67 protein-coding genes and 1 other annotated feature (1 of these 68 cut by a window edge) are annotated in these 91,090 nt (G+C 34.0%); of the genes, 58 read left to right on the top strand and 9 right to left on the bottom strand.

What is annotated here, in order from left to right; translation table 11 throughout:
• From EPK97_RS04625 to ilvE (EPK97_RS04590), 8 genes are all read left to right on the top strand, one after another.
• On the top strand, positions 1-1,985 hold a 1,985-nt coding region (locus EPK97_RS04625), incomplete at its 5' end, for an alpha/beta hydrolase-fold protein (protein WP_162035403.1).
• Between the two features lie 213 nt (positions 1,986-2,198).
• A complete protein-coding gene (locus tag EPK97_RS04620) occupies positions 2,199-3,047 on the top strand; it encodes a CPBP family intramembrane glutamic endopeptidase (RefSeq protein WP_162035402.1) in 849 nt (282 codons plus the stop codon).
• Positions 3,048-3,054: 7 nt separating this feature from the next.
• Positions 3,055-3,906 (top strand): CPBP family intramembrane glutamic endopeptidase, encoded by an 852-nt coding sequence (locus EPK97_RS04615; RefSeq protein ID WP_162035401.1) that lies wholly within the window; start codon positions 3,055-3,057, stop codon positions 3,904-3,906.
• A gap of 58 nt (positions 3,907-3,964) precedes the next feature.
• Positions 3,965-7,498 (top strand): condensation domain-containing protein, encoded by a 3,534-nt coding sequence (locus tag EPK97_RS04610; RefSeq protein WP_162035400.1) that lies wholly within the window; start codon positions 3,965-3,967, stop codon positions 7,496-7,498.
• 24 nt (positions 7,499-7,522) lie between these two features.
• Positions 7,523-26,704 (top strand): non-ribosomal peptide synthase/polyketide synthase, encoded by a 19,182-nt coding sequence (locus EPK97_RS04605; RefSeq protein ID WP_162035399.1) that lies wholly within the window; start codon positions 7,523-7,525, stop codon positions 26,702-26,704.
• 11 nt (positions 26,705-26,715) lie between these two features.
• Entirely contained in the window at positions 26,716-28,086 is a 1,371-nt protein-coding gene (locus tag EPK97_RS04600; protein WP_162035398.1) for an FAD-binding oxidoreductase, read from the top strand.
• A 15-nt stretch (positions 28,087-28,101) separates the two neighbouring features.
• Positions 28,102-29,217 carry a 4-hydroxyphenylpyruvate dioxygenase gene (gene hppD / locus EPK97_RS04595; protein WP_162035397.1) on the top strand — a complete coding sequence of 372 codons (1,116 nt, stop codon included), beginning with the start codon at positions 28,102-28,104 and terminating at the stop codon, positions 29,215-29,217.
• A gap of 21 nt (positions 29,218-29,238) precedes the next feature.
• Complete coding sequence (ilvE, locus tag EPK97_RS04590) at positions 29,239-30,117, top strand: branched-chain-amino-acid transaminase (protein ID WP_162035396.1); 879 nt, start codon at positions 29,239-29,241, stop codon at positions 30,115-30,117.
• A 126-nt stretch (positions 30,118-30,243) separates the two neighbouring features.
• Here the strand turns inward: ilvE (EPK97_RS04590) and EPK97_RS04585 are convergent, their stop codons facing one another.
• Positions 30,244-30,954 carry a thioesterase II family protein gene (locus tag EPK97_RS04585; RefSeq protein WP_162035395.1) on the bottom strand — a complete coding sequence of 237 codons (711 nt, stop codon included), beginning with the start codon at positions 30,952-30,954 and terminating at the stop codon, positions 30,244-30,246.
• Between the two features lie 112 nt (positions 30,955-31,066).
• On the opposite strand from EPK97_RS04585, the gene EPK97_RS04580 reads away from it, so the two are divergent.
• Positions 31,067-31,753, top strand: coding sequence for a 4'-phosphopantetheinyl transferase family protein (locus tag EPK97_RS04580; protein ID WP_240903678.1), 687 nt, complete (start codon positions 31,067-31,069; stop codon positions 31,751-31,753).
• A 353-nt stretch (positions 31,754-32,106) separates the two neighbouring features.
• The gene (locus EPK97_RS04575) at positions 32,107-33,381 is read left to right on the top strand and encodes a hypothetical protein (protein WP_162035393.1); all 1,275 of its coding nucleotides are present in this window, start codon (positions 32,107-32,109) and stop codon (positions 33,379-33,381) included.
• A 50-nt stretch (positions 33,382-33,431) separates the two neighbouring features.
• On the opposite strand, the gene EPK97_RS04570 is transcribed toward EPK97_RS04575, so the two are convergent.
• On the bottom strand, positions 33,432-34,835 hold the full coding sequence (locus tag EPK97_RS04570) for an N-acetylmuramoyl-L-alanine amidase (protein WP_162035392.1): 1,404 nt from the start codon (positions 34,833-34,835) through the stop codon (positions 33,432-33,434).
• 192 nt (positions 34,836-35,027) lie between these two features.
• Between EPK97_RS04570 and EPK97_RS04565 the strand changes: the two genes are divergently transcribed.
• The 25 genes from EPK97_RS04565 to EPK97_RS22345 all read left to right on the top strand — a co-directional run bounded on the left by EPK97_RS04565 (position 35,028) and on the right by EPK97_RS22345 (position 56,080).
• Complete coding sequence (locus tag EPK97_RS04565; protein WP_162035391.1) at positions 35,028-35,270, top strand: DUF4321 domain-containing protein; 243 nt, start codon at positions 35,028-35,030, stop codon at positions 35,268-35,270.
• Between the two features lie 19 nt (positions 35,271-35,289).
• A complete protein-coding gene (locus tag EPK97_RS04560; RefSeq protein WP_162035455.1) occupies positions 35,290-35,886 on the top strand; it encodes a Maf family protein in 597 nt (198 codons plus the stop codon).
• Between the two features lie 138 nt (positions 35,887-36,024).
• A complete protein-coding gene (gene radC, locus EPK97_RS04555; RefSeq protein WP_162035390.1) occupies positions 36,025-36,714 on the top strand; it encodes a RadC family protein in 690 nt (229 codons plus the stop codon).
• Positions 36,715-36,820: 106 nt separating this feature from the next.
• Positions 36,821-37,852 carry a rod shape-determining protein gene (locus tag EPK97_RS04550; RefSeq protein ID WP_162035389.1) on the top strand — a complete coding sequence of 344 codons (1,032 nt, stop codon included), beginning with the start codon at positions 36,821-36,823 and terminating at the stop codon, positions 37,850-37,852.
• Positions 37,853-37,878: 26 nt separating this feature from the next.
• Positions 37,879-38,739, top strand: a complete 861-nt coding sequence (mreC, locus tag EPK97_RS04545; protein ID WP_162035388.1) for a rod shape-determining protein MreC — start codon at positions 37,879-37,881, stop codon at positions 38,737-38,739.
• A gap of 8 nt (positions 38,740-38,747) precedes the next feature.
• A complete protein-coding gene (gene mreD, locus EPK97_RS04540) occupies positions 38,748-39,263 on the top strand; it encodes a rod shape-determining protein MreD (RefSeq protein ID WP_162035387.1) in 516 nt (171 codons plus the stop codon).
• Between the two features lie 80 nt (positions 39,264-39,343).
• On the top strand, positions 39,344-40,000 hold the full coding sequence (locus tag EPK97_RS04535) for a septum site-determining protein MinC (RefSeq protein WP_162035386.1): 657 nt from the start codon (positions 39,344-39,346) through the stop codon (positions 39,998-40,000).
• A gap of 15 nt (positions 40,001-40,015) precedes the next feature.
• Complete coding sequence (gene minD, locus EPK97_RS04530) at positions 40,016-40,810, top strand: septum site-determining protein MinD (RefSeq protein WP_162035385.1); 795 nt, start codon at positions 40,016-40,018, stop codon at positions 40,808-40,810.
• A 7-nt stretch (positions 40,811-40,817) separates the two neighbouring features.
• Positions 40,818-41,951 (top strand): FtsW/RodA/SpoVE family cell cycle protein, encoded by a 1,134-nt coding sequence (locus EPK97_RS04525; protein WP_162035384.1) that lies wholly within the window; start codon positions 40,818-40,820, stop codon positions 41,949-41,951.
• Between the two features lie 140 nt (positions 41,952-42,091).
• Positions 42,092-42,919 carry a M23 family metallopeptidase gene (locus tag EPK97_RS04520; protein ID WP_162035383.1) on the top strand — a complete coding sequence of 276 codons (828 nt, stop codon included), beginning with the start codon at positions 42,092-42,094 and terminating at the stop codon, positions 42,917-42,919.
• On the top strand, positions 42,912-43,766 hold the full coding sequence (locus EPK97_RS04515; protein WP_162035382.1) for a M50 family metallopeptidase: 855 nt from the start codon (positions 42,912-42,914) through the stop codon (positions 43,764-43,766). Before EPK97_RS04520 ends, EPK97_RS04515 begins: the two co-directional genes overlap by 8 nt.
• A 93-nt stretch (positions 43,767-43,859) precedes the next feature.
• On the top strand, positions 43,860-45,080 hold the full coding sequence (locus tag EPK97_RS04510; protein ID WP_162035381.1) for an Rne/Rng family ribonuclease: 1,221 nt from the start codon (positions 43,860-43,862) through the stop codon (positions 45,078-45,080).
• Positions 45,081-45,153: 73 nt separating this feature from the next.
• Positions 45,154-45,254, top strand: a sequence feature (ribosomal protein L21 leader region).
• 12 nt (positions 45,255-45,266) lie between these two features.
• Positions 45,267-45,578, top strand: coding sequence for a 50S ribosomal protein L21 (gene rplU / locus EPK97_RS04505; protein ID WP_162035380.1), 312 nt, complete (start codon positions 45,267-45,269; stop codon positions 45,576-45,578).
• Between the two features lie 10 nt (positions 45,579-45,588).
• Positions 45,589-45,921, top strand: a complete 333-nt coding sequence (locus EPK97_RS04500) for a ribosomal-processing cysteine protease Prp (protein ID WP_162035379.1) — start codon at positions 45,589-45,591, stop codon at positions 45,919-45,921.
• Positions 45,922-45,935: 14 nt separating this feature from the next.
• Positions 45,936-46,226 (top strand): 50S ribosomal protein L27, encoded by a 291-nt coding sequence (gene rpmA, locus EPK97_RS04495; protein WP_162035378.1) that lies wholly within the window; start codon positions 45,936-45,938, stop codon positions 46,224-46,226.
• Positions 46,227-46,321: 95 nt separating this feature from the next.
• Complete coding sequence (locus EPK97_RS04490; RefSeq protein ID WP_162035377.1) at positions 46,322-47,041, top strand: Spo0B domain-containing protein; 720 nt, start codon at positions 46,322-46,324, stop codon at positions 47,039-47,041.
• 21 nt (positions 47,042-47,062) lie between these two features.
• Positions 47,063-48,367, top strand: a complete 1,305-nt coding sequence (obgE, locus tag EPK97_RS04485) for a GTPase ObgE (RefSeq protein ID WP_162035376.1) — start codon at positions 47,063-47,065, stop codon at positions 48,365-48,367.
• Positions 48,368-48,704: 337 nt separating this feature from the next.
• Positions 48,705-49,136, top strand: a complete 432-nt coding sequence (locus EPK97_RS04480) for an ACT domain-containing protein (protein WP_162035375.1) — start codon at positions 48,705-48,707, stop codon at positions 49,134-49,136.
• Positions 49,137-49,157: 21 nt separating this feature from the next.
• Positions 49,158-50,447, top strand: a complete 1,290-nt coding sequence (locus EPK97_RS04475; RefSeq protein WP_162035374.1) for a homoserine dehydrogenase — start codon at positions 49,158-49,160, stop codon at positions 50,445-50,447.
• 50 nt (positions 50,448-50,497) lie between these two features.
• Positions 50,498-51,577: a threonine synthase gene (gene thrC / locus EPK97_RS04470; RefSeq protein ID WP_162035373.1), complete on the top strand. Its 1,080-nt coding sequence runs from the start codon at positions 50,498-50,500 to the stop codon at positions 51,575-51,577.
• Positions 51,574-52,560, top strand: a complete 987-nt coding sequence (gene thrB / locus EPK97_RS04465) for a homoserine kinase (RefSeq protein WP_162035372.1) — start codon at positions 51,574-51,576, stop codon at positions 52,558-52,560. Before thrC ends, thrB begins: the two co-directional genes overlap by 4 nt.
• Positions 52,557-53,414, top strand: a complete 858-nt coding sequence (gene pheA / locus EPK97_RS04460; protein WP_162035371.1) for a prephenate dehydratase — start codon at positions 52,557-52,559, stop codon at positions 53,412-53,414. Before thrB ends, pheA begins: the two co-directional genes overlap by 4 nt.
• Before the next feature lie 17 nt (positions 53,415-53,431).
• Positions 53,432-54,310 carry a branched-chain-amino-acid transaminase gene (gene ilvE, locus EPK97_RS04455; RefSeq protein ID WP_162035370.1) on the top strand — a complete coding sequence of 293 codons (879 nt, stop codon included), beginning with the start codon at positions 53,432-53,434 and terminating at the stop codon, positions 54,308-54,310.
• A 156-nt stretch (positions 54,311-54,466) separates the two neighbouring features.
• Complete coding sequence (locus EPK97_RS04450; RefSeq protein WP_162035369.1) at positions 54,467-55,357, top strand: LysM peptidoglycan-binding domain-containing protein; 891 nt, start codon at positions 54,467-54,469, stop codon at positions 55,355-55,357.
• A gap of 75 nt (positions 55,358-55,432) precedes the next feature.
• Positions 55,433-56,080: a BofC C-terminal domain-containing protein gene (locus EPK97_RS22345; RefSeq protein ID WP_162035368.1), complete on the top strand. Its 648-nt coding sequence runs from the start codon at positions 55,433-55,435 to the stop codon at positions 56,078-56,080.
• A 122-nt stretch (positions 56,081-56,202) separates the two neighbouring features.
• On the opposite strand, the gene EPK97_RS04440 is transcribed toward EPK97_RS22345, so the two are convergent.
• Entirely contained in the window at positions 56,203-57,528 is a 1,326-nt protein-coding gene (locus EPK97_RS04440) for an ArsB/NhaD family transporter (protein WP_162035367.1), read from the bottom strand.
• 32 nt (positions 57,529-57,560) lie between these two features.
• Positions 57,561-57,995, bottom strand: coding sequence for a hypothetical protein (locus EPK97_RS04435; RefSeq protein ID WP_162035366.1), 435 nt, complete (start codon positions 57,993-57,995; stop codon positions 57,561-57,563).
• 172 nt (positions 57,996-58,167) lie between these two features.
• On the opposite strand from EPK97_RS04435, the gene EPK97_RS04430 reads away from it, so the two are divergent.
• From EPK97_RS04430 to yajC, 8 genes are all read left to right on the top strand, one after another.
• Positions 58,168-58,839: an MgtC/SapB family protein gene (locus EPK97_RS04430; protein WP_162035365.1), complete on the top strand. Its 672-nt coding sequence runs from the start codon at positions 58,168-58,170 to the stop codon at positions 58,837-58,839.
• A 146-nt stretch (positions 58,840-58,985) separates the two neighbouring features.
• The gene (gene ruvC, locus EPK97_RS04425) at positions 58,986-59,498 is read left to right on the top strand and encodes a crossover junction endodeoxyribonuclease RuvC (RefSeq protein ID WP_162035364.1); all 513 of its coding nucleotides are present in this window, start codon (positions 58,986-58,988) and stop codon (positions 59,496-59,498) included.
• A gap of 5 nt (positions 59,499-59,503) precedes the next feature.
• The gene (gene ruvA, locus EPK97_RS04420) at positions 59,504-60,124 is read left to right on the top strand and encodes a Holliday junction branch migration protein RuvA (protein WP_162035363.1); all 621 of its coding nucleotides are present in this window, start codon (positions 59,504-59,506) and stop codon (positions 60,122-60,124) included.
• Between the two features lie 11 nt (positions 60,125-60,135).
• Entirely contained in the window at positions 60,136-61,143 is a 1,008-nt protein-coding gene (ruvB, locus tag EPK97_RS04415) for a Holliday junction branch migration DNA helicase RuvB (RefSeq protein ID WP_162035362.1), read from the top strand.
• A gap of 180 nt (positions 61,144-61,323) precedes the next feature.
• Positions 61,324-63,405, top strand: a complete 2,082-nt coding sequence (locus EPK97_RS04410) for a SpoIID/LytB domain-containing protein (protein ID WP_162035361.1) — start codon at positions 61,324-61,326, stop codon at positions 63,403-63,405.
• 5 nt (positions 63,406-63,410) lie between these two features.
• Entirely contained in the window at positions 63,411-64,451 is a 1,041-nt protein-coding gene (gene queA, locus EPK97_RS04405) for a tRNA preQ1(34) S-adenosylmethionine ribosyltransferase-isomerase QueA (RefSeq protein WP_162035360.1), read from the top strand.
• A gap of 25 nt (positions 64,452-64,476) precedes the next feature.
• A complete protein-coding gene (gene tgt / locus EPK97_RS04400) occupies positions 64,477-65,610 on the top strand; it encodes a tRNA guanosine(34) transglycosylase Tgt (protein WP_162035359.1) in 1,134 nt (377 codons plus the stop codon).
• A 15-nt stretch (positions 65,611-65,625) separates the two neighbouring features.
• A complete protein-coding gene (gene yajC / locus EPK97_RS04395) occupies positions 65,626-65,925 on the top strand; it encodes a preprotein translocase subunit YajC (protein ID WP_162035358.1) in 300 nt (99 codons plus the stop codon).
• A gap of 80 nt (positions 65,926-66,005) precedes the next feature.
• Here yajC and EPK97_RS04390 read toward each other — a convergent pair whose 3' ends face one another.
• Together EPK97_RS04390 and EPK97_RS04385 are read right to left on the bottom strand one after the other, a co-directional pair.
• Positions 66,006-66,863, bottom strand: coding sequence for a phosphatase PAP2 family protein (locus EPK97_RS04390; RefSeq protein WP_162035357.1), 858 nt, complete (start codon positions 66,861-66,863; stop codon positions 66,006-66,008).
• 88 nt (positions 66,864-66,951) lie between these two features.
• Positions 66,952-67,335, bottom strand: coding sequence for a TIGR04086 family membrane protein (locus EPK97_RS04385; RefSeq protein ID WP_162035356.1), 384 nt, complete (start codon positions 67,333-67,335; stop codon positions 66,952-66,954).
• A 283-nt stretch (positions 67,336-67,618) separates the two neighbouring features.
• On the opposite strand from EPK97_RS04385, the gene EPK97_RS04380 reads away from it, so the two are divergent.
• Entirely contained in the window at positions 67,619-68,302 is a 684-nt protein-coding gene (locus EPK97_RS04380; protein WP_162035355.1) for a DUF421 domain-containing protein, read from the top strand.
• 10 nt (positions 68,303-68,312) lie between these two features.
• Here the strand turns inward: EPK97_RS04380 and spoVB are convergent, their stop codons facing one another.
• Positions 68,313-69,884 carry a stage V sporulation protein B gene (gene spoVB, locus EPK97_RS04375; RefSeq protein WP_162035354.1) on the bottom strand — a complete coding sequence of 524 codons (1,572 nt, stop codon included), beginning with the start codon at positions 69,882-69,884 and terminating at the stop codon, positions 68,313-68,315.
• A gap of 197 nt (positions 69,885-70,081) precedes the next feature.
• Between spoVB and EPK97_RS22340 the strand changes: the two genes are divergently transcribed.
• The 6 genes from EPK97_RS22340 (at position 70,082) to EPK97_RS04345 (ending at position 76,972) form a co-directional block, all read left to right on the top strand.
• The gene (locus EPK97_RS22340) at positions 70,082-70,459 is read left to right on the top strand and encodes a post-transcriptional regulator (protein ID WP_205690220.1); all 378 of its coding nucleotides are present in this window, start codon (positions 70,082-70,084) and stop codon (positions 70,457-70,459) included.
• Between the two features lie 141 nt (positions 70,460-70,600).
• Positions 70,601-71,824: a protein translocase subunit SecD gene (gene secD / locus EPK97_RS04365; protein ID WP_170295457.1), complete on the top strand. Its 1,224-nt coding sequence runs from the start codon at positions 70,601-70,603 to the stop codon at positions 71,822-71,824.
• Positions 71,814-72,728: a protein translocase subunit SecF gene (secF, locus tag EPK97_RS04360; RefSeq protein ID WP_162035351.1), complete on the top strand. Its 915-nt coding sequence runs from the start codon at positions 71,814-71,816 to the stop codon at positions 72,726-72,728. Before secD ends, secF begins: the two co-directional genes overlap by 11 nt.
• Before the next feature lie 43 nt (positions 72,729-72,771).
• Positions 72,772-73,728 (top strand): cation diffusion facilitator family transporter, encoded by a 957-nt coding sequence (locus tag EPK97_RS04355; protein ID WP_162035350.1) that lies wholly within the window; start codon positions 72,772-72,774, stop codon positions 73,726-73,728.
• Between the two features lie 302 nt (positions 73,729-74,030).
• Positions 74,031-76,439, top strand: coding sequence for a single-stranded-DNA-specific exonuclease RecJ (gene recJ, locus EPK97_RS04350; RefSeq protein WP_162035349.1), 2,409 nt, complete (start codon positions 74,031-74,033; stop codon positions 76,437-76,439).
• Between the two features lie 20 nt (positions 76,440-76,459).
• Positions 76,460-76,972 (top strand): adenine phosphoribosyltransferase, encoded by a 513-nt coding sequence (locus tag EPK97_RS04345; RefSeq protein ID WP_162035348.1) that lies wholly within the window; start codon positions 76,460-76,462, stop codon positions 76,970-76,972.
• 107 nt (positions 76,973-77,079) lie between these two features.
• On the opposite strand, the gene EPK97_RS04340 is transcribed toward EPK97_RS04345, so the two are convergent.
• Entirely contained in the window at positions 77,080-78,642 is a 1,563-nt protein-coding gene (locus tag EPK97_RS04340) for a Na+/H+ antiporter (protein WP_240903675.1), read from the bottom strand.
• 345 nt (positions 78,643-78,987) lie between these two features.
• Between EPK97_RS04340 and EPK97_RS04335 the strand changes: the two genes are divergently transcribed.
• The 4 genes from EPK97_RS04335 (at position 78,988) to EPK97_RS04320 (ending at position 84,403) form a co-directional block, all read left to right on the top strand.
• On the top strand, positions 78,988-81,156 hold the full coding sequence (locus tag EPK97_RS04335; protein WP_162035346.1) for a RelA/SpoT family protein: 2,169 nt from the start codon (positions 78,988-78,990) through the stop codon (positions 81,154-81,156).
• A gap of 174 nt (positions 81,157-81,330) precedes the next feature.
• On the top strand, positions 81,331-81,777 hold the full coding sequence (gene dtd / locus EPK97_RS04330) for a D-aminoacyl-tRNA deacylase (RefSeq protein WP_162035345.1): 447 nt from the start codon (positions 81,331-81,333) through the stop codon (positions 81,775-81,777).
• Between the two features lie 814 nt (positions 81,778-82,591).
• Positions 82,592-82,750: a hypothetical protein gene (locus EPK97_RS04325; protein WP_162035344.1), complete on the top strand. Its 159-nt coding sequence runs from the start codon at positions 82,592-82,594 to the stop codon at positions 82,748-82,750.
• A 138-nt stretch (positions 82,751-82,888) separates the two neighbouring features.
• Entirely contained in the window at positions 82,889-84,403 is a 1,515-nt protein-coding gene (locus EPK97_RS04320; RefSeq protein WP_162035343.1) for a coproporphyrinogen III oxidase, read from the top strand.
• A gap of 260 nt (positions 84,404-84,663) precedes the next feature.
• Here EPK97_RS04320 and EPK97_RS04315 read toward each other — a convergent pair whose 3' ends face one another.
• Positions 84,664-85,311 (bottom strand): flavin reductase family protein, encoded by a 648-nt coding sequence (locus EPK97_RS04315; protein ID WP_162035342.1) that lies wholly within the window; start codon positions 85,309-85,311, stop codon positions 84,664-84,666.
• Between the two features lie 249 nt (positions 85,312-85,560).
• Here EPK97_RS04315 and EPK97_RS04310 point away from each other — a divergent pair, with 249 nt between their 5' ends.
• The 4 genes from EPK97_RS04310 to EPK97_RS04295 all read left to right on the top strand — a co-directional run.
• Positions 85,561-86,754, top strand: coding sequence for a GNAT family N-acetyltransferase (locus tag EPK97_RS04310; protein ID WP_162035341.1), 1,194 nt, complete (start codon positions 85,561-85,563; stop codon positions 86,752-86,754).
• Between the two features lie 521 nt (positions 86,755-87,275).
• A complete protein-coding gene (gene hisS / locus EPK97_RS04305) occupies positions 87,276-88,544 on the top strand; it encodes a histidine--tRNA ligase (RefSeq protein ID WP_162035340.1) in 1,269 nt (422 codons plus the stop codon).
• Position 88,545: 1 nt separating this feature from the next.
• On the top strand, positions 88,546-90,327 hold the full coding sequence (gene aspS, locus EPK97_RS04300; RefSeq protein ID WP_162035339.1) for an aspartate--tRNA ligase: 1,782 nt from the start codon (positions 88,546-88,548) through the stop codon (positions 90,325-90,327).
• A 15-nt stretch (positions 90,328-90,342) separates the two neighbouring features.
• Positions 90,343-91,090 carry the 5' portion of a tRNA threonylcarbamoyladenosine dehydratase gene (locus tag EPK97_RS04295; RefSeq protein ID WP_162035338.1) on the top strand. Its footprint extends 20 nt past the window's final position, so 748 of the gene's 768 nt are visible here — the first part of the coding sequence; its start codon is at positions 90,343-90,345; the stop codon falls past the right edge of the window.

Raw genomic sequence — 91,090 nt, 5'->3', positions numbered from 1 at the left:
TTGGTGAAATGTATATATCAGGTGATGGGGTGGCCAGAGGATACTTAAACCGTGCTGATCTTACAAGTGAAAGGTTTATAAAGAACCCGTTTGTAGAAGGCGAAAGGATGTATAAAACGGGGGATTTAGCTAAAAGGTTACCAGACGGAAACATCGAGTATTTGGGACGGATAGATAATCAATTAAAAATCAGAGGGTTTCGTATAGAATTAAGGGAAATTGAAAAAGAACTAGCTAAATATGAAGCAATACAAGATGTTGTTGTCACTACTAAACAAGATCGATCAGGGGATAAATTGTTATGTGCTTTTGTAGTAACAAATGCTGAAATGAATAAGGTTGAGTTAAAAAAGTATTTATCTCAAAAGGTACCATCTTACATGATCCCTTCCTATTTTATTCAGATAGATGAAATACCGCTAACTTCAAATGGGAAAATCAATCAACATCGTTTACCTAAACCGACTGGAATGCATTCAGGAATTCAGTACGTAACTCCAAGAAATGAATTAGAAAGTAAATTAGTTTCTCTATGGGAAAAAATCCTTGGTATAAATGGAATAGGCATTCAACATAACTTCTTTGAACTGGGTGGACATTCGTTAAAAGCGGTCTCTTTAGTAGCTAAACTTCAGAATGAAATAAAAGTACCAATGACCTTAAGAGATATTTATTCAAATCAAACGATTGAACAACTTTCAAAGCGTATAGAAAACTTAATAGAATGTAGTAGAAAACCTGAAACAGGAGATATAAATATAGGAGTATCTACAGTAGAGGTAGAGGGACGAAAAATGCAAATCTATTTACCAAAATCCTATATTTCCACTAACAAAAGATATCCAGTAGTTTATATGAATGATGGACAGAGTGTTTTTGCAGATACAGTGGAATCAATCGGTTGGAAAGTAGATGAAACACTAAAGGTGTTAATTGAAAAAGGTTTTGTAGAAGAGATGATAGTTGTTGGGGTTTGTAACAGCGCAAAAGATCGTGCGAAGGAATATATTCCTTATGTTGACAGCAGCCAAAATACGGATGGTTCGCAGGCTCGAGCATATGGTGAATTTTTAATTAACAAAATTATTCCATATATTGATGAGAAATATCGGACGATTCCGACTAGTGAAAATAGAGCTATTATAGGTGCATCATTAGGAGCAATCCACGCGTTGTGGTCAGCCTATAATTATCCTGAAACTTTCTCCATGGTTGGGGCACTTTCTCCTTCCTTCTGGGTTGGTGATCGTGCAATTTACGAGGATATAACAAACAAGCCAAAACCAGAAATCAAAATTTGGTTTGATATGGGGAATGTAGAAGAATCTTATGCTGCTCATTTCGTAGATGTATTAGAAAAACAGGGATTTACTTATGGAAAAGACATGTTTTATTACTTAGAAGAAGGTGCTTTGCACAATGAATTAGCATGGGAAAAAAGAGTGGAAAATGCACTCATTTTATTCAAAGGGAGATCACCAAACATGGCCTTGCAAATGGAAGTAAAGGTGAATGTAATGAAAGATTTTATAAATCATTATTTAATCCATCCGTACTTAGAGGAAGAAGGTATTGTAGAAATCAATCCGGTTATCGAAATGGATAATGGAATGAAATTTTCCGGCAGGCATCTAGTTAATTATAACGTGGTAAATAAAGATGATGGGTTTATTGATTCAAAAGGATATATCAGTTTTAAAACAGGGAAAAATTTACTATTAGAAGTCTATTACGATGGATTAAAAAAAGAAATTGAAGTGGACTTTGAGCAAATTCAGGAGGAGATTACGGAATTACTTCCTATAAAAAAGACTAAAAGTGGATTGACAATATATAAAATCCATTTTTCTGACCATATTTCTAAGGAGCAAGCAGAAAAAATCATAAAAAAAATCACTCTATTTGGTTTAGCAGTAATTAAGGAAGTAACAGCTGATTACATGGTAATTGATTTAAATACGAAATCTACCAATCAATTGAATTAATCATATTTAAAAGAAAAGAGATTAGCATAAATCCCCCACCTTGTGGTTAGTCTTCCCTTGATTAAACAAATACTTCAACAAAACATTTGTTTAATTGATAATCGAGTACGGATATTAATCACAGGTGGGGAGGATTTGGCACGAGATTAATAAACTATCAATTGGAAGGGAATTTATGGAACCATCGAGCAAATTAGAAAAAGGAGTAGTTTAATGAAAAAATATGTGTTGATGATCATGAATCTGGTTATTTATATCGGTGCGACTTTCTTAGTTTTTGATAAATTGGGTAATTACTTATATTACAATTTCGAATGGTATAGTTCTTTATTTGAGCAGAATATTCCACTTGAATTAGCTTTCCTATCATGTATCAATATGCTTGTATATTTATTAATCTTTTATGTAAAAAAGATCTTTTTGAAAGAAAGATATGAGAGCTTATGGTCAGTTTGTAACTTCTCCATGTTGACTAGAAAACAGATGATTTTATTCACATTCATTGGTTTGGCAGGAACTTTCTGGTTTATAAGTTTTATGAAAATATCATTTATTGGTGAAAAGTTTCCAGATTTAGAGGAATATATAGAGATATTCTCAACAGCAGATAACTTTTTTTATGTTTTTCTTGGTGTTGGAATTGCAGGTGTATTTATCGAAGAAATATTAGGTAGAGGATTAATTTTTAACGAATTGAAAAAAGTCATGTCACTTCCAACTGCTTTATTATTAAATGCTCTGATATATGGGTATCTTCAACCTAGCCCTATCATTATGTTTACTGGATTTATGTTAGGTATTTTGTATGGATTAGTTTATTTCAAAACGCAATCTCTTTGGTCATCCATTTGGATTGGAATCGTGCTTAATGTCTCTATGTTTACATTTAATGAATTAAATATAATTGATATTACAGGGAGATTACCAGATTTAGTTTTAGTTCTGATCACCATATCTACTTTTCTATTTATTATATTTTCAGTAATTTTATTGTTTAAAAACAACTCTCTATCAAATGATACATTAAACACCAAAAACAGCAATATTGGTTTGAAAGGATGAAGATTAAATGAAGAAACTTTTATTAAATGAAACAATAAAACAAGAAAAGGTATTTGAGCTAATAGGAATCTTGACGATATATATTGCAATTTATTTTGCTGTTGTCATTTCAGTGGCAACTTCCTTTTTTGAAACGTTTGAGCTACAGAATCTAAATGACTTTTTTAATTTTAATCAAGGTGCGCTTTATTTAACAATACATGACCTAATTGCTCTACCTATTTATTTTTTAATGATTTATTTAATGCATAAAAAAAGTTTATTTAAGGTGAGTCAATTTGTAAAAGCTACAAATAAAACAATGGCCCTTTGTTTATTGTTAGGGATTAGCATGGGGACATGGGTAATGTCATTTCTACAAATTCCATTGATTAAGAATTCATATCCTCAATTTGATGAATTATTTGATTTTTTGATTACTGGTAATGTGGTTTTTATCATTTTATTTATTGCACTTCATTCTGTATATAAAGAAATATTTTTTAGAGGCATGGTTTTTAATCAATTACGTAGTGTATTATCGCTTCCTTTAGCCATTTTTGTAAATGGTCTCATATATGGTTATTTATTTTTTTACTGGGATATTATGTTAACTATCTATGGCATGTTGGGTGCTATTATTTTTAACTTAGTTTACATCTGGTATGAATCGATTTGGGCAACAATAACAATCGAATTCAGTTTGTTCACCTCCTATTTTATTTTTAGAGAAATGAATTATGAATTTAGTTGGATCTCTATTAGTTTAAATGTAATAAGTTCAATTGTTTTATTAGGGACGATGTACATATTATGGAAACAAAGAAAAACCGTTCTTTCTAAGAATCAAGTGAAAGGGGAAACAGTGCTCCACCTGTAAAGTTTCAACAGAAATTAATGGCTCTGGAAATTACTTCATTAAACAAGGAGGGACATATATGCTGGATTTAAACTTGTTAGATTACGATAACAAGCAGGTGGAAAGTCTTGAAAAACTTTCCTTTAAAGATGTAGCTATTATTGGTGTTTCTTCTAATCTACCAATGGCTGAGGATAAGTTGGAATTTTGGGAAAATTTGTTGAAAGGAAAGGATTGTATCCAATCTTTTCCTAAAAATAGAATGGAGGATATCTACCCTTTTTTACAAAAAAACAAACAATTGGAATCTTCAATTGAATTTAATGAAGGGGCATATCTTCAAAATATTGATAAATTTGATTTCAAATTTTTTGGTATATCTCCAAAAGAAGCAAGTTTGATGAATCCAAATCAAAGAATATTTTTGCAAACGGCTTGGAAAACATTGGAAGATGCAGGTTATGGAGGAGATAAATTGAAAGGAAGTAGGACTGGAGTTTATTTAGGTTATAATGCTGATGCATTTGTAGATTATAAAAAAATAATTGCCGAAGTTGAACCAGACTCTATTTCTATGGCGATCCCTGGAAATTTATCATCCGTGATAGCCAGCAGAATATCATATTTACTAGATTTTAAGGGCCCAGCTATGTGTATTGATACGGCATGTTCTTCTTCGTTAGTTGCGTTGCATGTTGCTTGTCATGCTATTTGGAATGGTGATTGTGATCAAGCGTTGATAGGAAGTGTAAATGTAAATATCCTCCCCTTTGATAAAAAAATCAAAATAGGCATCGAATCTTCTGATGGAAGAGCACGAACGTTTGACCAGCAATCCGATGGTACCGGAGCTGGTGAGGGTTCGATTGCGCTACTAATAAAACCATTAAGCCGAGCCGTCCAAGATCGTGATCAGATCTATGCCGTGATTAAAGGAAGTGCAATGAATCAAGATGGAAGTTCTATTGGCATTACTGCCCCAAATGTACTAGCTCAGGAGGATGTCATTGTTAAAGCTCTACAAGATGCAGATGTCCATCCAGAAACGGTAACGTATATTGAGGCGCATGGCACAGGTACTAAATTAGGAGATCCGATCGAAATAGATGGAATTACTCGTGCTTTTCAAAGATTTACAAATAAAAAGCAGTTTTGTGCGATAGGTTCAGTAAAAACAAATATCGGCCATTTAGATAATGCAGCTGGAATTGCTGGATTATTAAAAGCAATATTATCACTTCAACATGCAACCATTCCCCCTATGTTGCATTTCAATGAAGTAAACGAAAAAATTGATTTTATTTCGTCACCTGTTTATGTCAATAAAAAAACAAATAAGTGGGAAAAGCAAGATCATCCTAGAAGAGCAGGTGTTAGTTCTTTTGGTATGAGTGGAACAAACTGTCATGTTATTTTAGAAGAAGCGCCTTATCACATTATGACTAATGAGGAATTACAAAGTGAATCATTTCATATTTTTACGATTTCAGCAAAAAGTAAATCTTCATTGTTGAATCTAATTGAGCAATACGCCAAATTTGTTGAAACTGAACATGCTAAATATATAAATATTTATGATCTATGTTACACGGCAAATACAGGTCGAGGTCATTATTCCTATCGTATTGCAATGTTAATTGAAAATTTGGAAGATTTAAAGCAAAAATTAAACCAATTGTTAAAAGGGCAATGGACAAACTTAGAGATTCAAGATATTTATTATAATAATGTCACGAGTTTGATTGAAAATCAGGAAAATCAGTTAACTTCTTCATTAATACAAATGGAAAAGGAACAGATGGTACATATTTGTAAAGATTATATGTTAGGTAAAATCATAAACTGGGAATTGTTATATGAGGAAATTGGTAAAAAAGTAAGTTTGCCTACTTATTGTTTTGATCAAATAAGATGTTGGTTGGAAGTTCCCAAATTTAATTTTAAAAGGTCTATCAATGAAAAAAAAGATGATAAGCAACCAAAACAAATTAAATTGATAGGTAGAAAAAAAAATGAATATACAAAGGTTGAAGAAATTGTTGCCTCGGCCTGGGGTGAGGTTCTAGGTTTTAAAGAACTAAAGTTGGATGTACCTTTTTATGAATTAGGAGGGGACTCTATATTAGCTTTAAAAATAGTGAATCAAATCAGTCAACAAAGTAAGGTGACAGTTGGTGTATCTGAGTTGTTAAAATATGAAACAATACAAGAGTTAGCAGCGTATATTGAAAATTTATCAAAAAATGAATTGAAAGATGAAAGATTAGTTCCAATTTCAGACAATACTGTTGCATTAACACCTTCTCAAAACAGATTATATGTACTTTATAAAGTAGATCCACAAGATTTAAGCTATAATATGCCTTTTTGCCTTGAAATAAATGGGAGCCTAGATTTTAAACGTCTTGAAGCAGCGATTAAACAAGTAATTAAAAGACATGGATCTTTGAGAACCACTATTGAATTTAAAAACAACGAAGCGGTTCAGACAGTACATCATCATTTAGAATCACATTTTGATCAGTTTAAAATAGAAGGCGAAGATTTTGAAAAAGTAACGAAGTTATTTATCCGCCCTTTTACCTTAAATAAGGGACCTCTTATTAGATTAGGAGTTGCATCAAACGATAAAGGGAAACAATGGTTATTCTTTGACATGCATCATATTATTTCCGATGGAATATCTTATGGACTATTTATCAAAGAATTATTGCAAATATATAAAGGAGAAGCATTACCATTTCCCCCTGTTCAATATAAGGATTATTCGCTTTGGAAAAACGCTATGATCTTTTCAGAAAAATATACGTTGGAGAAAAAGTATTGGTTAGATATGTTTTCAGGTGAGATTCCCATATTAGATCTTCCAACAGATTTTGATCGACCTTCATATAAAACAACAAAGGGTGATTTTTTTCAAATAGCATTAATTCCAGAATTAACAAGTAAAATTCATCAATTTGCTGTAAATAGTAATACGACACTCTATCATATTTTATTCAGCTGTTATCATATTCTGATTTCTAAAATTACAGGGCAGCAAGATATTATCGTGGGAACACTTACTGAGGGAAGGTCACATCCTGATGTACAGAACTTAATTGGTATGTTTGTAAATACGTTAGCCATTCGTTCTTTTCCAAAAAATACGATGACATTTACTCAATTCCTATTAGAGACAAAGCATAATTTATTGGAAGCATTTCAACATCAAAATTATCCTTTTGATGAACTTGTAAAAGAATTGAATTTGAGAGATACAAGTCGAAACCCTTTGTTTGATACATTTTTTATTTTTCAAAACATTGAGTTTCCACTGTTGGAAATTGAAGAGTTTCAGTTCACGCCTCATTTTTTAGAAACAAAAACATCTAAATTTGATCTATCACTTCAGGCAATGGAGAAAGAAAATTCCATTAACTTAAGGTTTGATTATTGTACAGATATATTTAAGGGAACAACAATTTCTAAATTTGCTAATTATTATGTTGAAATTTTAGAGGCATGCATGGAACAACCAGATACAAAAATTAGAGAAATTAATTTGAAAAGTATTGAATCAATTATTGTGATAGATAGTAGACAGATTGATGATTTTAGCTTTGATTTTTAATCTACTATAGGAGGAGTGATTTATATGAAAAATATTGATGAATATACAAAAAACATTTTGCTCTCATCTGGACAATTTGATCAAGAGTTAGAATATTGGCTAAATCAATTGTCTGGTGAATTACCGATAAGTCGTTTTCCAATGGAAAGTATACCAAAAGTAGGGGGACATTCTAAGGAAATTCTTCATTTTCAACTTTCCGAAAAGGTTTTTAATAAAATAAAACATATTACTAAGGGTTCACAGTTAGGTATGTATACATTACTGCTCAGCGTATATAAATTTTTATTGTATAAATATACAGGAAATCAGGACCTTATTGTTCCCACTCCCATTTTTGGAAGGTCTAGCACAGAAAAATATTTAAATGATGTTCTTCTTATAAGAAGTCAAATGAAACCGACATTTACATTTAAGCAATGGCTGAATGAAGTAAAGAAGAATGTAAGTGAAGCTGCACAAAATCAAAACTATGTTTTTTCTAAAATCACAGATAAACTCGGACTAGAAATGAACGGAGATCACTCTATATTACAAACCATGTTTGTTATGAATCCCTTACAGAACAAACAGGAAATTATTCAGTACCAAAGTGATCTCATCTTTGAATTTGATGTTCAAAAAGATCACATTAAATTAAACGTGGAATATAACAATTTACTATACCATGAGAGAATGATCTTGCAAGTAGCAAACCATTTAATTCACTCTTTAGCAAACGTTTTAAATCATCCTGATCAGAAATTATCTGAACTAGATATATTGATGGAAGAGGAGAAACATAAGCTGTTGGTGGACTTTAATGATACAGCTGTTGCGTATCCAAAAGATAAAACTATTCATAAGCTGTTTGAAGAACAGGTAGAAAAAATACCTAATCAAATTGCGGTAGTATTTGAAGAAAAAATGTTGACTTATAAGCAGTTAAATGAAAAATCCAATCAACTGGCAAGAAGGCTTATCAGTAAGGGGATTGAAAACGAAAGTGTTGTGGCTATTATGGCACATCGCTCTATAGAGTTGATCATCAGTGTTCTTGCTGTTTGGAAGGCAGGGGCAGCTTATATACCTATTGATCCTGAGTATCCACAAGAGAGAATTTTATACATGTTGGAAGATAGTCAGGCAGAACTATTAATTATAAATCGAGATTTATTAGACGAACTGTCATACTCTGGTGAAACGATTGATCTTGATGATAAGAATATATTCATTGGTAACTCATCCAATATAGACTCTAGGATTACAAATTCTGATCATTTGGCTTACATTATTTATACTTCTGGTACAACGGGAAATCCGAAGGGTGTTATGATCGAGCATTCTAATTATATGAATATGGTATATGCATGGAAACAAGTGTATGATCTGGACAATATACCAGTTAAATTACTTCAACTAGCAAGTTTTTCTTTTGATGTATTTGCAGGGGATTTAGCTAAAACACTTCCTAATGGAGGGGAGCTTGTTATATGTCCAAATGAAGTTAAGTTCGATTTACAAATGTTATATCAATATGTACAGAAATACGAAATTACTCTGTTTGAATCGACACCGGCTTTAATATTTCCATTGTTGGATTATATTGACGAGCAGAATTTAATTGCTAGCCATTTAAAATTGATAATATTAGGATCAGATAGTAGTTCATTAAGCAAGTATAAAGAGTTACAGTTGAGATTTGGATCAACTATTCGAATGATAAACAGTTATGGAGTCACAGAGGCATGTATAGATGCTAGTTATTATGAAGGAAGTGAAAAAGGAACAAGTTGGTTGGGAAATCTGCCTATTGGACGACCAATTCCTAATGTGAATTTGCATATTGTGAATTTGCAAAACCAACTTCAGCCCATAGGGGTTGCAGGGGAGTTGTGCATTGCGGGAGCAGGATTAGCAAGGGGATATTTAAACCAGACAGAATTAACTGAGGAGAAATTTATAAAACATCCATATATCATAGGGGAACGTTTGTATAAAACGGGAGACCTAGCTAAATGGTTACCAGATGGAAATATTGAATATTTAGGTCGTATGGATTATCAAGTGAATATTAAAGGTTTCCGCATTGAATTAGGGGAGATTGAAAGTCAGCTTTTGAAACATCCAGAAATTAAGGAAGCTGTAGTTACTGTAAAAGAAAATGGGATTGGGGATAAAACATTGTGTGCCTATATAGTCTGTGGCAGAGAATTCAACACAACGGAGTTAAGAGAATATATATCACAATATTTACCAGATTATATGATTCCATCCTTTTTTTTAAGGTTAAAAAAAATGCCGTTAACTCCTAACGGAAAAATAGATAGAAAAGGGTTACCTGAACCAGATGAATCACTCTTTTCAGAAACACAGTATGTTGCGCCAAGAAATGAAATGGAGAGTCGTTTTGTATCTATATGGGAAGAGATGCTTGGCATAAAAGGTATCGGCGTTCAAGACAATTTTTTTGATCTTGGAGGTCATTCTTTAAAAGCAGTCCAAATGATTTGGAAACTTCAAAAGGAAATGGGGATCTCAGTCACCTTAAAAAAAATTTTTATACATCAAACTATTGAGAAGCTAGTTAAAGAAGTTGAGAAATTCGATAAAAGAAAGTTTATTTCTATACCAAAAATAGAAGAGAATGAAGTCTATACTTTATCGTCATCACAAAAAAGATTATATGTATTACATCAGTTGGAAGATGACAGTGTCAGTTATAACATGCCATCGATATTGACTCTTAAAGGAGAATTCAACCGAGTACGATTTGAAGGTGCGATAAGAAGCCTCATCCGGCGTCATGAAAGTTTACGAACATCATTTGAAATGGTTAATGGTGAGCCAGTACAACGAATTCATAAGGAGATAAACGTTGAATGCAATGATCAACACATAAAGAAACATGAATTGGATTCATTTGTATCAGAGTTTATTCAACCGTTTGATCTAAATCATGCCCCACTGTTTCGAGTCAGCCTCATGCATGTAGATAAACAAGAACATATTTTATTTTTTGATATGCATCATATTATTTCAGATGACATTTCAATGAATATATTAATTCAAGATTTTACACAACTTTATGAGGGTAAAGAACTACCTGAGCTTAGGATTCAATATAAAGATTTTGCCAAATGGCAAAATGGACAATCTACTTCTGCAGAGATGGAAAATCAAAAGCAGTATTGGTTGGATCATTTTGTTGATGACATTCCAATATTAGAATTACCAACAGATTATGCTCGACCTGTAATGCAGAGTTTTGAAGGAAAAACGATTGAATTCCATTGGGGTCAGACAGTTGTTAGCAAGTTAAATAAACTTGCCAAAGAAACGAACACGACCTTGTATATGGTTTTGTTAGCAGCTTATACGACTTTGTTGTTCAAATATACAGGACAAGAAGACATTATTGTTGGTTCTCCAGTTGCGGGAAGAAGACACTCAGATGTAGAGCCTATTATAGGGATGTTTGTGAATACGGTAGCGATGCGAAATAAACCAGAAGCAGACAAGCCATTAAAAACATTCTTAGAAGAAGTGAAGGAAAACACACTGAAAGCAATTGAAAATGAGAGTTATCCGTTAGAAGAATTGATTGAGAAGTTAAATATTCAAAGAGATACAAGCCGAAATCCTTTGTTCAGTGTTATGTTTAATATGTTACATATGGAAGAAAAGGAACTTGAGCTGAAAAATTTAAACTTGAATACATATCCGATGGAAAATAAAGTTTCAAAATTTGATTTAACACTCACTGTGCAAGAAGATTCTGATAAGCTTTTTTTAAGCATGGAATATTGTACAAAATTATTTAAAAAAGAAACGATAGAACGAATGATCACCCACCTAGGTTTATTGGTAGAACAAATCGTTGAGCTAAGAGAAGTTACTCTTGGAGAGCTAAGTGTTTTATCTGAGGAAGAAAATCATCAGCTGTTATTGGAATTCAATGATACAAAAGTTCATTATCCAGAAGATAAAACGATCCATCAATTGTTTGTACAACAGGTAGAAAAGACACCAGATCATATTGCAGTGGTGTTTGAAGATAAACAGTTTACATATCATGAGTTAAACGAGCGAGCTAATCAGTTAGCCTGGATCTTGAGGGAAAAAGGTGTTTCGACTGAGCGATTAGTCGGAATTATGGTAGATCGTTCCCTGGAAATGATCGTAAGTATCCTAGCGGTCCTTAAAGCAGGAGGTGCATATGTACCAATTGATCCCACCTATCCAGAAGAGCGCATTCATTACATGTTAGAAGACAGTGGGACGGAACTTCTACTCATGACTGAAGGAGATAAAGATAAAGTCAATTTTGCAGGAACAATACTTTATTTTGAGGATGAGGATTTATATGCTAAAGATATATCTAATCCTCCATGTATGATAAATACGGATCATTTGGCCTATGTGATTTATACTTCTGGATCAACTGGGAAGCCAAAAGGGGTCTGTGTAGAACATCAATCTCTTGTTAATTTAAGTATATGGCACAAGGAAGAATTTCAAGTGACACCGGCAGATCGTAGTGCAAAATATGCTTCATATGCATTTGATGCTTCCGTATGGGAGTTGTTTCCATATTTGATCTCAGGTGCTGCCGTATATATTATTCCAGAAGAAGTTCGTATGAATATAATGGAACTTAAACAATATTATCAGAAACATAACATTACAATGACTTGGTTACCACCACAAATGTATGAACAATTACTAGAGTTGGATCCTCCTGATCGTTTACGAGTATTATTTACAGGATCGGATAAAGTTAAAAGTTATAAAAAAAGTGGCTATCGTGTTTTTAATACTTATGGGCCAACGGAGAGTACGGTGATCTGTACATATTTTGAAATGAATGAAGTAACTAAAAATATCTCCATTGGTAAACCTTTAGCAAATACACAGATTTATATTTTAGACGTGCTAGGGCAACTTCAACCTGTAGGCGTCTCAGGTGAGTTATGTGTAGCTGGAGATGGTTTGGCCAGAGGATATTTAAACCAGCTAGAATTAACAGAAGAAAAATTTGTGGATAACCCATTTGTTCCAGGAGAGCGAATGTATAAAACGGGAGATTTAGCCAGGTGGTTGCCAGATGGAAACATTGAATATTTAGGCCGGATTGATCATCAAGTCAAAGTAAGAGGGTATCGTATTGAGCTGGGTGAGATTGAAGTACAAATGTTAAAGTTGAATTCCGTTAAAGAAGTCGTAGTTATTGCAATGAAGGATGAGAGCGGCCATAACTATTTATGTGCTTACATAGTATCAGATCAGGAACTAAGAGTCGGGTACCTTAGAGAATTTTTATCTAAAGAACTCCCAAATTATATGATTCCGTCCATTTTTATTCAACTTGAAGCAATGCCACTAACTCCTAATGGAAAAATAGATCGAAAGAGCCTGCCAGCTCCGGAAGGAAATATGAACACTGGGACAATTTATGTTGCTCCAAGAAATGAAAAAGAGAGGCATATGGTTTCCGTATGGCAAGAAGTGCTTGGTGGAGAAAAAATAGGCATCCATGACAATTTCTTTGATCTTGGCGGACATTCATTAAAAGCGATGTATTTAGTAGCTAAGTTACAACAAGAAATTCAAGTGTCAATTGCTTTAAAAGATATATTTGCTTATCCAAATGTTGAGCAACTAGTTGAACATATAGAACAATTGGAGGAAAATGAATTTCATTCTATTCCACAAGTTGAGCAAAGAGATGTTTATCCTGCATCTTCGCCACAAAAAAGATTGTATGTGTTACAGCAATTAGAAGGAGTTAATGCAAGTTATAATATGCCATTGGTGCTGAGGTTGAAAGGAAAATTAAATCTAGTCAAATTTGACGAAGCAATTAGAAAATTAATTGATCGTCATGAAAGTTTAAGAACTTCATTTGAACTATTAGAAGAAGAAGTCGTTCAACGTATTCAAACAAAAGTGAATTTTGAAGTTTTTCTTCAGAAAGCTGAAAATTATGAAAAAATTGATAAAATGATTTCGGATTTTGTTCAACCTTTTGATCTCAGCTCGGCACCCTTATTCCGGATGAGTCTAATCCAAATGGATAAAGAAGAACATGTTTTCTTATTGGATATGCATCATATTATTTCTGATGGTACATCCATGAACATTTTGGTACAAGATTTTATCCAGTTTTATGAAGGGCAATCCCTTCCTGAGCCTAGGATACAATATAAAGATGTGGCAGTATGGCAACATGAACAAAATTCTACAGAGATTATGGAACAAAAAAAGCAGTATTGGTTAAATCAGTTTACAGATGAAATACCTGTATTGGATTTACCCACAGATTTTGTAAGACCCAGTATGCAGAGTTTTGAAGGACATCAAATTGATTTTCGTTGGAATAATGATCTGACAAAGAAATTAAAAGAGCTTGCTAAAGAAACAAATACAACGCTTTATATGGTTCTGATGGCAGTATACACTTTATTATTATCTAAATATTCAAAACAAGAAGATATTATTGTGGGAACACCGGTTGCAGGAAGAAATCACACAGATGTAGAGCCAATCGTGGGTATGTTTGTAAATACGTTGGCTATTCGAAATTTTCCTGAAAGTAATAAAACATTTCATGCTTTTTTATTAGAAGTGAAAGAAAATATATTGCAAGCAATAGAAAATGAGAGTTACCCATTAGAAGGTTTGCTTGAAAACTTAAACTTACAACGAGATACGAGTCGAAATCCATTGTTCAGTGTTTTGTTTAATATGTTAAATCTAGACCAGAACGAAATAAATTTGGAAGGTTTAAGCCTTCATCCCTATTCGTTTGAGAATAAGGTTTCTAATTTTGATTTAACTTTAAATGTAGTTGAACAGGGTGGGGAACTATTGTTAAGCATAGAGTATTGTACAAAATTATTTAAGATAGAAACAATACAACGGATGATTTTACACTTGAATTATTTAGTACAGCAAATTATAGACCAACCTGAAATAAAACTAGAGGACGTCGAACTATTAACTGAAGATGAAAAACAGCAAATCATTACAGTGTTCAACAATACTACAATGGACTATCCAAAAGAGAAAACTGTAATTGATTTTTTTGAGGAGCAAGCAAGTTCTCATTCAACAGATATAGCTGTTATTCATGGGAAAGCAAAAATAACATATGAAGAATTAAATAACAAAGTGAATAAATTAGCAAAGATTCTAAAGAATCAGGGAGTAAAAGAAGAAACAATCGTTTGCCTATTGCTAGAACGTTCAATAGAAATGGTAGCAGTTATACTGGCTATCCAAAAAGCAGGAGGAGCATATTTACCTATTGATCGTAGTTATCCCAAAGAGAGAATTGAGTATGTTTTAAAAGATAGTCATAGTGATTATTTAATTACGGATTATGAATATATGAAAGAGATAGATATTCAGTTCTCTGGCATGACATTAGATGTAACAGATTTGGAAGAACTAAATGAGGAAGCGACTAAATTGAGTGAAGTTAGTCCTCATCAATTAGCATATATCATATACACTTCTGGAAGTACAGGTCAACCTAAAGGGGTGATGATTGAACATAAAAGTTTAACAAATCAAGTATTAGCACTTTTAGAAGATTATGGGTACAACAAGTTCAAAAAACATATGTTATATAGTAAAGCTGTCTTTGATGTATCTGTTCAGCATATTTTTACAGCCTTATGTAGTGGAGCTGTTTTACACTTAATGACAGAGGAAATGGATTCTAACTATGAAATGCTTTATCAGTATATTCAAGAAAATGAAATTGATTTTATAGATATGGTACCAGCTCAAATGGAAGCGATAGTTAATAGTTTAGAACAAAAAACAAAGAATCATCGACTTGTTTTAGGTGGAGAAGCGTTTCAATCATCGCTTTATAAAAAAATCAAAAAGTATGTTAATGCAGATGAAATTTATAATATGTACGGTCCTACAGAAACGACAATTAATGCATTAATTTACCAATGTAAAGAAGATGAAAGCAATCCAATAGTACCAATTGGAAAACCAATAAGAAACTATCAAGCTCTTATACTAGATGAAAAAAAGAAACTACTTCCAATTGGTGTGGTAGGAGAGTTATGTATAGGTGGAGATGGATTAGCACGAGGTTATTTAAATAACAATCAATTAACAGATGAGAGATTTATAAATCATCCTTTTATAGAAGGAGAAAAAATATACAAAACGGGAGACTTAGCCAGATGGTTACCAGACGGCAATATTGAATTTGTAGGTCGGAAAGACCACCAAGTAAAAATTAGAGGATTCCGTATTGAATTAGGAGAAATTGAAAATCAGCTTTTAAAACACCCAGATATTTCTGAAACTTTGGTCACTGTAAATACAGATGTAGTTGGTGATAAAACTTTATGTGCCTATGTAGTTTGCAGGAGAGAATTTAATAGTTTTGAGTTAAAAGAAGTTGCATTAAAATCTCTACCAGAGTATATGGTTCCAACTTATTTTATACAGCTAGATCAAATGCCACTATCTCCTAATGGGAAAATTGATCGAAAAGCATTGCTTGATCCTGATGGAAAACAGGCTAGAAATGAGGTATATATAGCTCCAAGAAATGAAAATGAAAGTCACATGGTTTTTTTGTGGAAAGAAGTGCTCGGAATTGATTCAATCGGTATTCAAGACAATTTCTTTGAACTCGGAGGACATTCATTAAAAGCGATGTACTTAGTGGCTAAGATTCAAAAGGAAATGCAAGTTATCGTGACTTTGAAAGATATATTTACATATCCAACGATCGAACAACTGGTGAATAGGGTACAAAAGTTGGATAAAAGTGAATACATTTCAATTCCACAGGTAAAAACGAAAGTAGTGTATCCAGTCTCTTCTGCTCAAAAAAGGTTGTATGTATTAGATCAATTGGAAGAAGCCAGTATTAGTTATAATATGCCTTCGGTGCAGACAGTTAAAGGAGCGTTTGACCAAGTACGATTTGAAAAAGCGATCAATGCTTTGATTTCTCGCCATGAAAGCTTAAGAACCTCTTTTGAAATGAAAGAAGAAGAACCAGTCCAACGTATTCATCCAGAAATAGAGTTTGAGGTTCGTTATTATAAAAAAGAAGAACACGAATTAGAAACATTGGTATCAAGCTTTATACAGCCGTTTGATTTAAGTCAGGCACCCTTATTGAGAGTGAATTTAATAGAAAGAACTCAAGATGAGCACCTATTGTTCTTTGATATGCATCATATCATTTCTGATGGTGTGTCTATGAATATTTTGATTCAAGATGTTATTCAGCTTTATGAAGGGAACAAATTGGCTGATCTACGGATTCAATATAAAGATGTTGCAGAGTGGCAGCAGGGTCAGCAAGCAACGGAAGAGATGCAAAAACAAGAGCAGTATTGGTTAGCACAATTTGAAGGTGATATTCCAGTACTGGAATTACCAACAGATTACCCCCGACCTGCGATGCAAAGCTTCGAAGGAGAAACGATTGAATTTTATTGGAATAAGAATTTAACTCGAAAAATAAATAAGTTGGCTCAAGAAACGAACACAACGGTTTATATGGTATTGTTAGCAGCTTATATGACTTTGTTATCCAAATATGCAGGACAAGAAGATATTATTGTTGGTTCACCTGTGGCAGGGAGAAATCATGCAGATGTTGAGTCGGTTATGGGGATGTTTGCAAATACGTTAGCCATACGCAATAAACCAGAGGATTCTAAGTCGTTTTTCGCTTTCTTAGAAGAAGTTAAAGAAACCACATTACAAGGGATGGAAAATGAAAGCTATCCGTTAGAAGAAATGATTGACAAACTAGATTTAACAAGAGATACAAGTCGAAATCCATTGTTCAGTGTGTTATTTAACGTATTGAACATGGAGAGGAAAGAAATAATTTTAGAGGATCTAAATTTCCAGACATATCCAATAGAAGATAGAATTTCCAAATTTGATCTGACTCTCACAGCTATTGAAGGGGATGGCGAACTTTTCCTTAGTATGGAGTATGCTACGAAACTATTTAAGAGAGAAACGATGGAACGAATGATCGTGCACTTGAAGTGCATGATAGTACAGCTTTTAGAAAATCCAACCATCAAGTTGGGGGAGATTGACTTTTTATCTAAACAAGAAAAAGATCAACTACTGGTCGATTTCAATGATACCTTTGCAGTGTATCCTAATGAAAAAACAATTCATGAATTATTTGAAGAGCAGGTGGAAAAAACACCGGATCATATTGCAGTTGTGTTTGAAAATGAGCAATTAACGTATCAACAATTAAATGAACGATCTAATCAAGTTGCAAGGGTGTTACGCGAAAAAGGAGTTCAAAAAGATAAAGTCGTAGGTCTTTTGGCGGAGCGTTCTTTAGAGATGGTCATCGGAATATTAGGCATCTTAAAAGCAGGCGGTGCATTTTTAGCGATTGATCCTCATTACCCAGAAGATAGAAGGAATTATATGTTACAAAATAGTCAAATAAATATTTTATTGACTGACAAAAAATGGTTATCACAACAGATGTTTTTTGAGGGTTATATCCTTAATTTAAACGATCCAACTATCTATTTAAGAGAGGCTAAGAACTTAGCATTACCCTCTAATGGATCTGATTTAAGTTATATTATATATACTTCAGGTTCAACAGGTCAGCCAAAAGGGATCATGGTGGAACACAGAACATTAGTGAATCTAGTTTACTACCAACAAGATTACACATCTATTCCATTTAAAGGTAATGTTTTACAGTATGCTTCACCAAGTTTTGATGTGAGTTATCAGGAAATATTCTCAACCTTATTAGTAGGTGGGAAACTATATATTGTAGAAGAGAAAGTTAAACAAGAACCAGAAATATTGTTCAACTTTATCGATCAGAAACAAATAGATGCCATATTTATGCCAACAGCCTTGCTGAAGTTCATTTCTTCAGATTCTAATTTATTAGCTCAATTCCCAACGTGTGTTTCACATATCATTACCGCAGGGGAACAATTATTTATGTCCAATGAATTTAAAGCATATTTGAAAGAGTATTCTCTTGTTGTTCATAATCATTATGGTCCTTCTGAAGCACATGTGGTGACAACTTATTCAATCGATGGTGAAAATGTCACAGCGGTTCCACCGATCGGAAAAGGAATATCCAACACTGAGTTGATGATTATGGATGAATATTACAACCTACAACCGATTGGGGTCCCGGGAGAACTCTATATAGCAGGAGACGTTTTAGCCAGAGGATATTTGAATCGACATGACCTTACTGCTGAAAAGTTTTTAGTACATCCTTATAAATCAGGAAAGAAAATGTATAAAACAGGGGATCTTGTGAGATGGTTGCCAGACGGAAATATTGAATATATTGGGCGAACCGATCATCAGGTGAAAGTGCGGGGTTATCGTGTGGAGTTAGGAGAAATTGAAGCTCAACTCTTAAGCCATGAACAAATCAAAGAAGTAATTGTAATCGTGAAAGAAGAGCAGAATCAGGGTAGTAAATATTTATGTGGATATTATGTTGCTTTAGAAGAATTAAAACCAAAAGATGTGAGAGATTTCTTATCGGTATCTTTACCAGAATATATGGTTCCGTCGTTTTTGATTCCATTAGATGTTATGCCGCTGGCACAAAATGGGAAAATAGATAGACAAGCCTTGCCTGAACCAGAAGGGAATCACTCAGGTGTACAATACCTTCCACCAAGAACCGAAATAGAGAAACAACTTGTACGTTTATGGAAAGAAGTGCTCGGAATTGATTCAATCGGTATTCAAGATAATTTCTTTGAACTCGGAGGACATTCATTAAAAGCCATGTACTTAGTGGCTAAGATTCAAAAGGAAATGCAAGTTACCGTGACTTTGAAAGATATATTTGCATCTCCAACTATTGAGCAATTAACGAAACAGTTTCAACAGTTAAAACAAAGGAAACATAGTTCGATTCCACGGACGAAAATAGAAGAGGTGTATCCAGTCTCTTCTGCTCAAAAAAGGTTGTATGTATTAGATCAATTGGAAGAAGCCAGTATCAGTTATAACATGCCTTTGATGATGACAGTTAAAGGAGAGTTTGACCAAGTACGATTTGAAAAAGCGATCAATGCTTTGATTTCTCGCCATGAAAGCTTAAGAACCTCTTTTGAAATGAAAGAAGAAGAACCAGTCCAACGTATTCATCCAGAAATAGAGTTTGAGGTTCGTTATTATAAAAAAGAAAAACACGAATTAGAAACATTGGTATCAAGCTTTATACAGCCGTTTGATTTAAGTCAGGCACCTTTATTAAGAGTGAATTTAATAGAAAGAATTCAAGATGAGCATCTATTGTTCTTAGATATGCATCATATCATTTCTGATGGTATGTCTATGAATATTTTGATTCAAGATTTTATACAGCTTTATGAAGGGAACAAATTGGCTGATCTACGGATTCATTATAAAGATTTTGTAGAGTGGCAGCAGGGTCAGCAAGCCATGAAAGAGATGCAAAAACAAGAGCAGTATTGGTTAGCACAATTTGCAGGTGATATTCCAGTACTGGAATTACCAACAGATTACCCTCGACCTGCGATGCAAAGCTTCGAAGGAGAAACGATTGAATTTTATTGGAATAAGAATTTAACTCGAAAAATAAATAAGTTGGCTCAAGAAACGAACACAACGCTTTATATGGTGTTGTTAGCAGCTTATATGACTTTGTTATCCAAATATGCAGGACAAGAAGATATTATTGTTGGTTCACCTGTGGCAGGGAGAAATCATACAGATGTTGAGTCGGTTATGGGGATGTTTGCAAATACGTTAGCCATACGTAATAAACCAGAGGGTTCGAAGTCGTTTTTCGCTTTCTTAGAAGAAGTTAAAGAAACCACATTACAAGGGATGGAAAATGAAAGCTATCCGTTAGAAGAAATGATTGACAAACTAGATTTAACAAGAGATACAAGTCGAAATCCATTGTTCAGTGTGTTATTTAACGTATTGAACATGGAGAGGAAAGAAATAATTTTAGAGGATCTAAATTTCCAGCCGTATCCAATAGAAAATAGGATTTCCAAATTTGATCTGACTCTCACAGCTATTGAAGGGGATGGCGAACTTTTCCTTAGTTTGGAGTATGCTACGAAACTATTTAAGAGAGAAACGATGGAACGAATGATCGTGCACTTGAAGTGCATGATAGTACAGCTTTTAGAAGATCCAACCATCAAGTTGGGGGAGATTGACTTTTTATCTAAACAAGAAAAAGATCAACTACTGGTCGATTTCAATGATACCTTTGCAGTGTATCCTAATGAAAAAACAATTCATGAATTATTTGAAGAGCAGGTGGAAAAAACACCGGATCATATTGCAGTTGTGTTTGAAAATGAGCAATTAACGTATCAACAATTAAATGAACGATCTAATCAAGTTGCAAGGGTGTTACGCGAAAAAGGAGTTTTGAAAGATGAAGTGGTAGGTCTCATGATGGAACGTTCCCTGGAGATGGTCATCGGCATATGGGGGATATTAAAAGCAGGAGGAGCTTTTTTACCAATTGATCCTCATTACCCGGAAGAAAGAAAAGTTTATATGTTGCAAAATAGTGAAATGAAAATCATGGTAACCGATAAAAAGTGGATTGAAAATGTTTCTTTTGAGGGTCATATCGTTAATATGAATGATCCAAGCCTTGAGCTTGAGGAGACAATTAATTTAGGACTACCATCAAGTGGAGATGATTTACTCTATGTTATTTACACCTCAGGTTCAACAGGTCAACCCAAAGGGGTCATGTTAGAACACCGAACATTAGTGAACTTAGTTTATTATGAATTGGATCATACACAAATTCCATTTGATAGTAAAGTGCTGCAATACGCTACATTAAGTTTTGACGCATGTTATCAGGAAATGTTCTCAACTTTACTAGCAGGTGGAGAACTATATATTGTTGGAGAAGAAACGAAAAAAGATACGGACTTACTGTTTAACTTTATTTTTGAAAAACAAGTGAATGTTGTAATACTACCTACAGCCTTGTTGAAGTTTATCTCATCAGATTCAGATCTTTTGACTCGATTGCCTGCATCTGTTTCACATATCATCACCGCTGGAGAGCAATTATTGATATCAGATGAATTAAAAACGCATCTAGGACAATATTCTGTTGATGTTCATAATCATTATGGGCCGACTGAGACACATGTGGTGACAGCCTATACGATCACAGGTGACAATGTCTCATCTGTTCCACCGATCGGAAAAGGAATATCCAACACAGAGTTGATGATTATGGATGAATATCACAACTTACAACCTGTTGGAATCATTGGAGATTTGTATATTGCTGGAGATGCCCTAGCAAGAGGGTATTTGAATCGACCTGATCTTACGGCTGAAAGATTTGTAAATCATCCATATATGAGAGGAAAGAAAATGTACAAAACGGGGGATCTAGCGAGATGGTTACCTGATGGTAATATTGAATATATGGGGCGAACCGATCATCAAGTGAAAATACGTGGATACCGCGTTGAATTAGGAGAAGTTGAAGCCCATTTCTTAAGCCATGAGCAAATCAAAGAAGTAATCGTGATTGTAAAAGAAGAGGATACGCAGGGAAGTCCATTCTTATGTGCGTACTATGTGGCATCGAATGATTTAAAACCAAAAGAAGTAAGAGGATATTTATTAAACTCTTTGCCAGAGTATATGGTTCCATCCTTCTTGGTACAACTAGATTACATGCCAGTAACAAAAAATGGAAAAATAGATCGACATGCTTTGCCTGATCCAGAAGAAAACCATTCAAGTGTAGAGTATATTGCACCAAGAACCGAAATAGAGAGGCAACTTGTTGGTTTATGGAAAGAAGTGCTTGGATTAGATTTGATCATCGGTATTCAAGACAATTTCTTTGAACTCGGAGGACATTCATTAAAAGCGATGTACTTAGTGGCCAAGATTCAAAAGGAAATGCAAGTTACCGTGACTTTGAAAGATATATTTGCATTTCCAACCATTGAGCTTTTAACGAAACAGTTTCAACAGTTAAAACAAAGGAAACATAGTTCGATTCCACAGGCCAAAATAAAAGAGATGTATCCTGTTTCTTCTGTGCAAAAAAGGTTATATGTATTACAACAGTTAGAAGGTGCTGAAACAAGTTATAATATGCCTTCGTTGCTGACAGTTAAAGGAGCATTTGACCGAGTACGATTTGAAAAAGCGATCAATGCTTTGATTTCTCGCCATGAAAGTTTGAGAACCTCTTTTGAAATAATAGAAGAAGAACCTGCTCAACGTATTCATTCAGAAATAGAGTTTGAGGTCCGTTATTATAAAAAAGAGAAACACGAAATAGAAACATTGGTATCAAGCTTTATACAACCGTTTGATTTAAGTCAGGCACCTTTATTGAGAGTGAATTTAATAGAAAGAACTCAAGATGAGCACCTATTGTTCTTTGATATGCATCATATTATTTCCGATGGTGTGTCTATGAATATTTTGATTCAAGATTTTATACAGCTTTATGAAGGGAATAAATTGGCTGATCTACGGATTCAATATAAAGATTTTGCAGAGTGGCAGCAGGGTCAGCAAGCAACGGAAGAGATGCAAAAACAAGAGCAGTATTGGTTAGCACAATTTGCAGGTGACATTCCAATATTGGAATTACCAACAGATTACCCTCGACCTGCGATGCAAAGCTTTGAAGGAGAGACAATTGAATTTTATTGGGATAAGAATTTAACTCAAAAAATAAATAAGTTGGCTCAAGAAACGAACACTACGCTTTACATGGTGTTGCTAGCAGCTTACATGACTTTGTTATCCAAATATGCAGGACAGGAAGATATTATTGTTGGTTCACCTGTGGCTGGTAGAAATCATGTGGATGTTGAATCGATTATGGGGATGTTTGTAAATACGGTAGCAATACGAAACATGCCTAAAGGGTATAAAACGTTTGAATCTTTCTTAGCAGAAGTCAAAGATACGACGTTGCAGGCGATGGAAAATGAAAGCTATCCGTTAGAAGAAATGATTGACAAATTAGACTTAACAAGAGATACAAGTCGAAATCCATTGTTCAGTGTGTTGTTTAATGTGTTGAATGTGGAGACGCAGGAAATAACCATAGAGAATCTAAGTTTCCAACCGTACCCGTTACAAAATAGGATTTCCAAATTTGACCTTACACTTACAGCAACTGAAGGTAATGGGGAGCTCATCTTGAGTATGGATTATTGTACTAAACTATTTAAGAAAGAAACGATAGAACGAATGATTACGCATTTGAGATTTTTGGTAGAAAAGATTGTAGAACAGCCAGAAATGACTTTACGTGAGTTTAATATATTGTCTGACGCAGAAAAACATCAATTATTAGTGGAGTTCAATGATACAGAAGTGGATTATCCAAAACATAAAATGATCCATCGATGGATAGAGGAACAAGTGAAAAAAACACCGCATTCCTTAGCAGGTCAATATGAAGATGAAAGCATAAATTACTTAGAATTAAATAGAAAATCCAACGATTTAGCGAAGACATTAAAATCCTACGGTGTGGGTAAGGGTTCCTTTGTTCCTATACTTATGGATCGAAGTATAGAGCTATTAATTTCATTGTTTGGGGTAATGAAGACAGGTGCAGCTTTTGTCCCTTTGGATGTGAATTGGCCAATTGAGAGAAGCAGTTTTATTCTTAATGAAATAAGAAGTAAGGTTTTATTATTGAATAAAGAGTCTTATTTACAACAAGAGCATTTTGATGTGCCGTGTATACTTGTTGATCAGAATAAATTATCTGAGGAACCAGTGAATCCAGATTTCGATATGAATCCAGATGATATCATTTATGTGATTTATACTTCTGGTTCGACTGGGAAACCAAAAGGGGTGGAAGTTCCACATAAAGGAATTACGAATCGATTTAGTTGGATGAATGATTACTTTGAGCAGTCGTCCTCACAATCTGTGTTACAAACAACAAATCATGTGTATGACAGTGCCGTTTGGCAATTGTTCTGGCCGCTGATTAATGGTGGGAAAACGGTAATGCCGTCTAAATCTATGGATTTGACAGCAGAAGGTGTTTCCTCAACGATTGAGAAGTATGGAGTAACATTGACGGATTTTGTACCTTCTGTATTTAACATGATTGTAGAACAGTTAGAGCACAAAGAGAGTCTTCATCATAAGTTATCTTCATTAAAAAGTATCATTATTGGTGGGGAAGAGATTACTTCTTCAACCATTTATACTTTTCAAAAAAGATTTGGTACGATCCAAATCTCTAATTTATACGGTCCAACCGAAGCAAGTATCGGGTGCATCTATTACCAAGTGACAGGATTAGAAGGAAACAAAATCCCGATTGGTCAACCTATCTCAAATACACATATCTCAATACTGGATAAACATCAGAATTTGGTGCCGATTGGTGTTCCGGGTGAAATTTATATCTCAGGTGAATGTTTAGCAGAAGGTTATTTAAATGATCTAGAAAAAACGAAAAAATCTTTTGTAAATCATCCTCTTAAACAAAAACAGGGTGTTAAAGCATATAAAACAGGAGACTTAGCTCGGTGGTTATTTGATGGTAATATCGAATTTTTGGGTCGTATAGATCATCAAGTGAAAATAAGAGGTTATAGAATTGAACTTGGAGAGATAGAAAGTCATCTACTTACCTATCCAGCGATTCAAGAAGTCGCTGTTATAGTTCGTGAGCAGAAAAATGGTGAGAAAATAATATGTGGGTATTTTGTTTCAGATCAAGAACTGGATATATCTGAAGTGAAGACTTATTTAGTACAAAAATTGCCAAACTATATGACCCCTTCGTATTTTATACAACTAGAAAAACTTCCACTCACTGCAAATGGAAAGCTGAATCGAAATGCATTGCCTGAACCAGAAGGAAACCATTCAGGTGTACAGTATGTTGCCCCAAGAAATGATATAGAGATTCAATTGGTTTATCTTTGGGAAGAAGTGCTTGGTTTAGATTCGATCGGTATCCATGAACATTTCTTTGAATTAGGAGGACATTCATTAAAAGCGATGTCTATGATAGCTAAATTGCAAAATGAAATGAAGGTACCGATGACCTTACGTGACATATTTTCATACCCAACGATTGAACAGCTTGCGAAAAGAATAGAAAACTCAATGAAAAATGACAATTCTATAGCTAAAAAAGCTAGAACGGAAGTATTTACGTTAGAAGTAGAAGGGCGAAATCTACAAATCTATTTACCTGATTCCTATGCTTCAACGAACAAAAGATATCCTGTCGTTTATATGCATGATGGACAGAGCGTGTTTGCTGATACCGTGGAATCCATTGGCTGGAAAGTAGATCAAACACTGAAGGAATTAACGGAAAGAGGGCTTGTCGAAGAAATGATCGTTGTAGGGATTTATAATTGCAACGAACATCGTGCCAAAGAATATATTCCATACAATGACAGATTTTTAAATACGGATGGCTCAAAGGCTAAAGCATATGCTGAGTTTTTAATCAACACGATTATTCCTTATATAGATGAACACTTTAGAACGATTCCTACCAAAGAAAATAGAGCTATCATAGGTTCGTCTTTAGGCGCTGTTCATGCCTTATGGTCAGCCTATAAATATCCTGATGTGTTCTCTATGGTTGGAGCACTATCTCCTTCATTATGGGTAGGTGAGCGAGCGATTTACGAAGATATGACGAAAAAAGCAAAACCAGAACTAAAAGTATGGTTTGATATGGGGAATGTAGAAGAGCCTTATGAAGCACATTACATTGATCAGTTAGAAAAACAAGGTTTTATCTATGGAAGAGATTTATTTTATTACTTAGAAGAGGGTGCACTGCACAATGAATTGGCTTGGGAAAAGAGAGTGAAAAACGCCTTGATTTTATTTAAGGGTCAAAAACCGCCAACGATAGCTGTAAAAATGGATCTGAAAGTTAATTTTATAAAAGGTTTTATTAATCATTATCTAACCCATTCACAATTAGAAGAAGAGGGTATCGTGGAAATAAATCCGGTCATAGAAATGGATAACGGTATGGTCTTTTCAGGGAGACATTTAGTTAGCTACAACGTTTTGAACAAAAATGAAGGATTTGTTGATTCTAAAGGTTTTGTGACATTTAAAACAGGAGAAAACCTGATAGTTCAAGTAAAATTTGGTGAACTAGAATCAGAGATTGAAGTGAATGATCACAATGAATAGGGGTAAAACAAATGAACTTATATCAAGATCTATATCAAATTTTTAAAAATGAAAATAATGTTAGTCAAGAGTTAAATATTCTATTGGATCATAGCAAGGATCACTCATCATATCATCCTTCTCATTTACCAGAGGTTGTAGTATTTCCAGAAAACAAGGCCGATGTTATAAAAATATTAAACTATGCAAATGAAAACAAAATACCTGTTGTCCCTTTTGGTTTGGGTACCAGTGTAGAAGGTCAGGTTATTCCTATAAAAGGGGGAATTTCTATGAATATGACAAGAATGAATAAAATCATTGAAATACAACCTGATAATTTTCTTGTCAAAGTTGAACCTGGGGTAACTAGAGTTCAATTAAATGACTATTTAAAAGAACATCATTTACATTTTCCAATAGATCCAGCAATTGATGCTTCCATTGGTGGAATGGTCTCCACTAATGCAAGTGGTACAAATAGTGTCAGGTATGGAGCTATGAAAGATCAAGTATTAGGAATGCAAATTATTTTAGCAAATGGTGAAGAGTTGAACGTAGGGGGGCAATATCTTAAATCTTCTTCTGGATATAATCTAACAAATCTATTTGTAGGTTCTGAAGCTACGCTGGGGGTTTTCACTGAGATCACTTTACGTGTTTATAGTATTCCTAAATATAAGCTAACAGCAATGGTAGAGTTTACAGATTTGATTTCAGCATCGAATGCAGTATTGAAAATGAAAAAAAGAGATTTATCGATTGAAAAGGTTGAATTAATAGATGAAAGGACGATTGAAGCGATCAATCGATATAAATCAAGAAGTTTTTCAATTGCCCCCTTTTTATTTCTGGAGTTGGGTGGAAACGAAGTCATAGTTCATCATGATTATGAGCTTGCCAAAGAGGCTTTGATTGAAGAAGGTTGTATAAATATTCAATTAGCTACTAATGACTTAGACAGGGAGAATTTATGGGAGATTAGGCACGAAGTAGCCTTTGCAATCAAATCAATGAATCCTGAAAAAAAACTGATGACAACAGATGTATGTGTACCTTTAAATGCTATGCCAAATGCAATTAATGAAACAAGAAAGATGATGGATAATTCTAAGATTGAATGTGCGATCTTAGGTCATGTGGGTGACGGGAACTTTCATGCCGTTTTTTCAGTAGATCCAGAAAATAAGTCTGAAGTAGGTCTCTATAAAAAAATAAATGAACAAATTGTTGATTATGCATTGAAAAATGGAGGGACTTGTAGTGGAGAACATGGTATTGGCCTTGGGAAGATTGATTATATGTACAAACAACATGGAAATTCAGTATCATACATGAGACAAATAAAATCACTTTTTGATCCTAATAATATTATGAATCCTAGTAAGATTTTTAAAAAATAAGGAGAAGCGATCAGTATGAGAGAAAATATGATATCAATTATAAATAAGCCCAATAAACAAGAGATAGAAGATATTGATTATATAGAGCTTTATGTAGGTAATGCAAAACAATCTGCGTATTATTATTGTAGAATTTTAGGTTTGAAAATCGTAGCATATAGTGGTTTAGAAACAGGGGATCGTGATCGTACTTCCTATGTACTAAAAAAAGGAAATACTTGCATTGTAGTAAGTAGCTCTCATTCTAATGAACATCCTATTTCACAATTTGTTAATAAAAGAGGAGATGGAATAAAAGATGTCGCATTTCGTGTAAATGATGTAGATGAAATATATGAAAATGCAGTGGCTAATGGAGCAATAAGTATTCAACCCCCTTATGAAGAAAGCGATAAATATGGCATTGTAAAAAAAGCGATTGTTGGAACTTTGGGTGATCTTACTCATACAATTGTAGAAAAAAAAGATTATAGAGGAGTATTTTTCCCAGGTTATAAATCAATAAACAATGGTAGCTTCCCAGAGCATAATGGTATCACTTGCATTGACCATCTAGCCATCTGTGTAGATAACATGCCTGCGTGGGTAAGTTTTTATGATAATGTCTTTGGTTTTAAACTACTTAAAGCATTTAAAAAAGATGAAGTTAGTTCCTCGAATTCTGCACTGATGACAAAAGTGATGCAGAATGGAACGGAACGGGTTAAACTCCCGATTGTTGAGCCAGCAGAAGGAGACAAAAAATCTCAAATAGAAGAATTTTTAGAATACAATAAAGGTCCTGGTATCCAACATATTGCTTTACTTACAGATGATATTCTGGAAACGGTTAAAACAATGAATGAAAATGGGATAGATTTTCTATATACACCTGAAACTTATTATCAAATGCTACCAAAACGAGTTGGAAAAATTGATGAATCCATAGAGGAATTACAAAAACATAAAATTTTAGTGGATAAAGATGATGAAGGATATCTGCTTCAAATTTTTGCACAACCTATACAAGATAGACCTACATTATTTTTTGAAGTCATTCAACGTAAAGGCTCACGTGGATTTGGCAATGGGAATATAAAAGCACTTTTTGAAGCAGTAGAGAGAGAACAAGAAAAACGAGGCAATTTATAACGTTTAGCAGGAGGAAGTAAAATGAGTGACTGGATTTTTATGAATGGAACCTATGTACATAGGGAGAATGCTAAAGTTTCGGTATTTGATAGAGGATATTTATTCGGAGATGGGGTATTTGAAGGAATAAGAGCCTACAATGGAAATGTGTTTAAACTAAAAGAACATATTGAACGATTGTTTGATTCAGCACATTCCTTATTATTAAGTATACCCTACACACATGATGAAATTAAAAATATTGTAATTGAGACTTTAAAGAAAAATCGTTTAGATACCGCGTATATACGAATAATTGTGTCTAGAGGAGTAGGGGATCGTTATAACTTAGATCCATTTGTTTGTATGAGTCCACAATTGATTGTTATAACAGAGAAATTCGAAGCTTTTTCTAGTGAATTTTATGAAAATGGAGTGGAAGTACTTACAGTACCAACTAGGAGGAATCGTGCTGATACTTTATCACCACAAGTAAAGTCCTTAAATTATTTAAATAATATATTAGTAAAGATAGAGGCAAAACTTGCAGGTATGCAAGATGGCTTGATCTTAAACACAGAAGGATATGTTGCTGAGAGTACAACTCAAAATTTATTTATTTATAAAAATGAAAAATTAATCACCCCCCCATGTTCTCAAGGTGCTTTAGAAGGAATTACTCGAAATACTGTGATTGATCTAGCAACAGAATACGGATATAACGTTGAAGAGGAGTTGATCACTAGACACGATGTATATACTGCAGAAGAGGTTTTTATGACTGGAACGGCTGCAGAAATCATTTCGGTAGTTAAAGTAGACGGAAGAGTAATAGGTATAGGTAAGCCTGGAAAACTTGCTATTAAATTATTTGAAAATTTCAAAAAATATGTTGTAATTGAAGGAGAAAAAATAGAGTGAAATCTCGAAATTTATAAATCAATTTAAATCTAATAGAAAAAAGGACTGTCTCATAATTAAATATTGAGACAGTTCTAATGTATTTTAAGATTACTAGCATATATTGAGTTATAGAAGTGATGTTCTTTATCTTTGAGGGTTATTTATATATAAATGACTTTCAACGGCTTTTATCGTTTTTTCCAAATGATCTTGGATAAAGAAATGTCCTCCATTTATGAAATGGTAGTCTGATGGCTGATAAGTAAGTTCGTCCCATTCCTTAATAATATCTATGTATTTATCGTGTGAGCCATATAATACAACTGTTTTACAATTAATTTTATTTTGTTTTTGTTTATATTGATACGTTTCTACAATTTTATAGTCTGCTCGTATAATTGGAACAAATAGCTCAGCTAACTGACTATTATCAAAAATTTCCTCAGAGGTCCCGCCTAGTTCTAGTACATTTCTTTTAAATTCATTATTTGGTAATAAATGAACTTGTTTCTTATCTGTATTTTTTGAATGTGGGGCAGAGCTTCCAGAAAAAAAGATCATTTCTGGTTCATTGTGATTCATATTTATTAACTTATAATACAATTCATAGGCAATTTTGCTTCCCATGCTATGTCCAAATAGTGCGTATGGTGTAGAGTTTAACTGTCCACTAATTTTTTTATAAACATCCTCGACAGCTTCATTTAAATTTTCGTAAAAGGATTCACCCATTCTAGTTCCTCTACCAGCTAATTCAATTGGAACGATTTCAATAGATTGCTTAAAATGTTTTTTCCATTTGCTATATATAGCAGAGCTACCACCTGCGTATGGAAAACAGAATAATTTCATCATGCTTCAATCACCTCATCTACTAAGTTTAAAGCATATCGTATTTATTTTCCAATTTTTTCGATATAATGAATGAAACGAAACTTACGATTTGAGGTACTAAAGGATGAAAATCATGGCTGTGAAAATAGATTCAGAGATTGAACATGGTTTATATATAGATTTATTAAAAAACCTACCTAAAGAAAAACAAGTTCGATTGAATAAATATAGAAATAAAATGGACGCTCAACGTTCTTTATTAGGTGAAATTTTAATTCGAACTGAAATTATGAATTTAACAAACGTGAAAAACCATGAAATTGTATTTCAAAAGAATACCTACGGCAAGCCGATATTATTGAATAAGCCACAATTTCACTATAATGTTTCACATTCAGGTGATTGGGTGGTTTGTGCAACTGATGGTTCAATTATTGGTATTGACGTAGAGAAAATGGCTCCAATTGACTACACAATCGCTAATCGTTTTTTTTCAAAACAGGAAGTAGTGGATTTATCAAAAAAAGAAGAGCCTGAAAAATTAAAATATTTTTTTGATTTATGGACTTTAAAAGAAAGTTATATTAAAACGGATGGCAGAGGGTTATCCATCCCACTTGATTCATTTAGTATTCGTAAAACGAACAATGTCATAATGATAATGACAGAAAACCCTTTAAAGGAAGTATTCTTTAAACAATATGGAATAGATGATTTGTACAAATGTTCAGTATGTGCATTAAACAATCAATTTCCTGATGAACCACGTGTTCAATCCTTATTAGACACGTGTCACCTCTTTTTGAATCATATCTATTAAACTCTACCTAGACTAAGGTCTAGATCAAAATAAGCCTCCAGACCGGTTTGATTTTGGTGAAAATAATCTATTGTATAGATTATAGCTTAAATATAGGGGGGCTTATTTGTGAATAAGATTGAAATCATTGAACTTATTAGGCTGGTCCCCACATTTTTAATTTTAATGTCTGTTTTATATTTTGTTTGGAAACTGATTGGAAACTATATTGAAGATTTCATTTTTTTAATATATTTTATATAACTCAATTATAGATAAGTAATAACTTTATTATTAAATGAATTAATCATAATCTTTTTATTTCTATCATATTCTTTTCATATACAAGCTTTGGGACAAGGAGGGAATATGTATTGGATAAAGCAAGATTAACCTACCGTTTTGACAAAGAAGGCAATAAAATAAATAAGAAAAATGAACCTCAAAAAGATATTATATCCCTAAATAAAAATGAGTTTAAGGTGATAGAAAAGTCAGATGAAACGAAAACTGAAGATGAACGCTCTGATCCTATCTTAGATTCTCAGCCATTAAATCAATTTACTACTGATTATGGTGCATGGAGTAGCCCATTTGATGCTGAAACTGCTAAATTAGAACAGCTTATACGAGAAACAGATACGTATCAAGATAATGGATTTGATAAAAGACATCGTGATAATGATCGTGAAGATGATTTATTAGAAAAATTTGATTCACATTCAAAATATTCAAATGAAAACCAGAGAAATCCATACAAAAATAGAAACCCCTATGGGTATATTAAAAAAACAAAAAGACCATGGTTTAAAATCATCACTTCTTTCACTGGAGCTATCATTGTAGGGATTGCATTTGGTTTTTTTGTATTATCTTTTTTCTCTGACAATCCACAGTCGGTCAGTGAAATAGATCAAACAAAAATTGATTCAATCTCACCCTCAGATTCAGACGAAGTGCTTGAAAATGAGAATAATACTAGTCCTCAGCCAGTAGTGAATTTAAATGGAACAATTTCATTAAACATACCATTCCAATCTTATTTCATGCTTCAAAATGGTGTGTTCAGTAGTTTGGAAGGAGCAGAGGAAGCGATAGCTGCTTTATCAAACAATGGTTTTGCTGCTGTAAGTGAATTAAATGATAGCTACTATGTATTTGCTGGAATGACAACAAATCGAGATGATGCACTATTACTGAGTTATAAATTGCAGCAGGAAGATTTAGAAGTTTATATTAAAACGTATGAGATACCTTCTATCCAACAAATGAAATGGAATGGGAATGATGCAGATTTTGTTCAATCCTATTTTTCCCAGGGGTCAGACCTTGTTGATACAATTAGTGAATTGACCTTAATACATTTAAAGGATCAATCTTTTACGTCCTTTGAGGATAGCTCTCTTGAGACGATTAAAGGTTTACATCAAACTTGGGCAGCACTAATCCCAGAAGTAAATGCTGGATTTCCAGAGGAAGTAAAATCTACGTTTGAAAAAATGAATAGCGCATTAAGCACAGCTATGATTTCTTTGGAGGATTATCAGAAGAACCCATCATCTTCATTGCTTTGGCAGACTCAAACTGCCTTAATGCAATATACGATTTTGCAAAAGGATTTACTTCAAAGGATATCTGTATCTCTTTAATCTTCACCCCACTTAAATTGAAAAAAAGCTCGCCGATGGCGAGCTTTTATTTAGTACAAAAATCTATCAACCATAACAGCTAATTCAGCACGGGTCATATTACGCTCAGGTCCAAAGGTGGTTTCTGTTATTCCATTTAAAAGAGAAAGTTCTTTTAACAGATAGACAGACTCAGCGTACCACTTTTCCTCTGAAACATCTTCATATAAAAACGTTTCTTCCGTTACTGTCATTTCATTTTCATTCCAGATACGATTAAAAATAACCGAAACCTCAGCTCTTGAAATAGGTTCATTAGGTCGAATTGTTTCATCTGGATACCCTAGAATATAACCATTATTCACTGCTTCTTGAATGATTTTAAAAGCCCAATGATCAGCGGATAGATCTTTAAAGTCTTTTGTCTCTACTTTTGTTTGTTTATTAGAATCAAACTCATTTGTATTATCTGATGTTGATTCTTTTTCATTGGTTTCATTTAAGTCTGTGTTTGAATTATTTTGCTCATGGTTGCTATTTTCTCGATCTGATACATTATTTTCTTGAGTTGATTCTGTTTCTTCTTCTGAAATAGGAGTGGGTTGTTCATCGCTCAAATTATCAAGTGGTTCATTTGTTTCTTGCTCATTTTCAGAAACCTTGTCACTAGTAAAATAAAAAATACGATCCATCATTGCTAAAAATTCAGCTCTAGTTAATGATCGGTTGGGTTCATAACTATTGTTATATCCAATGATTAGATCATTATCCTGAAGTCGAATGATAGACGTAATCGCCCAGTGATCCAAAGCATCCCAAAAAGTGATGGGTTCGAATGATTCAAGACCATTTGCAATTCCTATGGCCATTTTTTGTCTTTCACTTTCGTCAACTAATCTCTCAGCATCTTGTTCATTGCTTAAAAAAGCAGTTTCAACTAAAATACTTGGAATTGAGCCCATGCGAGCGACATAAACAGCTTTGGACATTAAACCAAGGTTTTTCGTCTCGGCTTCGGTTACCAGTCCATTTAGAACGGATTGCGCCAGTGTCTTACTATAGGGTGTTAAAACAGACATTGCTTTACTAGCCGGGTAATCCTTATCTGGATATTGATTATTATAGTAGATTACCAGACTACCTTTAATGGATGGATCGTGATGAGCATTTGCATGAATTGATACAAATAAATCTGCATTTTGTTGATTTGTAAATTTGACTCTATCTTGCAAGCTTATGTAAGTATCATTTTCCCTAGTTAAAATAACCTCATGTCCACGCTCTTCCAAAATATTTCTTACTTTAAATGAGATGTCTAGATTAACATCCTTTTCTTTCAGTCCATTAACACCCAATGCACCTGGATCTTTCCCACCGTGACCTGCATCTATTACCACTTTCAAAGCTTGAGCATAATTTGGAAAAATCACAAAAAGAATCATCAAGAAAATAACCGTGTGTTTACATTTTTCCATCAAGCTAAATCTCCTCCCTATTTTATATTTTAATAGGAAAAGAGTGGTATGTAATCAGGAAATATATGCCATCTAAAGTTTTTTTTGATAGATTGTGTTAATTCATCTTAACTCGTATAATAGAATATAGAAGAAATTCAAAAGATTCATAGATGAAAAGTGTAAGTTACAAGTTTTGGAGGTAGGAGTGTGATGAAAAAAAATAGTTTTGTATTAATTATTTTTTTGTTGATAGGATTGTTAACCGGGTCTATTATCGCTCAACTTTTAGAACCCGTACCTGCATTATATTTTCTAACTAAATCCTCACAAATCACATGGGAACCTTCAGCAGATTTAGGTTTTTTATCATATGATTTTAATTTCCAGGTTAAACTAAATATTGCAAACATCTTAGGGTTAGCTTTCTCTTTTTGGTTATATCGTAAATTATGATGTTTGAAGGGGATTAAAAATTTTGAATAATACACATCTTATCCTTGCCTCTTCTTCACCTCGAAGACAAGAATTGATTCGTTCTTTGAACTTACCCTATACAATTTGTGTGAGTGATGTTGATGAAACTCTTACAGAGATATTAACACCTGTTGAAATGGTAAAAGTTCTATCAACAAAAAAAGCAACAGCTGTGTTTGAAAAAATAAAATCCAAGAATAAACATGGAATTATTATTGGAGCAGATACAATTGTTGTGAAAGATGGACGAATATTTGGGAAACCAAAAGACAAGAACGATGCAATTTCAATGTTGCTTCAGCTTCAAGGAACCACGCATGAAGTATATAGTGGTATTGCTTGCATAGATTCAGATTCAGGCAAAATACTAGTTGAATCTCAAAAAACGATAGTACATATGAAGTCTCTAAAGATTGAACAGATTGAACGTTATGTTAATACTGGAGAACCTATGGATAAAGCTGGTGCGTATGCTATACAAGGTCTGGGTGCAACCATGGTGGATTCTATAGAGGGTTCATATTTTAATGTAGTTGGTCTATCGCTTTCTTTGTTAAGTGAAATGTTAGGTGAGTTTGGAATTGAAGTGATATGACTTTTAAAGAAATTGTACGAATTAAGGTTCTGTAATGGAGATGCGAATTAGTTTATCTTGTATGCATATCCCTCACGACAATGTACATTTTGAATGCATTTTTAAAAATGTCCAAAAGCAAAAGGGAGGGCTCAAGATATGTCACATCTGTCACAAATCCTCAGAGATGTACCAGAAAATGATAGACCTCGTGAACGCATGCTTCAATACGGTGCACAGGTTTTAAGTAATGCTGAGATTATAGCTATATTGTTAAGAACGGGTTCCTTTGATGAATCTGCAATAACATTAGCACAAAAAGTACTAAAAAAGTTTGGAGGTTTGCGTCATTTAGTTGATGCTAGTACAGAACAATTAATTGAGATGAAGGGGATCGGTCCAGCAAAAGCGTTACAAATTCAAGCTGGAATTGAACTTGGCAGAAGGTTAGCAAAAAGTAAATTGGAACATCATATCACTATTCGATCCCCAGAAGATGCTGCAAAATATATGATGGAAGATTTACGATACTTACAGAAGGAACACTTTATTTGTTTATTTTTAAATACAAAGAATCAACTGATTGCACAGGAAACGCTCTCGATGGGAAGTTTAAATGCATCTATAGTTCATCCTAGGGAAGTTTTTCGTGCAGCTATCAAAAGAAGTAGTGCTTCCATTATCTGTGTTCACAATCACCCAAGTGGTGATCCGACTCCAAGTTCAGAGGATATTGAAATAACGAATCGTTTATTAGAAGCTGGTCAGGTGATCGGTATAGAAGTGCTAGATCATTTAATTATTGGCGATCAAAATTTTATAAGTTTGAAAGAAAGAGGACTTATGTAATACAATGATATAAGTTTCAAATAAATTCATTTTCGTTTTTTATAAACAAAACTAGAAAATATATGATAATTCATTGAGAAATTGGTAATTAGAAAGGAGATTTGGCATGTTTGGCAGCTTTGTTAAAGACTTAGGGATTGATTTGGGAACAGCAAATACACTTGTATTTTTAAAGGGGAAGGGGATCGTTGTAAGGGAACCTTCAGTTGTTGCTGTACATACGGAATCTAAAACGATTGTTGAAGTAGGTGACGCAGCAAAAAAAATGCTCGGTAGAACACCTGGTAGTATTAAAGCAGAACGTCCAATGAAAGATGGAGTCATTGCTGATTTTGAAACGACGGCTGCAATGATTAAAGCTTTTATGAAGAGAGCTCAAAAGCAAAGATTTTTGTTCCCTAAACACCCTAACGTTATGATTTGTGTTCCATCAGGGGTAACAGCGGTTGAAAAAAGAGCAGTGGAAGATGCAGCACGTCAAGCTGGAGCAAAAGAGGCATACACAATTGAGGAACCTTTTGCAGCTGCAATTGGTGCAGATTTACCAGTATGGGAACCAACAGGCAGTATGGTTGTGGATATTGGTGGTGGAACAACAGAGGTAGCAGTAATCTCTTTAGGAGGAATTGTAACGGATCGTTCCGTTAGAGTAGCTGGAGATGAAATGGATGATTCCATAACACAATATATTAAAAGAAAATATAATTTAATGATAGGTGAAAGAACAGCCGAGGCTGTTAAGGTGGAAATTGGATCAGCAACTGAAGCGGAAAAATCTGAAATAATGGAGATTCGCGGACGTGATTTGATTACAGGGTTGCCTAAAACAATAGAGATATCTGCAAATGAAGTTACAAAAGCTCTCAAGGACACCGTTGATAAAATTATCGAAGCGGTAAAAGGAACCTTAGAAAAATGCCCTCCTGAGCTTGCAGCAGACATAATGGATCGTGGTATTATATTAACTGGTGGTGGGGGCTTGTTGAGAAATTTAGACAAAAAATTAACTCAGGAAACAGGTATGCCAGTTATTGTTGCAGATAACCCGCTTGATTGTGTTGCGATAGGTACAGGTAGAGCTTTAGAGGAAATACATTTATTTAGAGATAAGAAAAATAAAGGTCGCAATAAAAGATAATTGTAGATTGAATAGAAGGTGTTCGTTTGTTTAAGCTCTTCGGCAATAAAAAACTTTTCTTATTATTGCTGGGTCTCATTTTTTTTACAGCACTTATGGGAATCAGTTCGATTGAAAAGAGAGATAACTTAATCTGGCCTGAAAAGTTTTTAAAAGACTCTGTATCTTGGATGCAAGGTTTAGTTTATAGGCCCGCTGGATATATAGCGGGTTTTTTTGAGAATATAGGGGATTTGAGAGTTATTCATGAAGAAAATAAAACATTAAAATTAACTCTTTCTCAGTATGCAAGAGATAGGGCTAAGTTAAATACTTTAGAAGAAGAAAATAAGAGATTGACAGAAGCACTTCAATTTACCGAAGAGCAAAAAGAATTAAATAATTATAAATTTCATATTGCCCATGTTGTTGCTGTAAATCCTGATGCATTTAATGATACGATTACAATTAATTTAGGCTCTAAACATGGCATGAAATTGAATATGCTAGTGACTACAACGGATGGTTTAATAGGTAGAATTAGTGAAGTAAATCCTTTATTCTCAACGGTGCAGTTATTGACAGATTTTAATGACCAATTTAATAATAGTATTGGTATAGCCGCTACTGTTTTAGGAAGCGAAGAATCTTTTGGCATTATTCAAAGTTATGACGAGAAGGAAAATGTATTAATTATGAGCCAGATCAATCAAAATGATATCTTAAAAGAAGGGGACATCATTATAACATCTGGTTTAGGTAAGTTATTCCCAGAAGGTATCGAAATCGGCACAGTTTTGTCAAGAGAAGTGGGAGATTATGGTCTTACACATATTGCAAAAATTACTCCAGCAGCTAAATTCGATAACTTAAGGGAGGTTTTTGTAGTTGAAAAACCTGGAATGTGAGGTGTGATATGCTTCGCACTTGGATTGGTTTGATTCTCTTTATGTTTTTTTTAATCGAAGGAACTATAATACAATGGTTACCTTTAACATGGGATGAACGTTTACAGGTTACGCCACATTTTACTTTTATCCTTATTTTATATACTTGCTTTTATGTTCAGAGATCATTTGCAATTATATTAGCTTTTAGTATTGGATTTTTTTACGATTTGATTTACTATAATCAATTGTTTGGTTTATATGCGTTTAGTATTGGATTTACTGTTTATTTGATATCTTATATGATTAAACGGTCTTATCTAGGTTTCTTTATTATTACACTTGTTGTCATGCTTTCTTTAATACTTTTGGATAGTACCATTTATGGAATTTATTATTTATTTAAACTCACTGATGAATCGTACATATGGGTACTCTCTCATCAACTTCTACCTAGTTTGTACGTCAATCTAATATTTTCAATGATGATCTATTTACCATTTCGCTCTTTTGTTGTTCGAATATCGTTTAAACAAAAGGGATAGTCATCATGCAACATTAGAATATTTAGAAGGAAATTAATTTATTATATCGAATTTTATATATTTAAGGGGGAAGGGTTTATATGACTGCAACGAAGGAACACGTGACTATCAAAGGGAATAAAGATGGTCTAGTATTTTTGTTTAATGATCATTGCGAGTTTCCTGTACTACTCAGTGAGTTGCAGTATAAACTTGAAAAAACACATCAACAAATATTGTCTGGTCCCACGATTAATGTGCATATAAAATTAGGTAATCGAGATTTAAATGTCGAACAAGAAGAAAAAATAAAAAAGCTTGTTAGTAACCATGGGAATTTATTAATTCAATCCATGGAATCTACTTCAAAAGATATAAAAAAGGAAAATCATGATTTAAAAATAATAAAAGGTATTATTCGTTCTGGACAATCCATTCATTATGAGACACCAATTCTTTTTATGGGTGATGTCAATCCAGGGGCAATGATATCTTCTACTGGCGATATTTATGTCATGGGATCTCTTAGAGGTCTCGCACATGCTGGTAAAACGAATAAAGGCAATAAAGAGGCAATTATAGCAGCTTCATATATGAAACCAACCCAATTAAGAATTGCAAACATTGTCAGTAGATCACCTGATGAATCTGCAAATGAAGGTACATATATGGAATTTGCTTTTTTGGAGGATGATCATATGCAAATCGGAAAAATAAGTGAACTTCATAAAGTTCGTCCTGATGCATTTCAATTCTAACGGAGGTGATTATCAATGGGAGAAGCAATCGTCATTACTTCAGGTAAAGGTGGAGTTGGTAAAACTACAAGTTCAGCTAATATAGGAACTGCCTTAGCAATGTTAGGAAAAAAAGTATGTTTGTTAGATACAGATATCGGATTAAGGAATTTAGATGTAGTCATGGGTTTGGAAAATAGGATTATTTATGATTTGGTGGATGTAGTTGAAGGGACCTGTAGAATAGCTCAGGCTTTAGTAAAGGATAAACGGTTTGAAGAATTATATTTTCTTCCAGCTGCTCAAACGAAGGATAAAGATGCTGTGCAGCCAGAAGATGTGAAAAAAATAGTAGATTCTCTAAAGCCAGATTTTGACTATATCATTATTGATTGCCCTGCTGGTATTGAAGGAGGGTTCAGAAATGCTGTTGCTGGTGCAGATAAAGCGATTGTAGTATCAACTCCTGAAATGTCATCTGTAAGAGATGCAGATCGAGTAATAGGGTTATTGGAAGCTTCCAATATTAGAAATCCTAAACTGATTATAAATCGTGTACGTCCTAACATGATGAAATCCGGAGATATGATGGATATTGATGAAGTTTGTTCCATACTCGCGATTGATTTATTAGGTGTTGTACCAGATGATCAACAAGTCATAAAAGCTGGAAACATAGGAGAACCTACAGTAATGAATCCAACATCAAATGCGGCTGTTGCATATCGAAATATTGCCCGTCGTATATTAGGAGATTCCGTTCCATTAATGGCGTTAGAAGGAAAAAAAGGTGTATTTTATAGACTTAAAAAGATCATGGGGATAGGATGATCATAGAGTGTTAACTAAGTTGAAACAATTAGATTGGGTAATTATTTTAATATTGATTTTATTTATGGTGATTGGGACACTGTTAATTAATAGTTCTGATATACCATCGCAAGTTACAAAACATGTAAAACTATTCTTATTAGGTTTTATAACAATGATATTCTTTTCTTTAATGGACTATCGCCTTTTAATTAAATGGGCATATTTTATTTATGGTTTTGGTATTATTCTATTAGTCGGTTTGATTTTTTTTGGTGTTACAATTAATGGTGCTGAAGGTTGGTATTCTTTTGAGCCTATTGGACTTGGATTTACTTTTCAACCGGCTGAATTGGTTAAGATTACACTAATAATCATGATTGCTTATATGTTGAAAAAACGTGATGGTGAACCACTAACTATAGTGAATGATTTACTTCCAATTGGTTTGTCTGTTTTAATTCCTTTCACTTTTGTGATTATGCAGCCTGATTTAGGTAATGCGATTATATATATTGTAATTTTTATAGGAATGCTTTGGATTGGAAATTTAAAATATACTTATGTTTTAATTAGTATTTTACTCATCTCTGTTATTGCATTTACCTCTTTTCAAGTGTATCAAACTTTTCACGGTCAAATCGTAACATTTTTAAGTGATAGTGGTAAAGGACATTGGACTGAACGGATAGATGCAATATTATTTCCAGAAGTTGCTGGAGATACTTATCACCAAGATCAGGCGATTATGGCGATTGGTTCAGGTGGATTACTTGGAGAAGGTTATTCCAATGGGACTGTGACAGTACCTTATGATTATTCAGATTCTATTTTTGCCATTGTTGGTGAGGAGTTTGGTTTTATAGGATCATCGTTACTGTTGTTATTGTACTTTTTATTAATATATCGATTGATTATTATTGCCATTCAATCAAAAGATCTTGCAGGTGCATATATTATTGTGGGAATTACTTCTATGTTTCTATTCCAAATTTTTGAAAACATCGGGATGTTAATTGGGATAATGCCACTAACTGGTATTACTCTACCTTTTATTAGCTATGGAGGAACTTCTATTTTAATTAACATGATGAGCATAGGTATTGCGATGAGTATTAAGGTTCATCAAGATAGCCCATGGATGTATGATGATGATTACTGAAAACTGAATATATGTATAATAAATTAACCGTATGAAAGCATTGGCATTCATATGGTTTTTTTCTTTGGGTTCTAATCATTACAAAATAAACATAAATATTAATCATAAAATAAATGGACTAGCCTTTTGAGGTGAACAATATGAAAATTAATAACAATGTAAAACAAAGAAGGAATCAGCGTGTAAATGAACTTATTCAAAAACAAAAACAACCTTTGAACAGTAATGAAATGAATAAGAGATATCTTCAAGAGTTCGTAGACCAAAAATTAGATGATCCTGAATATGTGTGGAAACATAGACAAGATCCATGGGCACACCTAAAACAATATGATAGGGAAGAAAGCTTTTTTCAAAAGTATTTCATGACAACTTTCACCATTAGTTTCCTGTTATTCATTATCATCTGGTTATTATTTCAATTGGAAACGCCATGGGCAGAAAAGGGAAAGATGTTAGTTACTCAGGTTATAAATGAAGAAACATTTGATAATAAAGCATTATTAACACTTTATGATCAAATGTTTGAAGGATACCCCTCCTTCATCCCTACCTTTAACTCTGAGAAAAAGACGATACCAGCAGAAAAAGTAAATACATCTCAAATTAAAAACATACATCATCCTGCTAATGGAAAAATCATCTCCGCTTTTGAGTCTACAAAGTCAGGTGTTACGATCAAAACGAGGAAAAATGAACCTATTATTGCATTGGATCAAGGGAGAGTTATTTCAGTTGAAAACACAGAGTTTACAGGCTTGACGATAGTAATTCAACATGTAAACAAGCTTCAATCTATTTATGGATATGTTACTTATTCATCATTAAAAGTGAACGATTGGGTAGAAGGTGGAGAACAGATTGGCGTTGTTTCAGAGTTACAAAATGACGAAGCAGGAATTTTATATTTTGCTTTACGAAAGGATAATCAATTTATTGATCCTGCGGAAGTGATTCATTTTGATTAACATTTATGGTACGCAATATCGACTTCATCCCATGTTTATTTTAGTCATCTTAACCTCAATTTTATCTGGTAATATCGGGGAATTAATCACTTTGTTTGCTATTGTTTTTGTACATGAAATGGGACATGTTGTAGCAGCGAAAAACTTTGGGTGGGAAGTTAAAACTGTACAAATGCTACCGTTTGGAGGAGTAGCTGAAGTTGAAACACACCGAAATACGTCTGCTAGGGAAGAAATCATTGTTGCAGCTGCTGGTCCACTTCAAAATTGTTGGATGATAGCACTTGTTTATTTATTGCAAAGAACTGAAATGATTGATTTGGCCTGGTCTGATTATTTTATTCAAGCTAATTTAATGATCGCACTGTTTAATTTATTACCTATTTTACCATTGGATGGAGGTAAAATTGTACAGGCATTACTTAGTTATAAGGTAAGTTACCACAAATCTTTAAAATATTGTGCATGGAACAGTCTTCTGATGAGTATTTTAATGATTGCTTATGCTTGTACAGACATATTTTACTCAGGTGTACATTTAAATCTATTGATCATTGGAGTTTTTTTATTATATTCAAACTGGTATTATTTTCGTAATATACCCTATTATTTCATAAGGTTTTTAGTTAATCGGGAATTGACATTTGCAAAAATGAAAGTAAAAAAAGAAATCACAAAGCCAATTTTTGCTAACTCTTCCAGTTCAATTTCAGAAATTGTAAGATGTTTCAAACGTGATCAGATGCATATTATTTATGTATTAAATGACTTAGGAAAAGTTCAAGCAGTCATACCAGAAAAGCGTATCATACAAACCTACCTAATAAACCCTAGAAAAAATGGTTGATTTTTTGTGGTTTTTTTAACATTTCACTTTTGGGGGCTATTTTGTGTAAAATAAAAGATAGAATAAAAGTTTTTATGATTTGGGAGTGTAATAATGAAAAGGATCGTTATACACTATAAGAAGGATTTAACTGAAGTTGCATATACTCAAGATGGACAATTGATTGAGTATTATGCTGAGGAGACAACGGACAAGCAATCTGTTGGCAATGTATATAAAGGTAAGGTTGTAAATGTTCTGCCTGGTATGGAGGCTGCGTTTGTTGATATTGGAAAAGGAAAAAATGCTTTTTTATATCGTGACGATTTATTACCTATTAACTTGGAACTAAAACCTATAAATAAACCATCTATTCAAGAATTGGTTCGAATAGGACAGGAGATTATGGTTCAAATTTACAAGGAACCATTGGGGAAAAAGGGTGCTAAAATTACGACTCATTTTAATATACCCGGCCGCTATGTTGTTTATATGCCTTTTGGTAATTATGTAGCTGTTTCCCGTAAAATTGAATCCCATGATGAGAGAGAACGTTTAAAATTGATAGGAGAAGAGATTAGGATCGATCAGGAAGGTCTCATATTGCGTACAGTTACTGAGAACGGGAGTAAGGATACTTTAAATAAAGACATTGTTGAGATTAGAGAAATTTGGAAAGAAATTGAGAATAGATTCGAGTCCTCTACTGCTCCAGCAGAGCTTTATCAAGAACTTGGTATTTCTTTGCGAATTGTTCGAGATCTATTTACTACAGAGGTGCAGGAAATTGTCATTGATGATGCTCAAAAAGCCAAAGTAATTCGACAGTTTGTTCATAACATTTCACCATCACTTTCAGATAGAGTGAAACTTCATGATTCTAATTCACAGTCTATATTTGAGTTCTATCATATTGTAAAACAAACCGACGATTTTTTTAAATCTAAAATTTGGTTAGATAATGGAGGGTACATCGTTGTTGATGAGACTGAAGCGCTAACCGTAATTGATGTAAATACGGGGAAATATACTGGTACAGTTGATCTGGAACAGACTGTGTTTGAAACAAATTTAGAAGCGGTGGAGAAAATTGCTAGACTATTGAGGTTAAGAGATATTGGCGGGATCATCATTATTGATTTTATTGATATGGAATTTCAAACCCATCGAGATGAAATTACTCAAAAATTAGAAACTCTTATACAACATGATCGTACGAAAACAACGGTGATGGGATGGACGAAACTTGGTTTATTTGAGATGACAAGGAAAAAAGTAAGGAATATGAACAACTCATCGGTTAAGGTTTGCCCAAAATGTAATCGTATATTATAAGAGGTTGTTCAAAAAGTCCACTGTTGCATTATTACTATAAGTATGATAACATCTGAATGATGTGTGCTTATGACACATGTTATAACCGCTCAAACAAGGTAATTAAAGTATACGATAGTGGGATTTACATCCAGCGATTGTATCACCTTTTAATTGGCGAGTCTGAGACATGAGGAGGTGCGACAAATGTACGCAATTATTGAAACTGGTGGAAAACAATACAAAGTTCAAGAAGGCGATGAGCTTTATATTGAAAAGTTAGATACAAATGCTGAGGAATCAGTAACATTTAACACGGTATTAGCTGTTTCAAACGATGCAGGATTAGTAGTAGGTACTCCTACTGTTTCTGGAGCAAGTGTTACAGGAAAAGTGGAGAGACACGGTAAAGGTAAAAAGATTACAGTTTACAAATATAAGCCTAAGAAAAACTACCATCGTAAACAAGGGCATCGTCAGCCTTATACAAAAGTTGTTATTGAAAAAATCCAAGCATAAGAGGAATATAATGATTACGGTAACCATTGAAAGAGATCATGAGAAAAAAATTGTCAGATATCTTGTAGATGGACATGCTGAATTTGCTGAAGCGGGCAAAGATATCGTTTGTGCAGGTGTATCAACGCTCACCATTGGAACTGTGAATGCAATTGAGTCTTTATTGAACATTGAATTGCCAGCAGAAATGCATAATGGGCTGCTCGATGTAGAGATACCTAAAATTGAGAAGAGAGAAATCTCAGATCAAACTCAACTGCTTCTTGAATCGATGGTTGTCATGTTGAAATCAATTCAGGAATCTTATGAAGATTATTTAAAAATTATTAATAAACTCGTGTAGGGGAGGTAGATACTATGTTGAAGTTAGATCTTCAGTTATTTGCTTCTAAAAAAGGAGTAGGTTCTACTAAAAATGGTCGTGACAGTATTTCAAAACGTTTAGGTGCTAAACGTGCTGATGGTCAGGCTGTTAGAGCTGGTAACATCCTTGTTCGTCAACGTGGAACAAAAATTCATCCTGGAAATAATGTAGGTATTGGATCAGATGATACTTTATTCTCTAAAGTTGACGGAGTAGTGAAATTTGAACGTTGGGGACGCGATCGCAAAAAAGTGAGCGTATATCCGGCAGTAGCAGAAGCTTAATAAATAACACGTTTAAACATAAATCCTGGCGTATAGAATGCGCTAGGATTTTTATTTGATTGAATATAAATGTGGACATAAACGGGGATTGTATTATGGGAAATTGGAAACGAATGAGTCTCATTACTGAGCTTTTGGTATTGTTATTATTAGTCATTATTTTTATAACATCAACTGGTTGGTTAAGTCGAATCCTCATCATGATTACAGTCATACTTATTATCATTCATTTTTTTGTTAGAAATAAGCAGAAGTCAAAGGAAAGGGATCAATCGATGAATGAGACCTTGAGTTTTATTCATCACTATCAACATGACTTAATGAATGAGCTGCAACTTATCTTTGGATATATCAAACTAAAAAAGTTTGATAAATTAATATTTATTGTGGAAAAATTAAAAGAAAGTATCCAGCATGAAAGAAATATTGCTAAAATAAATGCTCAGTTTCTTGAATTTGAGTTATTGAAAATGAAAACGAGTAGTAAGTCATATCAATTTAAAGTTGAACAAAGCTTGATTACTCCTGAAAAATTTACTAATAACCTAAAGGAAAATGCTTTTTTATTGATTGATTTGTTGCAGACATTTGAGAACTGTGCAGATCATACACTTGATTCTAATAATGAGCTGACGATTGACTTCTTTGAAGAACAGGAACGATTGCATGTAGCATTTGAATTTGTGGGTAAAATGAAACTAACGCAATTCAAAAATGAGTTAGATCCAATAGTTATGAAATTCAAATCGAAAAGAGTGAAAATAAAAAAAGAAATAAATGAAAAATGGATATCGATTGAAATTCAATTTGATTAAATACATAATTGGGGTGTTTTTATGTTTGTAGATAAAGCAAAAGTGTATGTGAAGGGTGGTGACGGTGGAGATGGTATGATTTCATTTCGCCGTGAAAAATATGTTCCAGAAGGTGGACCAGCAGGTGGTGACGGTGGTAATGGGGGAGATGTGATCTTAAGAGTTGATGAGGGTCTAAGGACATTAGTTGATTTTAAGTACCAACGACATTTTAAAGCAAAACGTGGAGAAAAAGGTAAAATAAAAAAACAACAAGGTGCAAATGCTGATGATATGATTGTTAGAGTTCCTCCAGGTACAGTGATTCATGACGATGACACAAATGAAGTTTTAGCAGATTTGACTTCGCATGGACAAGAGGTGATCATCGCTAAAGGGGGTAAAGGTGGTCATGGCAATGTTCGTTTTGCAACGGCAAGCAACCCGGCTCCATACATAGCTGAAAATGGGGAAGAGGGACAAGAGCACTGGATTGTATTGGAATTAAAGGTCATGGCTGATGTTGGACTGGTTGGTTTTCCAAGTGTAGGTAAATCCACCTTTTTATCTAGGGTAACTGCTGCTAAACCTAAAATAGCTTCATATCATTTTACAACATTAACACCTAATCTAGGTGTAGTTGATGTTGGTGAAGGCAGAAGTTTTGTGTTAGCAGATCTTCCTGGTTTGATTGAAGGGGCACATGAAGGTACAGGTTTAGGACATGAATTTTTAAGACATATTGAAAGAACTAGAATTATTTTACATGTTGTTGATATGTCCGCTTCTGAAGGGAGAGACCCTTATGAGGATTGGGTGAAAATCAATTCTGAACTTTATCAATATAGTGAGAAACTAAAAGACCTTCCACAGATTATCGTAGCAAACAAAATGGACATACCTGAATCAGAGGGAAATTTAAAGAAATTCCGTGAACAATTATATGAAAGTCATGGCGAACTAGATGTTTTCGAGGTTTCTGCAGTTTCAGGAAAAGGGGTTCAGGAATTATTGTATAAAACCGTAGATGTCTTAGATGCTATACCTAAGCAACCCATTGTTGAAGAAGTATCCGAGATAGAGGATAGAAAAATATATACGATTGAGGATCAGAGTGAAAAAGAACCGTTTACGATTCGGAGAGAAAACGATGTCTATATTATCGAAGGTGAGCGTATTAACAAGATGCTCAAGAAAACGCAATTCGGGACATATGATTCTGTGATGCGCTTTTCAAGAACTTTGCGTAATATGGGAATAGATAAGGCTTTACGAGAAAAAGGAGCTACAGACGGTCAAACTATACGTATTGGAGAATATGAATTTGAATTTGTAGAAAAAGAGTAATAAACCCACCCCAAAAAGTGAACTGTATTCTTCGAAGTATCCCAGTTCATGGATGAACTGGTGCCGGAATTATCAGTTTCTGGATGAACTGATGCAGGTATTTGTCACAGGACGTGACATGAATCTTATTTGCCCCACATGGAAGTGGCAGTTTATTATCGGCCTATTACTTTCCGGGGATCCCTTAGCCAAAATCCCTTTAAAAAGGTGAAATAACTATTTTACCATCTTAGAAATCTCTAAGATGGTTTTTTGGTTACATTAACTATTGTTTTATTGCAAATATTTCGATATAATGTCCACTATAGAAAAACATAAGTCTTTAACAGGGGGACGTATGGAGAAATTTTATTTAGTAAAAGAAAATATATTGCCTGAGTCATTACTAAAAACAATTCAAACGAAAGAGCTCCTTGCAAATGGGGAGGTAAAAACCGTTCATCAAGCTGTAGAAAAAGTAGGATTGAGTCGGAGTGCATTTTATAAATACAAAGATGGTATCTTTCCTTTAAATAAATTACAAACTGAAAGTATTGTTACTATATCGATGGATTTACATCATCGTTCAGGTGTTCTATCCAAAGTAATAGCTTTGGTTGCAGATTTTAAAGGTAATGTGCTAACCATTAACCAGACGATCCCACTTCAAGGTATGGCGAATGTAGTGATGTCGGTAGATACCTCATCTATAGGTGAAAATTTTGCAAATTTGCTGGAATCGTTGGAGTTTGAAGGTGTTAAAAGAGTGCAAGTGATTGGGCAAGGATGAAATGATATTGGGGGGAAAATAATGAAACCTTTTAAAGTAGGATTACTGGGATTAGGCACTGTAGGTACAGGTGTTGTAAGAATTATAGAGGGTCATCAAGATGATATAAAAAGACAGATTGGCTCTTCTATTGAAATAGAGAAAATATTAGTTCAAAATAAAAATAAATTGAGAGATGTTCATATAGAACCACATAAAATAACAGAAGACCCTTGGGATGTTATTGAAGATAAAAATATTGATATCATTATTGAAGTCATGGGTGGAGTAGAACTAACAAAAAACTATATACTAACTGCACTTGAACAAGGCAAACATGTCATTACAGCGAATAAAGATTTGATGGCGCAGTATGGCCACGAGATATTGGCAAAAGCAGAGGAACATGGCCGTGATGTATTTTATGAAGCAAGTGTTGCAGGTGGAATTCCAATACTTAGAACAATAGTAGATGGATTATCATCTGATAGAATCACAAAAATCATGGGAATTGTAAATGGTACAACGAACTACATTTTAAGTAAAATGAGTCTTGAAGGTGCACCATACGAGGATGTATTAAAAGAGGCACAAGAATTAGGTTATGCAGAAACAGACCCAACCTCAGATGTTGGTGGATTTGATGCAGCATACAAAATGACCATATTAGGAACGTTAGGATTTCACACATATGTCACTGTAGACGATGTAAAAATCAAAGGTATCTCTGATGTTTCAGCAGAAGATATTCGATATAGCTCTCATTTAGGATACGAGATTAAATTGCTAGGCATCGCAGAACGTAAGGATGATTTAATTTATTTAAGTGTGCAACCGACTTTAGTGAAAAAGTCACATCCACTAGCAAATGTGAATGGCGTGTTTAATGCAGTATATGTTTATGGAGAAGCGGTTGGAGAAACGATGTTTTATGGACCTGGAGCAGGAGAAATGCCAACAGCCACTTCAGTAGTTGCTGATTTAATTGCTGTAGCTAAAAATTCTATGCTTCAAGTGAACGGTTCTAGACCAACTACCTCTTCATATAAAGAAAAAAAATTAAAACCACTGGATCAGGTTGTATATAAAAACTTTATTCGACTTTACGTTGCAGATAAAGCAGGGGTTTTAGCACAAATCACACAGGTGTTTACGAAATATGAAGTGAGTTTAGAATCTGTTGTGCAACAGCCAAATCAAGATTTACAGGCTGCAGAAATTATTATCGTAACACACGACGCAAATATGGCAAGCATGGAAAAAGTGCTGAATGAATTTAATGACATGGATGTTATTCACGAAATTAAAAGTGTATACCGTGTTGAAGGATAATATAAAAAATACTTTTTGATAACTTCTAAAGATTAAAGGAGATATTAACAATGAAATATGAGGGACTGCTAAAAGCACATAAAGAATTTTTACCTATTAATGAAAATACACCTATGGTTACACTTCATGAAGGAAATACACCTTTAATTCGTGCAGATCAATTATCCAAAGAATTAAATTTAAATTTATATTTAAAATACGAAGGTTTAAACCCAACGGGTTCTTTTAAGGATCGTGGTATGGTCATGGCAGTTGCAAAAGCGAAGGAAGAAGGAAGTCAGTCGATTATGTGTGCTTCCACTGGAAATACTTCTGCAGCAGCAGCAGCCTATGCCGCAAGAGCTGGATTAAATTGTATTGTCATCATTCCTAATAATAATATTGCACTAGGAAAACTGGCACAAGCCATTATTTATGGTGCAAAAGTAGTAGCTATTGAAGGTAATTTTGATCGTGCATTGGAAATCGTAAGAGAAATTACAGCTAAACATCCCATTACGTTGGTCAATTCAGTAAATCCATATCGAATTGAAGGACAAAAAACAGCAGCTTTCGAAGTATGTGAACAATTGGATAAAGCACCAGATGTGTTAGCAATTCCAGTTGGAAATGCAGGAAATATAACGGCTTATTGGAAAGGTTTTAAAGAGTATTATGAAAAAGGAAAGTCTAAAACATTACCAAAAATGGTAGGATTTGAAGCAGAAGGTTCTATGGCTATAGTGAAAGGTGAACCGATAAAAGATCCAGAAACGATTGCAACAGCAATTCGGATTGGAAATCCTGCTAGTTGGGATGGAGCTGTGAATGCAGCGGAGGAATCTAAAGGTCAGATTAATTATGTTACTGATGCTGAAATTTTAGATGCATATAAACAACTCGCTGGTAAGGAAGGGGTATTTTGTGAACCAGCATCTGCTGCTTCAGTAGCAGGTGTAATGAAACTACACAAGCAAGGGTATTTTTCAAAAGATGAAACGGTTGTTTGTGTGCTTACAGGAAATGGACTAAAGGATCCAAATACGGCCATTGATAGTGTGAATGCTCAACCCCTTATTGTGAGTGATACTGAAGAAGCCGTGATGGAAGCAATCTCAAAATTAACAAAACAAAAGGTTGGACAAGAATGAATGAAAAGAAAAGATGTGTAAAAATTCCTGCTAGCACAGCAAACTTAGGTCCAGGTTTTGATACCATTGGTATGGCACTGGATTTGTATGTTTGGATTGAAATGAGTTTTTCTGATGAAACTAAAATTCATTTACATGGTGAAAATTTAAAAGGTGTAAGTACAGATAAAAGTAATTTAATTTATCAAGTTGCCCAAAGAGTTTTTCTTAAAGCAGGTGTTAAGCAATCGAATCTAGAAATTAGTATATATAGTGATATCCCATTAACGAGAGGTCTAGGTAGTAGTGCATCCGCTATTGTGGGTGCACTCGTTGCTGCGAATGCGTTAATTGATGATCCATTTTCAAAAGATGAATTATTTCAAATGGCGACAAGTATTGAGAATCATCCTGATAATGCAGGAGCTTCGTTATTTGGTGGCTTAATCGTTTCCAATTGGAATGAGGTAAGGGCTGAATATATTCGTATTGAGCCTAGTCCTCAGTTAGAATTATTAGCTGTTATACCAGATTTTGAATTGGCTACGGAAAAATCCAGAAATATTTTACCAGATCAAATTCCTTTTCATGATGCTGTCTTTAACGTCAGCCATTCTTCTTTACTTGTTGCTGCATTATGTACAGGTAAATTAGAACTTATTCAGTATGCTATGAAAGACAGGTTACATCAACCTCATCGTGCATCGCTTATTCCTGGTATGAAAACGATATTGGATCAAGCGGTACAACATGGTGGCTTAGGGGCTGCTTTAAGTGGTGCAGGACCAACTCTGTTGGTTTTTGTAGATAGAAATAGCAGTGAAAAAACAAACCTAGAAGAATTTGTAATCAATCATTTTAAAAATGAGAATATGGCTGTTGATACGCTGTGGTTAAATCCTTGTCTAAAAGGTGCTCAGGTTATAACGCAACAAAACTCCCATCCTTTTCGTATTGAGAAGTTAAAAGAAGGAGCATCAATAAAAGGAGAATTTAAATCATGAAACAGATTGCATTTTTAGGTCCAGAGGGTACGGTTAGTGAAGAGAGTTCTCGGTATTTTTTTTCTGATATATCCGTTGAATTAGTACCGTATAAATTAATATCTGATGTCTTTTTAGCCACTGAATCTGGAAAAACAAATTATAGTGTAATCCCTATTGAAAATACGATTGAAGGATCTGTAAGTCTTCATATGGATTGGCTAGTGCATGAAGTGGATCTACCTATTCAAGCTGAGTGGATCTATCCATCTAGACAAAATTTAATTGGGAATGTTGAGGAATTGGGACCTGACTTTTCAAAAATTAAAAAGGTATTTTCCCATCCCGTAGCCATTGCTCAATGTAAACAGTATCTTAGAACGAATCTTCCAGATGTTGACTTTGAATATGTAAGTACAGCTGAGGGAGTCAGAATTGTAAAAAACAATCCAAACAAAGGGTATGCGGCAATTGGTACTGAATTAGCAGCTCAAAAGTATGGTTTAAATGTATTATCAAAACATATTCATGAACATGATGATAACTTTACTCGTTTCATGTTAGTGGGTAAAGAAGCTTTAACAGAAATAAAAAAAACAGAACATATAAAAACAAGCATACTAGTTACATTACCTGAAGATTATCCTGGTGCTCTACATCAAGTATTATCTGCTTTTGCCTGGCGAAGAATTAACTTGTCTAGAATTGAATCCAGACCAACAAAGAAAAAATTAGGAAGTTATTATTTTTATATTGAAATTGAAGAAAGTCTGGATTCTGTTTTATTGCCGGCTGCTATTCAAGAAATAGAAGCGATTGGGTGCAAAGTACGTACATTAGGGTGCTTTCCTAGTTTTTCATATGTGAACGATTAAACGGAGGTGTATGATTTATGGCACAGTGGATTTACTTAAATGGGGAATTTGTAAACAAAGAGGACGCTAAAATATCTGTGTATGATCATGGTTATTTATATGGTGATGGAATTTTTGAAGGCATCCGAGTATACGAAGGAAATATATTTAAATGTAAAGAACATTTGGATCGATTGTATGATGGGGCTAAATCTATTATGCTAGAAATTCCATTATCTTATGATGAGATGCAACAAGCTTTAGTTGAAGCTGTGAAAAAAAATGAGATTATAAATGGATATATCCGTTTAGTCATTTCGAGAGGTACTGGTGATCTTGGTTTAGATCCACGTAGATGTCCAGTTGCAAATATCATTATTATTGTTGAACAACTATCCATTTATTCTGAAGAAGATTATTTAAATGGGGTAAAAATTGTTTCTGTTTCTACTCGTAGAAACATTCCTGATGCTATGAATCCAAAAATAAAGTCTTTAAATTATTTAAACAATGTTTTAGTAAAAATTCAGGCCAATTTAGCAGGTGTGGGAGAAGCGCTGATGTTGAATTCAGATGGGTTTGTTGCAGAGGGTTCTGGTGATAATATATTCATCGTAAAAGATGGAATTATTACAACACCACCATCTTACATAGGTGCACTTGAAGGAATCACTCGAGCAGCGATCATTGATATTTGTAATCAACACGGGTACCCTGTTAAAGAACAACCTTTTACACTTCATGATGTATATGTTGCGGATGAAGTATTTCTAACGGGCACAGCTGCAGAAGTGATCGCTACGCGGGAGGTTGATGGTCGTATTATTGGTGAAGGTAAAGCGGGACCTATAACGATGCATTTGTTAAAGGAATTTAGAAAAATTGTAAATAAAGATGGAGTTCAGGTTTATAAATAATTTTTAAGCGCTTTTGTTCTAACCATTCGAAGAGTTTTTTCGGATGGTTATTTCTTTCTAAAAGATTTTCTTTATTTTTGTAGGTTGTTTTAGATGTCAAATGCCTATTTCTTGCATACACTGTACTAATATACTTGTATGAAGGAGGTACGGCAAGTGAAAATTCACATTATCAAAAAGGGAGAGTCGCTGGAGCAGTTATGTAAAAAGTATGAAGTAGATGTAGATAAAGTACTTGAAATAAATGCATCCTTATCACGAGGGATTGAACTTAAACCTGGTCAAAAATTAAAAATTCCTTCTAAAACTAAACAAATTAAGTTTGAAAGACCTAATCAAAAAGAATTCAAAACACATCAGGTTAATAAAAAAGCAGCTAAAGAATCTGTTCCAACAGGAAAACATAAAGATTTGTTTGATGAATTTAATGTTCCTGCTACAGAAGTAGGACATTTTTATGATGTCCCACCAGTACCAGAATTAAATGAAATAGAGACAAAATCATTTGAAAAAAATAAACAATTCCAATTTGAACAGAACAAAAATGCATTTCATCCTCAAACGCCTTATGACGCAGTGAATCATCAGCAGTTTCAATATCAGCAACAGCAATTTCAGAACCAAATGCCACATGAACAAGTATCTAATCCATGGTGGAATTCATACGCTCAAACTACAAATCTAGAACAACCACATGTAATTAACCCATATATGTCATTTGTGAATACACATCATTTTATCCCAGCAAATGAATACTCGATGAATAATCCCAATTATCAAATACCTATGGAGCAACAAGCTGTAAACAAAGCTGCAAGTCCAAGAACAAATCAGACAGAAAAATCAACTTCTAATCCTAAAAAAGACTCATCAGATAAGAAGTTAAAGGAAAGTAAAGTAAAAACAAAAAAAAGCTCAGCAAGTGAAAAACCAACAAAAAAGGATGCAGCACAAGCTAAAGTTAGAAAATCTACCAAACGAAAGTCGATAAAAAATAACCAACATACATCAAAATCGAAAAATAACAGCCCTTGGATAAATTTGTAACAATTTAAGTATAAACTCTTCTTTAAATGGTTAGAATAGGAAAAAAATCTCTAATTGTTAAAGAAGGGGATCAATGTGAGTTTTACTAAATTTCTAAAACAATTAAAAAAACAATTACGTATGAAGAGAAAATGGCTGACATTAGCAGCATTTATCATTTTGATTGGTACAATATCAGTGTCAATTTTATTAAATGAGGAAAAAACAGATATAAAGTCTACATTTTTGAATGATTTTTCTACTGAAAAAGATTTGGATCAATTACAGAAGAATGAAGGTTCTTTAGAACTCTTAATCACAGATTCTCAACAAAGAGAAGTGATCATTAAAAAAATGTATGTTTGTGGAGAAGAAGTTGAATCACTAGGAAGTTTAAATAGTCAGGAAATTTTAGAGCTGTATCAAAATAACCCCCAATATACTTTTGAATTTACTGAAGAAGGCAGTATTGTATTTTCTGAGTCTATAGAAGACCTTTCACCTAAATGTAAGGAAAGTGCCTATTTTGGAGTTAGTGAGGATGGGAAATTAACATTATTTGACGGTTTACCTATACATGACAACGTGCTTCGAACTTTTTTTCAATTGAACATTGAACATTTGGAAAGTAGTTTACCAGTAGGTACTGTACAACAATTAGTTGAAGGAATTAGAATTAAAGACTTTGAAGATTACAATAGTATTCTCTCAACATTTAGCGAATTTACAGCGGTTGATCAATAAGAAAAACCAATCTTCAGAAGTGGTTTTTCTTCGTTTAAAAAAGAGATAGACATTTATTGTCTATCTCTTTTTTTAGGACTGTTCAGAAACTTCCACATGGATTTATTTTTGTTAGTTTATGTTTATAGGAAGAATAAAAACAAATATACGTGTGCGATAATGAGGGAAACGAGTGTAATTGGAGCCCCAATTAATAAAAACTTTATATAACTAAACCCTTTTCCTTCACGAGAGGCCATACCAGCTACAATGACATTTGCTGATGCACCTATTAAAGTACCATTTCCTCCTAAACAAGCACCTAATGCTAATGACCACCATAACACCTCAAACTGTGGTGAATCTGCGCTCAGCCCCATTCCAGTTGCCATATCCTGCAATAATGGGATCATCGTGGCAACAAAAGGTATGTTATCTATTGTGGCAGAAGCAACACCTGAAATCCAAAGAATTAAATAGGCAGCGAAAGGGATATCTCCACCAGTTACATCCAACGCTTTTTGAGCTAAAGATCCAATTAAGCCAATATCAATAAGACCACCGACTAATGTAAATAATCCAACAAAGAAGAAAATGGTTACCCATTCTACAGATTCAAAAACCTCTTCTAAGTCGTGTTCTTTTACTCCAATTAACATAAGCAGTGTAGCACCTGCCATGGCAATAACAGCAGCTTCAAGATGAAGCACATTATGAAGCATAAATCCAAGAATGGTTAGAAGTAGCACTGCTACAGACTTTTTCATTAATACAGGATCTTTAATATATGATTTTTCATCTAAACTCATCAGCTTATCGATCATTTCTTGGCTTGTTTTAATCTGCTTACGATAAATAAAATAAACGATGAACAGCGTAACGGCCATAATTACTACTACAACAGGTGCAAGGTTAATTATAAATTTGTTGAACGTTAAATGCGGATTGGCTGAACCAATCATAATGTTTGGAGGATCTCCTACAAGGGTTGCTGTTCCTCCGATATTTGAAAACAATATTTCCGATATTAAGAATGGAACTGGATTTACATTTAAAATCCTTGTGATTGAGAATGTAACAGGAACAATTAAAAGAACAGTAGTTACATTATCTAAAAATGCGGAACCAACAGCTGTTAATAAAGAAAGGTAAAGTAAGATACTGATTGGATTTCCTTTTGCTACTTTTGCTGTTTTGATAGCCACATACTGGAATACACCTGACTTACTAGTGATACCTACAAGTATCATCATACCAATCAATAAAGTAATCGTATCCCATTCGATATGATGAGTAAATGCAAGTTCCAAATCTACAATTCCAAGCACAATCATTAATCCAGCACCAAATAATGCGATGACGGCTCGATTGATTTTTTCGGAAATTATAAAAGCATATGCAAATAAAAAAATTGCAATGGCAGCCCAATATTGAAAATTACTTACTTCTGATATTACTTCTTCGTGCAACGTACCCAACTCCCTCAAGTGAATATGTATTGTTAGTTATCTGCAATGACTTCTCCGCCGCAAGATGGACAAGTTAGTTTAGATGTGTCTGCATTTAAATCTGAAACAAAAAATGAAAATTCACATTGCTTACAATCTACTTTTAATAAGCGATCAATTAGCAGTTTTTTCGATTTTGAACCCGGTACAGATGTTTCAATAACTTCAATATGCTCATCATTTACTGAATCATCTTCTTCTAACAACTTCCCTTTTGTTTCTTCTTCAGTACGCCAATCACTCCCTACAATATGTTGTTCTAACATACTATGAGATGTGTTTTTCATCATTTTTTTTGCAAGGCTAACCAGTTGTTCATTTGTTAAAGAATCAAACGCTAAGTCGCTATTTTGTTTATTCCAATATCCTTTAAGATGGTCTTCAGTAAAAACTAATTTGACCACCTTATGAATCACAACATTTTTCATATGTTCTCCCCCTTTTTCATGATTCCCTAAAGAACATTATATGTGTTTTTAGACTCATTCTCAAATGAATTTAAAATTTAAATGATAAATCAATGTTCTTACCATATAATATACTTAATCTAAACCATTATGTATTTAATCATTCCTGTAGAGATAAGGAGAAGTGATGAAAATGATGGAAATTTGGTTGAAGCTTGGACTAGCATCCGCAATGGGGTTTATGATCGGGATTGAACGTGAGATTAGAAGAAAGCCACTTGGACTAAAAACATGTTTTGTTTTAGCAGTAAGCAGTTGTTTGTTAACGATTGTTTCCATTGAATCTGCATATCAGTTTGATAAACCAGATCGAATTATGATGGACCCGATGCGTTTAGCAGCGCAAATTGTTACGGGAGTCGGGTTTATTGGTGCGGGTGTTATTTTACGAAGAAGTAATGATGTGATAAGTGGATTAACAACAGCTGCGATGTTATGGGGCGCATCTGGCTTAGGTATTGCCGTAGGTGCTGGGTTTTATATAGAAAGTCTAATAGGTGTTGCATTTATTTTATTTGGTGTTGAAATTATTCCCCTTCTTTTAAAATGGATCGGTCCTAAAACGCTTAGACTCAAAGAAAAAAAGTTGAAGATTTTCCTTGATAACAATGAAAACATGACAGAAATCATAAAAGAAATCAAATCAAAAAAAATAAATATAAAAAACGTGATAGTGAAGGATTTAAAGGAAGGGAAATATCTTATGGATCTTCGCATTATGGTGGATGAAAAACATTATATAACAGATGTATATTATGATATTCATAGTATTCAAGGGGTCTTGAATGTTGAAATAGAAGGATAGTTAGACAAATTGGGAAACGAAGAAATAAAGTGTCACTGTAGTAGAAGTCTGTTATAATTATATCGATACATATGTTCGCTATCGCATTTACATAAGGGAAGTTTTACTGGTAAAATATTTTTTAAATAGAGACAGGGGAGACAGGGTTGCGAATATTAGGAATTGATCCGGGTTATGCCATTGTAGGATTTGGTTTTGTGGATAAAGTTGGAAACAAGCTGGTACCAGTTCAATATGGGTGCATACAAACGAAAGCCCACACCGATCCAGCAATTCGCTTAATGGATATTTATGATTCATTAATTCAATTAATTGATAAATATAAACCAGATGCAGCTGCAATTGAGCAATTATATTTTAATCGAAATGTAACCACTGCAATAGCTGTAGGGCAAGCTCGTGGTGTTTTAATGTTAGCTTGTAAACAAAAAGGGCTGGAAATCGGAGAGTATACACCGCTGCAGATCAAACAAGCCACCGTTGGTTACGGAAAGGCAGAAAAAAAACAAGTTCAAGAAATGGTGAAAATGTTTTTGAGTTTATCAGAAGTACCTAAACCAGATGATGTTGCTGATGCATTAGCTATTGCAATATGTCACGCTCATACATCCACTCTGCAAAATAAATTAAAAAATAATATATCTAGAAGAGGAATGTAATTATAATGTTGGATTTTTTAAGAGGAAACGTTGCACATATGGAAACGGATTACATTGTGTTGGATGTGAACGGTGTTGGATATAGGGTTTTTTGTTCAAATCCATATGTTTTCCAAGATGATAAAGAGGTTCAGGTTTTTATTCATCAGCATGTTAGGGAAGATGCTATTTTACTATATGGTTTTAAAACAAGAGAGGAACAAACTTTATTTCGAAGATTGATTGATGTTTCAGGAATAGGACCACGGGTTGCCGTAGGTATTCTTTCAGGAGCTACTCCTCAAAACATTATTAGCTCAATACAGCAGGAAAACATTACTTTTTTAACCAAACTTCCTGGTATAGGTAAGAAAACTGCACAAAGGGTTATTCTCGATTTGAAGGATAAATTAGACCACATTGTGTCCGATGTTTCACCACTTGACTTGAATGCGGCAGTTTCGTTGGATCAAAGTGAGGTCTCGATGCCTGCTCCATGGATGGAAGCAAAAGATGCATTAATTGGTTTAGGTTATTCAGAAAGAGAAGTGGATCAAGTTTGGGAAGTTTTACGAACTAAATTGGATCAAAATGATACGGTAGAAACGATGATGAAAAAGGCTTTACAATCCTTGTTTGAGGGTTAAGGAGGAGAAACATGGATGATGATCGTATTATATCAGCTAATTTAATGATGGAGGATCAAGAAGCGGAATTAAGTTTAAGACCTCGATTTTTGGCTGAATATATTGGACAAGAAAATATTAAAGAAAATCTGAAAATATACATTGAAGCTGCAAAATTACGTAAAGAGGCACTAGATCATGTACTATTGTACGGACCTCCTGGATTAGGAAAAACGACGCTCTCTAACATTATTGCAAATGAACTAGGAGTTAATATTCGTGTAACTTCTGGTCCTGCCATTGATCGACCTGGTGATCTAGCCGCGATCCTAACGAACCTACAAGAAGGCGATGTTCTTTTTATTGATGAGATCCACCGTTTAAATCGACAAGTGGAAGAAGTATTATACCCTGCAATGGAAGACTTTGCATTGGATATTATTATAGGTAAAGGCCCTAGTGCACGTTCAGTTCGCTTGGATCTAACGCCATTTACACTAATCGGAGCGACAACGAGAGCAGGATTGTTGTCCTCGCCATTACGAGATAGATTTGGTGTTTTGAGCCGTTTAGAGTTTTATAATGTAGACGAATTGAGTTTTATTGTCACGAGAGCCTCTGAAATTTTAGAGGTAGCCATTATTGGAGAAGCAGCTACAGAAATTGCAATGCGCTCAAGAGGTACGCCTCGTATTGCGAATCGCCTTTTAAAAAGAGTCCGTGATTTTGCTCAAATAAAAGGTGATGGAATTATTACTTTAGATATTGCTAAAACAGCTCTGAAAAACATTCAGGTAGATGATTTAGGTTTGGATCATATTGATCACAAAATATTAAACACCATCATTAAAAACTTTGCTGGCGGTCCAGTTGGATTAGAAACGATAGCTGCAACCATTGGAGAAGAAGGTCAAACGATAGATGACGTTTATGAACCTTATTTATTACAAATCGGCTTTTTGCAGCGGACACCTCGGGGAAGAGTCGTTACTCCACTTGCATACAAACATTTAGGAATTACGATGCCAGGAGAACAATAGTCAGGTATAAACCAATTATGATTCTAAAGAATGGTTGATATAAGGCGCACATCAGTTAGTGGGTCTTATTCCTTATTTTTTGGAGATGCTAATGAAACTTTTAACTGTGAGCAGAGTCTAAAATAATAGAATAGTAAACCTTACCAAAATATTAGCTTTTACAGGGGGATCGTATAATTTATGTCACTTATTCAAACGCAAAAGGGAATGAAGTTAGGACTAGTTTTTGTTATGCTTTTTTCAATGATATTTTTTCAATTTTCAGGCAAAACGTATGCCGCTAAAAGTTTAGAAGATATTCGTGTAGCATTGATGATACAATCTTTACATACTCAATCTAATGTCACTTTATTTGCAAGTGGCGGTTTAGAAGTAGGGGTTAAACAATCGTCTGGTATAGATAAATGGATTTCAGAGGATGTTTCAAAAAAAATAAAAGTAAGTATTGATCAGTATATGCTTAAAATAATAGAAACTAGTGATTTTAATCAGGCGAGCTCTTTAAGTGAAAAAGTAGAAGATGGATCAGGATTCATTTTTAAAGTAAATAGGGAAGGAAAAACCTTATATCAAGTGTATGCAGGAACTTATGCTAGTATAAGTGAAGCAAAAAATATCAGGTCTACCCTTGAAAAATCTTTAAATCTATCAAATATTGTAATTACTGGGCCAAACTATTTGAATGCAGCTTCATACGATCATAAAAAAGATGCAGAAAAGCTAATTTCTGACTTAACTGGAAAAGGAATCGACGCCTATTTAGTATATCAAGAGAATAATAATGGTGACTTAATTTATTCTGTTTGGGTAGGAGAAGCAATAGATCAAAATGATTTAGGCGAAATAAAAAATGAGGTCGAGGGTTTATTTTCTGAATTGGAATTAAAATCGATAGAAGTTGATTCCCCCTATATAGTCGTTAGAAATGGATTATCTTCGAATGACAAAGGGTCAACGATCCCACATTATTTCTTTAATGCAAATGAACAAAAACTATGGATTACATCTGATTCATCAGATATTCAAATTGAAGAGAAGTATAATCGGACATATAGAGGTAGCATAGAGATAACGCAATATAAGGATCGTTTAGCCGTTATTAATGAACTTCCTTTTGAACAATATTTATATAGTGTTGTGAGTACGGAAATGGGTGCAGACTGGCCAACCGAAGCTTTAAAAGCGCAGGCTATTGCAGCGAGAACATATGCACTTCAACTAGGAATGAAATATGGTATTGCACATATTTCGGATACTACATTTGATCAAGCTTATAAAGGATCTAATGTGGAAAATGCCCATGTAACAAATGCAGTGAAAGATACAGAAGAAATGGTTTTGAAAGATTCAAATGGAGATTTGATCATCCCCTTTTATTATTCTAATGCGGGTGGCTTAACAGCTTCTCCTTCAGAAATATGGGATTCTCCGATTAATTATGTGGAGAGTGTACCTAGTCCTGATGATATTGCTGAGGAAGGTCTTCTCTTGTGGGATCATGTTGTCTTATCTAACGGAACGATTGGATATATACGTACGGATTTCACATCTAATACGAGTAAAACAAATGCAGCGGGTTTTCCAATTGTGAATGTCACGGATAATCAAATTAATGTAAGACAGGCTCCTTTTGTAAATAACGATATCAATGCCCCTATTGCAAAAGTGAGTGTAGGAGATCAATTAATTTTACTTGATCAAGTGATAGAGTCCAATTCATTTCGATGGATAACAAAACCTTATTCTGCTGCTGAATTACTTAAAAGTATTAACCAAACTTCAAATAATGTAATCACTGGGGAATTAGAAACTTTGGAAATTACAGATCGAGGACCTTCAGGGAGAGTTCTTGAAATAGAAGCAAATGGAACAGTCGTAGATGTAAGTTATCCAGATCGTTATCGAACTGCTTTAAACAGTATTAGAAGTACTAGATTTGAAATTGATCAAACGAACAATTATACTGTATTAGGTGCGGATGGGCATACATCAGAGTTTCCTGATTCCGATGAAAGTTTACATGTGATAGATTCAGGATCAACTTCTGAAAAAGCTGATACAGATTTCATTGTACTAAATGGGGAAAATCATATCCGTGTACTTACTGAAGAACCTCAGTTTCGTATGATTGGTTACGGATTTGGTCATGGTTTAGGTATGTCTCAATGGGGGGCGAGACAGCTTGCTGAATTTGTAGAGTATGATTACCAAGAAATTCTGAAATACTACTATAAGGATGTTAACATCGAAAAGGTTGATTAATAATCATGAATGTAAATTTATATAATTTTGATTTACCAGAATACTTAATTGCTCAGACACCACTAGAGAACCGAACTAAATCTAGATTATTAACATTAGACAAAACATCGGGGGATGTAAAACACAAGCAGTTTGAAGATTTCATTCATTTTTTGCAGCCCGAAGATACGCTTGTGCTGAACAATACAAAGGTGATTCCTGCAAGGCTCTTTGGAATTAAAAAACATACGGGTGCAAAAGCAGAAGTTTTATTGTTAAAAAATTTAGCAAATGATCGTTGGGAAGCATTAGTTAAACCAGCAAAAAGGTTGAAAAAGGGATCGGTAATTGAGTTTGGTACATTGGATAACCCTCTTTTAACTGCTGAAGTTGAAGAAGAAAGTGAAATGGGTCAGAGAGTTTTAAAATTTTCATATGATGGCATTTTTCCAGAACTCTTAGATCAATTAGGTCATATGCCTTTACCTCCGTATATAAAGGAGCAATTAGAAGATAAAGATCGTTATCAGACGGTGTTTGCCAAAGAAGAAGGTTCAGCAGCAGCCCCAACAGCAGGTTTGCATTTTACTGAATCCTATTTAAACAAAATTAAAGATAAAGGTGTTAAGATTACTTATGTTACACTACATGTTGGTCTTGGCACTTTTAGGCCAGTTTCTGTAGAGGATATTCATGATCATAAAATGCATTCTGAGTATTATGAAATTAGTGAAGAATGTGCCAATACTTTAAATGAGTCTGTTAAAAGCGGAGGAAGGATTATTGGTGTTGGAACCACTGTGGTTAGAACGTTAGAAACTGCAGCAAATCATCAAAAAATTGGCGAATTCCAAGCATGTAATGGCTGGACAGATATCTTTATATACCCTGGTTATGAGTTGAAGTTGGTTAATGCATTGTTGACTAACTTTCATTTGCCTAAATCTACTTTGCTGATGTTAATCAGTGCATTTGCTGGAAGAGAAAAAGTGTTACAAGCATATCAAGAGGCTATCCAAAAAGAGTACCGTTTTTTTAGTTTTGGAGATGCCATGTTTATTTATTAAAAGCAAGAGAGGACTATAGTTAATAATGCCACTAAAATATGAACTAATAAAAACGTGTAAACAGTCTGGTGCACGGTTAGGTAAAATCCATACTCCGCATGGAACAATTGATACACCTATTTTTATGCCTGTTGGCACACTAGCGACAGTAAAAACGATGAGCCCTGAGGAATTGAAACAAATGGAGGCTCAGATTATTTTAAGCAATACGTATCATTTATTTTTAAGACCAGGTCACGAAATTGTGAAAGAAGCTGGTGGGTTACATACTTTTATGAATTGGGATCGCCCCATTTTAACAGATAGCGGTGGATTTCAAGTTTTTAGTTTAAGTGAAATGAGAAAAATCACTGAGGAAGGTGTGGAGTTTCGTTCTCATCTTAACGGTGATAAATTGTTTATCTCTCCTGAGAAGTCGATTGAAATTCAAAATGCGCTTGGAGCAGACATTATCATGGCATTTGATGAATGCCCACCTTATCCAGCAGATTATGAATATGTAAAAAAATCCTTAGAACGGACCACCAGATGGGCAGAACGTTGCATTCAAGCTCATCAAAGAAAAGAGGATCAAGCTTTATTTGGTATCGTACAAGGTGGTATGTATGAAGACCTAAGAAAACAAAGTGCAGAACAGTTGACTTCTTTTGATTTTCTAGGTTATGCTATTGGTGGACTAAGTGTTGGTGAACCAAAACATTTGATGTATGAGGCATTGGAATATACAGTTCCACATCTTCCAACTCAAAAACCTCGTTACTTAATGGGAGTGGGTTCTCCAGATGCTTTATTAGAAGGGACAATTCGTGGGATGGACATGTTTGACTGTGTGTTACCTACAAGAATTGCTCGAAATGGTACTACGATGACTAGTGAAGGCCGATTAGTTATACGTAATGCCAAGTTTGAAAAAGACTTTGGACCACTCGATCCAAATTGTTCTTGTTACACTTGCACTCATTATTCACGTGCATACATACGTCATTTGCTAAAAGCAAATGAAATCTTTGGAATTCGTTTGACAACTTATCATAATCTACACTTTTTAATTGAATTGATGAAAAATGTCAGACAAGCAATATCTGAGGATCGGTTGTTGGATTTCAAAGAGGAATTTTTTGATCAGTATGGCCTACATAATAATGATAAAGGATTTTGAAAGGAGGGTTAATACATGTTATTAGCAGAAGCAGGAACGCAAGCATCAGGAGGGAATATTTTTTATACATTTGTATTTCCATTAGTATTAATGTTCGCAGTATTTTATTTCTTGTTAATCAGACCACAGCAAAAAAAGCAAAAAGCTCGTAACTTAATGTTAGGAGATTTGAAAAAAGGCGATAAGGTCATTACAATCGGTGGACTTCACGGTTCAATTTTTGAGATTACAGATGATAAGGTAGTTCTTCAAATCAATGATGCTACAAAAATGACATTTGATCGTTCAGCAGTAAATGGTGTGAAAACGGATTAAATGATAAAAATAAAAAAGCAAGGATTCGGATTTGTATTTCCGTATCCTTGCTTTTTTTACTTTCAAGTGGTTAGCTAATTTTATTGTTCAATTGTTTCATTTGAGCGGTTGTTTTGAGCATCTTGCCCAGCTTTACTTTTTCCAAATCTAAATCTTCCATCAGCGATACGTTGTGCAGTATAAGATGCAAATAATGCAAGTAATACGCCACCAATCATATCCGTTATCCAATGAATACCTAAATAAAATATGGAGAATATAATAATACCTGCGCTGATTAGAACAATTCTCTTCCATCTAATATTGTTTGATTTTAACGCAATTAAAGAAAGAGTGACGGAAATGGAAGTATGCAAACTTGGGAAACAATTATTTAATCCGGAAAGAGCTCTATATTCAGTTTCAAACGTTGGAAAAACATCAAGCATCAAAAATTGTACCCCGGCAGGTTCATGTGCCCAAACTTCATTAATAGGAAAAAATAAATAAAATGGGATCGCTATTCCGTAGTTAAGCATGATAGCATAACAAAATGTATAAAAAAGTTTATTATCTTTTTCATTTAAATAAACTAAAAAAGAAGCGAAAATTAATGTAGTGAAAACCACCACATAAAAATAAACAACGACGTTAGTAAGTATATCATTGTGAAAGAAGTTCTGAATTGTATATATAATATTTCCTTCCCATCCATAAAACAGAGAAGTGAAATCATAATTTAAATTCATTTTTTCTTCGATAGTCAATTCTATTTTATTTAAAAACAATATAAAAGCTATAGCAACAAAGTGTAATATCATTTTCCAAGAAGTAAAAAATTGTTTTAATGATATGAAAGCAGGAGCTAAGGGGTTTTTGGGATATAAATATACGAATAGTACTACAAGGGTTAAAAAGATATAAATATAAACTTCGGTCATCGACTCAATAGTCAACATTTCCCCCTCCTTACATATATATTATAAAAACATCAGCAACTGTTAATTATAGCATATAATAAGGAGGATGTAAAAAAAATGATAGTTATTATTTTCTGAAATTGACTCCAAAAATTCCACCAACTGCTCCTAATAAGAAAGACAATAATAAGAAGATCATAGATTTTGTAGTTAGTATTAAAGAGTCAAATCCTAAAAAACTGATCATCAAGATTAATATACTATAGATGACCCCTAATAAACCACCATAATACCAACCTCGAGTCCCTTTTCCTCTTCCAGAAATAAAACCACCTATAAACAGAGATAAACCATGAATGAAATATACATATGTATCTAGTGAACCTTCCCTCATACTGCTGAATTTAAGAATAATGGATGTGATCAATGTTAAAATTGCCAGTGCCACAAATGCATAAAAAATACCAGAAAGCATAGGGGAAAATGATCTCATTTGTGTTGCTTTATTCAAAATATTCACCTCCAGAATCGAACACTTAACACAGTTTATGGTCAAGCACTTAAAATTAGTACTTATATTATTTGAAAATATTCATATTTTGCCAAGTTCTGTGGAAATTCTGAATATCTTTTCGAAAAGGTAAGTTACGCCTATGTAGGTAATCTTGAGCAGGGGAATGTTTTGGAATAACTACCAACATTTAATGAGGTGCTGACTGTATGACAAGGTTATGAAGCGGCTACAATACCATTGAATTGAATGAACCTTATTTAGTTTAAAGGGGGCAGGTTCAATGGATATTTGGGGGATGATAATAAGAACGATTTTAATTTATGTAGTCGTAGTTATCGTCATGAGAATCATGGGAAAGAGGGAAATTGGGAAATTATCAGTCATTGACTTAGTGGTTTCCATCATGATTGCTGAAATAGCTGTCATTGTCATCGAAGATACAAATAGACCCATGTTAGAAGGCATCTTACCTATGATTATTTTATTGATGATTCAAATAGCAACAGCTTTCATTAGTTTGAAAAATGAAAAATTAAGACAATGGTTAGATGGAGTTCCCAGTATTATTATAAAAAATGGAAAATTAAATCGGAAAGAGATGAAAAAACAAAGATATAATCTAGATGATTTATTATTACAATTACGCCACAAAAACATAAAGGATATGCGCGATGTTGAGTTTGCAATATTAGAAACAAATGGAAATTTGAGTGTGATAGAAAAGGAAAATAAACTCGACTCTCCCCCAAATCATGCAGTGAATTTTAGATACGAAGGGTTGCCAATTCCTTTAATTATGGATGGAAAGGTGCAGGATGATCATCTCGAAAAAATAAACAAAACAAGATTTTGGCTTAAAAATAAACTACAAGAGCATGGGGTATTTGATTTTAAAGAGGTCTTCTTTTGCAGTATTAACCATCGCGATGAACTGTTTATTGATCGAAAGGGAAAAAATGAATAACATGAAGTACCTATTTTGAAAAATATTTCCCAATCCAAGGGATTCTCACTAAATCATACCGATCTATGAGTCTCAACCAAATAATAACTAATAAATAACTGAAACTGCTCAATGTACAGGTAATCAAAAATTGAACTAAATTTGATTGGATCCACGATTGTTGCATCATAATTAAAATAATAATACTCATCGCAAAACAACCTATACCCACTTTTATAAAGTCTAAAAATTTCATATAGAATTTTAAATAATTCATCACACTTCTTAAATGTAGTAAAGTAACTAACATTATGTTTATACTAATGGCAATAAGTGCGCCTAAAATACCCATTTCTAATTTAGCAGCCAAGAGATATATAAGTGTTAATTTTATGGAGGCCCCAATAAAGGTGTTTAATAATGCAGTTCCAGCTTTGTTTAATGCCTGTAAGGTGGCTTGTAATGGTGCTTGAAAATAAATGAATACTGCTGCAGGAGCCATCATTTTAAGCATGGCACCAACTTCATTATTTTCACCGTATAAAAACGCACATAAAGGATCTGCTAAAAAATACATGATAATAATAAAAGGGGCACCTGTAACCAATGCAAGCCTTAACGATTGATGTAATCTTTTATGTATTGTTTTCATGTCGCCATTTGCAGCAGCTTCAGAAAGTGAAGGGACAAGAGAGACTGAAAGTGAATAGGTAAGCGCGCTAGGAAGTAAGAGGATAGGAATGACCATCCCTTGTAGCATTCCATATTGTGCAGTAGCAACTTTTGTAGCGATACCCGCGATAGCTAAACTTTGGACTATCATTATGGATTCTAAAAAATATGCCCCAGAACCTACAAGTTTACTGGCAGTAACAGGTACAGATATACGCATCATTTCTTTTAAATTAGCAATATGATCTTTTTGATTTTTACTAAACTTCGTTTTATTTTCAAAAACGTGGCTCCTTTTATTATTACTATTTTTATATTTGACAAGTAAAATACACATCCCTGCTAATTCTCCGAGTACAACGCCAATCATAGCAGCTGCCGCTGCATATTCTATACCATAGGGTAAAACAATATAAGAAAATAAAAGCATTGTAACTGAACGAACAATCGTTTCAGTTATAGATGAGACTGCTGTTGGAATCATATTATGTAGCCCTTGAAAATATCCTCGAAATACTGCAGAGATGCTCACAAATAAAATAATTGGGCTCATCGATAAAAATGTATAAAATACCCGTTCATCCGTGAGGAGGTTATTTGTAATCCAAGGTGCCGCAAAGAAACAGAATATTGTAAATAATGTACTTAATGTTGTTGTTAAACAAAGTGAAACGAACAAAATACTTTTTGAACGATCTCTTTCCCCTTTAGACTCTGACTCAGCCACAAGTTTAGCAATGGCCAAAGGTATACCGCCTGTTACAATCGTGATAATAACAATGAGAAAAGGATATCCCATTTGATATAAACCAATTCCTTCTGCTCCAATTATTCTAGGTAACATAATTCTTGGAACAAATCCTAGTATGCGATTTATCATACCTGCTGCAAGCAGGATCATCGTCCCTTTAATAAATGATTGCTTAGTCACATTGGATACCTTCTTCCCTTTTCATTATGTAAATTTGGACAAAGTTATATATAATGGATATGCACAACATGTCCTAACTCATGCAGAGAATATGATTTTGAGATTTAAAAAGTTTTGATTGGAAGGAATCAGGTAGGGTTTATCGAAGTAATAACTTTATAATGACTTAAGTTCACAACTGGGGAGGAATGGAACAAATGGATAGAAAATTATGGGAAGCTGAATATGAGAATACAGTTCATGGGAAGAAAAATGGAAACGAATATGAAAACAAAAATCAAAACAATGAAGAAAATTCCATCATTGAAAATGATCTTAATGATGAAGAATCAAATAACCACGTGTTAGATGAACAAGAGTTAAGTCGAACCATTGAAGAATTATGTTTAAGTAAAGCAGAAGAATTTAGAATGTTAGGGTACAATCATGTAACAGGTCATGAAATATGGCAATGCATTAGCAAAAAATACCATAAAGATGGAATTCCTAATTTACATAAAATTGTGAATGATATTTTAACTTTGAAGGTAACCAATTTTATGAACTGGTTAACCATGAATGCATATAAAGAGTAAGGCAGTTAATTCGGCGAGAATTGACTCGATAATTTGGGGTAGGTATAATAGGACTACTGAGTTTTGAAGGGAGAAATGGTAGTGGTACATACAAAAAGACTGATTGCATTCTTATTGATTGTAATCACCACGATTGTGATCATGGTTTGGACAAGCCCAGGTATTATTAACAATGTTAAACTTGGTTTAGATTTAAAAGGCGGATTTGAAATATTATACACTGCTGAACCAGTTGATGAATCTCAAGTTATGGATAAGGAATTATTACGTGAGGCAGCTAGAAGTCTCCAGTTTCGTGCGGATGCACGAGGGATAAGTGAGCCAGAGATTTATCCTGAAGGTGAAGACAGAATTAGAGTGCGTATAGCAGGAGTTGAGAATCAAGAAGAAGTAAGACAAATTATGAAAAAACCTGCAGAATTAACCTTTAGAAGTAATGATGGCTGTGAAGATCCAAACGAATTTTGTAAAATTGAGCTTAATGGTAGTGACTTTGTTGAAGGTGCAGCAACAGTTGTATTTGAACAGACTACAAATGAACCATTAGTGAGCATCAAAGTGAAAGATAAGGGGAAATTTAAGGATCTAACTAAAAAGTTATATGATAAAGGGTATCGTACTCCAGGAAATATACTTGCCATTTATTTAGATGAAGAATTGATTTCTACACCCTATGTACAAGGCGTATTTTCTGATGGAAATGCAACGATTAGCGGGCAGGAAACCTTTGAAGAAGCTGAAGAACTAGCAGGCATTATTAACTTAGGTGCTTTACCTGTAAAGTTAACAGAAAAATATACACAAAGTGTAGGAGCTTCTTTAGGGGAATTATCATTGCAACAAACGATCACAGCAGGAATCATTGGTTTTATTATTATACTGATATTTATGCTTGGTTTTTATAGAATACCAGGAATTATAGCATGTATTACATTAACGGTTTATACATGGATGTTATTGCTTGTTTTTTATTGGATGAATGCAACCTTAACGTTACCTGGAATTGCTGCTTTTGTATTAGGAATAGGTATGGCAGTGGATGCTAATATCATTACATATGAAAGAATTAGAGAAGAAATCAGAAGTGGGAAGAGCATCCTTTCATCTTTAAGAGCAGGTTCTAGAAGTTCTTTGCGTACGATTATGGATGCAAACATTACAACGATATTAGCTGGACTAGTTTTATATTATATCGGAACTGGATCGATACAAGGGTTTGCATTAACTTTGATTTTAAGTATTTTGGTTAGTATTATAACGAATGTATTTTTCTCTAGACTGCTCTTACATCTATTAATTCGTGCCAATATTGTTAAAAAGCCGGTTTATTACGGTGTAAAGGAGGCAGATATCAGTGAACTTTAGAGACTTTGATTTTGTGAAGAATCGTAAAAGATTTTTCAGTTTATCGATTACTATTACAGTATTAGGACTATTAGCGTTACTAATATTTAATTTAAATTACGGAGTTGATTTCAAATCAGGTACAACGTTAGATGTACTTTTGGGTGAGCACTCCACTACAAAAGAAAAAGCAGAACAGATCATTCAAGAGGCAGGATTAGAAGCATCTACAATTACTGTTGGTGGAGACTCAAACAATCGAGTGAATGCTCGTTTTGAAGAAGTATTGAAAGAAGATGAGAGGATTCAAATTATTTCCGGATTTGAAAAAGAATACGGACAAGAAGAAATATCCTATGAAGAAAATACAGTAGATGCTGAAATTGCTAAAGAATTAGGACTAAAGGCAATATATGCTGTAGCGATCGCAAGTATTGGTATTATTATATATGTTAGTATTCGTTTTGAATGGAGGTTTGCGCTTACTGCGGTTGTAGCCTTGCTTCATGATGCGTTTATTGTCATCAGTATTTTTTCAATTTTTCAATTGGAAGTCAATTTACCTTTTGTTGCCGCGATTTTGACAATTATTGGTTACTCCATTAATGATACAATAGTCATTTTTGATCGTATTCGTGAAAATTTACAGAAATTTAAAATTAAAGATTTTGATGATTTGTCCAGTATGGTAAACACCAGTATTAGACAAACCTTAACAAGGTCCATTAACACGGCTCTAACGGTTGTGTTTGCAGCTTTTTGTTTGTTTATTTTTGGAAGTGAGTCCATTAAACTATTTTCTCTTGCCATATTAATTGGTTTAATTAGTGGAGCATATTCCTCTATTTTTATAGCAAGTCAGTTATGGTTAATTTTAAAAAGTAAGTCTCTTAAGAAGAAAAAAACGGAAGTATTAAACTCTTAAGTGTAATTTCAAATGTGATTTTATAAATCAAGGAGTGACCTCATTGTCTGTAGATCAACGATTTAAAAAAGCTGAATTTGCAGCTTGGGTTGGAATCGTAGGGAATTTAATTTTAGTCATCGTTAAAGGTACGATTGGTATAACAGCAAATAGTAAAGCATTAATTGCGGATGCAGTTCATTCTGCATCCGATATTGCAGGTTCTTTCGCGGTCTTAGTCGGATTAAAGGCTGCAAAATTACCACCTGATAATGACCATCCATATGGTCATGGTAAAGCTGAGCCTATCGCTGCGATAATTGTTTCGCTTTTATTAATCATAGTAAGTATCGAAGTTGGCATAAGCGCCGTGAAATCTATTTATAATGGAGTGGAGTCTGCTCCTGCAACGTATGCAATTTATGCTATACTTTTCTCCATCTTATTAAAAGAGTTGATGTTTCAATATAAATATAGGTTAGGAAAAAAGCTATCTAGTCAAGCACTAATTGCAAATGCATGGGAACATCGTTCTGATGTATTTTCATCCATAGCTGTTTTAATCGGAATATCTGGAGCACTTATAGGTGATTATTTTAGTCTGCCTTGGATGTATTACCTAGATCCAGTTGCTGGGATATTTGTTGCGATTTTAGTGTTTATCATGGGTTACAGATTGATAAAAGAATCGATACATAATACAATGGATCATGTGCTTCATCAGGAAGATACTGAGGGGCTACACAAAACAATAGAAGCTGTACCTGGTGTACTTGCTATTAATGAACTTAGAGCAAGAGAACATGGACACTACGTTATTGTTGATGTGAAACTCAGTGTGAATCCAAAAATTTCTGTTCTTGACGGTCACAAAATAGGAAAAATGGTAAAGAAAAGGTTGATTAAACAACATGTTAACGTATCAGATGTTTTTATACATGTAAATCCTTATGATCCAGGATATCCTTACAAAAATAATGTAGATCCTGATCCAAACAGTTTCCCAAACCTATTACATTAAACTATGTATTTTTTATTTAAGTTGTTTTAAACACCTTATAAAGGTTGTTCAAAAAGTCCCCTTTTGCCAGCACAGGACGTGCTGGTGCTACATTAGTCACATGGAAGTGACTGATTTTCAGTAGTGATCACGAAGTGGATCGAGGGAGTAATTTCGACATCGAATCTTGCACTCATATTTGAAGTCCGGTGCTCATGTAACCAATCACTACACTCCGCTCCGGCTTCTGCATATTTGCACAATCTTCTCGGTGCTGAAAACTGAACTTTTTGAACACTCAATTATATTGTTAGGAGAATATCATGCTTCAATCAAAGTCTAAGTGGAAATTGCCAGAAGAAAGTAATCATAATTTAGCTGATCAGCTAAGTTCAGACTTAGCTATTCCTCTATTAGTGGCCAAACTGCTTGTTGTGAGAGGTATACATAGTAAAAAACAAGCAGAAGACTTTTTAAAAACAGAAAATGAAATGTTTCATGATCCTTTCTTAATGCATGGGATGAAAGAAACGACTACAAGAATAAAAAAAGCAATTCAGGCTGGCGAAAAGCTTAGAATTTATGGTGATTATGATGCCGATGGAGTGAGTAGTACAACCTTAATGTACTTTTTACTTTCAAAATTGGAGGCTGACTTTGATTACTATATACCTGATCGATTTAGTGAGGGATATGGCTTAAATCTGGAGGCCATTCAAAAGGCAAAAAAAGAGGGTATATCTCTAATTATTACGGTAGATAACGGAATTAGTGCAGTGGATCAAATTCGTTATGCAAATGAATTGGGGATGGATGTACTTGTTACAGACCATCATGAACCGCCTGAAATATTACCTGATTCTTTTGCGATCATCAACCCTAAAATACCTCAATGCCAATATCCCTATAAACAATTGGCTGGTGTTGGTGTGGCTTTAAAATTAGCACATGCATTGCTTGGATATATACCTGATGAATTTTTAGAAATAGCTTCAATTGGTACAGTAGCTGATTTGATGCCATTAACTGATGAGAATCGCTTGATCGTAAAACTTGGTATAGAAAAAATGAAAAATACATCCTTTGTTGGATTAAGAGCATTGTTAGATGTAGCAGATGTAGATTCCTCAAATCTGTCTAGCATGCATATCGGATTTACGCTTGGTCCTAGAATTAATGCTGGAGGCAGACTACAACACGCAGAAGATGTTGTTAAGCTGTTAACGGCAAGCAGTGAGGATGAAGCACAAAAATTAGCATATGAGTTAGACGTTTTAAATAAACAACGGCAATCACTAGTAAATGAAATTACAGCTGAAGCACTAAACAAAATTGAAGAGACGATGGAATCTAATTCTCACAAAGTTATTGTAGTGGCGAATGAAGGTTGGAATATCGGTGTAATTGGAATTGTTGCCTCAAAAATTTTGGAAAAATACTATCGGCCCGTTATTGTACTTCATATTGATAAAGAAACAGGTCTAGCAAAAGGTTCTGCGCGTTCGATTGCTGGTTTTAATATATATAGTGCTTTATCTAATTGTGAACCACTGTTGGATCATTTTGGCGGTCATGAAGCAGCCGCTGGTTTAACGATGCAAGAAACGAATATATCACTATTGAGGAATCAACTGAATGAATTGGCAGTGAGCTGGTTGACAGAGGAAGATTATACGCCTGAGATTCAAGCTGATATCGAAAGTCAATTGCAAGAGATTACAATTCCAGTTATTGAAAAAATGGAGTCAATGCTTGCACCTTATGGATCAGGGAATCCTTCTCCAAACTTGGTTTTAAAAGATTTACGCATTCTACAAAAAAATAGATTAGGTAAAGAAAAGCAACACTTAAAGTTAGTTTTATCTCAAGTGTTTAATGAGGTTAGTTGCTCAATGGAAGCGATAGGTTTTGGTAAAGGGGATTTAGATCAATATATATCTACGGATGCTAAAGTGGATGTAATAGGGGAATTATCTATTAATGAATGGAATGGAATGAGAAAACCGCAATTATTCATTAAGGATATCCGAATTCCAAACCGTCAGGTTTTTGATTGGAGAAATCAACAAGTCGATAAATTTGCGAAGAGCATCCAGCAATTAAAAAGTAGGGAGAGTATGCAGCTAGCTATATTGTTAGATACTGAAGATCATATAAGAGATTTTGATAAAGATATGCAAGCTGCTGAGTCTTTTTACACCTTAAATGATGATGGGAACTTAGTTCAATTAAATAATAATTTAACAAAGCTGGATACAAACATACAGGTGACTGATTTTGTCGTATACTCCATTCCAAATCATATTCATTTGCTTGAGTCCGTTTTCAGAAAAAATCAATCCATTCAACGCGTATATGTAGTTCATAAGAATAAAAATCAAAACGCTTTAAAAGGACTACCATCAAGAGAAGCTTTTAAAAATATATATGCTTCGTTACTAAATAAAAATAGTTGGGAAATAAATGATCAACTATTTTTGGGAAATTTAAGCAAACGTTCAAGTTTATCAAAAGGTATGATACAATTTATGATTGGTGTATTTGAAGAGTTATCTTTCATTCAAAAGGAAGGCAATTTATATCGTTGTATAAAATCACCTGAGAAAAGTAGTCTTGAATCATCTAATTTATACAAACAAAGATGGCATCAATCTGAAATAGAAAAAATTTTTGAATATTCTACAACATATGAAATGACACAGTGGATTTTAAATCAAATACAAACCCAATGAACACTTTAGGAGGAAGTAAAATGGATTTTAAAGAACATGTTCGAGTGATTGAGAATTTTCCTCAGGAAGGCATTCGCTTTAAGGACATAACTACAATATTGAAAAATGGTCCAGTATATCATCAAGTGATTGAATCCATAAGAGACATGGTAAAACATCTTGAAATTGATTTAATAGCGGGTCCAGAAGCTCGTGGTTTTGTGGTAGGTGCGCCATTGGCGTATGCAATGGGAGTTGGTTTTATACCGATTCGTAAGAGTGGTAAATTACCTGGTGAAACGATTGAAGCAAATTATAGTTTAGAGTATGGTAACGACAAATTAGCTATGCATAATGATGCTATTCAACCTGGTCAAAAGGTTTTAATCGCAGACGATTTATTAGCTACAGGTGGTACCATCGAGACTTCCATTGATTTAGTTGAGCAATTAGGGGGATCAGTTGTTGGTGCAGCATTTATGATAGAACTGACTTATTTAAATGGAAAAGATAAATTAAAAGATATAGATATGTTTTCTTTGATGAAATATTAATATGAATACCCCAAAAACCAAATCCTAGTATTTTTGAGGTGCCCAGAAAAAATAGAACCCGTCCATCAGCATAATGAAGTTGGACGGGTTTTTTATGATATGTTTTTCTAATTAGAATTTGTTTCTTCCTCATCTTGTTCCAAAAGATTAATAATTTTTTTATATTCCTCTTCAGCAGTTTCAGAAGAAATGATATGCTGCTTGACTAGCTCCTCAACAGCCTCATATTCAGCATATAATGATTTTTTTCTTGCACTGACCAATTGATCCTCTTGTAATCTTGGGAACTTCTTATACAGGTTTTCTAGCTCTTTATGTAACTCGTTTAGTTTATTCTGATAATCATTATCCAATTGATGAAAGATCACTGGAGAAATGGTTGCTTCATCTTTCATCTCTTCTATCGCTTTTCTTCCAGCTGTTGCTTGGTGGATTTCAGATAATGTTTTTTCATAGGAAAGACTGCTTTCCTTTGTTTTTGTTACTCCTAAAACATTGACTAGTGGTTTAATTGTTAAACCTTGTACAACGAGTGAAAACAATACGACTCCAAAGGTGAGGACTAATATATCCTCTCGTCCTGCAAAGGTAACTGGTAAACTCAAAGCAAGAGCGATGGATAATGAACCTTTCAAACCACCCCAGTTAAATACATGCTTCCATGTTGTAGGGATATGACGAGTGAAAGATAGGCTTCCATAAATTGCGACACTTCTACCAATTAAAACAATAAGAATGGCTAATAAAATCATCTTCCACTTTCCAGTTAAATCAATGTTGGCAATTTCTAATCCAACCATTAAAAAGACAAATGAGTTTGCAATAAGAGCAAGTACATCCCAGAATGTTTTTATATTCAATTTGGTTGTTGGACTCATTCCAATTTTTGCTCCGTAGTTTCCAAACACAAGACCAGCGGCTACAACAGAAATCACGCCAGAAAAATGGAAAATTTCTGCGATGAAAAATGAACTATAAAACAAAATCATGGAAAAAACAATTTCCAGCGGATAATCATCAAAGTAGCGAAGTATTTTTGAAAATAAATAGGCTAAGAGTAATCCAATGGCTAACCCTCCAACTGAAGATTTGAAAAACTCTAATAGTCCTTGACCCAACTCTGTAAATCCAGCAAAGATAAAAGTTGTCAGACTGATTTTGAATAGAACATAGGCCACACCATCGTTAATTAAACTTTCACCTTCTATAATCGTTGCCAATCGATGGTTTACCCCCATACTTTTAAAAATTGAAAGCACACTGACAGGATCTGTAGCCGCCATAAGGGCTGCAAATATAAAGGCAACTTCTAAATCTAATCCCAGTAAATAAACGGCTAAGAATCCGATCACTGTATAAGTAACTAATGTACCTAATAATGCCATCGCTAAAATGGGCGTTTTATTTTCTTTCAAATGTGAAAAAGGTAATTTTAATGTGGCTTCCCCTAATAAAGTAGGTAAAAATATAGATACAATAACAAATGTAAAGATTTCATCCTCCACAATAAAATCTTTAAGTTCTTCCAATCCTGGAATATGAACTAAACCTAAAATAGCTCCGACAATAACTAAAGCAATGGGATAGGGAGCTTTTAATTTTTTTGCTATTGCAGTGATCCCAGCTGCAATTGCGAGTAAGAGTAATACTAATTCAAACTGCTGTTCCATAATGCACCTCATTCATAAAGTTAAGTAATAATGTTAAATCGATTAATGTAAGTATTTCCAAAATTAACATTCCTCATATGAAATATATTTTACAAAAAAATTTAACAATTGCCTACTACTTATAAATTATACTATTTCCAATCACGCACAAGCTGGTAAAGTATGTGCAATTCCCCCTCTGTTTTGCCATAGAGTTTCGACAATCGGAGAGTTTTCATTATTACATTTTTTTCGTCGTTAGTTTTGTTATGACCTAATTCGACTAAATAGAATGACGAATAGTTGACGTAAGCAAGATTGAAAGGCATAATGATAGAAAATCCTTGAGAATAGGAAGGTAAATTAATGGGCATCGAGCAATTAATTGAAAAGGCATCTGCATACCTAAGAGAAACTGATCTTGATCAGATTAGAAAAGCTTACGATCTTGCTGAAAAAGCTCATGAAGGACAGGTAAGAAAATCAGGTGAACCTTATATCCTTCATCCTATAGCAGTGGCAGATATTATGCTTAATATGCAGATGGATGTAATTTCGATCATTGCTGCTCTTTTACATGATGTTGTTGAAGATACAGATGTGACGTTAGAGCAATTGCGAGAACAGTTCGGTGATACTTGCGCAATGTTAGTAGATGGTGTGACGAAACTTGAAAAAATTAAATTTAAATCAAGAGAAGAGCATCAGAATGAAAATTATCGAAAAATGTTTGTTGCAATGGCTCAGGATCTGCGAGTTATATTAATTAAACTAGCTGATAGATTGCATAATATGCGTACGCTAAAATTCCAAAAGGAAGAAAATCAAAGAAGAATCGCACACGAAACTTTAGAAATATTTTGTCCGATTGCTCATCGATTAGGAATGTCCGCAATTAAATGGGAGATGGAAGACATCTCCTTGCGTTACTTAAATCCACAGCAGTATTATCGTATTGTAAATTTAATGCAGAAAAAAAGAGCAGAACGTGAGAAATATATAGATGATGTGATTCAAAATATCAAACAAAAACTAAATGATATGGGGATTGAAGCTGATATTTCAGGTCGTCCTAAACATATATATAGCATTTATAAAAAAATGAAAAGTCAAAGTAAACAATTTAATGAAATTTATGATTTATTGGCGATACGAGTTATTGTAAATAACATTAAAGATTGTTACGCTTCTTTGGGCATCATTCATACCCTTTGGAAACCAATGCCGGGTAGGTTCAAAGATTATATTGCTATGCCTAAACCTAATATGTATCAATCCCTCCATACAACTTTGATTGGACCTAGTGGAGAACCTTTAGAGGTTCAGATTCGGACATGGGATATGCATCAAACCTCTGAGTTCGGGGTTGCAGCACATTGGGCTTATAAAGAAGGTACAATGGTTCCAAATGGAAGTTTTGAAGATAAAATGAATTGGTTCCGAGAAATTTTAGATCTGCAAAATGAAGCGCAAAATGCAGAAGAATTTATGGAATCGCTAAAAATGGACTTTTTCTCTGATCTAGTTTATGTATTTACACCTAAAGGTGAGGTTATTGAACTGCCAAGCGGTTCAGGACCGTTAGATTTTGCGTTTCGTATCCATACAGAAGTAGGAAATCGTACCATTGGTGCAAAGGTGAATGGTAGGATAGTACCTTTAGATCATTCTCTGAAAACAGGAGATATTGTTGAAATACTTACATCAAAACATTCATATGGACCAAGTCAAGACTGGATTAAAATTGTTAAATCATCACAAGCAAAAACAAAAATAAAACAATGGTTCAAAAAAGAAAAAAGAGATGAAAGTATTGAAAAAGGGAAGGAAAGTATCGAAAGAGAAATAAAACGATTAGGATTTGAGCCTACGGATGTGATGACTGAATCAGAGCTAAATGAAGTATTGCCTAAATTCAGCTTTAACAGTATTGAAGACATGTATTCTGCTGTTGGATTTGGGGGAATTACTGCTGCACAAATTTGTACAAGATTAACTGAAAAGCTACGTAAGGAGCTAGAGGAAGAAAAAGCGGTAAGTGAAATTCAGGAAACTAAACCCGACCCAGTTAAAAAGAGCAGACAAGCACACGGGGTTAGCGTTAAAGGGATTGATAATTTATTAATTCGTTTCGCTAGATGCTGTAATCCGGTCCCTGGAGACGAGATTATAGGATATATTACAAGAGGTAGAGGTGTATCAGTACACCGTGCTGATTGTAACAATATACCTACTGGGAATGATGAAGAATCCCATCGTTTAATTGAAGTCGATTGGGAATCAGAAGTAGAAGCAAATTACAACGTAGAAATTGAAATTACGGGTCATGATCGCAGAGGTTTTTTAAATGAAGTATTACAGGCGGTATCTGAAACGAAGACGGTTATTTCCGCTGTATCAGGTAGAGCAGACCGTAACAAAGTTTCGATCATTCATATGACAATATTAATTCGCAGTAAAGAACACTTACACAGCATTGTTGAGAAGATTAAAAGAGTGAAGGATGTTTATTCAGTTCAAAGAATTATGCAGTGAACTCGTTTAAACAAAGCTGAAATATCGGAAAGTTAGATAGAGATTGTTTCCCATCTAAAACCGAGTGTAATATAAATTGAAACCTAATCCGTTAACTCTCTTTTTGAAGCGGGTTGACGGATTTTTCATCTAATTTTTGAATGATTAACTTAAATATATTGGAGTGGGGTAACTGTGAAAGTAGTTGTACAACGAAGTAAAGAGGCGAGAGTAACAGTAAATGGAGAAACAAGTGGAAATATTGACATGGGTTTAATGCTTCTTGTAGGTATAACTCATGATGACACGGAGGAGGATGCCCGTTTTCTTGCAGAAAAAATCAGTCATTTAAGAATTTTTGAAGATGAACATGGGAAAATGAATCTATCTGTGAAGGATGTTTCCGGTCAAATCCTATCCGTTTCACAATTCACATTATATGGAGATTGCAGAAAAGGTAGAAGACCTAATTTTATGAATGCAGCACGCCCTGAATATGCAAATAAAATCTATGAACGATTTAATGAATTTTTAAGAGAGCAGGGACTAGTTGTAGAGACAGGTAAATTTGGTGAAATGATGGATGTATCCTTCACAAATTGGGGACCAGTAACTTTAATTGTGGAGAGTCCAACTTCATAAAAAAGTTCGCAATCAATGATGAGCAATGGATATGATTGTTTTATTCTATTTTACGAACACTGATAAATATTCTCTTCTGTCTTTAACTTGGTGATTATTTTTATCATACTAATTTTAAGCAGGTGTAAAATTTGAATGAATTTAATGTTGTGCTAGTTACAACGTTAATGAGCTGATCTCTCTCCTACAATACATCCGAAAATCGGTAATATTAATTCTAAAACCCCCTCCTGATCTATGACTATGGACTGGAGATACATTTGTGATTTCTTCACTCCGTTATAGAAATATAAAGGGAATCTGTGGTCTTATACTGCATATTTTTAAGTGAATCCAAGAAATAGAGGAATCTGGTGGTCTTAAAACTGTGGATTTCCAATGAATGATATGAAATATGAGGAAAATGACTAAATTAAGACCACCAAATACCTCTAATATTAATAAACAAGTTGAAAGTGCCATATAAGACCACGAATTACCTCTATTTCAAAAAACTCGAAGGTTATTTGGAAGTCTCCAATTGAATCATATCAAGTAGAGAGATTTCTACTCCTTTCTTATCAATCCTCACTATTGCCTTGTGATAGCAAACCTATAATTTGGACAGAATAAATGTAAAACAACCCTAATAATTATTCTTAATAATCCTTAAAGTCTTCCAAAAAATGAAATAATGCATTTGGCATAGTCCGCAAATCACAGTAGAATTTAAGGATTTCGTTGTAACTTAAACAGATTAATGGTTTATCCATTATTCTCGAGGATTAGAGAATAATCTTTTCCCTTATCAATACAACAAGGTGGTCATCTCATTATGCATCAGTCTAAAAAAGAAAAATATATGTTGGATGCAGCTAATCGTTTATTACAAAACACTATTCATGAAACAAAAATTAATCATCAAAATGAAATCAATCACAAAAAAAGAGTAAGTGAATTTGATGATATAAATCTGAAAAATACTTTCCGTTAAAATAATCTTAAAATATATATAATAATCATTTCTGGTTAAATATTGACCCCTTTCTTGATGTTGGTTAAACTTGAATAGCTAGAGAAATGCAAAGTAATAACATTCTTAAAATAACTTAATATACTAAGGGGAAAAACAATGGTAATTAACGTAAACGGAGTGGATTCAACATTCCATCGCTCTGTAGAAAATATAATTCGTTTATTTTTTGAAGAGATTAGTATTACCTTTTCAGAAATAACGAAAGCAGATTTATATGTTGATATTACTATGAATGACGAGGATGATGGTACTAGGATAACGGTATTGTTACAAGATCATATTCAAAATATGAACTATGATTCTGATATTATAAAAAAGCTAGATAACGAAAATACCGAATTGCAAAAAAGAAAGGTATTAAAACATTTAATCAATCAGCCTTTATTAGATGTATTTCAGCAATGTACTGGATTGAATCAACCATGGGGTATATTAACAGGTATACGTCCAACAAAACTGCTTCATCAAAAATTAAAGACAGGTATTTCAAAGGAACAAGCACATATGGAATTAGAGGAACAGTACAAAATTCATGATGAAAAGATTACATTAATGCAAACCATCGTGGATAGACAAAAAACAATGGTTCCTGATTTATACGATCTTCGTTCAGAGGTCAGCATTTATATTGGGATTCCTTTTTGTCCTACAAAATGTGCGTACTGTACCTTCCCTGCTTATGCTATAAATGGAAAACAAGGCTCTGTTGATTCTTTTTTGGGTGGATTACATTATGAAATGAGGCAAATCGGAACCTGGTTAAAGGAAAATAATATTAAGATTACAACCGTTTATTATGGTGGAGGGACACCAACCAGTATTACTGCTGATGAAATGGATATGTTATATGAAGAAATGGCAATGTCCTTTCCACACGTAGATCAAATCAGAGAAATTACAGTAGAAGCTGGGAGACCAGATACTATTACAATGGAAAAACTTGAAGTTTTGAATAAGTGGAATATAGATCGAATTAGTATCAATCCCCAATCTTATACTCAAGAAACTTTAAAAGCCATTGGTCGTCATCATACAGTCGAAGAGACAATAGATAAATTTCATTTGGCTAGGGAAATGGGAATGAACAATATTAATATGGATCTTATTATTGGTTTACCTGGTGAAGGATTAAAAGAGTTTAATCATACTTTAAATGAAACCAAAAAGTTAATGCCAGAATCACTTACAATCCATACTCTTTCCTTTAAACGTTCGTCTGAAATGACACAAAATAAAAATAAGTATAAAGTAGCAGATCGAAATGAAGTAACAGAAATGATGAACAGAGGAAATGAATGGACAAAGTCTAACGGTTATGTAGCGTATTATTTATACCGCCAAAAAAACATTTTAGGTAATTTAGAAAATGTAGGGTATGCTCATCCAGGTCAAGAGAGTATTTATAATATAATGATTATGGAGGAACTACAGACCATCATAGGTTTAGGGTGTGGGGCTTCTAGTAAATGGGTAGATCCTATGACAGGTAAGATATCTCGATTTGCAAACCCAAAAGAGCCAAAAGCTTATAATGATCATTACAAAAAATATACAGAAGCTAAAATCAAAGCATTAAATGAGCTATTCCTTAAGGAAATAACATTAAATTAAAACGCTTACATTTTTGTAACATAATTGTAATCTGTTTTAAACTTTATTTTAATATTGTTTCCCTATAATAATAAGTGACCCCCTTTTTAATATATAAAATAAATGTTTTAGACCTGTGGTTTACGTAGCTACAGGTATTTCTTTTTTTTATAACACTTATTTTCATAAAGAACAAATATAAGACCATGACCTAGTAACTCTAGGATGGTCTTATTTGTATCATTTTTGCTCATAATCTTCGGGTGTATATTATTTGTATATTATTTGATGATTTCTAGTTGATCATTTTTTTGCGGGAGACCGAAGGCAGGCACAAGTTTTGATGGATGCAATTTACCACTTAGTCCGAAAAATTCGCAGAAATTCATAATTAATGGATTCCATTTTTCAGGATCGATATAATCCTTTTCCCCATCTACTAGAATGTTTTCGTCTACATGAACTCGTTTTATACTTACCTCAATTGCGGCTAATGAGCTATTTGGATCATGAATTGGATTTAACATTTGCACAACTGCTTCTAATTGAACTGGGCATTCAGCAACTCGAGGTGGTTTAACTAAAGTAGATGGGTTTTGATGTAATCCTGCTATTTCAAACTTGCTGGGCTCATAACGATATCCCATTTTTTCTTTATATTTAGGCACAGGATTTTTCCCGGTTAGCAATGCAAGTTGATCAACAGCGGCAACGAGATCTGCTGAAGGAAGGTTTAAAACACATTCACCTTCACGTTCTAAATTTTGTACAGTTTTTGAGAGTCTGCTCATTCCTAACATACAGGATTGACCAAGCCACCAAGCTGAAGACATTGGTGCTAAATTAGGTGTTCCATCTTCGTTTAATGTGCTTATAAGTACAACTGGGGTTCCAAAATAAAGTATTTTAGGTTCAATGATTTTATGCATAATAAGTATTCCTCCGTTTTCATCATGTAGTTTATACAATCATCTTAACGTATGGAGTTCTTTAAATTCTTTCAATATATTGCGCTCTAATTTTGAAGAATGTATGAAGCAGATCATCTAATTCATAGTTTTCTTGTGATCTTTAACACGAACATATATGATGGTAATTAGGATATAATCAACTTTTTATATATCTTTTTAAGTTGTTGAAATATGTATTAGATTATATAAAACTAAGAGGTGTAGGTTATGGATGAAATAAGAAAGTGTAAATATGATGAATTAGATGATGTAATAGAACTTTCAACTTTTGCATTTCAATATGAAGCAAACCCTGAAAAAAGAGCTGGTATTCGTTCAAGATTAAAACCTGAACAAATCTGGGGTTATTTTAACGACGATCATTTAATCTCTATGGCCAGTTTGTTACCACTTCAAGTATTTATACATAATCAAGTTTTTTCTATGGGTGGAGTTGCTAGTGTTGCTTCTTGGCCTGAATATCGTAGAAAAGGTCTAGTGAAGCAGTTATTAAAAAAAGCACTAATAGAAATGAAAGAGAAGAATATGACTGTCTCTATGTTAGCTCCATTTTCTTTTGCATTTTACAGAAAATATGGATGGGAAACTTTAAGTGAATACAAAAAATATACAATACCTCTTTCACATTTTCCAAAAAATGAAAACACTTTAGGTACTATCATAAGATATAAAAATATAAAGGATTGTTGGCCATTATTAAACGAAATTTATGAACAATATACTTCTGGGTATAATGGGATGTTAAAAAGAGATGAGACCTGGTGGTTTAATCGAATTTTTCGAGAAACGCAAACCATCCAAGTTTATTATAATGACTCCGGGAAACCTGAAGGCTATTTATTATATAAAGTGAAAAATCGTGAAATGAAAGTTAAGGAGATGGTTTTTTTAAATGAATCCGCTCGAATGCAACTTTGGAGGTTGATTAATCAACATGATTCAATGATTGAAAAGGTTCAAATGATTGCTCCATCTAATGATCCACTTTCTGTAATTTTAGAGAACCCAAGTTTTGATCAAGAAATCATTAGTTACTTTATGATGCGCATTGTTGATGTTGAGCAATTTCTTCGTGCTTATCCATTTTATGCTTCAGGAGTAAAACAAGAGTTCATGATCACTGTGAAAGATGAATTTGCTGAATGGAATGATGGTTTGTTTGATATACAAATTGATGAAAATGGAAAAGCTAGAGTAAATAAAGTTTCTTTTTGTGCACAACATGAAATGGTGGATCACTCTATTCATTGTTCAATTCAAACACTAAGTAGTTTGTTATCAGGTTATCAGAGTGTAGAGACTTTATTTAAACTTGATAAAATTAAAGGACCGAAGGAAAAAATACATGAATTTGAATTTTTGATTCCTAAAAAAACAACTTACTTTATGGACTTTTTCTAAAACATTCTTTTATACTTTAGTGTAATGCTTGACATTAAGACCTAACCATATTAAAATCATTGTTAATGTGAAAATTAGAATATGTTGGCTGATTCTATGAAGGGACAAATTAATTCAGAGCTTCATACCTAGAGAGGGATGTCAAAGGCTGTAAACATCCTTATGAAACTGAATGAAAAGACCTCCCTGAGAACTTACAGCGAAGAGGAAACGTTATTGATTAGTAATGAATTCTTGGTAGCTGTGTGGCGTATACGGGCGTTAACCGAAAGTGTAGGATATATATCCTAAATGTGGGTGGTACCACGGGTGTTTATTGTTGTTTCAATCTCTCGTCCCTGATAATAATGATCAGGGGTGGGAGATTTTTTAATTTCCATTTATAAATTGAATAGTTGTATCGTGTTTGCTTTTAAACGTTCCACTTGCACAACCCGCAAAAGTCACTAATTAAAAGCAAATCACTTATACATATTAAATTTATAAATGATTTGATGAATAAGAGTTAGGAGGGAACAAGGTTGAGATATCAAAAACCAAAAGGCACACAGGATTTCATACCTGGTGTTGTAGAAAAGTGGCAGTATGTTGAGAAAAAAGCTAGGGATTGGTGCCATCGTTTTAATTATAAAGAAATCCGCACACCCATTTTTGAACAAACAGAGTTGTTTATTCGTAGTGTTGGTGAAACAACTGACGTTGTAGAAAAGGAAATGTACACGTTTAAGGACAAAGGCGATCGAAATATGGCCCTTAGACCTGAAGGTACAGCGGGAGTTGTTCGAGCTTATATTGAGAACAAACTATATGGCGAACCTGATTTACAAAAACTATATTATATCGGTCCAAAGTTTCGGTATGAGCAACCGCAAAGTGGTCGGTTTCGCCAGTTTCATCAATTTGGAGTAGAGGTTTTCGGCTCCATTGATCCAGCTATTGATGCAGAAGTGATATCACTTGGCTATAGCTTTTTTAAAGATTTAGGATTGCAAGGTGTGAAGGTGGAATTAAATTCGATTGGGAATCAACAGAGTCGAGCTAACTATCGTGAAAAGTTGCAGGAATTTCTTACTCCTGTGAAAGAACAGTTATGTAACGATTGTCAGTCTAGATTTGATAGAAATCCATTACGCATCCTTGATTGTAAGAAAGATCAACAATATTTTGGTGGAGCCCCTTCCATTTTAGATAGCTTAGATGAGGAAAGTATGATCCACTTTGAAAAGGTGCAAAAGTATCTTACAGAGATGGATGTAAAGTTTGAAATCAATCCACGAATGGTACGCGGGTTAGATTATTATACAGATACTGTTTTTGAATATAAAGCTAAAGGCATTGGAGCGATTGATACGATAGCTGCGGGTGGTCGATATAATGGTCTTGTTGAACAAATTGGAGGACAGGATCAACCTGGTGTTGGTTTTGGAATTGGTTTGGAAAGAGTATTACTTATTTTAGATCATCAAAATGTTCAAATCCCTGAAGAAAATCTTTTGGATGTGTATTTAGTTGGGCTGGGAGATCAAGCAGAAGAAAAATGTGTAAAGGTTTTATATGAATTAAGGCAGGCAGGAATAAGAGCAGAAAAAGATTATTTAGGTAAAAAAATGAAAGCCCAATTAAAATCAGCCGATCGACAAAAAGTAAAATATGCAGCCATTCTAGGTGATGAAGAATTAGAACGAGGTGAAATTGTTCTAAAAACATTAGAATCACGAGAGCAAAAAACCATTGTGCTAGAAAAATTTGTTGAAGAAATGATAAAAATAACTAAAGGGGGAAACATGTAAAATGATGCTAAAAACACATCAATGCGGATCTTTAACTAAAGCAAACGTAGGAGATACCGTCATATTAAACGGATGGGTACAAAGAAGAAGAGATTTAGGTGGCGTTTTGTTTATCGATCTACGAGATCGCTCAGGGCTTATGCAAGTCGTATTTAACCCTGATTTTTCGGGAGAAGCGCTTCAAACTGGGGATAAGGCTAGAAATGAGTATGTTTTAGCAGTGAAAGGGAAGGTTGTTGAAAGAGATGAAGAAACGTTAAATCCGAATCTTCCAACTGGTGAAATAGAAGTACAAGTTTCTGAAATAGAAATTTTAAACGAAGCGAAAAATCCGCCATTTTTTATTGAAGATGGTATTGAAGTGGATGAAGTTTTACGTTTGAAATATCGTTATTTAGATCTTCGTAGACCAGAAATGCAAAAAACGTTAAAACTTCGTTCGAAAGCTGCGAAGATTTTCCGTGACTTCTTAGATGAAAAAGATTTTTTAGAAATAGAAACGCCAATTTTGACAAAAAGTACTCCCGAAGGTGCTCGTGACTATCTGGTTCCAAGTCGTGTACAAGACGGAAAGTTCTTTGCACTTCCACAATCTCCTCAATTATTTAAACAGATGTTAATGGTTGGGGGAGTTGAGCGTTATTATCAAATTGCTCGTTGTTTCCGTGATGAAGATTTGAGAGCGGACCGTCAACCAGAGTTTACACAGGTGGATATTGAAACTTCATTCATATCTGAAGAGCAGTTACAAGACATGATGGAAGAACTCACGGTACGTTTGTTTAAAGAATTAAAAGGTGTTGAAATCCCACGTCCTTTTCAACGTTTGACATATGCTGAAGCGATGGATAAGTACGGCTCAGATAAACCAGATCTTCGTTTTGGTTTAGAATTAGTGGATTTATCGGATCTAGTTGTAAATTCTGGCGTGAAAGTATTTGCAAGTGTAGTAGCTAAAGGAGGACAAGTAAAAGCTCTTAATGCAAAAGGCTGCGGTACATGGAGTCGTAAGGAAATTGATGACTTAGGACCTTATGCTGCTCGTTATGGAGCAAAGGGACTTGCTTGGATTCAAGTGAAAAATGGTGAGATGAAGGGACCTATCGTTAAGTTTTTCAGTGAAGAGGAGTTAGCAGCATTGAAGGAAAGATTACAAGCTGAAGATGGTGATTTACTTCTATTCTCTGCAGATACGAAAAAAGTAGTTGCAGATGTGTTAGGAAACTTACGTTTGAAAATAGGGAAAGATTTAGGTTTAATTGATGAATCACAATTTAAATTTGCTTGGGTCGTTGATTTTCCTCTAGTTGAATACGTGGAAGAAGAAAAACGTTATGTAGCATTACATCATCCGTTTACACGTCCAAAAGTAGAAGATGTACATCTTTTTGATACAGAACCAGGAGAGATTCGAGCACAAGCTTATGACCTTGTTTTAAATGGTTACGAAGTCGGCGGTGGTTCCATGCGTATTTATCAAAAAGAGATTCAGGAAAAAATGTTTAGTGCACTAGGGTTTTCTAAAGAAGAGTCTCAAGAGCAATTTGGTTTCTTATTAGATGCATTTGAATATGGTACACCTCCTCATGGTGGGATTGCCTTTGGTTTTGACCGTTTAATCATGTTGTTAGCTGGAAGTTCTAACCTTCGTGAAACGATTGCATTTCCAAAAACTGCAAGTTCAACAGATTTATTAAGTGATGCACCTTCTGAAGTTGGTCAGCATCAGTTAGATGATTTATCTATTCGTCTGGCAATCAAACAAGAGGCTGGCAATAACTAGAAAGGAAAGATATATATGCTTCACCAGTTTTCAAGAAATGAATTAGCCATCGGTAAAAAAGGGCTAGAAATAATGAAAAATAGTACGGTAGCGGTTTTAGGTATTGGTGGTGTTGGTTCCTTTGCAGCTGAAGCACTCGCTCGTTCTGGTGTTGGTCGAATCATATTAGTTGATAAGGACGTAGTGGATATTACGAATATTAATCGACAAATTCATGCCTTAACGACAACTGTTGGACAATCTAAAGCTGAACTGATGAAAGAACGCATTGGATTAATAAATCCTGAGTGTGATGTGATTGCTTTGAATATGTTTTACACTGAAGAAACATATGAAACATTTTTCGAAACACCATTAGATTATGTTGTGGATGCATCAGATACAATTTCTTACAAAATACATCTAATTAAACAGTGTTTACAACGAAAAATTCAAGTGATCTCTAGTATGGGCGCTGCAAATAAAATGGATCCGACTCAATTTGAAGTGACGGATATTTCTAAAACTTCAATGGACCCGATCGCCAGAGTCATTCGTCAAAAACTTAGAAAAGATAGAATTTACAAAGGTGTAAAAGTTGTATATTCAAAGGAGCCACCTATTGTTCCTTTGGAAGAGGTGACAGATGAAATTGTTCCTGAAAATGCACCGGAAATTCGTAAAGCGAAGCATCCACCTTCTAGCAACGCTTTCGTACCTTCCGTTTCAGGTTTGATCATGGCAAGTGAAGTTGTAAAGGATTTATTGGCTGCAAATGATCTTA

The sequence above is a fragment of the Chengkuizengella sediminis genome (assembly GCF_010078385.1).
Taxonomy (GTDB): Bacteria; Bacillota; Bacilli; order Paenibacillales; family KCTC-33759; genus Chengkuizengella; species Chengkuizengella sediminis.
The sequence above is the reverse complement of the archived record's forward strand: the minus strand, read 5'-3'. Positions and strand labels throughout refer to the sequence as shown.

Bases quoted from the DNA above. Each gene is read 5' to 3' on its own strand.
- EPK97_RS04585 (WP_162035395.1), bottom strand. From the start codon at position 30,954: ATGATGAAATTATTCTGTTTTCCATACGCAGGTGGTAGCTCTGCTATA.
- EPK97_RS04500 (WP_162035379.1), top strand. From the start codon at position 45,589: ATGATTACGGTAACCATTGAAAGAGATCATGAGAAAAAAATTGTCAGA.
- EPK97_RS04520 (WP_162035383.1), top strand. From the start codon at position 42,092: ATGAAAATTAATAACAATGTAAAACAAAGAAGGAATCAGCGTGTAAAT.
- hppD (WP_162035397.1), top strand. From the start codon at position 28,102: ATGAGAGAAAATATGATATCAATTATAAATAAGCCCAATAAACAAGAG.
- radC (WP_162035390.1), top strand. From the start codon at position 36,025: ATGTCACATCTGTCACAAATCCTCAGAGATGTACCAGAAAATGATAGA.
- EPK97_RS04335 (WP_162035346.1), top strand. From the start codon at position 78,988: ATGGGCATCGAGCAATTAATTGAAAAGGCATCTGCATACCTAAGAGAA.
- EPK97_RS04345 (WP_162035348.1), top strand. From the start codon at position 76,460: ATGGATTTTAAAGAACATGTTCGAGTGATTGAGAATTTTCCTCAGGAA.
- ilvE (WP_162035370.1), top strand. From the start codon at position 53,432: ATGGCACAGTGGATTTACTTAAATGGGGAATTTGTAAACAAAGAGGAC.
- rpmA (WP_162035378.1), top strand. From the start codon at position 45,936: ATGTTGAAGTTAGATCTTCAGTTATTTGCTTCTAAAAAAGGAGTAGGT.
- aspS (WP_162035339.1), top strand. From the start codon at position 88,546: ATGATGCTAAAAACACATCAATGCGGATCTTTAACTAAAGCAAACGTA.
- recJ (WP_162035349.1), top strand. From the start codon at position 74,031: ATGCTTCAATCAAAGTCTAAGTGGAAATTGCCAGAAGAAAGTAATCAT.
- EPK97_RS04565 (WP_162035391.1), top strand. From the start codon at position 35,028: ATGAAAAAAAATAGTTTTGTATTAATTATTTTTTTGTTGATAGGATTG.
- EPK97_RS04600 (WP_162035398.1), top strand. From the start codon at position 26,716: ATGAACTTATATCAAGATCTATATCAAATTTTTAAAAATGAAAATAAT.
- EPK97_RS04410 (WP_162035361.1), top strand. From the start codon at position 61,324: ATGTCACTTATTCAAACGCAAAAGGGAATGAAGTTAGGACTAGTTTTT.
- EPK97_RS04535 (WP_162035386.1), top strand. From the start codon at position 39,344: ATGACTGCAACGAAGGAACACGTGACTATCAAAGGGAATAAAGATGGT.
- rplU (WP_162035380.1), top strand. From the start codon at position 45,267: ATGTACGCAATTATTGAAACTGGTGGAAAACAATACAAAGTTCAAGAA.
- EPK97_RS22340 (WP_205690220.1), top strand. From the start codon at position 70,082: ATGGATAGAAAATTATGGGAAGCTGAATATGAGAATACAGTTCATGGG.
- obgE (WP_162035376.1), top strand. From the start codon at position 47,063: ATGTTTGTAGATAAAGCAAAAGTGTATGTGAAGGGTGGTGACGGTGGA.
- ruvA (WP_162035363.1), top strand. From the start codon at position 59,504: ATGTTGGATTTTTTAAGAGGAAACGTTGCACATATGGAAACGGATTAC.
- EPK97_RS04325 (WP_162035344.1), top strand. From the start codon at position 82,592: ATGCATCAGTCTAAAAAAGAAAAATATATGTTGGATGCAGCTAATCGT.
- EPK97_RS04550 (WP_162035389.1), top strand. From the start codon at position 36,821: ATGTTTGGCAGCTTTGTTAAAGACTTAGGGATTGATTTGGGAACAGCA.
- ruvB (WP_162035362.1), top strand. From the start codon at position 60,136: ATGGATGATGATCGTATTATATCAGCTAATTTAATGATGGAGGATCAA.
- EPK97_RS04580 (WP_240903678.1), top strand. From the start codon at position 31,067: ATGGCTGTGAAAATAGATTCAGAGATTGAACATGGTTTATATATAGAT.
- yajC (WP_162035358.1), top strand. From the start codon at position 65,626: ATGTTATTAGCAGAAGCAGGAACGCAAGCATCAGGAGGGAATATTTTT.
- ilvE (WP_162035396.1), top strand. From the start codon at position 29,239: ATGAGTGACTGGATTTTTATGAATGGAACCTATGTACATAGGGAGAAT.
- EPK97_RS04605 (WP_162035399.1), top strand. From the start codon at position 7,523: ATGAAAAATATTGATGAATATACAAAAAACATTTTGCTCTCATCTGGA.
- EPK97_RS04475 (WP_162035374.1), top strand. From the start codon at position 49,158: ATGAAACCTTTTAAAGTAGGATTACTGGGATTAGGCACTGTAGGTACA.
- secD (WP_170295457.1), top strand. From the start codon at position 70,601: ATGGTTTGGACAAGCCCAGGTATTATTAACAATGTTAAACTTGGTTTA.
- EPK97_RS04570 (WP_162035392.1), bottom strand. From the start codon at position 34,835: ATGGAAAAATGTAAACACACGGTTATTTTCTTGATGATTCTTTTTGTG.
- EPK97_RS04430 (WP_162035365.1), top strand. From the start codon at position 58,168: ATGATGGAAATTTGGTTGAAGCTTGGACTAGCATCCGCAATGGGGTTT.
- queA (WP_162035360.1), top strand. From the start codon at position 63,411: ATGAATGTAAATTTATATAATTTTGATTTACCAGAATACTTAATTGCT.
- EPK97_RS04320 (WP_162035343.1), top strand. From the start codon at position 82,889: ATGGTAATTAACGTAAACGGAGTGGATTCAACATTCCATCGCTCTGTA.
- minD (WP_162035385.1), top strand. From the start codon at position 40,016: ATGGGAGAAGCAATCGTCATTACTTCAGGTAAAGGTGGAGTTGGTAAA.
- EPK97_RS04340 (WP_240903675.1), bottom strand. From the start codon at position 78,642: ATGGAACAGCAGTTTGAATTAGTATTACTCTTACTCGCAATTGCAGCT.
- thrC (WP_162035373.1), top strand. From the start codon at position 50,498: ATGAAATATGAGGGACTGCTAAAAGCACATAAAGAATTTTTACCTATT.
- mreD (WP_162035387.1), top strand. From the start codon at position 38,748: ATGCTTCGCACTTGGATTGGTTTGATTCTCTTTATGTTTTTTTTAATC.
- EPK97_RS04490 (WP_162035377.1), top strand. From the start codon at position 46,322: ATGGGAAATTGGAAACGAATGAGTCTCATTACTGAGCTTTTGGTATTG.
- EPK97_RS04620 (WP_162035402.1), top strand. From the start codon at position 2,199: ATGAAAAAATATGTGTTGATGATCATGAATCTGGTTATTTATATCGGT.
- EPK97_RS04510 (WP_162035381.1), top strand. From the start codon at position 43,860: ATGAAAAGGATCGTTATACACTATAAGAAGGATTTAACTGAAGTTGCA.
- EPK97_RS04315 (WP_162035342.1), bottom strand. From the start codon at position 85,311: ATGCATAAAATCATTGAACCTAAAATACTTTATTTTGGAACCCCAGTT.
- EPK97_RS04610 (WP_162035400.1), top strand. From the start codon at position 3,965: ATGCTGGATTTAAACTTGTTAGATTACGATAACAAGCAGGTGGAAAGT.
- thrB (WP_162035372.1), top strand. From the start codon at position 51,574: ATGAATGAAAAGAAAAGATGTGTAAAAATTCCTGCTAGCACAGCAAAC.
- EPK97_RS04310 (WP_162035341.1), top strand. From the start codon at position 85,561: ATGGATGAAATAAGAAAGTGTAAATATGATGAATTAGATGATGTAATA.
- pheA (WP_162035371.1), top strand. From the start codon at position 52,557: ATGAAACAGATTGCATTTTTAGGTCCAGAGGGTACGGTTAGTGAAGAG.
- EPK97_RS04615 (WP_162035401.1), top strand. From the start codon at position 3,055: ATGAAGAAACTTTTATTAAATGAAACAATAAAACAAGAAAAGGTATTT.
- EPK97_RS04435 (WP_162035366.1), bottom strand. From the start codon at position 57,995: ATGAAAAATGTTGTGATTCATAAGGTGGTCAAATTAGTTTTTACTGAA.
- EPK97_RS04380 (WP_162035355.1), top strand. From the start codon at position 67,619: ATGGATATTTGGGGGATGATAATAAGAACGATTTTAATTTATGTAGTC.
- EPK97_RS04390 (WP_162035357.1), bottom strand. From the start codon at position 66,863: ATGTTGACTATTGAGTCGATGACCGAAGTTTATATTTATATCTTTTTA.
- EPK97_RS04480 (WP_162035375.1), top strand. From the start codon at position 48,705: ATGGAGAAATTTTATTTAGTAAAAGAAAATATATTGCCTGAGTCATTA.
- tgt (WP_162035359.1), top strand. From the start codon at position 64,477: ATGCCACTAAAATATGAACTAATAAAAACGTGTAAACAGTCTGGTGCA.